Annotated in this window: 78 protein-coding genes, 5 tRNA genes and 9 pseudogenes (1 of these 92 running past the window's edge); 43 read left to right on the top strand and 49 right to left on the bottom strand. The window is 36.7% G+C overall.

The features are described from left to right. From FNZ60_RS10190 to relB, 5 genes and pseudogenes are all read left to right on the top strand, one after another. Window positions 1-118: pseudogene (locus FNZ60_RS10190) on the top strand (single-stranded DNA-binding protein); the annotation flags it as partial. 54 nt (window positions 119-172) lie between these two features. Further along, on the top strand, window positions 173-667 hold the full coding sequence (locus FNZ60_RS06490) for a hypothetical protein (protein ID WP_142416832.1): 495 nt from the start codon (window positions 173-175) through the stop codon (window positions 665-667). 95 nt (window positions 668-762) lie between these two features. Next, entirely contained in the window at window positions 763-1020 is a 258-nt protein-coding gene (locus FNZ60_RS06495) for an AbrB/MazE/SpoVT family DNA-binding domain-containing protein (protein ID WP_142416833.1), read from the top strand. Then, a complete protein-coding gene (locus FNZ60_RS06500) occupies window positions 1020-1352 on the top strand; it encodes a type II toxin-antitoxin system PemK/MazF family toxin (protein WP_142416928.1) in 333 nt (110 codons plus the stop codon). Before FNZ60_RS06495 ends, FNZ60_RS06500 begins: the two co-directional genes overlap by 1 nt. 83 nt (window positions 1353-1435) lie before the next feature. Beyond that, window positions 1436-1663, top strand: a complete 228-nt coding sequence (gene relB, locus FNZ60_RS06505) for a type II toxin-antitoxin system RelB family antitoxin (protein WP_142416834.1) — start codon at window positions 1436-1438, stop codon at window positions 1661-1663. A gap of 64 nt (window positions 1664-1727) precedes the next feature. On the opposite strand, the gene FNZ60_RS06510 is transcribed toward relB, so the two are convergent. Next, window positions 1728-2684: a hypothetical protein gene (locus FNZ60_RS06510; RefSeq protein WP_142416835.1), complete on the bottom strand. Its 957-nt coding sequence runs from the start codon at window positions 2682-2684 to the stop codon at window positions 1728-1730. Between the two features lie 465 nt (window positions 2685-3149). Here FNZ60_RS06510 and FNZ60_RS06515 point away from each other — a divergent pair. After that, window positions 3150-3505 (top strand): annotated as a pseudogene (locus FNZ60_RS06515) (phage terminase large subunit); the annotation flags it as partial. Here the strand turns inward: FNZ60_RS06515 and FNZ60_RS10530 are convergent. The 5 genes from FNZ60_RS10530 to FNZ60_RS10210 all read right to left on the bottom strand — a co-directional run bounded on the left by FNZ60_RS10530 (window position 3501) and on the right by FNZ60_RS10210 (window position 5574). Next, window positions 3501-3647, bottom strand: coding sequence for a hypothetical protein (locus FNZ60_RS10530; RefSeq protein ID WP_342774758.1), 147 nt, complete (start codon window positions 3645-3647; stop codon window positions 3501-3503). The pseudogene FNZ60_RS06515 and the gene FNZ60_RS10530 overlap by 5 nt on opposite strands. Before the next feature lie 592 nt (window positions 3648-4239). Continuing rightward, entirely contained in the window at window positions 4240-4416 is a 177-nt protein-coding gene (locus FNZ60_RS10195; protein ID WP_246054732.1) for a hypothetical protein, read from the bottom strand. Between the two features lie 252 nt (window positions 4417-4668). Beyond that, window positions 4669-5079, bottom strand: a complete 411-nt coding sequence (locus tag FNZ60_RS10200) for a hypothetical protein (RefSeq protein ID WP_246054733.1) — start codon at window positions 5077-5079, stop codon at window positions 4669-4671. Then, complete coding sequence (locus FNZ60_RS10205; protein WP_246054734.1) at window positions 5012-5386, bottom strand: hypothetical protein; 375 nt, start codon at window positions 5384-5386, stop codon at window positions 5012-5014. The genes FNZ60_RS10200 and FNZ60_RS10205 overlap by 68 nt, the downstream gene beginning before the upstream one ends. Further along, window positions 5383-5574 carry a hypothetical protein gene (locus tag FNZ60_RS10210; RefSeq protein WP_246054735.1) on the bottom strand — a complete coding sequence of 64 codons (192 nt, stop codon included), beginning with the start codon at window positions 5572-5574 and terminating at the stop codon, window positions 5383-5385. The genes FNZ60_RS10205 and FNZ60_RS10210 overlap by 4 nt, the downstream gene beginning before the upstream one ends. Before the next feature lie 1086 nt (window positions 5575-6660). On the opposite strand from FNZ60_RS10210, the gene FNZ60_RS06535 reads away from it, so the two are divergent. Beyond that, window positions 6661-7458: an ATP12 family chaperone protein gene (locus FNZ60_RS06535; RefSeq protein WP_142416836.1), complete on the top strand. Its 798-nt coding sequence runs from the start codon at window positions 6661-6663 to the stop codon at window positions 7456-7458. A gap of 34 nt (window positions 7459-7492) precedes the next feature. Here the strand turns inward: FNZ60_RS06535 and FNZ60_RS06540 are convergent, their stop codons facing one another. From FNZ60_RS06540 to uvrA, 4 genes are all read right to left on the bottom strand, one after another. After that, complete coding sequence (locus FNZ60_RS06540) at window positions 7493-8038, bottom strand: hypothetical protein (RefSeq protein ID WP_142416837.1); 546 nt, start codon at window positions 8036-8038, stop codon at window positions 7493-7495. 157 nt (window positions 8039-8195) lie between these two features. After that, on the bottom strand, window positions 8196-9605 hold the full coding sequence (gene glnA / locus FNZ60_RS06545; RefSeq protein WP_142416838.1) for a type I glutamate--ammonia ligase: 1410 nt from the start codon (window positions 9603-9605) through the stop codon (window positions 8196-8198). Between the two features lie 64 nt (window positions 9606-9669). Next, entirely contained in the window at window positions 9670-10008 is a 339-nt protein-coding gene (locus tag FNZ60_RS06550; RefSeq protein WP_142416839.1) for a P-II family nitrogen regulator, read from the bottom strand. A 1228-nt stretch (window positions 10009-11236) separates the two neighbouring features. Further along, a complete protein-coding gene (uvrA, locus tag FNZ60_RS06555; protein ID WP_142416840.1) occupies window positions 11237-14152 on the bottom strand; it encodes an excinuclease ABC subunit UvrA in 2916 nt (971 codons plus the stop codon). 333 nt (window positions 14153-14485) lie between these two features. Here uvrA and ssb point away from each other — a divergent pair, with 333 nt between their 5' ends. The 5 genes from ssb to FNZ60_RS06580 all read left to right on the top strand — a co-directional run bounded on the left by ssb (window position 14486) and on the right by FNZ60_RS06580 (window position 19694). Continuing rightward, window positions 14486-14992, top strand: a complete 507-nt coding sequence (ssb, locus tag FNZ60_RS06560; RefSeq protein WP_142416841.1) for a single-stranded DNA-binding protein — start codon at window positions 14486-14488, stop codon at window positions 14990-14992. Window positions 14993-15246: 254 nt separating this feature from the next. Continuing rightward, a complete protein-coding gene (gene gyrA / locus FNZ60_RS06565) occupies window positions 15247-18027 on the top strand; it encodes a DNA gyrase subunit A (RefSeq protein ID WP_142416842.1) in 2781 nt (926 codons plus the stop codon). Window positions 18028-18051: 24 nt separating this feature from the next. Beyond that, window positions 18052-18558 (top strand): pantetheine-phosphate adenylyltransferase, encoded by a 507-nt coding sequence (gene coaD, locus FNZ60_RS06570; protein WP_142416843.1) that lies wholly within the window; start codon window positions 18052-18054, stop codon window positions 18556-18558. A 2-nt stretch (window positions 18559-18560) separates the two neighbouring features. Further along, window positions 18561-19163 (top strand): peptidylprolyl isomerase, encoded by a 603-nt coding sequence (locus tag FNZ60_RS06575; RefSeq protein WP_142416844.1) that lies wholly within the window; start codon window positions 18561-18563, stop codon window positions 19161-19163. An 18-nt stretch (window positions 19164-19181) separates the two neighbouring features. Beyond that, window positions 19182-19694 (top strand): peptidylprolyl isomerase, encoded by a 513-nt coding sequence (locus FNZ60_RS06580; protein WP_142416845.1) that lies wholly within the window; start codon window positions 19182-19184, stop codon window positions 19692-19694. Window positions 19695-19794: 100 nt separating this feature from the next. Here FNZ60_RS06580 and FNZ60_RS09715 read toward each other — a convergent pair whose 3' ends face one another. Then, window positions 19795-19956: a hypothetical protein gene (locus FNZ60_RS09715; RefSeq protein WP_185913498.1), complete on the bottom strand. Its 162-nt coding sequence runs from the start codon at window positions 19954-19956 to the stop codon at window positions 19795-19797. Between the two features lie 1200 nt (window positions 19957-21156). Here FNZ60_RS09715 and tgt point away from each other — a divergent pair. Then, a complete protein-coding gene (gene tgt / locus FNZ60_RS06585) occupies window positions 21157-22275 on the top strand; it encodes a tRNA guanosine(34) transglycosylase Tgt (RefSeq protein ID WP_142416846.1) in 1119 nt (372 codons plus the stop codon). Between the two features lie 1229 nt (window positions 22276-23504). Then, window positions 23505-24704 carry an MFS transporter gene (locus FNZ60_RS06590; protein ID WP_142416847.1) on the top strand — a complete coding sequence of 400 codons (1200 nt, stop codon included), beginning with the start codon at window positions 23505-23507 and terminating at the stop codon, window positions 24702-24704. Window positions 24705-24738: 34 nt separating this feature from the next. Here FNZ60_RS06590 and FNZ60_RS06595 read toward each other — a convergent pair whose 3' ends face one another. The 3 genes from FNZ60_RS06595 to FNZ60_RS06605 all read right to left on the bottom strand — a co-directional run bounded on the left by FNZ60_RS06595 (window position 24739) and on the right by FNZ60_RS06605 (window position 28390). Next, on the bottom strand, window positions 24739-26172 hold the full coding sequence (locus FNZ60_RS06595) for an MFS transporter (RefSeq protein WP_142416848.1): 1434 nt from the start codon (window positions 26170-26172) through the stop codon (window positions 24739-24741). Between the two features lie 116 nt (window positions 26173-26288). Continuing rightward, on the bottom strand, window positions 26289-27503 hold the full coding sequence (locus tag FNZ60_RS06600) for an NADP-dependent isocitrate dehydrogenase (RefSeq protein ID WP_142416849.1): 1215 nt from the start codon (window positions 27501-27503) through the stop codon (window positions 26289-26291). Window positions 27504-28315: 812 nt separating this feature from the next. After that, window positions 28316-28390: transfer RNA gene (locus FNZ60_RS06605), tRNA-Glu, on the bottom strand. A 1434-nt stretch (window positions 28391-29824) separates the two neighbouring features. Here FNZ60_RS06605 and FNZ60_RS06610 point away from each other — a divergent pair. Beyond that, on the top strand, window positions 29825-31141 hold the full coding sequence (locus tag FNZ60_RS06610; RefSeq protein WP_142416850.1) for a homoserine dehydrogenase: 1317 nt from the start codon (window positions 29825-29827) through the stop codon (window positions 31139-31141). A gap of 137 nt (window positions 31142-31278) precedes the next feature. Then, a complete protein-coding gene (gene glpX, locus FNZ60_RS06615) occupies window positions 31279-32265 on the top strand; it encodes a class II fructose-bisphosphatase (RefSeq protein WP_142416851.1) in 987 nt (328 codons plus the stop codon). Between the two features lie 102 nt (window positions 32266-32367). Here the strand turns inward: glpX and FNZ60_RS06620 are convergent, their stop codons facing one another. Beyond that, entirely contained in the window at window positions 32368-33474 is a 1107-nt protein-coding gene (locus tag FNZ60_RS06620; protein WP_142416852.1) for a branched-chain amino acid aminotransferase, read from the bottom strand. Between the two features lie 307 nt (window positions 33475-33781). On the opposite strand from FNZ60_RS06620, the gene FNZ60_RS06625 reads away from it, so the two are divergent. Next, window positions 33782-34057 carry a hypothetical protein gene (locus FNZ60_RS06625; RefSeq protein ID WP_142416853.1) on the top strand — a complete coding sequence of 92 codons (276 nt, stop codon included), beginning with the start codon at window positions 33782-33784 and terminating at the stop codon, window positions 34055-34057. A 192-nt stretch (window positions 34058-34249) separates the two neighbouring features. On the opposite strand, the gene FNZ60_RS06630 is transcribed toward FNZ60_RS06625, so the two are convergent. The 3 genes and pseudogenes from FNZ60_RS06630 to FNZ60_RS06640 all read right to left on the bottom strand — a co-directional run bounded on the left by FNZ60_RS06630 (window position 34250) and on the right by FNZ60_RS06640 (window position 39895). Then, window positions 34250-36754, bottom strand: a complete 2505-nt coding sequence (locus FNZ60_RS06630) for an SPOR domain-containing protein (RefSeq protein ID WP_142416854.1) — start codon at window positions 36752-36754, stop codon at window positions 34250-34252. 151 nt (window positions 36755-36905) lie between these two features. Beyond that, window positions 36906-38662 (bottom strand): annotated as a pseudogene (gene argS, locus FNZ60_RS06635) (arginine--tRNA ligase). 30 nt (window positions 38663-38692) lie between these two features. Continuing rightward, the gene (locus FNZ60_RS06640; protein WP_142416855.1) at window positions 38693-39895 is read right to left on the bottom strand and encodes a deoxyguanosinetriphosphate triphosphohydrolase; all 1203 of its coding nucleotides are present in this window, start codon (window positions 39893-39895) and stop codon (window positions 38693-38695) included. Between the two features lie 109 nt (window positions 39896-40004). Between FNZ60_RS06640 and FNZ60_RS06645 the strand changes: the two genes are divergently transcribed. The 5 genes from FNZ60_RS06645 to glmS all read left to right on the top strand — a co-directional run bounded on the left by FNZ60_RS06645 (window position 40005) and on the right by glmS (window position 45563). Beyond that, the gene (locus FNZ60_RS06645; protein WP_142416856.1) at window positions 40005-40328 is read left to right on the top strand and encodes a HesB/IscA family protein; all 324 of its coding nucleotides are present in this window, start codon (window positions 40005-40007) and stop codon (window positions 40326-40328) included. A 40-nt stretch (window positions 40329-40368) separates the two neighbouring features. Further along, entirely contained in the window at window positions 40369-41352 is a 984-nt protein-coding gene (locus FNZ60_RS06650; protein ID WP_185913513.1) for a carboxypeptidase regulatory-like domain-containing protein, read from the top strand. Window positions 41353-41391: 39 nt separating this feature from the next. Continuing rightward, window positions 41392-42189: a cytochrome c biogenesis CcdA family protein gene (locus FNZ60_RS06655; RefSeq protein WP_142416857.1), complete on the top strand. Its 798-nt coding sequence runs from the start codon at window positions 41392-41394 to the stop codon at window positions 42187-42189. A 14-nt stretch (window positions 42190-42203) separates the two neighbouring features. Further along, on the top strand, window positions 42204-43568 hold the full coding sequence (gene glmU / locus FNZ60_RS06660) for a bifunctional UDP-N-acetylglucosamine diphosphorylase/glucosamine-1-phosphate N-acetyltransferase GlmU (RefSeq protein ID WP_142416858.1): 1365 nt from the start codon (window positions 42204-42206) through the stop codon (window positions 43566-43568). Window positions 43569-43739: 171 nt separating this feature from the next. After that, the gene (glmS, locus tag FNZ60_RS06665) at window positions 43740-45563 is read left to right on the top strand and encodes a glutamine--fructose-6-phosphate transaminase (isomerizing) (protein WP_142416859.1); all 1824 of its coding nucleotides are present in this window, start codon (window positions 43740-43742) and stop codon (window positions 45561-45563) included. Window positions 45564-46708: 1145 nt separating this feature from the next. Here glmS and recG read toward each other — a convergent pair. Beyond that, a complete protein-coding gene (recG, locus tag FNZ60_RS06670; RefSeq protein ID WP_142416860.1) occupies window positions 46709-48817 on the bottom strand; it encodes an ATP-dependent DNA helicase RecG in 2109 nt (702 codons plus the stop codon). A gap of 380 nt (window positions 48818-49197) precedes the next feature. Between recG and dnaE the strand changes: the two genes are divergently transcribed. After that, window positions 49198-52686: a DNA polymerase III subunit alpha gene (gene dnaE, locus FNZ60_RS06675; RefSeq protein WP_142416861.1), complete on the top strand. Its 3489-nt coding sequence runs from the start codon at window positions 49198-49200 to the stop codon at window positions 52684-52686. A gap of 178 nt (window positions 52687-52864) precedes the next feature. On the opposite strand, the gene FNZ60_RS06680 is transcribed toward dnaE, so the two are convergent. Both FNZ60_RS06680 and FNZ60_RS06685 read right to left on the bottom strand, forming a co-directional pair. Beyond that, complete coding sequence (locus FNZ60_RS06680; RefSeq protein WP_142416862.1) at window positions 52865-54109, bottom strand: FAD-binding protein; 1245 nt, start codon at window positions 54107-54109, stop codon at window positions 52865-52867. A gap of 47 nt (window positions 54110-54156) precedes the next feature. Next, window positions 54157-54405: a zinc-finger domain-containing protein gene (locus tag FNZ60_RS06685; protein WP_142416863.1), complete on the bottom strand. Its 249-nt coding sequence runs from the start codon at window positions 54403-54405 to the stop codon at window positions 54157-54159. 340 nt (window positions 54406-54745) lie between these two features. Here FNZ60_RS06685 and FNZ60_RS06690 point away from each other — a divergent pair, with 340 nt between their 5' ends. Beyond that, window positions 54746-56944: an RNA degradosome polyphosphate kinase gene (locus tag FNZ60_RS06690; RefSeq protein WP_142416864.1), complete on the top strand. Its 2199-nt coding sequence runs from the start codon at window positions 54746-54748 to the stop codon at window positions 56942-56944. Next, the gene (locus FNZ60_RS06695; RefSeq protein WP_142416865.1) at window positions 56934-58451 is read left to right on the top strand and encodes a Ppx/GppA family phosphatase; all 1518 of its coding nucleotides are present in this window, start codon (window positions 56934-56936) and stop codon (window positions 58449-58451) included. The genes FNZ60_RS06690 and FNZ60_RS06695 overlap by 11 nt, the downstream gene beginning before the upstream one ends. 589 nt (window positions 58452-59040) lie before the next feature. Here the strand turns inward: FNZ60_RS06695 and rnd are convergent. Further along, complete coding sequence (gene rnd / locus FNZ60_RS06700) at window positions 59041-60195, bottom strand: ribonuclease D (protein ID WP_142416866.1); 1155 nt, start codon at window positions 60193-60195, stop codon at window positions 59041-59043. A gap of 133 nt (window positions 60196-60328) precedes the next feature. Between rnd and aspS the strand changes: the two are divergent. After that, window positions 60329-62123 (top strand): annotated as a pseudogene (gene aspS / locus FNZ60_RS06705) (aspartate--tRNA ligase). 1169 nt (window positions 62124-63292) lie between these two features. Continuing rightward, entirely contained in the window at window positions 63293-65542 is a 2250-nt protein-coding gene (gene parC / locus FNZ60_RS06710) for a DNA topoisomerase IV subunit A (RefSeq protein ID WP_142416867.1), read from the top strand. Window positions 65543-65956: 414 nt separating this feature from the next. Here the strand turns inward: parC and FNZ60_RS10215 are convergent. The 11 genes and pseudogenes from FNZ60_RS10215 to rpe all read right to left on the bottom strand — a co-directional run. Then, a pseudogene (locus FNZ60_RS10215) lies at window positions 65957-66184 on the bottom strand (integrase); the annotation flags it as partial. 860 nt (window positions 66185-67044) lie between these two features. Further along, window positions 67045-68301 (bottom strand): multidrug effflux MFS transporter, encoded by a 1257-nt coding sequence (locus tag FNZ60_RS06725; RefSeq protein WP_142416868.1) that lies wholly within the window; start codon window positions 68299-68301, stop codon window positions 67045-67047. A gap of 72 nt (window positions 68302-68373) precedes the next feature. Continuing rightward, window positions 68374-68706: a Grx4 family monothiol glutaredoxin gene (gene grxD, locus FNZ60_RS06730; RefSeq protein WP_142416869.1), complete on the bottom strand. Its 333-nt coding sequence runs from the start codon at window positions 68704-68706 to the stop codon at window positions 68374-68376. Window positions 68707-68803: 97 nt separating this feature from the next. Further along, window positions 68804-69037, bottom strand: a complete 234-nt coding sequence (locus tag FNZ60_RS06735; RefSeq protein ID WP_142416870.1) for a BolA/IbaG family iron-sulfur metabolism protein — start codon at window positions 69035-69037, stop codon at window positions 68804-68806. Between the two features lie 57 nt (window positions 69038-69094). After that, window positions 69095-71305: a phosphoribosylformylglycinamidine synthase subunit PurL gene (gene purL, locus FNZ60_RS06740; protein WP_142416871.1), complete on the bottom strand. Its 2211-nt coding sequence runs from the start codon at window positions 71303-71305 to the stop codon at window positions 69095-69097. Window positions 71306-71598: 293 nt separating this feature from the next. After that, window positions 71599-72270, bottom strand: coding sequence for a phosphoribosylformylglycinamidine synthase subunit PurQ (gene purQ, locus FNZ60_RS06745; protein WP_142416872.1), 672 nt, complete (start codon window positions 72268-72270; stop codon window positions 71599-71601). A gap of 11 nt (window positions 72271-72281) precedes the next feature. Then, on the bottom strand, window positions 72282-72521 hold the full coding sequence (gene purS, locus FNZ60_RS06750) for a phosphoribosylformylglycinamidine synthase subunit PurS (RefSeq protein ID WP_142416873.1): 240 nt from the start codon (window positions 72519-72521) through the stop codon (window positions 72282-72284). Between the two features lie 90 nt (window positions 72522-72611). Continuing rightward, complete coding sequence (gene purC / locus FNZ60_RS06755) at window positions 72612-73376, bottom strand: phosphoribosylaminoimidazolesuccinocarboxamide synthase (RefSeq protein ID WP_142416874.1); 765 nt, start codon at window positions 73374-73376, stop codon at window positions 72612-72614. A 174-nt stretch (window positions 73377-73550) separates the two neighbouring features. Beyond that, on the bottom strand, window positions 73551-74099 hold the full coding sequence (locus FNZ60_RS06760) for an RBBP9/YdeN family alpha/beta hydrolase (RefSeq protein ID WP_142416875.1): 549 nt from the start codon (window positions 74097-74099) through the stop codon (window positions 73551-73553). 67 nt (window positions 74100-74166) lie between these two features. Next, window positions 74167-75474 (bottom strand): adenylosuccinate lyase, encoded by a 1308-nt coding sequence (gene purB / locus FNZ60_RS06765; RefSeq protein WP_142416876.1) that lies wholly within the window; start codon window positions 75472-75474, stop codon window positions 74167-74169. Then, window positions 75474-76160 carry a ribulose-phosphate 3-epimerase gene (gene rpe, locus FNZ60_RS06770; RefSeq protein WP_142416877.1) on the bottom strand — a complete coding sequence of 229 codons (687 nt, stop codon included), beginning with the start codon at window positions 76158-76160 and terminating at the stop codon, window positions 75474-75476. The genes purB and rpe overlap by 1 nt, the downstream gene beginning before the upstream one ends. 145 nt (window positions 76161-76305) lie before the next feature. Here rpe and FNZ60_RS06775 point away from each other — a divergent pair. After that, window positions 76306-76840: pseudogene (locus FNZ60_RS06775) on the top strand (flavin reductase family protein). A gap of 305 nt (window positions 76841-77145) precedes the next feature. After that, on the top strand, window positions 77146-77562 hold the full coding sequence (gene dksA, locus FNZ60_RS06780) for an RNA polymerase-binding protein DksA (RefSeq protein ID WP_142416878.1): 417 nt from the start codon (window positions 77146-77148) through the stop codon (window positions 77560-77562). Between the two features lie 51 nt (window positions 77563-77613). On the opposite strand, the gene FNZ60_RS06785 is transcribed toward dksA, so the two are convergent. Continuing rightward, window positions 77614-78090, bottom strand: a complete 477-nt coding sequence (locus FNZ60_RS06785) for a flagellar biosynthetic protein FliO (RefSeq protein ID WP_142416879.1) — start codon at window positions 78088-78090, stop codon at window positions 77614-77616. A gap of 211 nt (window positions 78091-78301) precedes the next feature. Between FNZ60_RS06785 and FNZ60_RS06790 the strand changes: the two genes are divergently transcribed. Then, window positions 78302-80839 (top strand): response regulator, encoded by a 2538-nt coding sequence (locus FNZ60_RS06790; RefSeq protein WP_142416880.1) that lies wholly within the window; start codon window positions 78302-78304, stop codon window positions 80837-80839. A gap of 603 nt (window positions 80840-81442) precedes the next feature. Then, window positions 81443-82156, top strand: a pseudogene (locus FNZ60_RS09720) (tyrosine-type recombinase/integrase); the annotation flags it as partial. On the opposite strand, the gene purN reads toward FNZ60_RS09720, so the two are convergent. Both purN and purM read right to left on the bottom strand, forming a co-directional pair. Next, the gene (gene purN, locus FNZ60_RS06800; protein WP_142416881.1) at window positions 82151-82762 is read right to left on the bottom strand and encodes a phosphoribosylglycinamide formyltransferase; all 612 of its coding nucleotides are present in this window, start codon (window positions 82760-82762) and stop codon (window positions 82151-82153) included. The pseudogene FNZ60_RS09720 and the gene purN sit on opposite strands and share 6 nt — an antisense overlap. Next, the gene (gene purM / locus FNZ60_RS06805; RefSeq protein ID WP_142416882.1) at window positions 82759-83868 is read right to left on the bottom strand and encodes a phosphoribosylformylglycinamidine cyclo-ligase; all 1110 of its coding nucleotides are present in this window, start codon (window positions 83866-83868) and stop codon (window positions 82759-82761) included. The genes purN and purM overlap by 4 nt, the downstream gene beginning before the upstream one ends. Before the next feature lie 183 nt (window positions 83869-84051). Between purM and FNZ60_RS06810 the strand changes: the two genes are divergently transcribed. From FNZ60_RS06810 to FNZ60_RS06830, 5 genes are all read left to right on the top strand, one after another. Continuing rightward, complete coding sequence (locus FNZ60_RS06810) at window positions 84052-85263, top strand: AI-2E family transporter (protein ID WP_142416883.1); 1212 nt, start codon at window positions 84052-84054, stop codon at window positions 85261-85263. Then, entirely contained in the window at window positions 85260-85949 is a 690-nt protein-coding gene (hdaA, locus tag FNZ60_RS06815; RefSeq protein ID WP_142416884.1) for a DnaA regulatory inactivator HdaA, read from the top strand. The genes FNZ60_RS06810 and hdaA overlap by 4 nt, the downstream gene beginning before the upstream one ends. 744 nt (window positions 85950-86693) lie before the next feature. Beyond that, a tRNA-Pro gene (locus FNZ60_RS06820) sits at window positions 86694-86770 on the top strand. A 108-nt stretch (window positions 86771-86878) separates the two neighbouring features. Next, entirely contained in the window at window positions 86879-87184 is a 306-nt protein-coding gene (locus tag FNZ60_RS06825; RefSeq protein WP_142416885.1) for an ETC complex I subunit, read from the top strand. A 46-nt stretch (window positions 87185-87230) separates the two neighbouring features. Next, window positions 87231-87307 (top strand) — tRNA-Arg (locus FNZ60_RS06830). Window positions 87308-89231: 1924 nt separating this feature from the next. On the opposite strand, the gene FNZ60_RS06835 is transcribed toward FNZ60_RS06830, so the two are convergent. The 3 genes from FNZ60_RS06835 to FNZ60_RS06845 all read right to left on the bottom strand — a co-directional run bounded on the left by FNZ60_RS06835 (window position 89232) and on the right by FNZ60_RS06845 (window position 92041). Next, window positions 89232-89306, bottom strand: a tRNA-Val gene (locus FNZ60_RS06835). Between the two features lie 98 nt (window positions 89307-89404). Beyond that, complete coding sequence (gene cpdR, locus FNZ60_RS06840) at window positions 89405-89767, bottom strand: cell cycle two-component system response regulator CpdR (protein WP_005773448.1); 363 nt, start codon at window positions 89765-89767, stop codon at window positions 89405-89407. 1356 nt (window positions 89768-91123) lie between these two features. Beyond that, window positions 91124-92041 carry a serine aminopeptidase domain-containing protein gene (locus FNZ60_RS06845; protein ID WP_142416886.1) on the bottom strand — a complete coding sequence of 306 codons (918 nt, stop codon included), beginning with the start codon at window positions 92039-92041 and terminating at the stop codon, window positions 91124-91126. A gap of 282 nt (window positions 92042-92323) precedes the next feature. Between FNZ60_RS06845 and FNZ60_RS06850 the strand changes: the two genes are divergently transcribed. After that, a complete protein-coding gene (locus tag FNZ60_RS06850; RefSeq protein WP_142416887.1) occupies window positions 92324-92791 on the top strand; it encodes an Hsp20 family protein in 468 nt (155 codons plus the stop codon). A 235-nt stretch (window positions 92792-93026) separates the two neighbouring features. Here the strand turns inward: FNZ60_RS06850 and FNZ60_RS06855 are convergent. Next, window positions 93027-93103 (bottom strand) — tRNA-Pro (locus FNZ60_RS06855). Between the two features lie 600 nt (window positions 93104-93703). Here FNZ60_RS06855 and FNZ60_RS06860 point away from each other — a divergent pair. After that, complete coding sequence (locus tag FNZ60_RS06860) at window positions 93704-94069, top strand: iron-sulfur cluster assembly accessory protein (RefSeq protein ID WP_142416888.1); 366 nt, start codon at window positions 93704-93706, stop codon at window positions 94067-94069. A gap of 88 nt (window positions 94070-94157) precedes the next feature. Here FNZ60_RS06860 and mazG read toward each other — a convergent pair whose 3' ends face one another. The 8 genes and pseudogenes from mazG to FNZ60_RS06900 all read right to left on the bottom strand — a co-directional run bounded on the left by mazG (window position 94158) and on the right by FNZ60_RS06900 (window position 108013). Beyond that, window positions 94158-94967 (bottom strand): nucleoside triphosphate pyrophosphohydrolase, encoded by an 810-nt coding sequence (mazG, locus tag FNZ60_RS06865; RefSeq protein WP_142416889.1) that lies wholly within the window; start codon window positions 94965-94967, stop codon window positions 94158-94160. A 32-nt stretch (window positions 94968-94999) separates the two neighbouring features. Further along, window positions 95000-95931: pseudogene (locus tag FNZ60_RS06870) on the bottom strand (lipid A biosynthesis lauroyl acyltransferase). Window positions 95932-95934: 3 nt separating this feature from the next. Further along, entirely contained in the window at window positions 95935-96963 is a 1029-nt protein-coding gene (locus FNZ60_RS06875) for a zinc-binding dehydrogenase (protein ID WP_142416890.1), read from the bottom strand. A gap of 69 nt (window positions 96964-97032) precedes the next feature. Beyond that, window positions 97033-98307 (bottom strand): beta-ketoacyl-ACP synthase, encoded by a 1275-nt coding sequence (locus FNZ60_RS06880; RefSeq protein WP_142416891.1) that lies wholly within the window; start codon window positions 98305-98307, stop codon window positions 97033-97035. A gap of 14 nt (window positions 98308-98321) precedes the next feature. Next, the gene (locus FNZ60_RS06885; RefSeq protein WP_142416892.1) at window positions 98322-99497 is read right to left on the bottom strand and encodes a beta-ketoacyl-ACP synthase; all 1176 of its coding nucleotides are present in this window, start codon (window positions 99495-99497) and stop codon (window positions 98322-98324) included. A gap of 10 nt (window positions 99498-99507) precedes the next feature. Then, entirely contained in the window at window positions 99508-99792 is a 285-nt protein-coding gene (locus FNZ60_RS06890) for an acyl carrier protein (RefSeq protein ID WP_005773457.1), read from the bottom strand. A gap of 188 nt (window positions 99793-99980) precedes the next feature. Further along, window positions 99981-102299, bottom strand: a complete 2319-nt coding sequence (locus tag FNZ60_RS06895; RefSeq protein WP_142416893.1) for an NADP-dependent malic enzyme — start codon at window positions 102297-102299, stop codon at window positions 99981-99983. Window positions 102300-103452: 1153 nt separating this feature from the next. Next, window positions 103453-108013: pseudogene (locus tag FNZ60_RS06900) on the bottom strand (coiled-coil domain-containing protein). 666 nt (window positions 108014-108679) lie between these two features. Between FNZ60_RS06900 and hfq the strand changes: the two are divergent. The 4 genes from hfq to FNZ60_RS06920 all read left to right on the top strand — a co-directional run bounded on the left by hfq (window position 108680) and on the right by FNZ60_RS06920 (window position 113499). Next, the gene (gene hfq / locus FNZ60_RS06905; RefSeq protein WP_011179303.1) at window positions 108680-108919 is read left to right on the top strand and encodes an RNA chaperone Hfq; all 240 of its coding nucleotides are present in this window, start codon (window positions 108680-108682) and stop codon (window positions 108917-108919) included. A gap of 55 nt (window positions 108920-108974) precedes the next feature. Next, a complete protein-coding gene (hflX, locus tag FNZ60_RS06910) occupies window positions 108975-110318 on the top strand; it encodes a GTPase HflX (RefSeq protein ID WP_142416894.1) in 1344 nt (447 codons plus the stop codon). A 144-nt stretch (window positions 110319-110462) separates the two neighbouring features. After that, window positions 110463-112277, top strand: coding sequence for a hypothetical protein (locus FNZ60_RS06915; protein WP_185913502.1), 1815 nt, complete (start codon window positions 110463-110465; stop codon window positions 112275-112277). Between the two features lie 130 nt (window positions 112278-112407). After that, window positions 112408-113499 (top strand): COX15/CtaA family protein, encoded by a 1092-nt coding sequence (locus FNZ60_RS06920; RefSeq protein WP_142416895.1) that lies wholly within the window; start codon window positions 112408-112410, stop codon window positions 113497-113499. A 20-nt stretch (window positions 113500-113519) separates the two neighbouring features. Here the strand turns inward: FNZ60_RS06920 and argC are convergent, their stop codons facing one another. Beyond that, window positions 113520-114452, bottom strand: coding sequence for an N-acetyl-gamma-glutamyl-phosphate reductase (gene argC / locus FNZ60_RS06925; RefSeq protein ID WP_142416896.1), 933 nt, complete (start codon window positions 114450-114452; stop codon window positions 113520-113522). Window positions 114453-114822: 370 nt separating this feature from the next. Here argC and glyA point away from each other — a divergent pair, with 370 nt between their 5' ends. Further along, window positions 114823-115343 carry the 5' portion of a serine hydroxymethyltransferase gene (gene glyA, locus FNZ60_RS06930; RefSeq protein WP_142416897.1) on the top strand. 793 nt of this gene lie beyond the right edge of the window, so only the first 521 of its 1314 coding nucleotides appear in the window; its start codon is at window positions 114823-114825; the stop codon falls past the right edge of the window.

Here is a 115343-nt window from a genome sequence, read left to right on the forward strand (position 1 = left end):
TTTTCTTGATGCAAAAAAAGAGCAATCTACTCCTCCACCCGTTACTTCTCAAAATTATGCTGTTGCTTCAGGGGCAGCCGATTATAGCGCATCTTATAATGACAGCATGCCATTCTAATTGAACAATATAGCAAAAAGAAAAAAATGTGGATGCTTACAGATTGAGAGATCTATGAGAGAGAAAAAATATTGTGCTTCACGGGTCATACCGTTTCCGGAACCTATTAATCAATTAGCAATTGAAATGCGTGCAAAGCGCTTCTGCTTAACTTTACAAGAGGCAAAAAATCCACTTGCTGGGTCTTATATCGGGCGGCTGTGTTTGCAGGGTTTACTTACTCAAGAGCAGTATGATGCTGCGCAAAAATATCTTGAAGTGAGAAATGACTATTCGTGTGCAAAAGGCTTGCCAAGCGCTGTTTATGATGAAATGCCGTCATCTTCTGATGAGGCAGCAAGAGAAAAATGGGTTGAATTGGCAACAGAACAGTTTTCAAATATGCAAGAGGCGATAAGAGAGGCACAATGCCTCTATAGACAGTATAATCTTCATGCGGCTTTACAATATCTTGTCGTAGAAGATAAAGAGCTACCATATCTTGTAAGTTCGTTGCGTATTGCTCTGAATGCTCTCCAGAAATATTTTGATCAAAAAAATAAGTGGTAAATGTTTTACTGGTATTTTTATAAAAGCATCAAAAGCTCTTGAAATAGTTTTAAAAGTGTTATATTTTTATATAATATTTTAGAGAGGGTGTTTTTATGCATACAACAAAATTACGTAAAGTTGGAGGGTCAGTGATGCTTTCTATACCACCGGCATTGCTTGATGTTCTTCATCTTACAGAAAATACGCAAGTTGGTTTGGCTGTTGATAATGGACAATTGATTGTGAAACCGCAGACGTTTCCTCGTTACACTCTTGATGAATTATTAGCTCAATGTAATCCTTCAGATGATTTTTCGGATGAGGATATGGAGTGGTTTGATGCTAAAGCTGTTGGTAGCGAGCTCTTATGATGAAGCGGGGGGAAATTTGGCTTGTGTCTCTTGACCCGTCTGCGGGTTATGAACAAAAGGGAACGCGTCCTGTATTGATTGTATCACCAGAAGCGTTTAATCGTGTAACGAAAACACCTATTGTCTTGCCTATTACAAGCGGAGGAAGTTTTGCTAGAACAGCAGGTTTTGCTGTCTCATTAATGGGGATGGGATTGCATACAACGGGCGTAATACGTTGTGATCAACCACGCGCTCTTGATATTAGAGCGCGTCAGGGTAAGAAAATGGAAACAGTTCCCCCTATGATTATGAATGAAGTCCTTGCTAAGCTAGCAACATTTCTCACGTAGTTTTTTGCAGCGTGGCGTGAAACGTTTTTCTGTACAATACGTTGTATTTGTATTACAGTGAATACAAATATGAGGATTGCGTTATGACAATATCTATTCGTTTGCCAAGTGATCTTGAAACACGTTTGAATAATTTAGCTGCTAAGACAGGACGTACAAAGTCTTTTTATTTGCGTGAAATTATTGAACGTGGAATAGAGGAAGCAGAGGATTATTATTTGGTTTCACAGGTCAGAGAGCGTGTTCAAAGAGGAGAGGCACCTTTTTATAGCTCTGAAGAGGTAAAGAAAGAGCTTGGCTTGGACAATTAGGTATGAGAGACTAAGAAAAAATTTGCATAAATGTTTTTTAGAAAAATTTACAACTGCCTAGATATCATAACAGATATTGTATCAAGTGTCCGTAAGATCTGTCGAAATTAAAATATTTATTTTTAAAAATCGCCTCTCGCATTTCAATATTAAACTGTCTGCATTCTTCGTTGAAAGCCTCTTTCAATGTTTTCATTTTTTCAGCACTGAAGATTATATTTAGCTTCTCTTGTCCTATAAGTGTATTCCAATAGCTTAACCTATCATAGCATTTTTTACTTGATGATTTAATGTTTTCTATTGCTCCTAGTCTATAAGACCTCTCAAATGTTGGAATATCTTCAGAACTTTGTAGATTATCTTTTTCTTTATACTCATTTAGTCGCCATTTCACCTCGTCAGTATAGCAATCCTCATCTAAAGCAATATATCCTTTTGTAACAGCTTCAAGAAGATTCTTATAATGAATAAACCTTTTTCTTGCTGCTTTATAAATATCGGAAATGTTATTTAATAACAATAAAAGTGCCTTTTTACAAATTAAAAGGGATTCGTATTTAGGAACCATATGGTATGGGAATTCTAGTATCTTTTCTATTTCTTCATATTCTGTATTTTTAGATATGTCACTCCAGTAGATTTCCATAGATGCTAGCTCTTTATATACTCCTTTAGATTTGTCTTCTTGTTGTTGTTCATACAGAGACGCGATCATATCATCAACTACATATAGCCACCAATGCAACAACAACATTGTAGGTTTATAACATGTTTTTTCTGTAAGTGGATCTATGAACTTTTCAGCAACTATCCCACTTTTTTTCATTAGTCGTATTGCTTTTAGATAAGTTTTCTTAAAAATAGGGTGGGTGTGCATCATTAAAGCGTTGATTTTTTCGTTGTACTCAGGAGTAAACTCCGTTTCTAGAGCTTTCTCATAGAGAAACAATATTTCTTTATGTTCTTGAGTACAGATATCTTTTATGATGGGATGGTGGTATTTACAATCCTCATCTATCATTATTGGATGTTTTATTCTTAGTATATCCCTTTCCCACAGTCTAATTTCTGTATTCCATTGCTTAATCCATTTTCGCGATATTTTTTGAGCCTTCTTTAAAAGACTTCTATCCCATTTCGTAATTTGTTCTTTGTATATTTCTATTTCTCGATCTTTCTGTTCCTGAAGTAATTCGAATTATTCTTCATAGTCATTTATTCTTAAATAGCTCCTAAAAGACAGTAAAGTTGCTATTATTAGTAATATGTTCACTGAGAATTCAAAATATAAAAACACATCGATTATTATGATTAATAAAATCGTATTTTCAAATCCTACATTCCAACCTTTCTCTTCTACCTTTGAGATGTGGTAGATCATACGGCTTATTTAGCGTTGCTTGGTAAGATTTTGCCTTTGCAAGTGACGGGTGAGAATGGGGGCGTAAAAGCATAGGGCGCGTAGAAATTGCTCCTTTAACAATGAATGACGACAAGACAGATTAAGATTGTACCAAAACTTATTCCGATTTTTGTAGGAGATGCTTTGGTCAGAGCGGCTTGGGGGGGGGGCGAGGGGCTGGTAAGACAAGATCATTTGCCTTGATGGCTGCTTTAAAAGGCTATCAATTTGGCATGGGAGGAATATCGGGGACTATCCTTTGTGCACGTCAGTTTCAAAATTCGTTGGCAGAAAGTTCATTGGAGGAAATTAAGCGCGCGATTGAAGCCCATGACTTTTTACAGGACTATTACAAAGTTGGAGAGGCTTCAATCAAGTCGAATGATGGTCGTATAGCCTTTCAGTTTTGTGGTCTTGACCGCAATATTGCGAGCATCAAACCTTCAAGATATCTTCTAACTTAAGGTAGAAAAGTAGGGTAGGATCAAAAATGAATAATGGTATAAACGATGCGGCAGAAATTGTCGTGATCCAAGCCAGTGAGGTGAGCAAAGGTAAATTTTTAAGATAACGTTTAGACAATAAGCCATAAGTCGAGTAAGAAAGTGCTGCTGTTAAAGCAAAAGCATGCCTATTAGACTGTAAGATTCACTCTCTATACTGTTTATATTGAATGCTATAGCCGCTACACTGACAATGATCATACCAATAAGTTTAAACCATGAAAACATAAGACTATTCGTCAGGGTTCCCAATATGTAGGTAATCCTTGGAAAGTAGCTAAAACCATGGTTAAATCACTGGCTTTGAGTGATTTTAATGCCCCAAAGCTGGCAGACAAAGTACAGTGAAAATCCTAACACCGGTAGAATTAAAAAAGAAGGTATCATGGAAAACAATGGGAGGGATCTGAAAACAGCTTTTTCATGAAAGATTGTCATCAACCATAAGGCTGCAGCAGTTGCACACAACCTCAGTCCAACCGCATGTATGACGGGTATATTGCTCACCAAACTCTTAGATAATAACCAACTTATGGAAAACAACGCTAAAATGGCAAAAGTGAATAAGAATAACCGTCCTTTTAAGAAATTCAATGATTCAACCCCCCAATAACACGCCATGCATAACGTGCATAATATGATGTTGAAAAATTAAATCGTGATTGTGAGGTTTACGGTCTTCCAAGATTATTTTGGATATAACCTTTAGCCCCTGCCAAATAAGCGTCATCATCTAATGTTTCAAGTGCTTCTATATCTTTTATCATCAATGCTATTGCTTCTTCAAGACGCTTAAAATCAAATTGAAAATAACCTTGATCCGTTTCAATTAATGCTTTGTTATGCATTAATATTTCAAAAAGCAAGATATCGGTGCCAGCATCGAAAGTTATGTGCTCTGATCAGAACCTTTTGGATAACGAAATATGCGTTCTAATAGAACAAACTCCGTTATTTCTTTCCAAAATTTTGGATGATTTTGGAGCATAATAAGCACTGTAATTAAATCGACTTTAGTTTCTTCTAGAAGGCCTGTGAACCAATTTAATTTTATATATAGATTCTTATCCAATGGTCGCGGTCCGGTATGATGTGCATAGTCATGATAATAGCCCCATAAACAACGAACATCGTAAATGTCTTCTTAGATACTTCTTAGATAAGTTACGGCTATGCAATTGACCGAACAGGAATTTACTATCTGGACCGAGTAAACGTTCAGCTTCCATAATTGTTTGCTTATTGTAAATATCAAAGAATTTGCTGAAAAAAAACAAAGCAAACGCTTGCTTATCAATTTTCTGAGCAGTCGCTACCAATTCTGGGAATAGAACAATGCAATTGCCTTTTTTTAAAAAACTTGATGCTATTCCCATTTTTATACATTGAAAAGGTGATACATAATTATTTGTATATTTTGAGGTGTTGGCAAGATAGGTCGTTTCATGATGATATCCTGTAACTAATTCCAGCTGGAATCCTTCTGGAACGGGGCCATTCGTTGCACGCATTGGAGCCTAAGAAAAACAAGGGAGCATCTGGTACTGGTACTTTGAAAGCAGCCAAAATGTTATCAAATTTAGAAGGGATCGTTAAACCGCTGAGCAGCCGCTGATGAAGATCATTAGAAGTGATCGCTAAAAGTTTTGGAGATAACCCGTCAATAATATCTACATGATGGTTTAGCAGAGTGATCAATTCATTGATCATATTGCTATCTGCTGAAATTGGTTTCTTAATGTTGCCATCGAGTTCTTGGCGCATACGGAATTTGTCAACCAAGTTAACAATGGAAAGAAGTGCTTCAGATTGTTTCATGATGAGCTGACTTTAGCAAGTGAAGAAAAAAAAGCCATTGGCACTTCTCCAAAATTTTCGATAATATCCAGCTTATAGTGGTTTGCCGCAACTGATGTTGTGATACAAGAATCTGCTTTTTTAGCTTTATAAAGGACGGCAGCATCAGCATTGCTGTTGGCAAATATTTTATCGTATTGATGAACCACTAAGGACTGAGGGGCAAAGATTAAGGAACAGGATGAGTTGCTACAGTTTTAATTTCATCAGAGTTATTGCGCTTCGCTAAAACCATAGAGTGGGTCAGCATAATAAAGCTGTCAAATAATTGCATATTATCTAAACGCGTAAATATGAGTGTATGAAAAACGGGGTACGCAGCTTAGGAGATAGCCGTCTATTTTGAGAAAGTTCATTAAATACCTTTTCAAATGTTGCGTATAAGATAATACGGGATCCTGAGGCAGTCAGTAAAATATTTTGATTGTAATTGTCGCGCCCCCATTGTGCAGCAGCTGCACAGTTAGTATCTTCAGGGACTGGTGTATATATCAAGTGTATAGATAAAAATATTATTTTTAAACTGCATGATCTCTATGCTTTTAATTTATATTTTAATATAAATTAAAGCGTTAATGCTGACTTGTAGCAAATATTATTAAATAATATTAATAAAAATACGTTGCAAAATTAAAGAATAAGTTTTTCTATTGTACAAAGAATAATTCTAATTCAGTTGATTAAAGGCAATGATGGTTATCATTTTATACTATCAAATACTTCTTTTTAGGGTGATGATATCAGGTTAGAAAAAATTTTATGCATGGAGAATATATAAGACGAAGAATAATTGAGGTGTCTTTGCAGCTGAAAGGTATGCTGATGAATAAAATACGCTTCTCCATATTTTTGAATGATGTATGTTTTTGTGCCTTAAAATTTTGTGAAAAGCATTTTAAAAAATTGGAATGTGGGTGGAGACAACTCTTGTAGATGGATAACTTTCAAGGTAATAAACGCATTTTCGTCAGTAAATTTAACGTATTCAGTTTTTTTAGTAAGATAAAAGTTAAAAAAATGTATTCTAACAGCTGTTGCTCACTATATGGGCAAGACCATTGTCTTGTTTGTTAAATAAAGGATATATTTTAAGGTCAGATTGGGGTTGGTCAGATTTTGTTCTTCTTGTAAGATGGGAAAATTTGTAAGAGAGGAAAAGAAATCAATTTAAATCTTACATCAGATAGAGCTTTGAAAATCAACCGTTTTTTTTGAAATATCAGAGGTAAAACAATATGCGTGAAATTTTGAATCATTTTGATAGGCCTTTGAGTAAAAATAATTTGAATAAAAATAGTTCTGTTCAGAAGACTCAAAATTTTTCAAGCCAACCACACCCAAAACGGTTTTATAGAGAAGTGAAGATTGCTTGTAAGGAGGAGGGCTTTACGATCTTATTGGATGAACGTCCAGTTAAAACACCAGCAAAGCGTCATTTTTTTGTACCAACGGAGATGTTTGCGGAATTCATTGCGCAAGAATTTGCAAACCAACAACAAGTTATTGATCCTTCAAAGATGCCGATGACGCGTTTGGTTAATACTGTTATTGATGGTATCGCTGATGATATGCAGGTTGTTTTTGAAGATTTGTTGCGTTTTGTTGCCTGTGATATGATCTTTTATCGTGTACAAACACCAAAAGAGTTGGTGCAGCGGCAATGTGAGCAATGGGATCCTTTATTGGATTGGGCTGAAGAAAAACTAGGAGCACGGTTTTATTTGACAGAAGGGGTGATGCATGTGGAACAATCACCAGAAGCACTTCAAGCCGTGAGTCATTATTTGCGTAGCGTTGAATCTCCTTATATGCTTGCCGCACTTCATATGATGACAGCCTTAACGGGATCTGCTCTTATTGCGCTTGCTGTTGCTGCTGGAAAAATTGATGCAGATCATGCTTGGTCCATTGCTCATTTAGATGAAGATTGGGCGATGGAACAATGGGGAATGGATAAAGAAACAATAGCACGTCGTGCCCATAAGAAAACTGAATTTAAGGCTGCTGCTACAATTGTTACAACTTGTTTATAAAGTTAAATCTTTTATTGATGTGCATCCTTTTTGATTACAGTATTTTTGTAATTTTTATAGGATTGATTTTAATTTTTTCAAGCCCGGGAAATGCTTCAGTTGTTATGTTTAAGAGTGCTTTTTCATTCCCATGAATAAAATACCATTGGGGATGGTCAAACAGCGCAATAATCTCAGTTTGAATAGAGCATTTTTGTCCAGAATTTGTTGTCGTTACAAGCTCTACAGGTATCACAAAATAAAGAACGCCATTATCAAGTTCGCCTTCACGTCTTTTCTCTTGATTGATGTGTATAGTTTCAATTTTATAATTTTTTGTCAATTGTTCGATTTGGCTTTTCATGATTTGCCGAAATTGTGATTGACTAAGATTTTTTTTTGTTGTGAAGCTGTTGATAATTTGGGGAGGAATAGCATCTAAAATAGCATTTGCATCGGCATTTTGAAGTGCTTCACTGTAAGCCAATACTGATTCTTCAAAGACGACAATTACGGGATTTTTCGTTGGACTTGCTTGAGTGGTTGATGCGATAAAGACAATGCATAAAAGAATGTGAACGAGAAAATAAATTCGCAGCATTAGAAACCTTGTTAATTATTTTGAAGATACTCAGGGAAATTATAAAGGAAAAGCAGGTGAGAAAAAAGCCTCTTGTATTCTTGCATGAGGCAAATATCCACAAAAATGGAGGCTTTACGCCTCCACTTTAAAAATCAAAAGAATGCGTAGCAATTGTTTAAACAGAATAGTACATATCAAATTCAATAGGATGGGGTGTTGTTTCATAGCGTAAAACTTCTTGCATCTTTACTTGGATGAAAGAATTGATCTGGTCATCATCAAAAACATCGCCAGCTTTTAGAAAGCTACGATCTTTGTCGAGTGCTTCAAGTGCTTCACGCAAACTTCCTGAAACGGTAGGGATTTCTTTGAGTTCTTTTAAAGGAAGATCATAAAGATCTTTATCCATAGCATGTCCAGGATGAATTTTGTTTTTGATGCCATCAAGACCAGCCATTAAGAGGGCGGCAAATGCTAAGTAGGGATTTGCTGTTGGGTCTGGAAAACGCACTTCTACCCGCTTTGAGTTTGGTGAAGAACTCATTGGAATACGGCAAGATGCAGAACGATTACGTGCCGAATAGGCAAGAAGGACAGGTGCTTCATAACCAGGAACCAAACGCTTATAGGAGTTTGTGGATGGATTGGTGAAGGCGTTAATTGCTTTTGCGTGCTTAATAACACCACCGATAAAAAATAAACAGATTTCAGAGAGTCCGGCATATTCATTTCCTGCAAAAATGGGTTTACCATCTTTCCAAATGGACATATGAACATGCATGCCAGAGCCGTTATCACCAAAAACTGGTTTGGGCATGAAGGTTGCGGTTTTCCCATAACTATTTGCTATTTGATGGACGACATATTTAAAAATTTGCATCTTATCAGCTTCGCGAACAAGCGTATCAAAACGAATACCCAACTCATGCTGACCTGCTGCGACTTCATGATGATGTTTTTCGACCTGTACGCCCATATCTTTGAGTGCTGAGAGCATTTCAGAACGCATATCTTGGCAAGAATCAATTGGCGGAACAGGAAGGTAACCACCCTTCATTCGTGGGCGGTGCCCCAGATTGCCTGTTTCATATTCTGTATCATCATTGGAGGGAAGTTCACTTGAATCGAGTTTAAATCCTGTATTGTAAGGATCTGTTTTATAGCGCACATCATCAAAGATAAAAAATTCTGCTTCTGGACCTACATTGATTGTATCTCCAATGCCTAAAGATTTCATATAAACCTCAGCTCTTTTGGCGATGGAACGAGGATCTCTACGGTAAAATTCACCAGAGACAGGGTCCAGTACGTCACAAAATATGACCAAAGTAGATTGAGCAAAAAAAGGATCAATATGTGCTGTTTTAGGATCGGGCATTAAAACCATGTCAGATTCATTAATTGTTTTCCAACCTGCAATTGAAGAACCATCAAACATAACACCATCATTAAAGGTATCTTCGCTAATTTCTGCGATATCCATTGTAACGTGATGCAATTTTCCTCGTGGATCCGTAAAACGTAAATCAACAAAACGGATTTCGTTGTCTGCAATCTGTTTGATAATATCTGATGCGGTTGTCATATTCAATTTCCTTAATATGGCGTTGTGGTTGAGGTGGATAAAAAATGTGTTTTTTCGTTATTTATTAAAGGGCATCGATACCGGTTTCGTCAGTGCCTATACGAATAGCGTCATCAATGGAAAAAACAAAGATCTTTCCATCGCCTATATGTTTGGTTTGAGCTGCTTTCCGTATTGCATCGACAGTTTGTGCCAGTTTTTCATCGGATACAACAATTTCAATCTTTACTTTAGGTAAAAAGTCAACAACATATTTTGTACCACGATAAAGTTCTGTATGTTCTCTTTGACGACCAAAACCTTTCGCTTCTGTTACTGTAATACCATGTAGTCCAATTTTTTGAAGCGCTTCTTTCACTTCATCAAGTTTGAAAGGTTTTATAATGGCTTCAATCTTTTTCATGCTGAAATTATCTCCAACGTTATTTTGTCTTTTTAGACTGCATCACATTATATTGACAACTGTAAGATGTCCAACAGATACTTTTTGCACAAAAAGTCGAAAATGATGATACTCTATGCTTTTGAAGAAGCATTTCTTTTGTAGAATAAAGTGAAATACTATTGTTTTTGAAGAAAAAAGCTATAATCCTTGTAAATAATCAAAATAATAAGAGAGTTTCGTTTTTTTTGTTGAAGAATACATGGGCTTATAAAGATAATTAGATGCTTGTTATATTAAATGGGAAAATCTAATAGCGTAAGATTTTTATCATCTTAAGATTTTTTTATTATCAATCAAAAAACAATAGCTTTGTATATCATAAATAATACGGGTGTGTGGATGAAAAACGATTAAGAGAGAAACAAAAATTCCCTATAATGAACGTCCTTTCAAATTCAAAGGCTCTGGTAGTGATGGGGATAAGAAAATATTGGTAAATATAATGATAGTCCTGATTTTTTTCCATCATAAATATAAAGATGTTGGTGTACAATAATAGATGTATCAGACGATCATTTGCAGGTGATGTCATGGAATGGGAGTGGGGGAATTGAGAAATGTTTCTTTAACACGTGTCTGGAATTGACAACGCAAATATATTACGCTTGAGGCATTTTGTATTATGTGAGGAGCATGATCTTTATTAAAGAATGTGATCAATAAAAGCATGAATGTGCAATCTTTATGATAAGATATTACTGTGGATGCTTTTTATCTTGAATCAATCAAAATCACTGCACGTCATAAAGCGGGTAGGCCATGTAGGTAAAAACTATACAAGAAGGCGCTAAAAATGCCTCTTATAAACGGTCTTACGTGCCAAGGTTTGATCCACAACATTCTAGGGCTGGTAAATAATATAATGGTGCTGGCTTGCTTCTCCATAAACGTAAAGATGGGGCAACTCAATGGCTTTTATATTATTCCAGGGGACTTTGTCGTTATACCATTCATGGTCGGCGCCGCGTAATGGTCTTTGGGAGCTTGAAGAGATGTTTCTTTAAAACAAGCACGCGAATGTGCAATACGAAAACTAAAACAGCTTATAAAGCGCTCAATTGCTTTAGTTTTTGTTTCAAAAACGCTGCTATACTGAAATGAGATATTAATTGACAGGCAACAATAAAAGTACAGGCTTTGTTCGTATGCTATATTTACAAGGTAAGTCTTTCAAGAGTAAATCTTTTTAAGCGTTGGAATTGTAGAGAGATTGGCGCCGTAAAGCATCTTTTAGAAATTTTCCCGTATAGGAAGCGGGAACCTTAATAATGTCTTCTGGGCGCCCAATGGCAACGATTTTACCACCGCGATCTCCACCTTCTGGTCCTAAATCAATAATCCAGTCGGCTGTTTTGATAACGTCAAGGTTATGTTCAATAATGATGACGGTATTACCTTGATCGACGAGTTTATGCAACACTTCAAGAAGCTTGGAAATATCGTGAAAATGTAAACCAGTTGTCGGTTCATCCAAAATATAAAGTGTACGTCCCGTTGTTTTTCGTGAAAGTTCTTTTGCAAGTTTTACACGTTGTGCTTCCCCACCAGAAAGCGTGGTGGCTTGCTGTCCTACTTTTAAGTACCCCAGTCCTACTTTAATAAGAGTTTCCATTTTATGGTGAATAGCGGGAACAGCTTGAAAAAATTCCTCTGCCTTTTCGATTGTCATATCCAAAATATCGGCGATAGATTGTCCTTTAAATTTTATTTCTAGTGTTTCTCGATTATAGCGTTTTCCTTTACAGACATCACAAGTTACATAAACGTCTGGCAAAAAATGCATTTCAATTTTGATGACTCCATCACCTTGACAGGCTTCACAGCGTCCTCCTTTAACATTAAATGAAAAACGCCCTGCTTTATAACCACGAGCTTTTGATTCTGGGAGTTCAGCAAACCAGTCACGAATCGGGGTAAAAGCGCCTGTATAGGTTGCGGGGTTAGAGCGTGGGGTGCGTCCAATGGGAGATTGATTGATATCGATGACTTTATCAAGAAATTCTAATCCTTCAATTTTATCATAGCTGGCAGGGCTGTGATGAGAGCCCATGATCTGATGGGATGCTGCTTTGAAAAGCGTTTCAATAAGAAATGTTGATTTTCCTCCTCCAGAAACACCGGTGATGCATGTAAAGGTTCCAAGAGGAATGTTTGCACTGATATTTTTAAGGTTATTGCCCTTAGCGCCAATGACTTTAAGGATTTTCGATTTTGATATTTTGCGTCGTTCTGTTGGCATTCTAACAGCCATTTTTCCTGAAAGATATTGGCCTGTGAGAGAGGCTGGATTCTCTAAAATTTCTTGTGGTGTCCCTTGCGCTATGATTTCACCCCCATGAACGCCTGCAGCAGGGCCCATATCGACAACATGGTCTGCTGTGAGAATAGCATCTTCATCATGTTCAATGACAATGACTGTATTACCAAGATCGCGCAAATAGCGTAGCATTTCCAAAAGCCGTTCATTATCACGTTGATGTAGACCGATAGAGGGTTCGTCTAAAATATAGAGAACGCCTGTAAGACCAGAACCAATCTGGGAAGCTAACCGAATGCGTTGGCTTTCTCCCCCCGAAAGGGTCCCTGAGCTTCGAGATAAGGTAAGATATTCCAATCCCACATGATTTAAAAAAGCTAAGCGTTCACGAATTTCTTTTAAAATACGTATGGCGATATTACGTTGTTTTTCTGTGAGATATTGATGGATATTGGCAAACCAATCATCTGCTTTGAGAATAGAAAGGTCTGATATTTGCCCAATATGCATTCCGTGAATTTTGACAGCAAGTGCCTCTGGTTTTAAACGATAACCGTGACAGGCTGGGCAAGGTGAGGAAGACATATAACGCTCAATTTCTTCACGCGACCAAGCAGAATCGGTTTCTTTCCAGCGCCTCTCCATATTAGGGATGATTCCTTCAAAAGGTTGCGTTATTTTATGCGAACCAGAATTATTTTTGTAGATAAAAGAGATTTCATTTCCTTTTGTACCGTAGAGAATAGCTTGTTGTGCTTCATTAGAGAGTTTACACCATTGATCTGTGAGTTTGAAACCGTAAGCTTTTCCTAATGCTTCTAAAGTTTGGCTATAATAAAGTGAATCTGATTTAGCCCAAGGCGCAATGGCTCCGCCTTTTAAGGTGAGATTTTTATTGGGCACAATTTTTATTGGATCCATTGCCTTTTTGATGCCCAATCCATCACAAAGAGGACAAGCTCCAAAAGGATTATTAAATGAAAAAAGACGTGGTTCAATTTCAGGGATAGAGAAACCTGATACAGGGCAGGAAAATTTTTCTGAAAAAAGAAGCCGTTTGTGTGTGTCATTTTTGGACTTATGAGCAGATTCTTTTGCCGTTTCTTTTTGCGCCAAGGGTTGGTCTGCCATTTCAGCAATGGCAAGTCCATTGGCTAGCTGTAAACAGGTTTCTATACTATCAGCCAAGCGAGAGGTGATATCTTTCTGTACAACAATGCGGTCTACCACAACATCGATGTCATGTTTATATTTTTTATCAAGAGGCGGAATATCAGGGATTTCATAGAATTTTCCATCAACTTTAGTGCGTTGAAACCCCTTTTTTACAAGTTCTGTTAGCTCTTTTTTATATTCTCCTTTTCGATCCCGTACTAAGGGAGCCATAATAAAAATTCGTGTTCCTTCAGGTAAGGCCATAATTTGATCAACCATTTGGCTTACCGTTTGGCTTTCAATAGGAAGTCCTGTCGCAGGAGAATGAGGAATACCAATACGGGCAAAGAGAAGGCGCATATAGTCGTGGATCTCAGTAACGGTACCGACTGTTGAGCGAGGATTGCGGCTAGTTGTCTTTTGTTCAATGGAGATAGCAGGCGAAAGGCCGTCAATACGGTCAACATCTGGTTTTTGCATCACTTCGAGAAATTGACGTGCATAAGCCGAAAGGCTTTCGACATAACGGCGTTGTCCTTCAGCATAAATCGTATCAAAAGCTAAGGATGATTTACCTGACCCCGAAAGTCCAGTGATAACAATGAGTTTATCACGAGGGAGATCGAGATCAATATTTTTGAGGTTATGCTCACGTGCACCGCGAATGGAGATATATTTTTGATGAGTCATATTTATCCTTGGCATATGTGACAAAAATTGAGCCTCTAAACTGGAATAAAACTGTTTTTTTTAAATTACAATGTGTTTAACTGCTTTAACGCAGAAAGAAGGTATAAGTTTTGTAAAAAGAAAAATACAAATGAGCAGCTTTTTATTCTCTACTGAAGGAATAAACTATGCGTTGTTATAATATTTTGTTATAATTATACGGAATACAATATTGGGAAAGGATAGCAATATCCATATTGAAGGTCAATGACAGACGTGCAAATTGAAGGTCAAGATGGTTATAACTGTTATATAACAGACTATTTTACGAATTAAAATTTTGGAGTTTATGCGATGGCTGGTAGCCTTAATAAAGTTATTTTGATTGGTAACCTCGGGGCGGATCCTGAAATCCGCCGTTTGAATTCAGGAGATCAAGTGGCAAATTTGCGTATTGCTACTTCGGAAAGTTGGCGTGATCGCAGTACAAATGAGCGAAAAGAACGCACTGAGTGGCATAATATTGTTATTTTTAATGAAAACCTTGTCAAAGTTGCAGAGCAATATTTAAAAAAAGGCAGCAAAATTTATATTGAGGGGCAGTTACAGACACGAAAGTGGCAAGATCAAAATGGCAATGATCGTTATACAACAGAGATTGTTTTGCAAAAATATCGTGGTGAATTACAAATGCTTGATGGGCGTGGCGGAGCGAGTGGGGAGCAGGGAGCAAATCAAGGGGGGAGTTACAGTGGTGGTTTTGCAGATAGTAGCTCAAATCAGAGAAATACTTTTGGTCAAAATAATAACCAAGTGGGAGAAAGTTTTTCTCATAAATTAGATGATGATGTGCCTTTCTAAGAGCCTTTAAATTACAGTATTACGATTTCTTTATGGTTTGTTTGTTTCAGATTTTTAGAAGTTTAGCAAAGTGAAAACTATTCATTAGAAAACTATTCATTATTGGTAATTTTTAATAGAAATTAATAACATCTTGAAAAATATTGTTAAATTCCTCCTTTGTTGTGGGAGAGAAATTAGCATTTTAATGTGTTTTTCGATATAAACAAAGTCAAATGATTCTTTAATGATTCTTTTTTGAAAGTTTTGAAATTGTGACCGATTTTATTCCACAGCCAGAACGTGATGTGCTGACCGGTATTGAACCAATCAGTATTATTGATGAAATGCAACGCTCTTATCTCGATTATGCGATGAGCGTAATTGTCTCGCGTGCACTCCCTGATGTCCGTGATGGTCTTAAACCTGTTCATCGACGTATCCTTCATGCTATGAATGAAATGGGGCTTGTTTTTAATAAGTCCTATCGTAAATCTGCTGGTGTTGTTGGGGAGGTTATGGGAAAATTCCATCCCCATGGTGATGCTTCAATTTATGATGCCTTGGTGCGTATGGCGCAGGACTTTTCTTTGAGAAATCCATTAATTGATGGTCAGGGGAACTTTGGTTCCGTTGACGGTGATCCGCCTGCGGCAATGCGCTATACGGAGTGTCGTTTAGAAAAAGTTTCAGAAGCGCTTTTGGCTGATATTGATAAAGACACGGTTGATTTTCAGGATAATTATGATGGGCGTGAACGTGAACCGGTTGTCTTACCAGCCCGTTTCCCTAATCTTTTGGTTAACGGATCAGGGGGGATTGCAGTGGGAATGGCAACCAATATTCCACCCCATAATCTTGGTGAAGTTGTGGATGGCTGTATCGCTCTGATTGATAATCCTGCTATCACACTTGATCAAATCATTGAAATTATTCCTGGTCCAGACTTTCCTACAGGGGGGATTATCCTCGGCCATTCTGGTGTCCGTTCAGCTTATGAAATAGGGCGTGGCTCAATTATTATGCGTGCTAAAGTTGATATTGAAGAAATTCGCAATGGCCGCCAGGCAATCATTGTGAGTGAAATTCCTTATCAAGTTAATAAGGCAACGATGATTGAGAAAATGGCCGAATTGGTGCGGGATAAACGCATTGAGGGAATCTCTGATTTGCGTGACGAATCTGATCGTGATGGATATCGTGTCGTTATTGAGTTGAAGAAGGATGTTGTTGCGGAAGTTGTGTTAAACCAATTATATCGTTATACGCCGCTGCAAACTTCTTTTGGTTGTAATATGGTTGCATTGAACGGGGGAAAACCTGAACAAATGACGTTGCTTGATATGCTTCGTGCATTTGTTGCTTTTCGGGAAGAGGTTGTTAGTCGGCGCACAAAATATCTTTTGCGTAAGGCACGTGAACGGGCCCATGTTTTGGTGGGGCTTGCCCTTGCAGTTGCCAATATTGATGAAATCATAGCGCTTATTCGCAACGCTCCTGATCCACAAACAGCACGTACACAATTAATGGAGCGACGCTGGCCAGCGATGGATGTTGCGCCTTTGATTAGACTTATTGATGATCCTCGTCATATTATTCATGAGGATGGTACTTATAATCTCTCTGAAGAACAAGCACGTGCTATTTTAGAATTGCGTTTGCAGCGGTTAACAGCCCTTGGGCGTGATGAAATTGCTGATGAATTGAATAAAATTGGCGTGGATATTGCTGACTATCTTGATATCTTGGCATCGCGTGTACGTATACTGCGTATTGTTAAGGACGAATTGAGTGCTCTTCGTGAGGAATTTGCGACGCCACGACGGACCGTATTTGGTTTTGGTAGCGCTGAGATGGAGAGTGAAGATCTGATCGCGCCAGAGGATATGGTGGTAACGGTGAGCCATAGTGGCTATATTAAGCGCGTCCCTCTTAATACCTATCGTGCACAGCGTCGTGGCGGTAAAGGACGTTCTGGTATGTCCACGAAGGATGAGGATTTTGTAACGCGGCTGTTTGTCGCTAATACGCATACGCCAGTTCTTTTCTTTTCATCACGTGGGATTGTTTATAAAGAAAAAGTTTGGCGACTACCGTTAGGGACACCGCAATCGCGTGGGCGGGCTTTGATCAATATGCTTCCCTTACAGCAAGGTGAACGTATTACAACGATTATGCCTTTACCGGAAGATGAAGCAAGCTGGAGTGCATTGGATGTCATGTTTGCGACAACACGTGGAACTGTGCGTCGTAATAAGTTATCAGATTTCGTTCAGGTTAATCGTAATGGTAAAATTGCCATGAAACTTGATGAAGAAGATGAAATTCTTTCTGTTGAAACCTGTACAGAACATGATGATGTCGTTCTCACAACAGCAAATGGGCAATGTATCCGTTTTCCTGTTGTGGGTGTTCGTGTTTTTGCAGGGCGTAATTCTGTGGGTGTTCGTGGTATCAATTTGGCGAAAGGCGATAAAGTCATTTCAATGACAATCTTAGAGCATGTTGAGGCGACGTCTATTGAGCGTTCTGCATATATTAAACGTGTGATGAATGAACGGCGTGCTGCTGGTGCGGATGCTGATATTGAAGATATTGTCACTTTTGATGAAGAAGATGGGGGTATTGAAACAGAGTTAACAGATGAACGTTATGCAGAACTCCATGCACGCGAACAAATGCTTTTGACAGTGAGTGAGTTTGGTTATGGTAAACGCTCTTCTTCCTATGAATTCCGAATTTCGGGACGTGGGGGAAAAGGAATTCGTGCAACAGATCCATCTAAAACAGCTGAAATTGGTAAATTAGTAGCGGCTTTTCCAGTGAAGGCGCAAGATCAAATTATGTTGGTCTCAGATGGGGGACAACTTATTCGCGTCCCTGTTGAGGAAATTCGCACCGCTGGTCGTTCAACGAAGGGGGTGACGATTTTTAATACAGCTGAAGGTGAAAGAGTTGTATCGGTTGAGCGTATTTCTGAACCTGAAGATGATACGCGTTCATTAGAAGATGAAGGTGAGAATTCTGATACAGTTGATATGAGTGAAGAAAAATAATTTTGAAGAGAATGGAGTGGAATCATGAAAGTTGCTCTTTACGCAGGTTCCTTTGATCCTCTTACAAACGGTCATCTTGATGTTTTAAAAGGGTGTTTTGTGTTAGCTGATAAGGTGATTATCGCTGTAGGTATACAGCCTAACAAAAAAACACTCTTTAGCTTTGAAGAGCGCGTTGGTTTTATTACACAGGTAGCGAACGATTTTTTTGGTGCCGATTCTGATCGGTTGCAGGTGCTTTCATTTAATAATCTTCTCATTGAAAAAGCGCGTGAAGTTGGCGCTTCATTTCTCGTTCGTGGGTTGCGAGATGGTACTGATCTTGATTATGAAATGCAAATGGCAGGGATGAATGGCATTATGGCCCCTGAATTACAAACTGTTTTTTTGCCGGCAAGTGTTTCTGGACGTGCGATAACGTCTACATTGGTCCGTCAAATTGCCTCTATGGGAGGAGATGTGACACCATTTGTGCCGCCCAATATTGCACAAGCTTTACGTTTGAAATTCCAGTCTTTTAGGAGTGAATAATTTTGTCTCGTAGATTCTTTGCTATTTTGATATGTGTTTTTTGCTTTTTTTCATTACACGCTGTTGCTGATGATTCTAACTCAGTAAACCTAGCAAGTAATGCAAGTTTGCTTGTTTTATCTCTCAAAGACGGTGATGTTATTATTCGTCTGCGTCCTGATTTGGCACCAAAGCATGTTGCACAAATTAAAAAACTAACAGAAGAGGGGGCTTATAATAATGTTGTGTTTCATCGCGTTATTCCTGGCTTTATGGCACAAACTGGTGATGTAAAGTTTGGAAAAAAAGGAAATAGAGATTTTGATCTGAAACGCGTTGGTATGGGAGGCTCAAATTATCCCAATATACCGGCTGAGTTTTCAAAACAGCCGTTTAAGCGCGGTACTGTCGGGATGGCGCGGTCACAAGATCCAGATTCCGCAAATTCTCAATTCTTCATTTGTTTTGATGATGCTGCTTTTTTAAATGGTCAGTATACAGTTGTTGGGGAGGTTATAAAGGGAATGGATGTTGTTGATAAAATTAAAAAAGGGGCCACAAGTAATAATGGATCTGTAACAAATCCTGATGTTATTCGTGCTGCTACTTTAGAAGTTGAGAAATAAATCAAAGGAGTTTTCCATATGGCTGAGAATAAAAATCCAGAGAATACTTTAATTCTTGAAACAACGAAGGGCAGAGTTGTTATTGAGCTTTTTGCTGACTTAGCGCCTCATCATGTGACACGTATTAAAGAGCTTGTCCGTGAAGGTGCTTATGATAATGTTATTTTTCATCGTGTTATTGATGGTTTTATGGCGCAGACTGGTGATGTGCAATTTGGAAAGAAGGATGGTAAAAAATTTAATTTATCACGTGCAGGGACGGGCGGTTCAGAAAAACCAAATTTAACAGCAGAGTTTTCAAATCTTTCTCATAAGCGTGGGACAGTTTCTATGGCTCGGAGTCAGAATCCAAATTCTGCTAATTCGCAGTTTTTTATTTGTTTTGCAGATGCTCCGTGGCTTGATCGTCAATATTCCATATGGGGGAAGGTTGTTGAAGGTATGGAAAATGTTGATAAGATTAAACGCGGTGAACCTGTTATCGATCCTGATGTAATTACCAAAGCTGTTATTGCAGCAGATGAACAATAGCATAAATCATATGTATTTCAATTGTAGGTTGCTAAAAGGAAATACTCTTTTCTGATCAATAAGGGCATGCGAGACTTTTTTATAGTATCATGCTTTCCTTTCATATATTCGATCCAAGAATTGTCTCTATATTTCCTTCAATTTGATTTTCAAGAATATGGCGCCAAGGATTTGTAGGAAAAGCTGCTAGGATAAAAAAACGTAAAGATAAATTATGTTTTAGGGATGTTGTTTTGCAAAGTTCTTTATAAAAAGCTGCCACTTTTCTTCGATTTATTGCCAGTCTCTTAAATGGTTTTATAATGTTATTTTTCTAAAAAAGTACATTCTTTTGTTTCTGTTTGTATATCAGCATCCAATCCTTATGCAGCAAGCATGTTTGCAATACATATTGATACTGGTAAGAGCTTAGTTGCTCCAGTGTTTGGTGAAAATACGAGCGTATTATTCCTTATTGGCATAATCTTTAAAACAGGAGAATCGTCTAATTGGGGAAGAATATAAAGGTGTAAGGATGAACACAAAAAGTTAGATTTGTCCTTTGCTTTTTAATTCAGCTTTACTTTTCTCAAAACCATATAAAGCAGTACTTTTTAAATGACAAAGATTATGCTACGGCCTTTACGCTTTCGTTTTTTATGGAGGAATGCTTTAAATGGAATATCCTTGTGTTGCGTATTTGTACGCTTGTTTAAAGAGACATCTCTTCGTATATTCATGCCTATGTCGTAAATAGTCTAATAGTAAGTCCCTTATGAGTAATATAAAACTTATCAAGCAGCACGATCTTTACGCTTAATCGCTTAATAAAAGAGCAAGCTAGCATCATGACACATTTTTTCAGTTTTTAATATTGCCTCGAGACAAGCTCTTGGCACTATAAGAGCATTTATTAAGAGACATTTTTAGTCTTTTCTTGTACAGTTTAACTTCACATGCCCTAGTTGCTTATAATATGTAAGTAAGTAATTTTGAGGGATTCAACATGAAACAGGTTTGAAATGATAAAATTTTACGCTAATCGGGTCTCTCATTCGATATGCAAAAAGTGAATTATCTTTATAAACTAATCTCTTGTCCAATAGAAAAAAATTATCTTTCAAAGTCAAAAACATCGAAAACGAATATTTAAAAAATTTCTTCTATTCGTACAAAATCATTGCTTATGAAATACGTAAAAATAAAATTGCTGAAGATAATAACTTTGCAGTTTGCTTAAGGTTTTTATGCGTTAAGCATCGATATTTTGAGGTATGATATTTTTGTTCTTTTCTGAAGCTAGATTATTTCTTTGTTATGGTGATTTCTTAACAAAAAATGTTTTTTTATCTCGTTTATTTTTTTATGCTGGCTTGAGTGAATCAAAAGTTAATTCATAAAATTTATGGCAATGCTCGTATGGAAGGTATCTTATTTCTTTCTATGAGAGATATGCATTGATGGAATCAAAAAGATAAAAGTGATGATAAAGACATTTCATTATAGAAAAATTGCTCAAGATGGATGTGCGCGTCGAGGCGAAATTATTACTGGACGGGGGTATGTTCGCACGCCTGCTTTTATGCCTGTAGGGACAGCTGGAACCATTAAGGCTATGTATATGGATCAGATACGTAATCTTGGGGCGGATATTATTTTAGGAAATACTTATCATTTAATGTTACGTCCAGGAGCTGAACGTGTTGCACGTTTGGGGGGATTGCATGAATTCTCACGCTGGAATGGACCTATTTTAACCGATTCTGGTGGTTTTCAGGTTATGTCATTGGCGAGCATCCGTAAAATTACCGAACAAAGTGTGATTTTTCGCTCTTATATTAATGGAGCTTATTATGAAATGAGTCCAGAGCGTTCTATCGAAATTCAAGGACTTCTTGGTGCCGATATCCAGATGCAGTTGGATCAATGTATTGCATTACCAGCCACTGAAAAAGAGATGGAAGAAGCTATGGAACTTTCATTGCGGTGGGCACAACGTTGTAAAACAGCTTTTGGGAATCAGCCAGATAAAGCAATGTTTGGGATTGTGCAAGGTGGTGATAATATGAAACTGCGTGAACGTTCCGCTCAAGCATTAAAAGAAATGGATTTAAAGGGGTACGCGATTGGAGGGCTTGCTGTTGGTGAGCCGCAGAGTGTTATGACAGCAGTATTGGATGCTACGTGTCCGATGTTACCAGAGGATAAACCGCGCTATCTTATGGGAGTGGGAACACCTGATGATATTTTACAAAGTGTTGCGCGTGGTATTGATATGTTTGATTGTGTTATGCCGACGCGTGCAGGGCGTCATGGTTTAGCTTTTACGCGCTTTGGTAGAATTAATTTGCGTAATGCACGTTATGCAGAAGATCCTCATCCTCTTGATCCACAGTCACTTTGTCCGGCGGCAAACGATTATAGCTGTGCTTATTTGCATCATTTGATCAAAGCTGGTGAATCTCTAGGCGGTATGTTGTTGACTTGGAATAATCTTTTTTATTACCAACAATTGATGCAAGGAATTCGTGATGCCATTGAAGAAGGCTGTTATGCTGATTTTTGCGCTGAAACGCGTGCTTTATGGGCACAAGGACGCTAAAACATTTATGCAATATAGCACTTTATTTGTTTATTAAATTTATCTTTTTACTGACAAATTTTACGAAGAAGTAAAATTATTGAATACCTTTCAAAAGTATAAAATTGCACTATTTTAAAACGTAAAGGCACTCCTTTATGGGACACATATTCTTTTTATAATTATCATAAAAAAACAGAAACTGTTACTCCGGTACGCGCTACCTGATCCGGAGAAAAACAGTTTGTTTCTGTTTCTGATGACTGTTTAAAGCAACAATGTTAATGAGGCGTTAGCGAACTCTTAAAGAAGTATGAAGATTGTCTTTTTATGAGCGACTTTGTGTTTTTTATTCTAAAAGGTAAAGAATAGGTTACATGGAGTATCATAGATAGTTTCTTAAAAAACTAAAATAAATATTATACTATTTAAAAGTTATAATTCTATATTTTATATTTTAATATAATTATCACTAAAAATATAATTATACTTTTATAAAAGATCGATAAATATCTTTAATGGAAAATATTATATTTATTTTATGCTCTATTGATAAAATTTATAAGAAAAAAAATTCATAATATATTACATGAATATTTTATATTTACAGATAGTAAGTAAGATAAAAACGATCTTATATTATTCCTCTATGAGATAGGGGGAATATCTCTAGAATAGGATTATTTAATCAATGGAGAGATCAAGCACTATTATTCTGTATTATAAAAATTTTTTAAAAGACTCTTACAATAACGCATAAGGATGGCGGACTCGTTGAAATTATAGCTTATCAATTTGAAGACTACGCATTCAGGTAATAAAAACGAACAAACAATAAATTGAGGAGAAGTTTTATACTTGTATCAAGATAATGATGAGATATTATTTTATCTGTTGAAAATGTATTCTTCGATAAATTTTAGAGTTACTTACACTGTGTGGTACATTGTACTAAAATAGAAATTTTAGGGTAAAATTGTGAAACTGCTGAAGAGAGGAAACAAAGTTTATTATATGGGCTTATTATCTAACAGGGCTCATAAAAATAGTTGAATACATCTATAATCGTTAGATTCTTGAAAGATCTTCCATTAAAGAGTTTTATTTAAAGTTTCATAAAATGCTTATATATCAAAAGTTTCTAAAAACTTTATTGGGAAAGATTTAGTATGCAGGGTACAATGTTTTGAATTTTTATTTTTATCTATTACAGATATCTGCAGCAAAAACTTTTATCCAGAAGTGATAATATGAAAGATTCGCAAAAACAAAACATTCTTGCATTGGAAATTGATTCGAGAATACGGCGTTTAGCAATTTTAGCTCTTGCAGTGGGGAGTTTTGCTATTGGGACTGCAGAGTTTGTGGCAATGGGGCTCTTGCCAGAGATGGCACGAAGTTCATATGTTGATATTCCTACAGCAGGTCAATATATTTCTGCTTATGCGTGTGGGGTTGTGATTGGAGCCCCTCTTTTAGCAGTTGCGACAGCTCAGATATCGCGCAAAATTGTTTTGATAGGGTTGATGTTTTTTTATGCCTTAGCAAATATTGCGAGTGCTTTTTTCTCTGATTTTAGCATATTAGTCGCATTACGCTTTCTCAGTGGTCTTCCCCATGGAATCTATTTCGGGCTTGCGGCTCTGGTTGCCTCTTCAATGGTGGAAATAAATGAGCGTTCTAAAGCCGTTGGGGCTGTTATGCTTGGCTTAACCATTGCAACCGTTTTGGGAGCACCAACTGCGACTTGGATTGGGCAACTTATTGGGTGGCAGATTGCTTTTATCATTGTGGGAATAATTGCTTTATTGTGTTGTTTGCTTATTGGGAATTTTTTGCCTTGTGATGCAAGAACCTCAAGAACGAGCCCTTTACGCGAAATGGGGGCATTAAAGCAAAAGCAGGTGTGGCTCCTTTTGGTAATGGTTTCGGTGGGAGCGTCAGGATTATTTTCTATTTTCACTTATATTAAGTCAACATTAATGCATATTTCTGGTGTTTCCCTTGAGTGGGTGCCATTTATTATGCCCTTAGTTGGATTGGGGATGGTAGGTGGAAATCTCTTGGGGCCTAAATTGGCTGTTAAAATAGGCATTTCGCCGATGATATTTTTTTCGATGCTTTGGAGTGTATTTGTTTTTTTTCTTTTTTTCTTTTTATCCGATACTCCGTTAACAGCAGCAATAGGCTGTTTTTTTGTTGGGACCTCTTTTGCGGCTATGCCTTCTATACAAACAAAAATTATGGATGTTGCACGACAGGGACAGGTTTTAGCAGGCGCATTAATGCAGTCTGCTTTTAATATTGCCAATGCTCTTGGCGCAGAAGCTGGAGCACTGGTTTTAAAATTGGGCTATAGTTATGAATATACAGCTGTTTTAGGGAGTGTTCTAACTTTGTGCGGTTTAATGGTTTTTTGCGTTTCATGGTCTATGGAGAAGCGTGCTTAATATTTTTTTTTGCGTGAAGAAGGAATTTTTATATTTATTTTTCGTTATGGAAATGTCCTGTTGGATTTTTTAATATACAGTAAGAAATGCGCAGCGCTAATGGAATAGCAAGACAAAATAAAAGTCCCATGAGCACGATAAGAAGCGTTTTTGCTGCTAAGATCATTCCTATTGTTCCTCCAGGATTAAAGAGACCAGCAAGATTGGTGATGACTCCTGCTAGCGTTGCACTTAAGGCTGCTGAAAATAGTTGTATAGAGGTAAGGGATTCACTGGCACGCAGAGCATCTTTATTATTTGTACATTGTAAAATCCTTGTGAGCAAATGGGGCCACGCTATGCCTGCACTGATCCCAATAGAAAAAAGTGCTAAGCAAATAATAAAAATATATTCAAGTGTGGAAACTTCTGTTGGAATGAGCCATAAAAGAATAGTGATGCCTAATAGTTTTAATAAGGGGGAATATACAATGATATTGCGAATTTTTTTTGTGGAGACACCAACACTTGAGAGTGCTCCACATGTCCATCCTAGGCTTATCAATGCTGCTATATAACCAGCAATAAGTGGCGCTTGCCCATGAAGTCCTTGAAGAAAAAGTGGAAAATAAAGTTCTATACTATATAAGACTGTTGTCATAACGAGGATCAATGCGTAAACAGGAAAAATTTCAGAAGAAAAAGAAAAGGTTTTGTGCGGTAACATAGGATGAAGGGATGATGTTTCGATTTTTGCTAAGACAAAAAGAAGACTAAGTCCGATAACGAGTCCGCAAATTTTTGCCATTGTTGACTCCATAGCCCCTCCAACAGAAATGATAAAAATCAATAAGGTGAGTATGAAAAGCTGGAGAAGAGGGAAGGGGGATGTAGGAATATCGTTTTCATTCTTTTGGGGTAAAAATTTAAAGGCGATGAGTGAAAAGAATATAGCGAATACACCAATGATCCAAAAGGATGCTTGCCAGAGGCCATAATATATGGAAAGTCCTCCGATCGCTGGTCCTAACAAGGTTGATATTCCCCACATTCCAGAAATAACACTTAATGCGCGTGACCATAAAGATGGGCTGAAAACAATACGTACCATGGAATAAGATAAGGATAACAAAGAACCACTTCCAAATCCTTGAATAAAGCGTCCTATTAAAAATAATGGCATAGATGAAGAAATGCTGCATAGGAAAGTGCCTAGAGTAAAGATCAGTCCAGAAATAACATAAGCATTGCGCGGACCTAATTTCCCTAATATTTTTGTTGAAAGTGAAGTGCCCACCAGTGAAGCTGTAATAAAGACAGTTGCCACCCAAGAATAATATATTTCACTGCCAATATGTTTCATGAGAGAAGGCAAAATGGTAATAACAATATAAACGTTGGTGGCATGCAACACAACGCCGCCTGTAAACGTTAAAAAGCAAAGACCATTTTTACCCAATAAAAGCGTAGACCAGCTTTGTTTTTTCACTATTTTGCTATTTAATAAAAATTTATTCTCTTTATCACTTATAAGCTAGTTTTTTTAATTTTCCAAGAAAAATTCAAAGCTCTAAACAGAGCTTTGAATTTTAGTTAATTTACTCCTTAATTACCCATTGCTTTTTGGAGATTTTCATTAATTTTATCGAGAAAACCTGTTGTAGAAAGCCATTTTTGTTTAGGCCCAATCAAAAGTGCAAGATCTTTAGTCATAAAACCTTCTTCAACGGTTTTAATACAAATTTCTTCCAATGTTGTGGCAAAGTTTTTTAATTTCTCATTGTTATCCAGTTTGGCACGGTGTGCTAGCCCACGGGTCCATGCAAAAATAGATGCAATAGAATTTGTTGAAGTTTCTTCATTCTTTTGATGCTGACGATAATGGCGTGTTACGGTGCCGTGAGCGGCTTCTGCTTCAACAATTTTACCGTCTGGTGTCATGAGAACAGAAGTCATAAGGCCAAGAGAACCAAAGCCTTGGGCAACGATATCAGATTGAACATCACCATCATAATTTTTACATGCCCATACGTATCCACCGGACCATTTTAATGAAGAAGCAACCATGTCATCGATGAGACGATGTTCGTAATGTAATTTACGGTTTTCGAATTCATCTTTAAATTCCGTATCGAATATTTCTTGAAATATATCTTTGAAACGACCATCGTAAGTTTTTAGAATGGTATTTTTTGTTGAAAGATAAACTGGAACATTCCGCTGTAGTCCATAATTAAAAGATGCGCGAGCAAAATCACGAATTGACTCATCAAGGTTATACATTGCCATGGCAACCCCTGCGCTTGGGGCATCAAAAACATCATGCTCAATAACTTGATTATCATCACCGACAAATTTAATACTTAACTTTCCTTTTCCTGGAAACTTAAAATCTGTTGCCTTATACTGATCACCAAAAGCGTGACGTCCGATAATAATTGGTTTTGTCCAGTTAGGAACAAGGCGAGGGACATTTTTACAGATAATAGGTTCGCGAAAAATGACTCCTCCTAAAATATTGCGGATGGTACCATTGGGGGATTTCCACATTTTTTTTAGGTTAAATTCTTTAACACGAGCCTCATCAGGTGTGATGGTCGCACATTTTATACCAACCCCATATTTTTTGATAGCATTGGCAGAATCGATTGTTACCTGGTCATTGGTTGCATCACGGTTTTCGACGGAAAGATCATAATATTTGAGATCAATGTCGAGATAGGGATGGATTAATTTATCTTTGATATATTTCCAGATGATACGGGTCATTTCATCCCCATCGAGTTCAACAACGGGTTTTTCTACTTTGATCTTTGCCATTAGAAGTCCTTTTTCTTTTAAGTGATATTACTTTATAGCACTTTCAGGTTTATAATGAAATAAAAACAAGGGGAAAAGGTCATCTAAATATGGGGGGAGAAGATATGTTCAATAGAGTGTAAATTTTTGTTGAGGAATTTAATTTTTGAAAAGAAATGAAATGATGCGTTTGCAAAAATATAATTTATATTTGCAAATTTATAGTCGGTGTATAACTGATTAAAATTCCATTTAATAGAATAAGTTAAGCAGATCACTGGCAAACAGAGGGCATTTTCATTATCAAAGTTTCCATTTAACATTTGATGAGTTCATCGTATTTTTAAATTATGTTCCTTAGTTTGAGTAAGCATCTATTTTTTGTATCGTCCTTTGAATTCTAAAATTATGGTCTGTTTATTTATAGAAAAATTTAATGTGATACACAACTGCATTAAAGTCCCTGTCGTGAGGAATGATTCATCTAAAATGCGCTTTGGGGGTTAATTTCAGTTTTAAACATTGAAGGAAAAGCATAAAGGGGGACTTTTTTTAATTTAAAAACAAACAGCACACATTATGGCTTATAAGATTACCTTATTACGAGAAAAAGCTCCCTAACTTATATTTTAGTGATTTTTATGGCCATTAAGTGCTCACATTAGAGTGCTATTCTTAAAAAGGAACAAAAAATGAATCATACAAATGACTCGTGCATTTCTTTTAAGAAGAGATTCCCTTAAAAATCCTATTCCCTTGACTTTTATTCGGGAATCCCTAACCCATTAAAACATGAATAAAATCAATATATTATATAGATAAAAATTAAGAGATGGTACGCCCAAGGGGAATCGAACCCCTGTTTCCGCCGTGAAAGGGCGATGTCCTAACCGCTAGACGATGGGCGCAAACCAATGATGAGGCTTATAGAGAGGATCTTTTTACTTCGCAAGCCCTCTGTATCATTTTTTTGAAAAAAAGTGTGTTTTATTGAATAATTTTTGAGTGTCTCTATGTTGGGCTCATTTTATTTGCTAGAATTTTTTGTAACAAAAATATAGAATTATCATGAGTGATAGAGAAAACTTTAATGTCAAAATTTATACTTAATAAATGAGATCATCGTTTATTTTCAGTTTGAAGGTGTAGGTAAAAATGATCATAACAGCATTTTAAAGATGTTTATTTTTTGCATATTTCATTCATTTTGTCTCATGCGTGCACATGGGGAATATTCTTTAATTTGCTTGAGAGAGATTTTATAAAGAAAGCTGCTTACTTGAGTCTGTCATAAAGAAAAAATAGTACAACTTATGAAGTGGAAAGCCAATCTTGATGAGAAAGTTAGCAAAATGGTACGAATCAGACAAAAATTTTCAAGCTATCGACTCTTTCCAATTTAAAAAACTAAAAAGTCATAATGATAAAAATGAAAAATATTGAGGGAATTTTTACGAAATATCTTAAAAGTTATTTTTCTCAACTTCACTTTGTTCATGGCTGTAAGAAATTTAAATGCTCTTTAATTTTTTTTCTTAAATAATTGAAAATATTCTTTAATTTGCAAATGAATCAGTACCGATAAAGGGTTGGTATAGACTTTTATTATTTTAATTTATTCGTTTTTCAAAGAGATAGAAATAAGTTGCGGTAAAATACTCGAATTTTGCAAATTTATTCTCAATATTTATAATGTTTTGGAATTATGTTGTGTACATAAGTTTTTGTTTTTACTTTAATTAAGATTCTGTTTTGATGCAGAAAAGCGTTAAGAATTTTGCATTAAAGAATGATAGTTCAAGCTATATAATGGTAGGAAGGAATGTGGTACTATTTACTGATCTACTTTATTGTGTCCATTCTCTTAACGTATCATATGAAAGAATGTTTTTTGTTCAATATTTTTTGATTTGGAAGAGATATTTTTATGTATTTTTCCAAGTTTTCAATATCCTTTAACGTTTATTGCCTTTAACGTGTTATTGATTGTGTTTTAGAACTTTTTTTCTCCTTTGTTGATAGAATTTAAAATTTAATCTTTATAAAAAGTTTTTTTGATTAAAAAACAAGGCAATTTTTTATGGCAACTTATAGCTATCAGTTTTGAAGATTTTTATTCTTTAAATGAGTATCTTACAAAGATTCTGAAATATTTGAAGAAAATAAATATTATATTTTTAGGAATTTTTCTTGAATAAATGGGGATAATTCTATTAGAAAAAAATTAAAATGAAGAGAGCAGGGGATTTTTTTGTCCTGATAGATATTTAAGTATTTTTTATGTTGATAGGCACATCATTTTAGCGATTTTTCAAGTAAAGATAGGGATCAGTGGTTAGATAATGGCAGAAGCTTTAAAAGTTGGCGTTGCGGGACTTGGTACCGTTGGTACTTCAGTTGTTCAAACTCTATGTGAAAAAGCGAATAGTTTGGCTTGTCAATGTGGGCGATCCATCAAAGTCGTTGCTGTAAGTGCACGTGATAAAAGCCGTGATCGTGGAATTGATCTTAGTAATATAAAATGGTTTGCTTCACCTCTGGGGATGGCTGCCTCTGATGAAATTGATGTTTTTGTTGAGTTAATTGGTGGTGAGTTGGATATTGTATATACCGCTGTTAAGAGGGCGCTTGAGGCAGGACATCATGTTGTGACTGCCAATAAAGCTCTTCTTGCGCGACATGGGGTAGAGCTGGCTATACTTGCAGAACAAAAAGGTGTTTTTCTTCATTTTGAAGCCGCTGTCGCAGGAGGAGTTCCTGTTATTAAAGCAATGAGAGAGTCACTTGTCAGTAATCACATATCGCGGATTTATGGTATTCTCAATGGAACCTGTAATTATATATTAACACGCATGTTTACGGAAGGTCTTTCATTTAAAGATTGTTTAGCAGATGCACAGAGGCTTGGTTATGCTGAAGCAGATCCAACTTTTGATATTGAGGGAAATGATACGGCTCATAAATTAGCTTTGTTGACAAGTTTGGCATTTGGAACCACTGTTTCATTGGATGATGTTTATGTTGAAGGAATTCGTAATATTTCACAAATTGATATCCGAGCGGCTGATGAGTTGGGGTATCGAATTAAGCTTTTAGGGGTTGCTTTAAAAACGGATTCTGGAATAGAGCAACGCGTTCATCCAACAATGGTTCCAACATCCTCAATGATTGCACAGATCAATGGTGTAACCAATGCCCTTTCTATTCAAAGCGATTTATTAGGTGAATTATTGTTTTCTGGTCCTGGCGCTGGAGGAATGGCAACAGCATCAGCCGTTATTGGTGATTTGGCTGATATAGCAAAAGCACGTTCTGGTTTTCATTATGCACCTGTTTTAAGACGTCCAGCCTTAGAACTTTCTCCTCATAAAAAAGCACGTATTTCAAATCATGCAGGAGGGTATTTTATTCGTTTAAATGTTCATGATCGTGCTGGTGTTTTTGCGGCGGTTGCAAGGCATATGGCTGATCATCATATTTCATTAGAGTCGATTGTTCAAAAACCTTTTGTGGAAAATCAGATTGAAAAAACGATTATCTTGATCACGCATGAAACAACAGAAGTCAATGTACGACAGGCACTTGCAGAAATTGAAAAAGATGGACATCTTATTGCAAAGTCTCAATTCATTCGTATTGAACGTGTGGCAGAGAATTGATAACTTATCTTGATTGAAGACAAACTTGAATAGTTTTATCTCTTGTAGAAAGTTTTCATTTTTGCCAAAAGCCTTATTTTTAAAGCTCAATAAAGACTCGTGTTTTTTCTGGTATTCATTCGGTAGGATTTTTTCATATGCTCACAACTCAGAAGATTTTAAATGGACTTGATCGTATTTTGACACTCGAATTGGTACGTGTCACAGAACGTGCTGCTGTTGCTGCTGCACGTTGGCGCGGACGTGGCGATGAAAAGGCTGCGGATCAAGCTGCTGTAGATGCAATGCGGCAGGAACTTAATCGATTACCTATTGAGGGTACAGTGGTGATTGGTGAAGGTGAGCGGGATGAAGCGCCTATGCTCTATATTGGAGAAAAAGTAGGTCTTCAAAATGGAATGGCGATTGATATTGCACTTGATCCCCTAGAAGGGACAACTCTTTGTGCTAAAAATCTTGCCAATTCTTTGGCGGTGGTTGCAATTGCTGAAAAGGGTAACCTTCTTTATGCTCCGGATGTTTATATGGACAAAATTGCTATTGGTCCTGGTTATCCAAAGGGAGTGGTCGATATTGATGCTTGTCCTACCGATAATATTCACGCTCTTGCAAAGGCTAAAGGAGTCACTGTTAATCAGATCACTGTTTGTATTATGGAGAGGCCTCGTCATGAAAGACTGATTGATGAAGTGCGAGCGACAGGGGCGTCGATTCGTTTGATTGGTGATGGAGATGTTGCTGCTGTTATTGATACAACGAACTCAGAAGAAACAGGTATTGATATCTATATGGGGATTGGTGGAGCCCCGGAGGGTGTTTTAGCGTCTGCTGCTTTGCGCTGCATTGGAGGACAGATGCAAGGTCGTTTGTTGCTTGATACAGAAGAAAAAATTGCTCGTGCAGCCAAAATGGGAATTAGTGATCCCAATAAGGTCTATACAATGGAAGAAATGGCAAAGGGTGACGTTTTGTTCTCAGCAACAGGGGTGACAGATGGTAATATGCTTTCTGGTGTTAAATTCACGCCTCGCTATATTCAAACGGAAACTCTTGTCATGCGTTCCCATACGGGCACAGTCCGTAATATTAAAGCACAGCATAGAGATCATTCAAAATTTGATTAATTTTTTTCATCCTTAAAAAATAAAGAGATTATTCTTTAATACGTAAGCTTCCATGAAGGTTATATTCATGGAAGCGTTTATAAATATGAGAATATTGTCTTATTATGAGAGCTGGACAGAATGCACCCAGCCATTTGTATCTTCTATACTCCCTTTTTGAAGACCAACCAATTGTGTTTGAAGTTGTTTTGTAACTTCTCCAACTGTTTCATTTCCGATAATAAATTCTCCTCCTTTATATCTAAAACGGCCGATTGAGGTAACAACGGCAGCGGTACCACAAGCAAAGACTTCTTTAAGATGTCCACTCTTTGCATCTTCTTGAAGTGTTGCAAAAGCATAAGGACGCTCTTCTATCGTTAATCCCATTTGTTGAGCCAACTGTAAAATTGAATGACGTGTTATTCCTGGAAGGATAGTTCCATTAAGGGGAGGGGTTAGGAGTGTATTATTATCCATAATAAAGCAGACATTCATGCCACCAAGCTCTTCAATCCATTTATGTTCAACCATATCAAGGAAGAGGACTTGGCTACAATTGTTTTCAGTTGCAGTTTTTTGTGCAAGTAAGCTGGCTGCATAGTTACCTCCACATTTGGCAGCACCTGTTCCTCCTGGACCAGCACGACTATACTCTGTTTCAATCCAGACGCTAACAGATTTTTCTTCTCCTTTGAAATAGGATTCAACTGGAGAGGCAATGATACAAAAAAGATACTCTTGAGAAGGACGAACGCCCAAAAAGTTTTCATTACCAAACATAAATGGACGGATATAGAGGCTAGCATTGGGATAATCCGAAACCCATTTTTGATCAATTTTTACGAGTTGATGAACAGCATCGAGAAAAATATCTTTTGGTAATGCGGGCATGGCTAACCGCTGTGCTGATTCTATAAGTCGTTGTGCATTAGCATCAGGACGAAAGAGTAAGATACGTCCATCTTTTGCACGATATGCTTTTAAACCCTCAAAAACTTCTTGTCCGTAATGCAAAACGGTACTTGCTGGGTTAATTTCTAACGCTTTATATTGAGAAATAACGGCGTTATGCCAGCCTTTGTCTTTAGTCCATTGAATAGTACACATGTGGTCTGTAAAGAATTGACCAAAACCAGGATTTTTTAGAATTTCTTCACGTTTTTCTTCTGACAGAGGTGATGGGTGCTTTTCTATTTTAAAGGGAAGTGACGATAGGGGAGATTTCATAAGAAAAACCTTTTGAGACTGTTTTATTTTTTATTAAACAAAAATAATGAGATATTTTGATTATAACTCTATTATTAGCAAATCCTTTGTGTCAATATTTTATTACAGAGCTCAAAGGGAAGTCTTATAAAGTTTAAAAGCTATGGTAGATATTTTAATTTTATTTTTGACTCTTTTCCCAGCTTTATGAGCAAACTGGAACCTTTATCTCTCTTTATCGTTTTTTCAAAATAAATGCCTGAATAATTTCATATATGCATATTTTCTAGAAATTTAAAGGTAAGGGAATTGAGAAAAGGAATCCACTATGATTGATAAAAATTATCACACATATGAAGAACGTATGGCAGCAGAAAAAAAAGATCATGAACAGCGTGTATCAGTCGCTAAGGGTATTTTTGCTATTCTTCTTGCGCTTGTTATTATCTGGTTTATTTTTGGTTTTTTAGGATCTTTTTTTGCAAAATCTCCTGAACATAGTTCGCGTTATAATATTCCGGAAACAAATCACACCGTCACACCCCCCCAAAAAGATTTAAATTCATCCCATCCTGTACCTTATACCTATAAGGAAACGCAGTGATTTTTTCGTAAACATAATCTTTGTAGATAAGGCGAAAATCGACGTAGATTAAAAAGATAAAACCAACGCGAATAGATCAACAAAAAAGACTGAGATTATTTTAATTTCTACAGTTTTCGATCAATAATTAGTTGAAATACATAGCCTTGAAATCAATCATGCAACGGTTATTAAAACTGTTGCATGATTAGTTTAGCGTGTGATAAAGCAACTTCCACCAGAATTTTTAATGGTTTCACAAAGGTTTATGGCTTCATTACGATTCGGTGTTTGAATACGAATACGGTAATAGGTTCCTTTTCCTGGTATAAAAGCCGGTTGAATATTTAAAGGACGGTTACCGATAAGGAATCCAAATTTAGATCTCATATTTTTTAAAGAATCTCTAGCCAATTCATGCGTTGGTTGAGAGGCAAGTTGCACATAATAACTCTCTGAATTTTGTGATGTGACTTTGTTTGGTGATGTGGGACGAGAGGCGACGTGCGTTTCGACTTCTGCATTTCTTTCGGCATGAGAAGGTATTGGGATAAATTTTTCTTCAATATCCGCATTAGAAGTGTTTTCAGCGATTATTTTATCAATATTATTTTTGAGATCATATTCTATTTGGGGGTCGTTGCTATCGGAATTATGCGACGAAACAACCGATGAATCTTGAAAATCATCAGGAGTTTGATCAATGTTTTCGGCAGATTGAGCAGCAATTTTGCTCTCTGTTTGATGTACAGGAGCAAGTGTTACTGTACCATCTTTATTGACAATAACGGTTCGTACTTCTTGCGTAGGAACAGTATGATTGATGGCTTGTGTGACAGCATCTTCAACATCAGATTCATTTGAAGAAGATGATGAGAAGTTTGGAGCTTGTTCTGAATTTAACGCTTCTAAACTTTCAGGTTGTTCAGAGTTATCAATAAGAAATTTTTGTGTATTTTCTTGTTTCTCATTTTCTCCAGATGTTTGTTTATAGATATCTAAATTATGAGCAACATCATTTTTCGTTTCAGTTGTTTCTGGTTTAAATTTAAAAGGTGTATCATCAGCGTGGATAATGATTGTTTCTTCATTTTTTTGTGAGGACATAAAAAAGTGAGAATAACCAGCAACTCCAACGGCTATTAAAATAAGAAGAAAAAGTCCTTTGATGAAAATTTTACCAAAAATAGAGCTTTTAAAGGGAGGAGGTGCTGAGCGATGTGTGAGATCTTCATTCGAGCCTGTGTAGGATGAATTCTCACTAAAAGAGGGAGAATTATATTCCATATTGGCAGTAGGAAAATAGTCGGCATTTTGTTCTTTAGAGTTTATATAAATACCTTCTTTTGAATTTTGTATAGTTTGATGAAAAGCGTCATCTTTCTGTTGTTTTTGAGAAAAGTTGTCTGTTGAGACATTTCCAACATTGAGGACATCAGCAAACTCTTCTTCTAAACCACCACTCGTTGGTACATCATATTCTGGGGCTTCATAAGGGACTTCTGGAACCATAATAGGGCCAGTTTTTTCCACAATTTCCTCTGAAAATTTATAAGTATCAACATTGGGAGGGGGAGTATTTCTGTGTGTATAATTATGGGCAAAAAAGTTATCTGTTTGTTTTGTGTTAGGAGAGTCTGATGAGGAAAGAAACTCATCTAAATTATTCTCATTATATGAAGTTTCTCTGTTTAGGTGAGAGACATTTTCAACCTTATTGATATATTGGGTTTGAGCCTCATTATATGTTGGAACATTTTCGCTATAAGTTTCTTGTTGTGAGAAGGGATCTTGAAAAAAGTGGGGATAATTGGTTGTATGATCTTCTTGTGAAGATTCCTTTAAATAAGACTGTTTATCAACATGTGTAGAATCTAAAGGTGCGGCGAAGTCACTTGTTGTTTGATTTCTTGCCACATTTTGTCTCTCTGATACAAGGTTGGAAGATGAGAAAAATTCATTTTCTTTTGAAGAAGAGGAGGCATCCGTATAATTGCTTTCGGTCCAATTTTCTTGTGCCGCTGAAATCTTATAGGGATGGTTTATGGAAGTATCATAGAAGTTTTGATTCTCATCATAAGTTTGTTGTATATTCGCGGACTCAGGCTGTTGTGAGGTTGTTTGTGAAAAACGATTAGTTTGTTCGACAGTTTCTGTTGCATTTCTCTTATTTTCGCGCCTTTCAGATTCATCAAAGGAGAAATTTTCTGATTCTGATGGTGAAATAGGATTATTTTTTTCAAAAAAAGGATCAGGATTGGTTGTTGTCGTTTTCTGTTGGGGGGGTTGATTCTTTTGGATTGGTAATGGAGAAAGGGCATCTAAAATTTGTTCTTCATCATGGCTGGGTGATGAAGAATACTTCTCTTCAGACAAATTATTTTGTTTTAAATGGTTGAAAGAACCAGTTTGTGCAATATTTGAGGCTGGTACGTTGCTGGTTGCGTGTAAGTCCCATTGTTTTTTTTGATCATCAAAGGGTAAGTCGTGCGTTAAATTATTTTTAAGTTCTTTTTCTAAAAACGACAAATCAAAATCATCATCCTGCGATGATGCTTTTAAATGAGATGTTGAATGCTCTGTCTGTAAAGAAGAGTGCTCACTTTGGCTTTCGCTTTTTTTAGTGGGACTAAAAATGCGCGTAAGTCTTTCTAAAGGATCATGGTGTTCATGATCGTGCTTTGTTTCGTGCAAATTTTTGCGATCGTTATCGCTCATAGCTTTTCTCACATGATGATTTGCACTGACGTGCAATCAATGGTTAATTTTAATCTGTTATATTAAAATTATAAATTTTCCCCCTCTCATGCAAGGATACATGAAAAAGTTTATCAATAAAATATCTATTGTAGGTATTTATAGAACTTTTTCAACGCATTTCTATTGGGGCTTCGACTCCTATGATGGTAAGTCCTGATGATAAAATATTGATAACAGCTTGTATCAATCCTAATCTTGCAAAGGATAATTCTTTATCATTAGGCTGAATAAAGCGTAAATTAAAGTTTTCACTTCCTTTATTCCAATGGGTGTGAAAGCAGGAGGCAAGATCATAAAGATAAAACGCTAATCGATGGGGTTCTTTATGAACGACGGCTTGTTCAATGATACGTGGATATTCAGAAAGTTTGCGTATTAATAATATTTCACTATCATCTGTTAGTCGATGAAGATGGGGGATCAATGTGTCCTTTGAAAAGCCTTCAATATGAAATGCTTCTTGCGCTTGACGAAAGACTGAGTGGCAACGTGCACTTGCATATTGTACGTAAAAGATGGGGTTATCTTTTGATTGTTCTGTTACTTTTGCAAAATCAAAATCAAGAGGTGCTTCACATTTGCGGTATAACATCATAAAACGCACAGGATCACGACCAACTTCCTCGACAACATCCCGTAGAGTAACAAATGATCCTGCTCTTTTTGACATACGTACGGGTTGACCATTGCGAAAGAGTTTGACCAATTGACATAAGAAAACACTTAATTTGGCTTTATCCCCAGCAATTGCTTTTGCCATGGCCTCTAATCGCTTTACATAGCCAGCATGGTCTGCGCCTAGAATATAAATCATTTCATCAAAATGACGGTTAAATTTATCCCGAAAATACGCAACATCTGCAGCAAAATAAGTATAAGAGCCATCAGATTTGACTAAAACACGGTCTTGATCATCACCAACATTTGTTGAGCGAAACAACGTTTGCTCGCTTGGTTCCCAATCTTCCATGTTTTGCCCTTTGGGAGGGGGGAGTTTTCCTTTGTATATATAACCATTTAAAGTAAGATCATTAATGGTGTTACGAATAGCAAGGGCATTATCTGCATAAAGCATTCGCTCAGAGAAAAAGATATCATGGTAAATATTAAGGGCAGCCAAATCCTCGCGAATCATGGACATCATTGCCTGAATTGCTCGTTCTTTCACGATGGATAAGGCTTCATCTTTATCCATGGTGAGGAGTTGGTCACCAAACTCTTGAGCCAGCGATTTCCCTAAGGGTATCAAGTATTCTCCAGGATAAAGCCCCTCTGGAATTTCATTAATTTTTTGTCCAAGAGCTTCACGATAGCGCAACAGTACAGAGTGAGCAAGGACTTCGATTTGTTGACCAGCATCATTGATATAATATTCTTTCGTAATGTTATAGCCTGTAAATTGCAGCAAATTAGAAAAAACATCTCCAACAACGGCTCCGCGGCAGTGTCCTACATGCATGGGGCCTGTTGGATTTGCTGAGACATATTCAACATTGACGCGTTTTCCTTGTCCCATGGGGAGACGACCATAAGAAAGGCCTAATTCAAGCATAGATTTTATAGCATCTTGCCAAAATAATTTTGTAAGCTTGATGTTGATAAAACCAGGACCGGCAACATCAATATTCTCAATAGAGGAATCATTTTTAAGTAGTTCTATGATTTTATCTGCAAGTGCACGGGGCCCCATCCCAATAGATTTTGCAAGCACCATAGCAGCATTGGTTGATAAATGACCGTGAGAGGAATCACGTGGGGGATCAACGGTGATTTTGGATAAATCTAGATCTTCTCCGTTTTTTCCTTTTATATCGGATAATTCAATTGATCTTTTAATTTTTTTTCGAAGTTTTTAAAGATATTCATATTGAGCTTCCATGATGATGCCAAAAGCCATTAAACGAAATGATCTTTATGGTCAAATAAACGATGATATTCACGTAGAGCATAGTGATCAGTCATACCGGAAAGAAAGTCAGCAATTAGACGTGCTAACTCTTGATTTTTTAAGTGCTCTGCTTTTTTGCACCAACTTTCAGGCATTGTATCTGAATTTTCATAATAACAATTGAATAATTTTTGTACAATGCATTTTGCAGCATTGCGACGACAGAGAACTTCTTCGTGGTAATAAAGATTTTTAAAGAGAAAGTTTTTTAGTTCTTTTTCGTAAACGGTCATTGACGGTGAAAAGGTAACAATGGTTTGTTTTGCTTGGTGAATATCGTTTATGCTGGTTGGTTTGATGCGTGCTAAGTTTTCGTGTGATTGCTTGATAACATCTTCGACCATGGTTGTTATTTGTCTTCGTACAAGTGTGTAACCGCGTCGTGCTTGATCCAGGTGAGGATGCTCCTCTGTTATCTCTTTCAATATTGCTGCTGTGAGTGAAACGTGTTCAAATTGATCGAGTGTTAAAAATTGCGACCGTAAGCCATCATCAATATCATGGGCATTGTATGCGATATCATCTGCAATCGCAGCACATTGCGCTTCTAGTCCTGCAAAACAATCGAGTGCAAGATCTTGCTTTGCATTGTATTCTAAAATATCGTTAGGAACCTCTTTATTTTTTGTGTGAGGACCTAAAAGGGGGCCATTATGCTTTACAAGTCCTTCAAGGGTTTCCCATGTAAGGTTGAGGCCATCAAAATTTGCATAGCGCTGTTCTAGTTTTGTAACAATGCGTAAGGCTTGTGCATTATGATCGAAGCCGCCATAATGCGCCATGGCTTCATTGAGAGCTTCTTCTCCTGCATGGCCAAAGGGCGTGTGCCCAAAGTCGTGGACAAGAGCAATGGCTTCAGCAAGATCTTCATCAAGACAAAGGGTACGGGCGAGTGTTCGTGCAATTTGAGAAACCTCTATGGAATGGGTAAGACGGGTACGATAATGATCGCTTTCATCAGCAATAAACACTTGCGTTTTATGTTTAAGACGTCGAAATGCATTAGAATGGATAATACGATCTCTATCTCGTTGAAAGGGTGAGCGTGTAGAGCTCATCGTCTCATGGAATAATCGACCACGGCTTGTGTGCGGATGAGCACTGTAGAGCGCTCGAGATTGGTAATTGAAGTTGATCGTGCCTATATCCATTGCAAGCTGTCCATTATCATCTTAAAATTAAGAGTGGTTTATGATGAATAAATTCCTCTTTATAATGTGGGATACTCTTTCTTGATGGTTTAATGCAAGGATATATAAAATGAATGTAAAAATTTCAGATGTTGCTGCTAAGCAAATTGTACAGATACTTTTGCGTGAACCCGAAAAAATAGCTTTACGTATTTCTGTTGAAGGGGGTGGGTGTTCTGGTTTTTCTTATAAATATGACTTGGTTTCTGAAATAAGTAAAGATGACCTCGTTCTTAAAAAAGAAGGGGCAACAGTGCTTATTGATTCACTCTCACTTCCTTTTATGGAAGGAGCTGAGATTGATTTTGTTGATGACCTTATGGGGCAGTCTTTTCAAATCCATAATCCCAATGCTGTTTCATCGTGTGGTTGTGGTGTAAGCTTTTCAATTTGAGAGTGGGGGCTTTGTGATATTGTTTCTTGAAAAAAATATCATGGTGGTCAACAATGTAAAAATGGCTAGTCTTATAAAAATAGTGCACCGATGTGTGCGGTTATGCATGTTGCTTAATTTATTGATCTGGAGCTCCTATGCTTTTTGTGAAGAAGGAGTAGATCAGCAGCAGGGACAATCACGGAGTTTTATTGTAAAGTCCCAAGAGCCAGAAAAAGAGAATTTAGCATCTCAGGCACAACTCATTTTAAATGCTCAATTAACAAATAGTCGTCAAGATATTGAGAAAGGGCTTGTCTGGCGGGTTTATGCTCCTATTCTAGGGATTGATAATAAATTACCATTAGTAGCAACCTATAAGGGGGGAAGTGCACGTTTTGATCTTGAGCCTGGAAGTTATCTTGTTCATGTCTCGTTTGGTCATATGAGCGCTGTGCGTCAGGTTCGTTTAGAAAATGGGCAGAGTCTTGTGAAAAACTTTCGCCTTGAGGCTGGGGGGCTTATTTTAAATGCGACATTGCTCAATGGTATCATCAATGAAAAGGAATTACGTTTCACAATCTATGAGGATGAAAAAGAAAATGATGATACGGGGATAGTTTTATCAAATGTTAAACCTCAATCCGTTGTGCGCTTAAAAGCCGGCCGTTACCATGTTGCTTCCCATTATGGTGCCATTAATGCAACGGTGCGTTCGGATATTCAAGTAGAAGCTGGTAAAATGACAGAGGTTACCCTTGAGCATCAGGCGGCTCAAATTGTTTTAAAGCTGGTACGACAAGAAGGAGGAGAAGCGCTTGCAGATACGAGTTGGTCTCTTGCCAATGATTCTGGTGATATCGTTTATGAAACAGTTGGTGCTTATGTTTCGCTCGTCTTAGCGGAGGGAGAATATATTGCCATTGCTAAAAATAAAGATAAAATTTATCAAAAGGTTTTCTCTGTCGTTTCTGGTCATGATGAAGATATAAGTGTGGTGGCGAATGAACAAAATATGCAACGCATTGATGAAGATACAGATTGATCGTTTTTTATGGGGATAAATTATGATGAGAGATGAGAAATGGGAGGCGTTTTGATTGAAATTTCTACGGTTGGTGTGTTTTTTGCTGGGGCACTCTCTTTTTTATCGCCATGTGTTTTGCCATTAGTTCCTCCTTATTTATGCTATATGGCAGGGGTTGGTATTGATGATTTTCGTGCAGAAAAGCGTGATGAGAAAGTCTTTATACGGTGGGCTTTATTGTCTTGTGTTATTGCTTTTGTTTTGGGGTTTACCACTGTTTTTGTTGCCTTAGGTGCGAGTGCAAGTACAATTGGTAAGTTCATCGGTTATTATCGTGATTGGTTTGCCCTTGCTGCTGGAGTGATTATTATTATTTTCGGTTTAAATTTTTTAGGGCTTTTCAAGATTAATTTTTTATTTCGTGAAGCACGTTTTCAAACCCATAAAACGCCGGCAGGTCCTTTAGGCGCCTATGTTATTGGTTTAGCTTTTGCCTTTGGTTGGACACCGTGTATTGGTCCTATTTTAGGGCCTATTATAACGCTTGCTGGAACAAAAGAAACTGTGGGAGAAGGGGCTATTTTATTAGCAGTTTATGCGTTAGGTTTGGCTGTCCCTTTTGTGTTAGCAGCTTTATTTTCGAGTCATTTTATGCGATTTTTAGCTGCTTTTCGTATTCATTTAGGAAAAGTTGAAAAAATTATAGGTGTTTTTCTTATTCTTACAGGGATTTTATTTTTAACAGGCTCTATGCAGGATCTTTCATTTTGGCTTTTAGAACATTATCCTTCATTGAGTTATGTTGAAGATATTCGTTGGCACGATATTATGAACTTTTTTGGATTTTCTCATTAGTCTTGTGTGTTTTTATGGTTAGAAGTTGTCTTTCTATTGTTCTTGCTGCAGGTGAGGGGACGCGTATGAAATCGTCTCTGCCTAAGGTGCTTCATAAAATTGCTGGATTGCCCCTTATATGCCATGTTCTAAAACAAATAGAATTGGCAGGCTCTTCACAATTAGCCGTTGTTGTGGGGTTTGCTGCTCAAGAAGTTGCATATGTTGTTCAGTCATTTGCAAAAGATGCGATGATTTTTGAACAAAAAGAGCGTTTAGGAACGGCGCATGCTGTTTTATCGGCGCGTTTAGCTTTGCAAAAGGAAGCAGATGATATTCTCATTGTTTTTGGGGATACGCCTCTCATTCAGCAAGATTCATTGCACCAAATGCGTGTACAGCTTGCTGATGGAGCCGATGTTGTTTTTGCAGGCTTTCATACTCAAGATCCAACGGGTTATGGGCGTCTTCTTAAGCAAAATGGTCAATTGATCAAAATTATAGAAGAAAAAGACGCGAGCAATGAAGAAAAAAAGATTTCTTTTTGTAATGGGGGAATCCTCGCTATGCGTGGAAAACATGCACTTTCTCTTTTAGAGAAGGTTGATAATAACAATATGAAAAAAGAATATTACTTAACAGATATTGCTTCTCTGGCAACACGTGAAGGTCTAGATGTGCGCGTTGTTGAAGTCCCTTTTGAAAATATTGTAGGAATTAACAACTGTCTTGAGCTTTCTGCGGCTGATTCTTTGTGGCAAAAACGTAAAGCGCGCGATTTGATGTTGTCTGGTGTGACACTCTTAAAACCAGAAACAGTCTATTTTTCTTATGATACAGAAATTGAACCAGGGGTGATCATCGAGCCGAATGTTTATTTTGGATTAGGCGTGCAAGTACAATCTGGTGCTGTTATTCATGCATTTAGTTATCTTGAAGGTGCTGTGGTTGGTCAAGATGCACAGATTGGTCCCTATGCACGTTTGCGTCCTGGAACAGAGTTGGCGAAGTCTGTAAAGGTTGGAAACTTTTGTGAAGTCAAACAAGCGAAAATAGGAGAGGCTTCTAAAATCAATCATTTAAGTTATATTGGTGATGCTGAAATTGGTGCACATACCAATATTGGAGCCGGTACGATTACCTGCAATTATGATGGATTTAACAAATATAAAACCACGATTGGTGATCATGCTTTTGTTGGGTCTAATACGGCACTTGTTTCCCCATTAGTGGTAGGGGATGGTTCTTATATTGCTTCAGGAAGTGTTATTACTGAAAATATTCCTATGAACAGTATGGCTTTTGGGCGTGCACGACAGGTTATCAAAGAAGGCTATGCAACAAAATTTCGGGCGCGCTTGTTAAAGAACAATTTATCAGAAAACAAACAGAAAAAATGATCATTTTTAGTCGATTTCTTTGTTTTGTATTGATCTAACGAGGGATAGGAGGTTTGTTCTTAAAGATGCCGTACTCCATGTTTGAATTATTTTATTATTTATCGTTTTAAATAAAGGTTGTTGGATTATTTTATAAAATTTAAATCTTAAGATGTGGGTTGGAGCTTTTTAATGTGTGGAATTATTGGAATTCTTGGAAAGAGATGCGTTACGTCCTCTTTGGTTGAGGGATTAAAACGTCTTGAATATAGAGGGTATGATTCATCTGGGGTGGCAACAGTCCATAAGGGGCATCTTTCTCGTGTCCGTGCTGAGGGGAAGCTTGTTCATTTAGAAGAAAAATTAAAAAAAACACCTCTGGAGGGCAGTTTAGGGATTGGCCATACCCGTTGGGCGACGCATGGCGTTGCTGTTGAACGCAATGCGCATCCTCATGTAACGGAAAAGCTTGCGGTTGTTCATAATGGGATTATTGAAAATTTTGTAGAATTGCAAAAGGAACTCATTGAAGATGGTTATATTTTTGAAACAGAAACGGATACAGAAATTATTGCGCATTTAATAACGCGTGCATTAAAAAGTGGTCTTTCTCCACAAGAAGCCGTGCGTACCAGTTGGAAAAGGTTGCAGGGCGCTTTTGCTATTGCTCTTATTTTCGAAGACGAAGATAATCTTATGATTGCAGCTTGTTCTGGTCCACCGTTAGCCATTGGCTATGGAAAAGATGAATTTTTTGTGGGTTCAGATGCTATTGCTTTGGCACCATTTGTTGATCATATTAGCTATCTAGAAGATGGGGATTGGGCTGTTCTCACACGGGAAGGTGTCACAATTTATGATGGAGACAATCAACCGGTAAAACGTCCTGTGACAACCTTACTTGAAGGGGCTTTATTGATTTCTAAAGGAAATCATCGTCATTTTATGCACAAGGAAATGTTTGAGCAACCTGAAGTGATTTCTCATAATTTGGCGCATTATCTTGATCTTGGAAATTATACTGTTCGATCTTTTGAGAATTTGATTGATTGGAAAAATATTCATAGGCTTGTTTTTGCGAGTTGTGGGACGGCTTATTATTCAACCTTAGTTGCACGCTATTGGTTTGAGAAATTCGCCGCTTTAAGTGTTGATAATGATGTTGCATCCGAGTTTCGTTATCGTGAACCTCCTATAACATCTGATGTGTTATCGCTGTTTGTTTCTCAATCTGGTGAAACAGCCGATACATTGGCTTCTTTGCGGTATTGTCGTGAGCGGGGGGTAAAAACAGCAACAATTGTCAATGTTGAGCAATCAACAATGGCAAGAGAAGCTGATTTTATTCTCCCAACACTTGCCGGACCAGAAATTGGGGTTGCTTCAACAAAAGCTTTTACCTGTCAATTGGCAACACTTGCTTCACTTGCGCTTAGTGCTGGAAAGCAACGTGGGTGTCTCTCAGCCTCAATGGAAAAGCAATTGGTTCAACAGTTGGCAGAAATTCCCCGTATTTTAAATGAGGTTTTAAAATTAGAAGGAAAAATTGAATCTCTTTGTCGTGATTTGGTGAATGCAAAAAGTGTTCTATATCTAGGACGGGGAACTTCTTATCCGATTGCTTTGGAAGGAGCCCTGAAACTGAAAGAGCTTTCTTATATTCATGCTGAGGGGTATGCGGCAGGTGAGTTAAAGCATGGACCCATTGCACTGGTGGATGAAACAATACCTGTTATTGTTGTCGCACCTTATGATCGATGGTTTGAAAAGACTTTTTCTAATATGCAAGAAGTGGTAGCACGCAATGGTCGTATTATTTTTATAACCGATCAAAAAGGAGCTGAAGCAGCTTGTTTGAAAACTTTATCAACGATTACTTTGCCAACTGTTCCAGAATTTATAGCTCCTATTATTTATGCGCTTCCTATTCAGTTAATTGCTTACCATACGGCTGTTTTATTGGGAACAGATGTTGATCAACCGCGTAATTTAGCCAAATCAGTCACGGTTGAATAAAAATAGATTGCATTTTTCTCAATTTGGGGAGAATAATCAAGTATAACAAATTGATTTATAATGATCGTTTATTTTTTCCGCTGAATAAGAATATCGAAAACAGAATTTTTTATTTCAAATTTTTGATGATAGAATGAGAAATATTCTGTCAAAAAACGGATCAGAGAATATAAGGGTAAAAAGAATACAGTATGCTTCTATTCTAAGAAAATACATACCTTTTTTGTTGCTTGTAACTTAACATCCACATCTCGTGCAGTTTCATGTTTGAGATACATATTACAGTCGGATAAGAGTTCTATTGGTTATTGCAGCTTTTGTATGCCAGAGAGGAATAGTGCGTCTTTGTTATGGGTAATATTTGAAACGGGAAGACATCCTCATTTGAGGAGAATATAAAGCCATAAAGATTCAAATCAATTTTTATCCTTATCATCACCTTTAATTTAGCTTTACAGCCTTCAAGAGGATCTAAAGAAATATCTTTAAAAGAATGGAGATTATGCCTTGCTTTACGCTTTTGTTTCTTTAATGGGGGATGCCCCTCAAGAAAAATAGATCGTTCCAAACGGAATCATATTTGGATTGCATATCCACGCACTTGTTTAAAAGAGACGTCTCTTAAGGGTTCCAAGCCCACTTTGCGACAGCCGTCTATAAGGGGTATATCGTAAGGATCCATCGAACACTACCGTCTTTAGGCTTGTGAAGGAGAAAATCAACAACACCACGCGAACTTATTACAGCGCCCAATTTTGTCATAGCCCTTGGCACTTTAGACTCTTCATAAGAGGCATGTTGAGTACTTTCTTGTACCAATTTTTAACTTACAGACTAGCTTCGCTTGTGGTATGCACCTAAATGGTTTTGATTGATTCAATACGGAACAGATTTGAGATGAGAAAATTCTACGGTATTCAAGCTTCTCATTTAATATCAATAGCGTTATATTATTTTTATAAATCAATATGCTAACCTTTTAATGCAGCGTAATCCAGATAGGGAGAAAAATGCCGCTGTGGGCTTATTCTTCTTTCATGAGGCATGAATGGTGTAGGGATTGCGTTAGGCCATTTATGAGTGATACTAAGAAAGAAAATCATATTTGAAGAGAGGTATTTTTATTTTTTATCAGAGAGTTTTTGTTATCCTGATCGTAAGAGGTGTGCAGCGTCATCATGTCCGAAAAGATAAAGGAGCAACCGTAGAGCTTGGCCTCGCTCAGAGGAAAGATGAGGATCACGTTGTAAGCATAAGCGTGCCTCCTTCCTTGCCATTGATAAAAGATTACTGTGAACGGCAAGGTTTGCTATATGAAACTCAGGGACGCCGGATTGTTTCGTGCCCAAAAGTTCTCCTTCGCCTCGCAAGCGCCAATCTTCTTCAGCGATTTCAAAACCATCTTCTGTGTTGCGGATAATATTAAGGCGTGTTGCTGCTGTTTTAGTCAGTGGATCTTTATAGAGCAAAATACAGGAAGATTTTTTATCGCCTCGTCCTACACGTCCACGCAATTGGTGCAATTGTGAAAGGCCAAAATGTTCTGCGTGTTCGATGATAATAATCGAGGCATCCGGAATATCCACGCCCACTTCAATGACGGTGGTTGCAACTAAAATACGTGTATTTCCGCCCTTAAAAGATTCCATAGCAGCTTCTTTTTCTACTGTAGACATTTTGCCATGAATCATCCCAACGCAAGCTCCAAAGCGCTCATGGAGAAAGGCAAAACGGTTTTCAATTGAAGTGAGATCAAGAGCTATTGATTCCTCCACTAAAGGACAAATCCAATAAAGTTTTTCTCCTTTTTCGAGTGCAATGGCGATTCGTTCTATAAGCTCATGAATACGTTTCAAAGAAAGCATTGCTGTCGTAATAGGCTGTCGTCCCCTTGGTTTTTCTATAATTTTAGATACATCCATGTCACCAAAAGCAGTTAAAACAAGTGTGCGAGGAATGGGGGTTGCCGTCATAACCAGCATATCCGGTTTATCGCCTTTTTCTGTAAGAGCGATACGTTGGTGCACACCAAAACGGTGTTGTTCATCGATAATGGTTAAGGCGAGATTGTTATAAATAACACTGTCTTGTATGAGAGCATGGGTTCCAATGACAATAGATACTTGACCTGATGAAATATCATTCAAGATATTTGTCCGCAATTTTCCTTTTTCTCGTCCTGTTAAAAGCGTTGTTTTTAAGCCGATTTTTTCGGCAAGAGGGGTAATGGTGGCAAAATGTTGTCGAGCAAGCACTTCTGTGGGTGCCATTAAAGCTGATTGTCCTAAATTTTCAGCAATTTGTGCCATTGCCATCAGTGCCACGACGGTTTTTCCTGCCCCTACATCACCTTGAAGCAGTCTTAGCATTGGTTCTGGTGAGGCAAGATCATTGGCGATATCCTCGACCGCATTTATTTGTCCCGTTGTGAGTTGAAAAGGGAGGACATTGAGCAATTTTTTCGTATAAATTCCTGTTGATGGTCGAGAAGTACCAACAAGAGATTTGGTTTTTAAACGCACAAGGCCTAGAGCTAATTGACAGGCGAGCAGTTCATCATAGGCAAGACGTTTGCGTGCTGTACTGTCTAAAGATAGATCATCAGGGTTAATGGGCGCATGGATGCGGTGTAAAGCAACAGAAAAGGAAGAAAAATTTTGCTGCTTTTTAATATTTTCGTCTATCCATTCCGGGATGAGAGGAATAGAATCAAGAGCGTTTTGTATGGCGCGTCTTAGTGTCTTTGCCGCGAGTCCAGCAGTCAAAGGATAAACAGGTTCAATGAGAGGAATCTGATTTGATTGTTCGCTTGGAGCAATATAGTCAGGATGGGCCATTGAAAGTTGTTCATTAAACCATTCAACTTTTCCTGATACAATAATTTTCTTCCCTTCGGGGAGTTGTTTTTTGAGCCAAAGAGGCTGAGCATGAAAAAAGACTAAATTTATTGTCCCTGTTTGATCATGGGCGATAACACGATAGGGGATTTTGTTATGGCCACGGGGTGGTGGTTGATGCTGATCGATGATAATTTCGAGCGTAACAGTCTCTCCTTCTTTTGCATAAGCAATGCTGGGACGCTTTCTGCGGTCTATAACAGAGTGGGGCATTAATTGAAGAAGATCAATAAGGGTTGCTTCACGTTGTGTAGGATTAACATTTAAAAGTTTTGTCAATAAGCCATAGATTCTAGGTGTAATACCAGAGAGCGTTCGAATAGAATTAAAAAGAGGAATAAGAAGACTTGGAGGCATGAGGAAATTTAACCTGCTCTTTTTGTTTTTTCTAGACCTTTCAAAGAGCCTTTTGGGGATAAAGTCATAAAGAGGAGATTTCTTTTACACATTAAATTTTAGGAAGAAAAATTAATATTTAAAGAGGAGTATAATGAAAGAATGCAAAAGTTAAAGTGCTCATATAAAGCATATATATTTTTCTTTTTATTTTAAGCGTTTATTTGCTGTGAATAGAAGTATTTTCTTGATAGAACTCTCTTATAAATATCAATAAAATTGAAATATTTTTCCTATGTGGGATGATGAATTTATTGCTTTAAAGTTATGGTAACTTGAAGTTTTTTCTTTAGAGAGTGCAGTGCTGTTTGGCGTTTATTTTGTAGTGGGAAATTGTGAGAGTGAAAAAAGATAAAAATAAAATGCAAGAATATAAAAATTCTCTTCCTCGTTTTATTCATTTGAGAGTGCATTCAGCTTATTCATTGCTCGAAGGGGCTTTAAAAATTCCCCAAATTATTCAACAGACGATTTCAGATCATGCACCAGCGGTTGCTATTACCGATACCAATAATTTATTTGGTGCTTTGGAATTTTCACAGCATTGTCTTTCTCATGGGGTCCAACCTATTATTGGTTGTCAGCTTAACGTTGATTTTTGTGATGAAAATGACCATTCACGTTTGGTTAAAGGACGTAATCCTTCTGATTTCTGCTCTATGGTTCTGTTGGCGGCTAATGAGACCGGTTATGCTCATTTGGTTCGTCTTGTAAGCCGTGCTTATCTTGATAAATGTGATACTGATCCTCCACATATCAAAGCGGATTGGCTGTCGGCACACAGTGAAGGCATCATCGCTTTAACGGGTGGCAAGGGAGGACCTATTAATCTTTCTTTGACAGAAGAGAAAAAAGGACGTGCTGTTGAGCGCTTAATTTATTTGAAAAAAACTTTTGCTGATCGTCTTTATGTAGAATTACAACGGCATGGTTCTTATGACCGAGGAGTAGAAGCAGACCTTATTGAATTGGCTTATGCGCATGACATCCCCCTTGTTGCAACGAATGAAGCTTTTTTTCTGAAGAGAGAAGGATATGAGGCGCATGATGCGTTAATGGCTGTTGCAGAAGGACAAATTGTCTCTAATCCGGATCGCAAACGGATAACACCAGATCATTATTTGAAGTCACAAGATGAAATGGTGACACTGTTTTCTGATCTTCCAGAAGCTTTAGAAAATAGTGTTGAAATTGCCTTGCGTTGTCATATTGCTTCTCCCATCCGAAAACCAATATTGCCTCGCTTTATAGAGCAATCTGCTGATTCACAAATTACTTTAAAGGTAGAAGATAGTGAGTTGTTAAATCAGGCTCAAGCTGGTTTGAAAATGCGGCTTGAAACAATTGGATTAGCTGAAGGGTATACAGTTGCAGATTATGAGCAGCGGCTTGATTATGAAGTTTCAGTTATTACGCGTATGCAATTTTCTGGATATTTTCTTATCGTTTCAGATTTCATAAAGTGGGCAAAAGCTCATGATATTCCTGTTGGTCCAGGGCGGGGATCTGGGGCTGGTTCACTTGTTGCTTATGCGTTGACGATCACTGATGTTGATCCATTGCGTTTTTCTCTTCTCTTTGAACGTTTTCTCAATCCAGATCGTGTTTCAATGCCAGATTTTGATATCGATTTTTGTCAAGAACGTCGCGAAGAAGTTATTCAATATGTTCAAAAAAAATATGGACGTGATCAAGTTGCTCAAATTATTACCTTTGGTAAGTTACAAGCACGTGCGGTTTTGCGCGATGTAGGGCGTGTTTTAGAAGTTCCTTATCGTCAGGTGGATTATCTGACAAAATTAATTCCTGCTACGCCAGGAAGTCAGGTGGAATTAGCGGATGCGATTAAGGATGAACCTAAATTTGAAGAGGAAAAGAAAAAAGACCCCGTTGTTGGACGCGCATTAGATATAGCACTGCAATTGGAGGGGCTTTATCGTCACGCCTCCACGCATGCCGCTGGAATTGTCATTGGAGACCGCCCGCTTTGGGAGCTAGTCCCGATGTATCGTGACCCTCGTTCTGATATGCCTGTTACACAATTTAACATGAAATATGTTGAACAAGCAGGGTTGGTAAAATTTGATTTTCTGGGATTAAAAACGCTTACTGTTTTAAAAATGGCTGCTGATTTTGTTGCCAAAAAAGGGATCAAAATAGATTTGTCAAATATTCCTCTCAATGATGAAGCAACCTACGCTATGATGGCCCGTGGTGAAACAGTTGGTGTGTTTCAGGTGGAAAGTTCTGGTATGCGCAAAGCACTGATTGGAATGAAGCCAGACCGTATTGAAGATATTATTGCGCTGGTTGCACTTTATCGTCCTGGCCCAATGGAGAATATTCCAACCTATAATGCATGCAAACACGGAGAAGAGGAAATCGCTTCTATTCATCCTAAAATAGATTATCTGATTAAGGAAACACAAGGTGTTATAGTCTATCAAGAACAGGTGATGCAGATTGCTCAGGTGCTGGCTGGTTATTCGCTTGGAGAAGCGGATTTATTACGTCGTGCTATGGGGAAAAAAATTCATGCAGAAATGCAAAAACAGCGTACGCGTTTTGTCAATGGAGCTGTTGCTGGCGGTGTTGATAAAGAGCAAGCCGATATTATCTTTGATCTTTTAGCAAAATTTGCCGATTACGGCTTTAATAAATCGCATGCTGCTGCTTATGCAATTGTTTCTTATCAAACAGCTTATATGAAAGCCAATTATCCCGTTGAGTTTTTAGCTGCTTCAATGACATATGATATGACCAATACGGATAAACTCAATGATTTTCGGCGTGAAGCATTAAGGCTGGGTATTGAAGTTATTGCACCTTCTATACAAACATCTCATCGTGTTTTTGAGGTTGGTGATAACTGTATTTATTATTCTCTTGCAGCCATTAAAGGGGTGGGAGAAACGGTTGTCGATCATATCGTTGCCAGTCGTGGGAATAAGATTTTTAAGGATTTGGAAGATTTTTGTGCGCGTGTTGATCCTCGTATTGTCAATAAGCGTGCGATGGAAAGTTTAGTGTGTGCCGGCGCTTTTGATTGTTTTAACATTGCACGTGAGGTTTTATTAGCCAATCTTGGAACGCTTCATGCACGGGCACTTCGTATTCTCGATGACAATTCGAGCGGGCAGGTTGATATATTTGGAATGGTAGGTGGATTAAAAGAACCATTAATTTTATCGCAAACAACTCCTTGGTTACCGGCTGAAAAACTTTATCGAGAATTTCAAGCAATAGGTTTTTATTTTTCAGCACATCCATTGGATGAGTATCAAGCTATTCTTGCCAAAAAACGTGTTCAGACTTGGAGTAATTTTTCCAATGCCGTTAAAGGAGGAGCAACGGCTGCAAGACTTGCTGGAACTGTTGTGGCAAAAAGTGTACGCAAAACAAAATCAGGTAAAAAAATGGGAATCATTCATTTTTCTGATGCAAGTGGACAATATGAAGCGGTTCTTTTTTCTGAAGCACTCTCGGATTATGAAGAAATGCTAGAACCCGGAAAATCTTTTATTATTACCGTGAGCGCAGAAAATCGCTCTGAAGGGGTTAGTTTGCGAATTGAGACAATTCAGTCGTTGGAAAAGGAAGCATTACAGCAGCATAAAATGATGCGTCTTTTTATAAAAACAGTTGATATGCTTCCACAAATTGAACAAAATTTAAACCTTGGGGGGAATGGAGAGGTCGGGATTATCTTAATTCAGGAAGATGGGTTGCGGGAGGTCGAAATTGCGCTTCCCAAGCGATATAAGGTCAATTCACATGTCGCAAATGCTATGAAATTAATTCAGGGTGTTGTCGATGTTGAATTGAGTTAAAGAACGGTACTGATTTTAAGTGGTATTTTTCTTTTTGGAGAGCTAGAAATTAAGCTTTTAAAACCAAAAGGTGATTTCGAAAGATCTTTCTGTTATTTGAGATAAATGATGATGAATTTTTAGTGTCATAATGCTCAATAGTCTCTTTCCTTGATAATATCAAAATATTGGAAGAATGTTATAAGTTTTTATCATATTTTATGGAATTCATTGCATCATACATATAAAGCCAATTGAGATTTGACATCATACTTTCAGGTGTACGAATTTTCATCATGAGATTACGTGCTAGCGCTATGAGGCCGGTTGCATGATAAACGAGCCTGTTGAAATCTCCGCGTTTTTTTACGGCTTCAATACGGGGAATGCGTGTTATTTCGTAAAGCGAAAGTGCTTTGGTTAATGAAAAATCTTGCAATGAAAGTGCTTCTGCTAATGTGGCAGCATCTTCGATTGCCATGGCGGCACCTTGCGCTGCAAAAGGGAGGGTTGCATGCGCACAATCGCCAACAAATATCTGTCTCTCTAAGCCTGAAAAACGATTTTTTTTCATGTAAAAGAGCGGCCAGTAGCTCCATTCATTAATATGCTCAAAGATTTGTAAGATTTTTGAACTCCAACCTTTAAAAAGAAATTGGAGTTTTTCTTTATCACCTTTATGAGCCCACCCTTCTTTTGAATTTTCTCCATTTGTGATGGCAACGAAATTAAAAACTTTTTCTGATTCTTGAATAGGATAGATGACGAGATGATTATTTGGTCCCATCCAGGCTGTGATTGTTTTCATATTTTGCAACGAGGAACAAAAGTTTTGAGGAAGATTATCACATGCTGTTGTTGCACGCCAAGCAATAAAGCCACTAAAAGTTGCTTTTTCATGAAAAGGAGATTGTTGTCGTAATGTTGACCAAACGCCATCACATCCGATCAGAAGAGGCGTTGAATAAAACTGTTCTATTGCTGTATCTGTTTTGATTGTTGTTATTTTAATGTTGGTTGCAGATTGGGTAGAAGATACAATTGTTTCGCCTGCTTTGTATTTAATCAAAGGATGTTCAATTACTGCATCATATAAAATTTTTTGTAAAGCTGCCCGATGAATTGTCATATAAGGGGCTTTCCAATATTTTTCTGTTAGATTGATAAGATGAGCCCGCAGATGTATTTTTAAGGATATTCCATCTTTTAACTCAAGAAAATGTGGGATTATTGCGGCTTCAGTGAGTTTATTCAGAAGTCCCCAGCGTGCAAGAATAGATGTTGCATTTGGAGTGAGTTGAATACCAGCGCCTATCGTTTCAAGTTGTTTACACTTTTCGATAATGATACTTGTAATTCCTTTATGGGCGAGCGCTAAAGCCGTGCTTAAACCAGCAATTCCTCCTCCAACAATGATGGGTGATTGGTCCACAAATGATTTCATATTAAACAAGAAGAACTAAAAGAGTGCTAGAAAAGCCTAAGAACGCATTATAGTCGCTCGTCTGGATGGTACAAACATCCTGTAGGATTTGTTTGATCGAATGATAGCGAGGAAACATAACGATAAAGAGTTGAGCAATAAGGGCAAATTTTTTCATCTGCAGCTCCCATATCGATAAAGATATGAGGATGATCGAATGGTTGTGTAGCGCCTACACACATAAATTCCTTCACACCAATTTCGATTGTTTTATATCCAAGGTCATTTTGGAAATGGGGAATATTGTTATCAGCCATGGTGTTAAAACTCCAGAATAAATTATCTCATCAGGTATGATAAGGTTCTTCTATTTTATAAGTTATTTTATAAGCGTGAGTTTGTAATAAAGCTTATAATAATGCAAGATGCTTTTTAAAACAAACTCCTCTTCTTTTATGCTATATTGAAATAGTTTATCGTATTTTTAGCGCTTTGCGCATGGAGTGCGTTCCTAAGTATTTTAAAATATTAAATGAAAATATGATAATAAAAATTTAGGCATTGATGTATTATTATGCTGATAACATATTATAGAATGTTATGATGATATATTTCATCAAGGATGTTAAAAAGTATAAAAAAGCTTAATGAGAATATATGAAACAGAGGGTGGCAGATAAAATTGCTATATCAGATATAACAATGAAAAATCCGGCACGATTTATTAATCGAGAGTTTTCATGGTTACAATTTAATAATCGTGTTTTGATGGAAGCGGCTAATCCGAAACATCCTTTATTAGAACGGCTACAATTTCTTTCGATTTCAGCGACAAATCTTGATGAATTTTTTATGGTTCGTGTTGCTGGTCTTGCGGCTCAAATTCGTGCTCATGTTACAGTATGCAGTGCAGATGGGCATACTCCAGAGGAACAACTTGATATTGTATTAGCTGAGATTTCAAAGTTGCAAGCTCGCCAACTACAAGAATTAAATATTTTACGCGATGAATTAAAACAGAACAATATTGAGATTATTGGTGCTGATGATCTTTCAGAAATTGAAAAGTCATGGCTTGAAAAATATTTTCTTGATAAAATTTTTCCTGCTCTAAAACCTTTACCTGTTGATTCCACACAGCCTTTTCCTTTTGTTCCTAATTTAGGATTATCTCTTGCGCTTCAATTGTCTGGAGGCACGGGTCAATATTCACGTACAATGTTATTGCCCATTTCAATGCTTTTGAGGCGTTTTATTCTTCTTCCCCCAAAGGGTAATCATTTTCGTTTTATGGCATCTGAAGATGTTATTTGTCTTTTTATCAAATATCTATTTCCTCACCATGAGGTTAATGGCATTGGTACATTTAGAGTGATTAGGGATAGTGATATTGAGGTAGAAGAAGAAGCTGAAAATCTGGTTCACTTTTTTGAAACGGCTCTTAAAAGGCGAAGGCGTGGGCAGGTTATTCGAATTGAATTTGACACAAAAATGCCAGAAAACTTGTGTCAGTTTATCGCAAATTGTCTTGCTGTTCCTGATAATTGTTTTAATATTCTTGATGGGCCTTTGGCGCTTAATATGGTTGCAGAGATTATTGCTATTCCCCGTGATGATCTCAAATTTATTCCTTATATTTCTCGTGTTCCGGAATCTATTCGTAAACATGAGGGGGATTATTTTGCAGCTATTCGTAAAAATGATATCGTTATCCATCATCCTTATGAAACATTTGATATTGTTGTCCAATTTTTACGCCAAGCTGCTTGTGATCCTGCTGTCATAGAAATCAAACAAACTCTTTATCGCACATCAAATGATAGTCCAATTGTTAGCGCGCTAATTGAAGCTGCTAAACAAGGAAAATCTGTGACTGCTTTGGTGGAAGTTAAAGCGCGTTTTGATGAGGAAGCAAATATTCGTTGGGCACGAGATCTCGAGTGTGCTGGAGTTCAAGTTATTTTTGGTTTTATTGCTTTAAAAACACATGCCAAGATGTCGCTGGTTGTGAGACGTGAAGGAAAACATCTTTGTTCTTATGTTCATCTTGGAACAGGAAATTATCATCCCGTTAACGCTAAAACTTATACGGATCTTTCTTTTTTTTCCACGGATGATGATATCGCTCATGATGTTACATTATTATTTAACTATATTGCGCAATATGAGCGCCCAAATAAGGCAATGAAGATTGCTTTTTCACCCTTAACGTTGCGTCAACGTATTTTAGAGCATATTGAAGGAGAAATCATCAACGCGCGGCAAGGACGTTCTGCCGCTATTTGGATGAAAGTTAACGCACTGGTTGATCCTGAAATTATTGATGCTTTATATTGTGCCAGTCAAGCAGGGGTACAGATTGATTTGGTGGTGCGGGGAATCTGTTGTTTACGCCCTTGTATTCCAAGAATTTCGGATAATATTCGTGTAAAATCGATCGTAGGGCGTTTTCTTGAACATAGTCGCATTTTTTGTTTTGGCAATGGTCAAGATTTGCCTAATGAAAATGCACTTGTTTATTTAGGTTCTGCTGATATGATGCCTCGTAATCTAGACTACCGTATTGAAATATTGGTTCCAGTTTTTAATAAAATGGTGCGGAGGCAGATTCTTTTACAAATCATGATGGCTAATCTCATTGATAATCAACAAAGCTTTGATATACTTAAAGATGGAACGTCGAAACGTATCACACCGCAGAGAGGTGAAAGTCCGTTTAATGCGCAGGAGTATTTTATGGCTAATACAAGTTTTGCGGGGAAAAATGAGTCTTTTGAAGCTTCCATTTCACGCTTGGTTGCGTTGTATCGGCAACGAGCGGAAATACATAAAAGACTGAAGTCCAATGACATATAGAGATGCTCAAGGTCGGTTAAAAGGGCGCAAGCCTGTTGCTGTTATTGACATTGGCTCAAATTCTGTTCGACTGGTTATTTATGAGGGACTTGTTCGCTCACCAACGGTTTTGTTTAATGAAAAGGTTCTTTGTGGTCTCGGTCATGGTGTGGCAAAAACGGGATTTTTAGAAGAAAAAGCGATGAGAATGGCGTTGCAAACATTAAAACGGTTTCGTACGCTTTGTCGACAGATTGGGGCTGATGAGGTCTATACTTTAGCAACGGCAGCAGCACGAGATGCAAAAAATGGATTAGCGTTTATTCAAAATGCTGAAGATATTTTGCAAGATAAAATATATCTTCTTTCAGGAAGTGAAGAAGCGATGTATTCGGCCTATGGGGTTGTTTCTACTTTTTATCAACCCAAGGGGCTTTCTGGGGATCTTGGTGGTGGCAGTCTCGAGTTAATTGATATTGATCATTCTGATGTCGGTGAAGGGATAACGCTTCCCTTAGGTGGTTTGCGGCTACAATATATGTCAAATAATGATAGTGGTGTTGCCGCAAAAATTGTCCATGAGCAATTTTATAAATCTTCTGTTGTTCGTACGCGTAAAGGTATGGCACGTTATTTTTATGCCGTAGGGGGGACATGGCGTAATTTGGCAAAACTCCATATGGCAATGAAACATTATCGGCTCCCTGTTATGCATGGCTATGAAGTTGATGCTGTGGAAATGGAGAGCTTTTTACGTCTTGTAGCAAATGGCGACATTGATAATATGAGAGGGATTGCAGCGGTTTCACAAAATCGTCGGAAACTTTTATCCTATGGGGCAATTGTCCTTATCGGACTTATTCAGTGTATGGAATTTGAAAAAATAATTTTTTCTGGTGCTGGCGTTCGTGAAGGTTTTCTTTATTCACGATTACCACAGGCGATTCGATCTTCAGACCCTCTCATTGCAGCGTGCACAGAAATGGCTATTTTACGGGCACGTTCACCAAAACAGGCAGAAGAACTTATTGACTTTACGACGAATGCCTTTGAAGTTTTTGGCATTGTTGAAACTGAAAATGAATACCGTTATCGTCAAGCGGCTTGTCTTCTTGCGGATATTGGTTGGCGTATACATCCAGATTATCGGGGTAATGAAGCAGCTAATCAGATAGCATTAGGATCTTATCCAGGAATTTCTCATGAGGGGCGCCTTTATGCAGCGCTGGCTGTTTTTTTTCGCAATACGGGTTTACTGGTTGATAAAGAATCTCTTCCTATTTTTCAATTAGCAACGCAAAATATCATTGAGAAAGCGCGTATTCTTGGTGAAACCATGCGTATTGCTCATCTTTTTAGCGCTTCTGTAGCAGGAATCTTACCGCATTTATTGTGGCATAAAAAAGCAGATCATATTGTTTTGCAGATCCCCAAAAATTATGCTGGATTATTGGGAGAACGTCCTCTTGGACGGTTAAAGAAGTTATCAAAAATCATAAAACAACTTCTTGATTTTGAAATTTCTTGATTTTTCCTTTTAATTCATTCGTGTTTTATATCTAAAAAGGGTTAGGTCTTTTCATTTCTATGCTCGCTCATTTTTAATTATTAGAGTGCAATTTCGATAAGTTTTTTTGTATGATCGGTGATGTAAGATATCATCTTTTTATGCTTTTTATAGGTTAAACGGCTATTTTTATCATGAGATGCGCTTTCATTATAAGGATTTTTTCTTTTTAAAACTTTTATGAGAAGCTGTTCGTTTTTTTAGATTCTTTTAAATCAAATTGTTATTTGGTTGATCTTACAAAGAGTTAGCTGTTCTTTTTTAATTAAGAGCTTACTATTTAAGTTTTTTAATTTATCAGAAGTAGGTTTTATTTGTGTTATTCTATGGCACATAGCAATTGATATTGATAAGGCGCGTAATGGATTTTTAAAAATGAGAATCTCTTCAATTTATTCAAAGTTTTTTTTTACATTATTTCAAATAAAATTGATTGAATAAAGTGTGGTTGCAAAACTTCTCTTTTTTGATTTTCTACTTATTTTATCATAAAATAAGCTTCCCTTTAGAGGAAGATTTTATGGAAGTCTCAGAATGTTTAAAATATAAATTAAAGCTGTTTTGTGCTTATTTTTCCATCGTTAAAGTAAAACCCTATCTGGCCCTTTAGCAGCTGTTCGGCTTTTTGACCAAATATTTCATAGCGCCAGCCATTCATAGCAGGGATATTTTTCTTTATTCCTCCATTGGCGATTTTTTCTAAATCATGAGATGTTGCAATCACTTTAGGGGCAATGCTGTTTTCATTTGCAACAAGTTTTAAGAGTACTTTGAGCAGATCAATCACAGCACTTGTCGTGTCATTGAGTGGCTTATGTTTAGGAATGGGGGGTAAAGTAGAAAGATCGACCTCTAAGCCTTCGCAGATAGCCTTGATTAATGATGAGGCAATTGAGCGTTTATCCCAATTTTTACTAAGACCGCGCAACCGTTTTAACGCGGATTCATCTTTTGGTTGTTGGGTTGCTATTTCTATAAGGCATTCATCTTTCATGATATGACGACGCGGTATATTGTGTTTTCGTGCTTCACGTTCACGCCAAGCTGCTATCTTTTGTAATACAGCAAGTTCACGCGGTTTTTTAACTTTTCCTTTCACTTTTTTCCATGCTTCATCTTCTGGCATATCATAGGTTTTAGGATTTAAAAGGATTGTTATTTCATCATCCATCCAATGAACACGTTGATCTTTTTCTAACCTTTTTTTCAAGAGGAGATAAACATCTCTTAGATATGTTACATCGGCAAGGGCATAGATCAGTTGTTTTTCAGATAGCGGGCGACAGCTCCAATCCGTAAAGCGGGAGGATTTATCAAGGTGATGTCCCGTGCAGCGTTGTACAATTTGATCATAGGAAATAGAATCACCAAATCCACAAATTGATCCTGCTATTTGTGTGTCAAAAATAGGGGAAGGAATAACACCTCCAAGATGATAAATTGTTTCAATATCTTGGCGGGCAGAGTGAAAAACTTTGACAATTTTTTTATCGATCATAAGGTCAAAAAACGGTTTTAAATCAATATCTGGCGCTATGGGATCAATTAGGACTGTAAGATCTGGTGATGCGAGCTGAATTAAACACAATTGAGGCCAAAAAGTTGTTTCGCGGATAAACTCAGTATCGACTGTTACAAAATCAGAGGTACTGAGAGCATTAAGTGCAATTTCAAGATCTGTTGTTTGTGTAATAAGATTCATCATTCTACTATATTCGATAAATTGAATTTTGTTCTTTTATTGACTTTATTTTCGAGTTTTTATTCTCATATCTTGACAAATGGTGATTAAAAAGCGTTTGTAGCGCATGTGAATATTATAATCAAAGGCAAAAAATATGCACCGTTATCGTAGTCATCATTGTGCGGCTCTTCGTAGATGTGATGTAGGAACACAAGTTCGTCTTTCGGGATGGGTTCATCGTGTTCGTGATCATGGAGGAATTCTTTTTGTGGATTTGCGTGATCATTTTGGAATCACACAAATTGTTGCGGACCCTGCTTCACCAGCTTTTAAAGTTATTGAAAAAGTGCGTTCTGAATGGGTTATTCGTGTGGACGGGGAGGTGTGTGCACGTTCTGATGAGGTTATTAATGCAACGCTTCCAACAGGTGATATTGAAATTTTTGCACAAGAGGTGGAAATTCTTTCAAAGTCTGAAGAGCTTCCTTTACCAGTTTTTGGTGAACCTGATTATCCAGAAGATATTCGATTAAAATATCGTTTTCTTGATTTGCGTCGGGAAACTATGCACAAAAATATTATGCGTCGGACTGAAATTATTGCGGCTATGAGACGGGCTATGCAAAATAATGGTTTTACGGAATTTACAACACCGCTTTTGACAGCCTCATCACCAGAAGGGGCGCGTGATTTTTTGGTTCCAAGTCGTATCCATCAAGGAAAATTTTATGCGCTACCGCAAGCACCACAGCAATATAAACAGTTGTTGATGATGTCAGGTTTTGATCGTTATTTTCAAATTGCCCCATGTTTTAGAGATGAAGATCCGCGAGCAGACCGTCTTCCTGGTGAGTTTTATCAATTAGATGTTGAAATGAGTTTTGTTGAGCAGGAAGATGTTTTAGCAACGATGGAACCCATTATGCGTTCTATTTTTGAAGAATTTGCAGATGGAAAAAAGGTAACACAAAACTTTCCTCGCATTTCTTATGATGAAGCAATGCGTAAATACGGTTCTGATAAACCTGATCTGCGTAATCCAATCATTATGGAGGATGTTTCTCAGCATTTTTATAATTCTGGGTTTAAAGTTTTTTCTCAGATTTTAGCAAATGATAAGAATGCGCAAGTGTGGGCTATTCCGGCTAAAACGGGTGGAAGTCGTGCTTTTTGTGATCGGATGAATGGATGGGCACAAGGCGAGGGGCAACCAGGGCTCGGGTATATTTTTTGGCGCAAGGAAGAAGGAAAATTTGAAGGAGCAGGGCCTATTGCCAAAAATATCGGTGAGCAGCGAACTGAAGCGCTTCGTATACAACTTGGACTTGAAAGTGGTGATGCTTGTTTTTTTTGTCGCAGGAGACCCGAAAAAATTTGCATCTTTTGCTGGAGCAGCCCGTATACGGATAGGGGAAGAATTAAACCTTGTCGATAGAGAGAGTTTCTCTTTAGCGTGGATTGTTGATTTTCCATTTTTTGAATGGAATGAAGATGAAAAAAAGATTGATTTTTCCCATAATCCTTTTTCTATGCCTCAAGGAGGAGAAAATGCTCTTGAATGTCAAGATCCTCTTACACTTAAAGCTTTCCAATATGATCTTGTTTGTAATGGTTATGAGATTGCATCTGGTGGGATTCGTAATCACTTGCCAGAAATGATGCTTAAAGTTTTTGAACTTGTAGGGCTTTCTAAGGACGTTGTGAAAGATCGTTTTGGTGCTCTTTATCGTGCATTCCATTATGGGGCTCCACCCCATGGTGGTATGGCTGCGGGAATAGATCGCATTATTATGCTGTTGCAAGGTGTTAAAAATTTACGTGAAGTTGCTTTATTCCCTATGAATCAACAGGCGCTTGATCTTTTGATGAGTGCTCCGTCTGATGTTTCTTCTACACAATTACGTGATTTAGGAATCCGCGTGGCTCCTCCTCACAAAAATAATTCATAAAGTTGATTTATAGATTATTGTTGTTCTTTCTTCGTAGTGTGAAGTTTTTATGCTTCTCAAGAGCATATATGTTGTTTATGGATTTAGAGAGGCAGAAAAGGATACTATTGTTTGTTAATTCTTCACGAGGCATTGTTTCTAAAGAAATATCTCTCAATGCAGTTGATCTCATTTTACGATTCTCGCTTGTGAAGGATATAACCCATGATTGTTATAAAAGCCATTGTGTAGCATAATCTTTATTGAATAAAGGAGAAGCTGTCATTCTACTTTCTAGGTTTTAATGTTTCTGACAGTTTTTGTATGCAAATAGGATATCAGTATTTTTATTCTTGTCTTGGAGCATCACTTTTCCCTTTGTGATAAACAGGAAAATGATTGTAATTGATTTCTCATGGATAAATTGCAAATGAGAAAACCCCTATAATATTGAATGTTTCCATTTAAATTATAAAAATAAATTATTTTATATATAACAGTATGTTGTTTATATTTTTTAAAGTTTTTACAACATTATAAAAAAGATAATATCTCTTCGTTTTTATAAGAATAGTGCAGTTTTTTATCCTATAAACTTGACTTTTGATAAGTTTAAACTTTGTATTTTTTAATTTTTTCATAGAAAAGCTGGAGAGAGTTGTTATACAATTTTCCTTTATAATAAAGGGTGATATTTGAAAGGTTCTTTTTGTTATTTCAAAAAGGATGAAATGACTCTTTGCAAGCCATTAAATTATATCGTCGGATTTGGTAAGATTTTTGTATAGGATAGTCTACATTTAAAATATATTTTTAGTGGAAATTATTGTTGTTGGAAAGACTATAAAAGCTTATTTCACATCGTTTTGAAAAGTTATATTATAATTCCATTTTCGTTAGATATATCAACTAAATAATAGCATTTTTTGATATTTTTATTTCTTTTGGTTTATTTTATTTTCCTCCCTTAAAGAGGATATTGAAAGAAGTCTTTGATAATGTATTAAATGTTTTCATATATCGTTTAGAATAAGAGGGAATAACGTGTATAATTTTTTGTTCATGTTCTAATTATAATGTTTATTTTTATGTCTTTGACTTTTAATAAAAAATTAGACTCATAAAAGTTTTTATGAAATAAATCTTACACAATAATTTCTTATTATTGTGGAAGTTGTTATTCTAATACTATGTCTGATAAAATGAATTTACCTTTTGATAAAGAACATATTGAACCAATAGAGTTACGTTCTGCTTTACAAGAACGCTATTTGGCTTATGCACTTTCTACGATTACGCATCGTGCTTTGCCTGATGTCCGTGATGGATTGAAACCAGTTCATCGTCGGATTGTTCATGCGATGCGTCTTCTCAAACTGAATCCTGGACAGTCTTATGCGAAATGTGCGCGGATTGTCGGTGATGTCATGGGAAAATTCCATCCTCATGGGGATGCATCTATTTATGATGCTTTGGTGCGTTTGGCTCAAAGTTTTGCGGTTCGTTATCCGTTGGTTGATGGACAAGGTAATTTTGGTAATATTGATGGTGATAATGCTGCGGCTATGCGTTATACGGAAGCGCGCATGACTGAAGTGGCTGCATTGTTGCTTGAAGGAATTAATGAAAATGCTATCGATTTTCGTTTGACCTATAATGAAGAAGATGAAGAGCCTGTTGTTCTACCTGGTGCTTTCCCTAATCTTTTAGCCAATGGTTCTTCCGGTATTGCTGTTGGTATGGCAACATCTATTCCTCCCCATAATGTTGCGGAGCTCTGTGATGCGGCACTACATTTGATTGCACATCCTGATACGCGTGATGAGCATTTAAATCAATTTGTGTTGGGACCTGATTTTCCAACTGGTGGTATTTTGGTTGAGCCTAAAAAGAGCATTGAGGAATCTTATCGTATCGGGCGGGGTTTTTTTCGATTGCGTTCACGTTGGCATCAGGAAACTGGTAGCCGTGGTTCTTATGTGATTGTTGTGACTGAAATTCCCTACCAAGTTCAAAAGTCACGCCTTATTGAAAAAACAGCAGAATTGTTGCTTGCGCGGCGCCTACCAATGCTTGAAGATATTCAAGATGAATCAGCAGAAGATATTCGCATTGTACTTATTCCTAAAAATCGGTCAGTTGATCCTGAACTTCTTATGGAATCCCTTTTTAAATTGACTGATTTTGAAGTAAGATTTCCTCTTAATCTTAATGTTCTCTCTTTGGGGAAAATACCCAATGTTCTTTCTCTGCGAGAAAGTTTGCAGCAATGGCTTGAACATCGTCAAGAAGTGCTTATTCGACGTTCTCATTATCGGCTTGATCAAATTGATAGCCGATTGGAAATTCTTCATGGCTATCTTATTGCTTATTTAAATCTCGATGAGGTCATTCAGATTATTCGTGAAGAGGATGAACCGAAACGAAAGCTGATTAAGCGTTTTGAATTAACAGAAAATCAAGCTGAAGCTATTCTTAATATGCGTTTACGTTCTTTACGAAAGTTGGAAGAATTTGAAATTCGTAAAGAATTTGAAGCCCTTAAGGGTGAAAAAGAAAAACTACAGAATTTGTTATCCTCTCCTACAAAACAATGGAAAATCATTTCAGAGGAAATCAAAAAAGTTCGAAATACGTTTGGTCCTGAAACACTCTTAGGGAAAAGACGGACAACATTTGAAGAAGCACCAAGACATGATCTTGATGATATTCAACAAGCAATGATCGAAAAAGAACCGGTGACTATTGTTATTTCTAAAAAGGGGTGGATGCGTGCTTTGAAGGGGCATTTGAATGATTATAAAGCGCTTTCTTTTAAAGAAGGAGACAGTTTAAAGTTAGCATTTCCGGCATTTACGACCGACAAGATTGTTCTAATAAGTACTGGGGGAAAGTTTTTCGCACTTGGTGCCAATAGTTTGCCTGGAGGACGGGGACATGGTGAACCCATTCGTCTTTTAGTGGATATGGATGATGAGCATAATGTTCTTACGGCTTTTGTGCATCATGCAGAAGAAAAACTACTCTTGATTTCATCTTGCGGCAATGGCTTTATCGTTTCTGCTGCAGAAGTGATTGCCAATACACGAAAAGGCAAGCAAGTGATGAATGTGAAGTCTCCTGATGAGGTAAAGCTTTGTGTTCCGGTTAATGGTGATCATGTTGCCGTGGTTGGTAAAAACCGCAAAATGCTTATTTTTTCTATTGAACAAATACCAGAAATGAATCGTGGTAAAGGGGTTCGTTTACAACGTTATAAAGAGGGTGGAATTGTTGATGCCAAGACTTTTAATTTGTCAGAAGGTTTAAGTTGGCAAGATAGCGCTGAACGAATCTTTAACCGTCAAGCGGATGATCTCATTGAATGGATGGGAACACGTGCGGGTGTCGGGCGTCTGGTTCCAAAAGGATTTCCAAAATCAGGAAAATTTATCAATTAAATGATAGAATATTTTTATGCCAAGCCTACAAAAGCGTAAAAGCAATGCTTAGGTGTTTGTTATAGGATAACAAATTGAGTTACAAGAATAATTAAATATCATTTCATGTTAAATAATATGCTCTAATATCCATAACTTTTCTTATTTCGACTCTGTTCATGTTGAAACAATCAAAATGATTCGCTTGCACATCACAAGTGGATTGGTGTTGTAGATAGAAATTTATAAAAGAAAGAATTAAAAACGTCCTGTATGAGCTGTCTCCAGTTCTTAGAACTATCGTAACACTAAAAACTTAAATAAACACAAAAGGTTTATACGCTTACATAAAGTGTAAGGGTGATAGAATGCTTTTATACACTTTATATTATTTATGGGTACTGTCGTAAAATGATTTGTTGCTTTTGTATGCTAAATAGGGGCAAGGGTATTGCATATGTCTATTTGTGTAATCTCCGAAACGGGGAGACAATCTAATTTGGGAAGAATATGAAAGCATAATGGTAAAAAACAATGTCCATCTTTACCGCTACCTTTTAATTCAGCTTTACGGTTTTCAAAAACATTGAGAGCAATAACTTTTCAATAATGGAGATTACATATTGTCTCACGCTTTTGTTTATTGTGTTCTTTAATGGGGGCACTGTAGTGTGACAGTAGATTCTTTACGAAGTGGAAAGAAGTGGGATTAGGTAGGAATACGTGATAATTTATTGTTTTTATATATAAAATTTACGTATTAAATGTGTGTTTTGTCAAAATGGATTTTGATACCTGAAATTGCAAAAAATGGTAAAAATAGCAAAAATTGGAATTTGGTGGTAAAAATGGGAAAAGGCTTTGAAAGGTCTTTGAAACCCTTTGGAGAACTCCTTAAAATCATTTTAAAGAAAATAAATTGGTACAAAACTTAAGTCAAAATATAAGAAACCTGCTGGCAAGCTACAGTCACGCCCTTTGCAAAAAACAGAGAACCATAGAGTTACCATTCACGCGCTTGTTTTTAAGAAATATCTCGCAACTCTCCCAATCCCATTTCGCGGTGATACCCGTGAATAGTATAACAATAAATCCATTGAGCCCTCCATTTTTACGCTTGTGAAGGAGCAAGCTAGGCAACATCACACTATTTACCAGTCCTAGAATGTTGCTACAGACTTTGGAACTTAAGATCGTTCATGAAAAGGTATTTTTAACCCGTTCTTATATTGTTTTACCTACATGCTAATCCCGCTTGTAACGTGCAGGCGAATGTTTTTTATTAATTCAATATGGAGAGATTTGAAATGAGAGAATCTTACGATATTCGGGGTTCTCATTCAACATGAATAACGCTAAATTATCATTATAAACCAATACCTTGATGCTTTAAGAAGTGTATTATCTTTTAAAAAATATGTGAATGTTTAACAAAAAAGTGTCCTATTTGGAGGTATTCTGTTGTGTGTGAAGGGCGCTTTTTTGTTCAAGAGAGATGTCATTAATCTTGCTCGTAAGTATGTTTATTCGTTAGGATTATGATGGTATTGCCTAAAGAGATGACCACGTTCAGCCCATAAGACAAGAAGAATGGCAATAAGACTAAGAAAGAAAAATCCTGCTGAGTTTGGGATGGTTGTTTCATCAAATTGTTGAGCAATAAAAAAGCTCAATCCCGCTCCGATAGAAGTTTGAAGAAAGCCAGATACAGAAGAGGCGGTTCCAGCAATTTCGCCTACAGATTCGAGAGCGAGAGTATTGAAATTAGCCATAATGCCACCGCAAGTAAACATTAATATACAGTATAATGCCATATAAAAAGGAAAAGGAAGAACACCATCGGCTAAAATGGATCCGACAAACCAAATGCATGAAGTGGCACAAAAGAGCAAAAGCATTGTATGTGCAATACGTCGCATTCCAAGACGTCCCACAAATTGAGAATTCATGAATGATGAAAAAGCTTGAAATGCAGCACCGATGGCAAATGCTACCGGAAACAAGAAACCTAAATTATAAATCCCTTCATAGGTTTGTTGTGATGTATTAACAGCAATAAAAATACAGCCTAAAATGATGGACGCTGCAAGTGTGTAGCAAAGTGTTGTACGATTTGTCACAACAATCCATAAGTTGTGTTTTATGGAAGAAAAGGAAAGAGGGCGTTGTTCATGAAGTGTTTCAGGTAAGCGGAATAGTATCCAAATCATCAACCCAAAACCAATCATCGCCATGAAAATAAAAATAAATTGCCAATGTCCGAGCAGTAAAATGATTTGCCCTGCTGCGGGGCCAACCATTGGGGCAACAAGAAAAACCATCATAACAATAGACATGACTTCTGCCATTTTTCGACCACTGTAGAGATCTCGTACGACAGAAACCGTAAGAACGCGCATAGCAGCGCCTCCAATACCTTGCAAAATACGCAAAACAAGTAAGAGAGAAAAATCAGTTACAAAGGCACAGCCAATTGCTGTAAATGAATAAAACGCAAGCCCAAGAAGAATAAGTTTGCGTCGTCCATACCGATCGCTTATTGGACCAAAAAATATTTGAGCAATACCATAACTAATAAGATAACTCGAAATGATATAATGTTGATCATTTTCGTTGAGAACTTTTAAGCCTTCCAAAATATTGGGCATAGCCGGCAACATAATATCTACAGCTATAGCGTTAATAGCCATGAGTGAAGCAATAAGAATAACAAATTCTTTATAGCCAATTTTTGCTCTAATCGCATCATTATGCGTTTGTTCATCAACTGAATATGACATATGGCATCCTTGAAATAAAAATTTCGTCTGAAAACAGCTCTCTTTGAAGAATCTGAATAAAATGAAAGATACCTATGATTGTTTAAAGGGAATGTTTTTTTCTTTCAAAAGTTGTTGTAACTCATTATTTTGAAACATTTCTTTAACAATATCACAGCCTCCTACAAATTCACCTTTGATATAAAGCTGTGGAATTGTTGGCCAATTTGAGTAATCTTTGATCCCTTGACGCAATTCATCAGAAGTTAAGATATTAATTCCTTTATAATTCAATCCTAAATAGTTAAGGATTTGAACAACTTGTCCTGAAAAACCGCATTGTGGAGTATCAGGCGTCCCCTTCATGAATAAAATGACGTCATTTGTTTTAATTTCGTTGTCAATAAAATCATAAACAGTGGCCATTTTTATCCCTCGATATCTCAGATTTGTATAAGTGTGTAATGATCTTCTTACTATTTCTAATCGTATTGAATGAATGAATGCAAGAAGAAATTTTAGATTATTTGGGAATATTCGTTTGCAACATTAAGGCATGAAGGTCATTTCCCATATTGCCTTTCAGGGCATCATAGACCATTTTATGTTGCTGAACACGCGTTTTACCACGAAAACTTTCAGAAATAACTTCTGCAGCATAATGTTCCCCATCTCCAGCAAGATCACGAATTATTACAGTAGCATCGGGAATACCTTCACGAATAAGCGTTTCAATTGCATGGGCACTCATTGCCATTATTATTCTCCTATGTTATTCATTTTTTTATAAAAGCTGTTAAAGAAAGAATATTTTTTATACTTCACCCATAAATTGTGGAAACCAGTTCTCATAGGCTTGTGTAAGCTTGTCTATTGAAAGTGTGAATATCCCATCTATATCAAGCGAATCTCCCTCAACTTGGCCTAGCTCTATTAAAGAAACGGCATGGGTTTGTGCATGCTCTTTAAGACTGCTGAGAGCATCAGGTTTGACGGCTAAAAGATAACGTCCTTGGTCTTCTCCAAAAAGTTCTGCATGGTGGGGAGATTTATGGCTTAATTTTACTTTGATTCCTTTACCCGCTTTAATCACCATTTCTGCTAGTGCAATTGCTAATCCCCCATCAGAAATGTCATGAGCAGCATGAACAAAACCACTATGAATGACATCTCGAACAAATTGACCATGTTTTTTTTCAAGTTGCAAATCTACGGGAGGAGGGGCACCGGCATCAATATTTAAAATGTCACGTGCATAGATTGATTGTCCTAAATGAGAGCCACATGCTCCTACTAAAATGAGACTATCTCCATCTTGCATACCACTTATTGTTACCATTTTAGACCAGTCACTCAGAAGGCCTACACCAGCAATTGTGGGGGTAGGAAGAATAGCTTCCCCATTTGTTTCATTATAAAGAGAAACATTGCCTGAAACAATAGGAAAGTCGAGGCTTCTGCAAGCTTCTCCGATGCCTTTAATTGCAAAAACCAGTTGTCCCATAATTTCAGGTTTTTCAGGATTCCCAAAATTGAGATTATCTGTCGCAGCCAGTGGTGTTGCACCTGTCGTGCTAATATTTCGCCAGCATTCTGCGACAGCTTGTTTCCCTCCCTCATAAGGGTCTGCTTCACAATAGCGAGGTGTTACATCAGAAGAAAAAACAAGAGCACGTTTACTCTGATTATTGATGCGGATAACACCTGCATCACTTCCGGGACAAAGAAGGCTGTTTCCTTGGATAAGGGTATCATATTGTTCATAAATCCATCGCCTTGAGCTTTGATCAGCAGAATTCAATAAGGACAAAAGTGCATCACCAAGATTCTCAACTTTTTTAAAGTCTTCTGCTTTCAGGACTGTTTTTTTTGCAGGTTCACTCCAAGGACGATCATAAACAGGCGCTTCATCACCAAGTTCTTTGATAGGAAGATTGACAACCTCTTCTCCTTGATGAAATACACGGAAACGTAAATCATCGGTTGTTTTTCCAATGATAGAAAAATGCAGCCCCCACTTATGAAAAATGGCTGCAGCTTGCTTTTCTAACTCTGGTTTAAGGACCATGAGCATACGTTCTTGACTTTCGGAAAGCATCATTTCATAGGCTGTCATGTTTTCTTCACGAACAGGAACGGTATCGAGATTAAGCTGTATTCCTAGATTTCCTTTTGCACCCATTTCAACAGCAGAAGAGGTAAGTCCTGCAGCCCCCATATCTTGAATAGCAACAACGGCGCCAAGTTCCATGAGCTCCAAACAGGCTTCAAGAAGACATTTTTCTGTAAAAGGATCACCAACTTGAACGGTTGGACGTTTTTCACTAATTGAATCATCAAATTCAGCAGAAGCCATTGTTGCTCCACCAACACCATCGCGTCCTGTTTTTGCACCAAGATAAACAACGGGAAGTCCTACACCTTGTGCTTTAGAATAAAAAAGGGCATCTGTTTTTGCAATACCAGCGACAAAAGCATTAACAAGGATATTACCATTATAGCGCTTATCAAAATTGATCTCTCCACCAACTGTTGGAACACCAAAAGAATTGCTGTAACCACCAATTCCAGAAACAACGCCAGCAACAAGATGGCGTGTTCGGGGGTGATCAGGAGCACCAAAACGCAATGCATTCATCGCTGCAACAGGACGGGCACCCATTGTAAAGACATCACGCAAAATACCACCAACACCTGTTGCTGCCCCTTGATAGGGTTCAATATAAGAAGGGTGGTTATGACTTTCCATTTTGAAAACAACACATTGCCCTTCACCAATATCGACAACACCAGCATTTTCACCAGGTCCTTGAATGACACATTTTCCTTCTGTTGGAAGCGTTTTGAGCCATTTTTTAGAGGATTTATAGGAACAATGTTCATTCCACATTGCAGAAAAAATCCCCAGTTCAGTAAATGTTGGTTCTCTACCGATTAATGTTAGGATACGTTGATATTCATCCTCTTTTAAGCCGTGTTGTGCAATGAGCTCTGGGGTAATTGTGATGTTATTGCAAGGATTCATGAGTATTTATCCATCAAATTAATCGAAATATAGCATTTTATTTTTTTAATCTAGCAGCTTATGTTATGGAAAACTACGTGGTTTAATAATAAAAATGTTCATAAGGACATAAGCTGAAGATTTTTTTCGTTTGGTTAGGTGGATTTCAAAACCAAAAACAATTTTAAATCATGATGTGTTTAGAGAATAATATCCATTGTTGTTTATAAAGAACTTCGCTTATAAATTTACGACGTAAAAAATGATATAGACCTTTGTTTTTTCAATAATAGGGAAGAAGGATTTTGGTGGCGTTAGCTATTGACTAATTCTAAAACACTTTGAAAAAGAAAAAGACCGTCAATTCCTCCATGGGCGGGTTCAATAAGGTTTTCAGGATGGGGCATCATGCCAAGAATATTACCAGCTTTATTAACAATACCAGCAATATCTTTTATGGAGCCATTAGGATTTGTATTTTCTGCATAACGAAAAACAATTTGTTCATTGTCTTCCATCTGTTGTAATGTTTCATTGTCAGCAAAATAATTTCCATCGTGATGCGCAACAGGACAACGAATAATTTGTCCTTTAGAATAATATCGAGAAAATTTTGTTCTGGCGTTAACAACTTCAAGTTTAACCTCACGGCAAACAAATTTTAAGGAAGCATTACGCATTAAAGTTCCAGGTAATAATCCAGCTTCCACTAAAATTTGAAATCCATTACAAATACCTATTATTGTAACACCTTCTTGTGCTTTTTCACGAATGGCTTTTAAAATGGGGGTTCGCGCTCCGATAGCGCCACATCGCAAATAGTCACCATAAGAAAAGCCGCCAGGAATAATAATAACATCTACATCTGGAATTGTTGTTTCTGTTTGCCAAATTCTGAGTGGTTCAACTCCTGTTATATGATACAACGCTGCAACCATATCTCGATCGCGATTTAATCCTGGAAGTTGAATGATGGCAGTTTTCATAAGCGTTCCACTTAAAGAAGTTCGATAGTATAATTTTCAATGACAGTATTTGCGAGTAACTCTTCACACATTTGCTCAAGTTTTTTCTTTGCTGTTTGAGACGGTTGGTCATCAAGAACAATATCAAAGACTTTTCCTTGACGAATAGATTGAATACCTTCAAAAGCCAAACTTTTTAAAGCACCAACAATTGCTTCTCCTTGTGGATCAAGGACGCTTTCCCTTAAAGTAACTGTAATGCGTGCTTTCATTTTTTTCTTCCTGTCGTTAAAAGAACCTCTCCTTTGAAGAGGTGTCTTGATAGAAGGTGATGTTATTTTACTTTGACCTTGACAAATTTTTTATTTTACGAGGACGGGACCACTTGGTCGAGTCGGTTCATTTTCATTCATAATACCGAGGCGTTTGGCAACCTCTTGATAGGCATTAATAAGCCCTCCCATATCACGACGAAAACGATCTTTATCCATTTTTTCTCGTGTTTGCATATCCCATAATCGTGCAGAATCAGGTGAAATTTCATCAGCAAGAACAATGCGCATTGTCTCATCTTCCCATAGGCGACCAAATTCCATTTTGAAATCAATTAATTGGATGTTGACAGCGGCAAAAAGCCCTGAAAGAAAATCATTAATACGAATTGAAAGTTGCATGATATCTTCTAACTCTTGTGGGACAGCCCACCCAAAAGCAGTGATGTGTTCTTCTGTCACCATAGGATCATCAAGAGAATCATTTTTATAATAGAACTCAATGATGGATTGTGGAAGTGGGGTTCCTTCTTCTAGTCCTAAACGCTTAGCAAGAGAACCCGCTGCAACATTTCGAACAACAACTTCTAATGGAATGATTTCCACTGCTTTAATAAGCTGTTCGCGCATATTTATGCGTTTGATAAAATGTGTTGGGATGCCCAAACGCCCAAGATGGCTAAAAATATGTTCCGAAATTCGGTTGTTTAAAACCCCTTTTCCGTCGATAATTTCATGTTTTTTTGCATTAAAGGCCGTAGCATCATCTTTAAAAAATTGAATATACGTTCCTGGTTCAGGTCCTTCATATAAAATTTTGGCCTTGCCTTCATAAATACGGTGGCGACGATTCATTACGCTTCTCTGTTTATCTTGAGAGGTTCTAATAACATTAATTTAAATGATATTATCCTAATTGATAGAAATTCTCAATGATATTGCTATAATACTTTTACAATTTTTGTCATGATACATCTACTCAAAAGTAAAGATCCGGAGGTATTAAGTAAAAAGATACCCTTTTTTGGATCAAATTTTTGCCAGAAAGTGAGAGAGGACCATAAGTCCTTCAGGCCAAGGTCCGTGTCCAGATTCTGCATTAATGTGGCCAGAATAGCCGGCATCAACAAGGAGCGCCCCCCAATCATTGGCAATTTTTTCTGCTACGGAAAATTGACAAAATTCATCGTTACGGCTGGCTATGACAATAGAAGGAAAAGGCAATTTTTGACGATGATAAGGGCCAAATGTCATTAAATGTTTGGGACGTATTTTTTCATTGGAGACATCTGGAGGTGCAACAAAGAAAGCACCACAAATTTTTTCTGTATTTTGTATAGTCGCATGAATAGCGGTAGGAACACCTAATGAATGAGCAATAATCATCACAGGTCTTTGCGCTTGTGCGATGGCAGTTTTAACTTCGCTAACCCACTCTTCACAAATAGGTTTTGACCAATGAGCTTGTTCTATGCGGCGGGCTGTCGACATTTTTTTTTCCCAGCGTGTTTGCCAATGATCAGGACCAGAACCTTTGTAGCCTGGAATAATAAGAATATCGAGTTGATTTGCTTTCATGAATTGTTTTCTTTGTTACAATAGATTTTGATCATAGGTGGAATAAATTTAGGCTTTCTATGTCGTTTTATTGTCCTTCAAAAACACGTTTAAAAATCGTATTGATATGTTTGGTATGATAAGAAAGATCAAATTTTTCTCGAATCTCTGCTTCACTTAAAGCGTTGGTAACCTCTTTATCATGGAGCAGTTCTTCTAAAAAGTCTTTTCCTTGTTCCCAAACCTTCATCGCATTTCGTTGTACAATCCGATACGAATCTTCGCGACTGATTCCTGCTTGTGTAAGTGCTAAAAGTACCCGTTGTGAGTGAACAAGACCTCGGAATTTATTGAGATTTTTTTGCATATTTTCTGGATAGACAATTAAATTTTCAATGACAGATGTGAGGCGAGAAAGAGCAAAATCAAGTGTAATCGTTGCATCAGGACCAATATAACGCTCAACAGATGAGTGAGAAATATCACGTTCATGCCAAAGGGCTACATTTTCCATGGCAGGAAGTACAAATGCACGGACCATACGGGCCAATCCCGTTAAATTTTCTGTTAAAACGGGATTACGTTTATGAGGCATTGCTGATGACCCTTTTTGTCCTGGTGAGAAGTGCTCTTCTGCTTCAAGAACTTCCGTTCGCTGTAAATGGCGTATTTCTATCGCTAACCTTTCAATAGAGGATGCAATAACACCAAGTGTTGCAAAAAACATAGCATGACGATCCCGCGGTATTACTTGGGTAGAAACGGGTTCAGCACGCATTCCAAAGGCTTTTGCGACGTGTTCTTCAACGTGTGGATCGATATTGGCAAACGTTCCTACAGCACCTGAAATTGCGCAAGTAGAAATTTCTTCGCGTGCTGCAAGAAGACGTTTACGACAACGGGAAAATTCAGCATATGCGAGAGCAAATTTGACTCCAAATGTTGTTGGTTCAGCATGAATACCATGACTTCGTCCAATGGTGACGGTCTCTTTATGTTCAAAAGCACGTCTTTTTAAGGCTTCAAGAAGTTGGTCTATATCCTTGAGCAAAATATCACTCGCACGCATCAATTGAATGCTCAACGTTGTATCGAGAACATCAGATGAGGTCATACCTTGATGGATAAAACGTGCTTCTGGTCCAATGAATTCAGCGAGATGGGTTAGAAATGCGATAACATCATGTTTGGTAATGGCTTCAATTTCATCAATGCGATTAACATCAAATTTAGCGGCTGCCCCTTTTTCCCAAATGACCTTGGCGGCTTCTTTCGGAATAATCTCCAGTTGAGCAAGGGCATCACAGGCATGGGCTTCAATTTCAAACCAAATGCGATATTTCGTTTCGGGGGACCAAATTGCGACCATTTCAGGGCGAGAATAACGTGCGATCATTATTTTTTTCCTTGTTGTGAGAGGATTGCGGCTTGGCGCAATGCACTTATGCGTGTTTTATAAAGCTCTTTGTTTCCGTTTTTATAAATTGCAGAGCCTGCGACAAATACATTTGCACCAGCTTTTGCAGTTATTCCAATTGTATCAACGGTGATACCACCATCAACTTCAAGATCAATAGGGCGGTTGGCAATCATGCTTTTAACACGCTTAATTTTATCTTTTATTTCTGGAATAAAATGTTGTCCACCAAAACCGGGATTGACCGTCATGATGAGGATGAGATCTAATTGATCAAGCAAATATTCAAGGACATGTTCAGGAGTGCTTGGATTGAGTGCAATTCCTGCTTTTTTACCCAGTGCTTTAATTGTTTGGAGTGAACGATGAAGATGAGGACTTGCTTCAGCATGAGTCGTTATAATATCGGCACCCGCTTTTGCAAAAGCTTCCAAATAGGGATCAACAGGTTTGATCATTAGGTGGACATCAAATGTTGCTTTGGTTAATGGACGCAGGGCTTTGATGATTTCAGGCCCAAAGGTGATGTTAGGAACAAAGTGCCCATCCATGATATCAAGATGGAGCCAATCTGCACCCGCATCGACAACATCTAATATTTCTTGTCCAAGTTTAGAAAAGTCAGAAGCCAAGAGTGAAGGTGAAATGAGATGAGAAGGGGGCATTAAAATCTCCTTGATTGGCTGCTTTTATCATGTCGCTGTGTATACACAAACATCTTTTGTGTTATGACGAAAAAGAAAAAATATCTACTATAGATCTTTTTATAGAAAGAACGCTTGAAATTTTAAAGTTTGATAAGTGAAAGATATGTCGAATCATAAAACATGTTTGATGCCTAAACTTCAAGATAATATTACCATTTCTTCGCAAGAATATCGAGATGCTATGAGCCATTTTGCAGGTGCTGTGCATATTGTAACAACAGATGGCATTAAGGGAAAGCGCGGGGTGACAATTTCGGCATGTTGTTCTTTATAGGATGATCCTCCAATGCTTCTTGTTTGTCTTATGCGTCATAATCTGAAGAATCAAGTGTTTATGGAGAATGGAAATTTTTGTGTTAATAGCTTGGCAGGAAAACATCGTCCATTAGCGGATATTTTTTCAAAGCGTTGCAATGTTAGGTCAAATGAGCGTTTTAATGTTGCTCAATGGGGAACTTTGCAGACAGGGGCGTCTAGTCTTTCAGACGCTTTAGCATCTTTTGATTGTCGTTTGATTTGTTGGCACGAACATGCAACCCACTATCTATATGATTGGTGAAGTTGTTGCAATAAACTGTAGTCAAGGAAGAGATGCTTTGATGTATTTGAAACGTGGATATCACACTTTGTCTTTATAAAGATTTTTATTTTTTGTTTGGGTGAAATAATGAGTTGCTGCATTTAAATTATAGTATAATGAGGAAGTGAGGATAATATGGCACTCATATTTGAATTTTCTTCTTTTTGAGTTTTTTAATAAACGAGAAAAATCATTTTTCGATGATTTTTTATCAAGTATTCAACGTAGACAAAAAGCAATCAAGACCAAATAGCGTATTTAGATACACTTGTAGATTGTGATGAAAAAACATTTTACCCTTGTGTTAATGGGAATTGCACAATATATAGACCGCACAGAGCATATGTGGAGATTTTTTATTGCATGAGCGAAGAGATTAATGGTCAATATCGCCCTAGTGAAGATGAGCCTTTTATGAATGAACGGCAAAAGGCGTATTTTCGTGCTAAATTGATTTCTTGGAAGAATGATATTTTAAAAGAAGCGCGTGAAACTTTAGAGAATTTGCAGGAAGAGAATGTGGGACAGCCCGACTTGACCGATAGGGCATCTTGTGAAACTGATCGTACAATCGAATTACGTGCTCGTGATCGTCAAAGAAAACTTATTTCAAAAATAGATGCTGCTTTAGAGCGCATTGATGACGGGACATATGGTTTTTGCGAAGAAACCGGGGAGCCCATTAGTCTAAAGCGTCTTGAGGCTCGGCCAATTGCTGTTTTGTCGTTGGAGGCACAAGAGCGTCACGAACGACGTGAGAGAGTTTATCGCGATGATTAAAACCACTGAAATGATAAACAAATGAAGTTCGTCGTGATAAAATTGCATATTTTATTTTGGAGAGGTGGGAATAAATAAAGATGGTTCTTGCCTTCCTTCTATTTCAGCTGTGATTGCTGAATCGTGTACCGCTTGATTCGAAAAAGAAGAAGAGGTTTTATCTGGCACATTGTCCTTTTCTGTAAGGGCGGGATTTGAATGGGGAGGGATTTCTCTCTTTTGTGTTCTAGATATGCTGGTAATATCGGATTCTACAACCACATCTGTTAATCCACCAATAAGGAGCAAATGTTCTTTATTATCACAACGAACTAAAATAAGGCGGCGTGCTCGATCTATAGAAATTGCTTCACATAATGCTAATCGTGATGGAGTTTTTTTTCTATTAATGCTAAATCTTCCTGTATTTAAACGGCGTAAAAACAAGATAATTATGGCAATAGCTACGATTGTTATTATAAAAAATAAAAAACTTATCGTTATGTTTGCAGCAGATACACCTACTTTGTCTGATAACCAGGTAACCATAGACTTTCTCCCATTTTGGTATGGAAATATCATTTTTTATTGAGATAAATTTACACACATACCTTTAAAGGTTCGCTTACAAGACAAGAAATAAACTTTTTAACTTAAGTGAGCTTTCTTAAAGGAATGATATCATAGTATATACTTTATAACAATGAATATAAAGGAATTCCGTAGTATAAGAAACAGCTATAATCTGAGGCAATAAAAGATGGATAAAGGTTTTGAGAATAATGAAAGGTCAGCGTCTTCTTTTCATCGGAGAGTTGCTATTTTGGGTGTTGTTTTTATCTTAGTTTTCTTTTTCATCGTGGGTGTTTTAGATTTTTTTTATCCACAAAGTTATTTACAAAAGGCTACGTTGGCATTTTTGTTGTTTCTAGCAATTATCGGTGTTGCAACACTCATTTTAAGTGGAATGGGAATTTTAAGATACCATGCATTGTGGTTGCATGAAGATTTTGATTTTAGCATCTTTAATAAGAGCGATGATGCAGTTGTCATCTCTGATCTTTCTGGTTTTGTTTATTATTCTAATCAAAACTATCAAAAAATTCTGACCTATAAGCCTGAAGAGTCTTGTTATAGGGTTATTGCTGATCTTCCAGGAGCAGGTGCACTTTCATATCGCTTAAAAGTTGCAGCCTGCAATAACTTTGCTGCGCAAGAAGAATTAAGAGTAGAGCAACCAATTTTTACCAATTCTACACAAAAAAAATCTGTTTGGTATAATATTTCTGTCCAACCAATTACAAAACGGAAAAAAAAGCTTTTATTTTGGCGTATTAGCGATATTTCGCATTTACAACAAACCCAAGAAGTTTTTTTCTCAAACCTTCAAGAGGCGATTAATCACTTAGACCAAGCACCTGTTGGTTTTGTATCCGTTAATGCACGAGGAACACTCCTTTATGCTAATGTGGTTTTTGCTGAATGGTTTTCAATTGATTTAGCAAATTTTACCGTAGGTCAATATCATTTTGATTCGTTATTTGAAAACGTTGGTGCTCAGATCTCATGGAGTGATATTTGTTTACAAATCAATAGATATCAAAGTTCAGGTTATTCTTTACCTTATAGTTTTTTGTTATGTTTAAATTCACAGACGACTGGTGAGAAAATATTTCATTGTTTTATATCTGCTTCTTCTCTCGTAGAGGAGGAAGCTATTTATCGCATTGTGATTATTCCACAACAAATAGAAAAAAAAGAGAACGATCAATTAAAACTACCTAATATATTAGAAGAATATTTTGATGCGAGTCCTTTTGCAATAGCCGTGGTGGATCAGGCAGGGAAATTGGCCTATATGAATAATGTTTTTTCATCACTCACAGGATGTATGGGCAAAACTATCAATTTTTATGATGTTATTTCTCGTCATGATTATGGGCAGTTAGAGCGTGCCTTTCAGAAGATTGCGAGCAATAAAAATTATTTTGTTTCTCTAGAAACTGTTTTAGAAAAGAATGAAGAACGCCATTTACGGCTTCATGTTATGTCTATGCCGTCCTATTATAGTGATTCGATACAAGATTTAGTTATTATCTCTGTCATTGAAACAACAGAACAAAAAACGCTTGAAGATAAAATGGTGCAAAGTCAGAAGCTGCAGGCTGTTGGACAATTGGCTGGTGGCATTGCTCATGATTTTAATAATGTTTTAACCGCAATTTTAATGTCATGTGATCTTCTTTTAAATACGCATCGTAGTTCTGATCCTGCTCATGCTGATCTAATCAATATTAAAAATAATGCTAATCGTGCGGCTGCTCTTGTACAGCAATTACTCGCTTTTTCTAGAAAGCAAACACTTCGACTTGAAGAGGTTGATTTTACAGAATTTTTATCAGACATTCGCAATCTTATTTTGCCACTTTTAGGGAATAATACTCAGTTAAAAATTATCCATGGAAGAGATTTATGGAGCGTAGAAGTCGATCAAGCATCTTTTCAGCGTGTGATTATGAATTTGGTTATTAATGCACGTGATGCCATGTTCGATGGAGGTATTGTTACGATTGCGACAAACAATATTACAAAACAACAAAGTACTGAATTTAATCATCTTGGTTTAGCGATTGGTGAGTATGTGCAATTAACTATTTCAGATACAGGGACTGGGATATCTGCCGCTATACAAGAAAAAATGTTTGAGCCATTTTTTACAACCAAAGAAGTTGGAAAAGGAACAGGCCTTGGTTTATCAATGGTTTATGGAATTGTCAAGCAGAGCGGTGGGTATATTTATTGTGACAGTAAAGAGGGAGAAGGAGCAATATTTCATATTTTTTTGCCTCGTTATATCCCCCGTATAAAAGGAAGCATTTCTCAAAAGGTTGAAAAAGATGAAGAGAAAGATAAAAATATAGACCTAACAGGATCTGCGACTGTTTTATTGGTTGAAGATGAGGATGCGGTCAGAATGGGGGGCGTAAGGGCTCTTCAAATGAGAGGATATACGGTTTTAGAGGCGGCAAGCGGGGTGGAAGCTCTTTCTATTCTTGAGGAAAAAAAGGGGGCTGTTGATATTATTGTTTCCGATGTGGTGATGCCAGAAATGGATGGACCTACTTTATTGAGGGAAGTCCGTAAAAACTATCCTGATATCAAATTTCTTTTCGTTTCTGGATATGCAAAAGATGCTTTTGCTAAGAATCTTCCACAAGATGCTGTTTTTGGTTTTTTATCTAAACCTTTTACACTCAAACAGTTAGCCTTAACAGTTAAAGAAACACTTTCATCATAATACAATAGAAAAACCGCACATTTTAAGATTTTTTAGGGGAAAATATGAGAGTATTTTAATCAATAGAGCTCATGGCGATGTCAGAGAACTGAATAAAAAAGAACAGTTTTGAAATTTAATTAAAATTTAAAAAGTTGCACATTCTATGTAAAAATTTATGAAGAAATAGGCTTTCCCCTGTCAACATTTCATAGAGTTTTTTTATGATAGCTATCAATACGTACAGTGTTGGAAAATACTGTAGGTTGCTGATATACTTTACAAGATATTGATTTATAATGATAATTCACTGTTTTGTATGTTGAATGAGAGCCTCGAATAACGTAAGATACTCTTATTTGAAGAGCTCTGTATATTGAATCAATCAAAATCACCCATTTGCATATAACAAGCGGGATGAGTGTGTGGATAAAATTTGGATAATAAAAATGGCTTTTCATGAACCGTCTTAAGTGCCAAGATCTGTTGCAACACTCAAAGTCTGGCAAATAGTGTGATGATGCCGGTGTGCTCCTTCATAAACGTAAAAATGGGGGTGCTCAATGGATTTTATATTATTTTAGGGGGCTTTACCGTTATACCATTCATAGATGCCATCATGAAATGGATTTGGGGGAGCTTTAAGAAATATCTCTTTAAAACAAACCCATGAATTAGCAACTGGTGAGCACTCTGTTTTACGCGAAGGTCGTGACCCCATTAAAGAACGTGAGAAACAAAAGCGTGAGGCAATAAGCAATCTCCATTATTTAAAAGATATTGCACTAGATGCTTTTGAAAGTCGTAAAGCTGAATTAAAAGGTGATGGTAAAAATGGGAATTGGTTTTCTCTCTTGCGACTTTACATTCTCCCTAAATTAGGTTGTCTGCCCGTTTCAGAGATTACACAAACTAAAGATACGCAATACCCTCGCTCCCATTGACAGTATTGAACTGTCTTAATCATTGTCTCAAACATGCGGCTGCCTTGGGGTTGGATGTTGATTTACAAGCAACAAAAAAGCACGCGCTCTTTTAGGAAAATAACGCTATAAAACTATTAATAGACCAGCAATGGATTGGAAAGATGTGCCGGCTTTTTATAAAACACTTTGCGAAGCATCAACCATAACACAATTGGCTCTGCGTTTGCTTATCCTTACAGGGGGTCGTAGAAATCCCTTATGTCATATTCATAAAGATCAAGTTGATGGGGATATATGGACTATTTTTGGCTCGAGAATATGAAAGGAAAACGGGATGCTAAAACAGAATTTCGCGTGCCCCTTATCATCAGAAGCACTGAAAATTATTGAACAAGTCCGTTGTATCTCAAAAGGATAAGAGCTGTTGTTGCGTATCGACCATTTTACTCTCTCCTTCAATAAATGTTTTTAAGGCTTCAGGGTAGAGTTTATGTTCTACCTTAAGAACTCTTTGTGCTAAGTCTTCAGAGGTATCATCAGGACAGACCGGAACGGCTGCTTGAGCAAGGATTTTTCCAGCATCCATGTCTTCTGTAACAAGATGAACAGTGCAACCAGTGATTCTTACGCCTGCTTGTAAAACTCTTTCATGCGTGTTTAAACCTTTAAATGAAGGCAAAAGAGAAGGATGAATGTTTAAAATTCGTCCTTCATAAAGTTTGACGAAACGTGATGAGATAAGACGCATATACCCTGCAAAGCAGAGAAAATCCGGTTTATATTGATCTAAAATCGTGAAAATATCTTCTTCATGCTCTTCTTTTGTTTTGTAGATTTTGCGATCAACAATATGAATAGGTAAGTTATGATTTTGTGCCTTTTCAATACCTTTTGCACGGGGATTATCGCAAATAACTGCGGCAATTTTAGCAGGATACTCTTTTTGTTGACTTGCTTGAGCAAGGGCGACCATATTGGAGCCATTACCAGAAATGAAAACGACGATTTGTTTTTTCATAAATGCAGTCCCCCTTTATAAAGTATTCCTTTATTTTGATCTTGGCGTTTTGTTAAAATGCCAAGAGGCGTTACAGTCTCTCCATTTTTTTCAAGAGCTTGCGTAATTGTTTCAGCGGCATGCTGTGCTACGATAATGATCATGCCAATACCACAATTGAAAGTTCGTAACATTTCTGTTTCTTCTATTTTACCTTGTTTGGCAATCCATGAAAAGACGGAGGGAACATTGATGCTAGAAAGATTAATTTCAGCGCTGAGAGAAGAGGGAATGATGCGTGGAATATTTTCAGGAAAGCCTCCACCCGTAATGTGCGCAAGAGCTTTAATCCCTTCGTATTTTCGCATGATAGGAAGAAGCGATTTCACATAAATGCGCGTTGGTGTAAGGAGTGCTGCACCAAGACTGCTTTGAGGTGCAAAAGGGGCAGGGTCATTCCATTTAAGATAATTTTGCTGGATGATTCGTCGAACAAGCGAAAAGCCGTTAGAATGAATTCCAGAGGCGCTGAGACCTAAGATAATATCGCCTTCTGTTAAGTCTTTTGAAGGGAGCAGTGCACTGCGTTCGCATGCGCCTACCGCAAAACCTGCTAAATCATAATCTCCCTCTGCGTACATTCCTGGCATTTCTGCAGTTTCTCCCCCAATAAGAGCAGCGCCGGCTTGTTTACAGCCTTCTGCAATACCAGAAACGATTGCGGCACCTTGTTCAGGGTCAAGCTTTCCAGTAGCAAAATAATCGAGAAAAAAGAGAGGTTCTGCCCCTTGTACAAGTAAATCATTGACACACATAGCCACTAGATCGATACCTACAGTGCTATGGTGACCAACTTCAATGGCAATTTTTAATTTTGTTCCCACACCATCATTGGCTGCAACTAAGATAGGATCTGTAAAACCCGCTGCTTTTAAATCAAAAAGGCCACCAAACCCCCCAATTTCTGCATCTGCTCCGGCTCGTTTTGTCGCGCGTATAAAGGGTTTTATTTTTTCTACCATAGCATTACCCATATCGATGTTTACACCAGCTTTTGCGTAGGTAAGACCAACTTTAGACTTGTCCTCCGCCTTGGAGTTATTATTTGTAAGATCTTGATTGCTCATTGGAGCCTTCCTTGTAATGGAAAATCAGGTTTTGACGTTATGCAATGCCATGATAGAGTTTTCTCTGCAAGAGATATTGATAAGAAAATAAGCAACTTTTCTTGTACCTTATTTTGAACTTTTCTTGTACCTTATTTTGAAGATGTTTATAATTTTTGTGAAGAATTTTTTTTAGGATATTTTATGAACAAGATATCAGATAATCACGGACAGTCTTCTTGGAAACTTATAAAAAAGAAAGCAAGTGAGAATACATCCCGTGACCGTTATAAGACTTATATGCCCGCATATACTCAATTACCGTTGCCCAATAATATGAAAAAGCAAATCTTTTTTTGGCTTGGGACGTTGATTTTTTTCATTCTTTTTATGTTTGTTTTTGGATCGATTTTGCTTCCTTTTGTGGCAGGGATTGTGTTGGCTTATTTTCTTAATCCCATTGTTCAACTCCTTGAAAAGTTTGGTATTCGTCGTGTTTTTGGTACTGTTCTCATTACCTTATTTATTGTTATTATCTTTGTTGCTGCTTTAGTTATTTTGATTCCTATCATTAGTTGGCAAATACAGCAATTTGTGAGTGATGGCTTACCTGTTTATATTAATCGTATTCAAACTTTTTTTGTTGAGCATGATTTTGATTGGATAAGGCGCTATTTTGGGAGTGATCCAAATGAATTACGAAGTAATATTAAAGGATTTTTAGGAGAAGGTTCTGACTTTATTACATCTCTTTTGAATTCACTTTTAAAATCAGGAAAGTCTATCGTTAATATTATTAGCCTATTTGTTGTGGCGCCTGTGGTGGCGTTTTATATGTTATTAGATTGGCCGCGTATGGTGACAGCAATTGATTCGTTGATACCGCGTGACCATCTTGAAACTGTTCGTAGTATTTTTCATGAAATGGATAGAGCTATTGCAGGTTTTGTTCGTGGACAAGGAACTGTTTGTCTCATATTGGGAGGCTATTATGCTATTGGTTTAACAATCTCAGGACTTAACTTTGGTCTTTTGATTGGTATGTTTATTGGCCTTATTAGCTTTGTTCCTTATATTGGTACAATGAGTGGTTTAGTTCTTTCTGTTGGTATTGCGTGGGTCCAGTTTTATCCCAATAATTGGGGTGGAATCATCATCGTAATCGTTCTCTTTTTAATTGGTCAATTTATTGAGGGGTATATTCTTCAACCAAAACTTGTGGGATCATCGGTAGGATTACATCCCGTGTGGTTAATGTTTTCGCTTTTTGCTTTTGCTTCACTCTTTGGTTTTACTGGTATGCTTGTTGCTGTTCCTGCAGCTGCGGCTGTTGGCGTTTTAGTTCGTTTTGCTCTTCATACTTATCTTAATTCTCAGATGTATTCGCGAAGTGGAAATTCGGAGTCGCTAAAATGAATGGGCGTGAAACGCAATTATCTCTAAACTTTCCTTATGAGCCGATTTTTCAATTTGATGATTTAGTTGTGACGGATAGCAATCGTATGGCTTTTCAGCTTATTGACCAATGGCCAAATTGGAGCTTACCTATTGCAGTTTTGGTTGGAAAAGAAGGATCAGGAAAAACGCACTTTTCGAATATATGGCTCCAAAAAGCAAATGCATTTAGGATTCAGCACAATAAAATTGATCAAGCTGTTGCTAGGGCTTCTTTAGGCAGATCATTTTTAATAGAGGATATTGATGCTGGTGAAATTAATGAAACAGAACTTTTTCATTTAATTAACAGTGTTAAGCAAGCAAATGTTGATACACGACAAGCTACTTTATTGATGACGGCACGAACACTCCCTTCTACTTGGAATTTGAAGTTAAATGATCTAAAAAGTCGTCTTAACTCGGTAGTGCTTGTTGAAATTAATCAGCCAGATGGTGCATTATTAACAGCTGTTGCCTTTAAGCTTTTTTCCGATAGGCAGCTTATTGTGCATCCAGATACGGTTTATTATCTCATCAGCCGTTGTGAACGTTCTTTATTTTCATTGAAGCATGTTATTGCTTCTGTTGATCAGTTGGCATTACAACGAAAAAGAAAAATAACCCGTGCTGTGATTGCTGAAGTTTTGAATAAAAAAAAGATGTAAACACTCATTATCACGGCTTTATGTCTTCTTTCCTTTTATTGTTGTTTAAATATGAGGAAAGACAAGTCATTTAAAATTTTTTACCTTTTTGATATCTATTAAGAATAAAAAATATTATTTTTTACTTTTTTATGCGTGTCGTTTAAATCACTTTGAGATTTTATTGGATGAATATTCTTTTCATCACGTATACAAGCTATATATTTTTATATTTGGAAATGTTTCTAAAGAGAGCTGTTCACTTTAATTTATAATAAAACTTTTATTGTTTGAAAAAATGTTTTTATGGACTTGGATTTATAAAAGCACGCGCTCTCTTAGGTAAACGGAAAAATTAGAGTTTTTTAATCCTTGGGAGAATAAAAAGAGAGGGAAAGGAAGCTTAATCTAGCTAAATTTTATATGGGTACAGTAGAGGTATCATGTTCCTTTTGAGAAATTTTTATAACATTTAAGTTTTTTCTCCAAATTCTCTCTGTAGAATTTATGCAGTGGAAGTTACTTAAAACAGAATAAAGTTATGGAATCCTTATAGAGAGAGGCGTTTATTATTTTTTATGGGGATTGTATTTTTACGGAGATTAGTTTTTATTATTCGTCAATAAAATATGTTATTGAGTAGGAAAGAATTTAAAAACATGTTTTTTTGTAAAGAAATGCAACAAAATTGAAAAAAAGTGTGTTTTTCTCTTGCACTTCTCTTGTGAAAATTTTAGGAAATGTGCATCAAATAAATGTAAATGGCGGAGCGTAGCGCAGCCTGGTAGCGCACCTGATTTGGGATCAGGGGGTCGTAGGTTCGAATCCTATCGCTCCGACCATAATATTTTATGCGGTATGTGAAAATGACCCAAGTTGGGTGCGTGTGGTGAGAAAAGGTCATTCAAGCAACGATCATTCGAGCATTGTGTAATCTGAAGGGAAAAGGCATGATCGCACGTATTTATAGTCCTGCTAAAACAGCTATGCAGTCCGGTAAGGGGAATACAGGCTTTTGGATTCTACAGTATGAGCCGGTGAAAGCAAAAATGCTAGAACCTCTTATGGGGTATACGGCAACATCTGATATGAATAGTCAAGTAAGAATCCGATTTAATAGGAAGGAAGAGGCTATTGCTTTTGCACGCAAGAATGCTATCCCTTATCGTGTAGAAAAGACACATATGTCGATTCGGCGTGCTGTTTCTTATTCTGATAATTTTCGCAGTGATCGGCAGCAATCTTGGACACATTAAGTTAAAGATGCTATTTTGAATTGAGAAAATGATCAGTTGGGTGTTGGGTCCCGTAGCTCAGCTGGATAGAGCAACGGCCTTCTAAGCCGTGGGTCACAGGTTCGAATCCTGTCGGGATCACCATGTTTAAAAAAATTAATAGCTAAAAAGATTTGGAAGTTTTTCTTTGATTCTGTTAATCTATTTTTTTGTACGCCTTGAGCCTTTTTGATGTTTTTTATTGTTTCTATTGCCGTTTTCTGTTGGCTGTTTGAATATAAAGGCATTTCATGCTGTTTTCTGGCTAGCAAAAAAGTGCTTTAATATAATACGGTAACTCTCTACATTTGCTTGCCACATATTTCTGCTAATTTTTTCATCCATTTCTGATTCTTTTAATATCTGCTGCATTCCGTGCGTTAGAAAACAGATGGCTAAAACTTTCTTTTATGTGCTTCTTTCTATTTTTCTAAAAATGAAAGTGTTATGTCTGAGATAAAATTTAAGCATTACCGCTAATGTCGGTAAAATTGCAAAAAATCTCTACTTTAAATTTTTTATGAATAATATGATGATATTTTTCAGTATGACCTTTGGTATGATTGATTTTCAAGACATCATAAATTCTATTTAAGATCGTTTATCAAACATTGAAGAAACAAAATGCTATCTGTTTATGATGAGCGTTTATAGACAACATCTTCTCAAGGGATGAAGGATTCTTTTCTGTAATAAAAACGATGCCCTATAATGCGTTACGACTTTAGAGTTTTTTTGTATAAAAAGATGCTGTCTATGTATTGCCCAGATATTTTTTCTCAATGAGATACATTTATTGCCAATTTAATTTAATGTGGTTGTTACTTTTTTTCAGGGGAAGGCTATAATTTTAGCAATGTTTATAGTTTTCTTATAGGTTTAAAATGTATGCTGCGTATTTATAGGTTACTTTATACATATTCTGTTTGAATTGAGACTGAAGGTGGATTGTAGCTCAGAGTTAAGTTTTTAAATTTTATATTTATATTTTCAAACGTTTTTTCTTATTTTTTATAGTTTGGGCCTTGTGCTAGAGGTCTTTTAGTATGAAATAACGCTTACACTAAAATGTTATACAGATAAGATCTGAAATTTTAAACGCATACAATTCAAGGTGATTATTGTTTCCAATAGGGAATATCGTGTGAAGAATAGAGCACTATTGTATGCATATTCATTATGCGTTTGTTTTTAAGAGACAGCCCTTAAAGTTTTCAAAAGCCTATTTCACACCGAATCTCGTGAATGCTATAATACTAAATCCATTGAGAATCATCATCTTTACACTTAAGGGATAAGTAGGCAGAGCGTACACTTTCCCTATTTGTCAGCTTCAATGTCGCGATAGGCCTCAATTCTTCAGATAGTTATAGGCATTTTAGTGCTTTCTTGTACAATTTTTATCTACATGCCAATCTTTCTTGTAACGTGCAAGAGGGATGGTTTTAATTGATTAACATGGGAGAGATTTGGAATGAAAAAACTCTACAATATTCGGATTTCTTATTTAACATATTAAATAAGAAAATATGCTTATAAATCAAACTGTTTTTTTGAATAAAAAACTTGCTTTTATCGTGTTTTTTATTCTTTTAAATATTTTATGATAACCTGCTATGAGTAAACTCAATACCGCTCTATAAACAAAGTGTTTTTATGTACTGAAGAGACTGTTGTTATATCTCTAACTATTTTGACAACAGATGTGCGTCAATAGAGAAGCAAGAATCATAAAATAGGGGATCGATCAGAAACTAAACAACGTTTTTTAGAAAAAAAGCTTATGCATGTCAAAAGAGTTTTACAATAAAACCTTCTGATTTATTGCAATATGAAACTGTTGTTGCATTCGTTAGAAACTTAGAGAATTTTTCACAACAAAATTTAAAAAATTGTTCGAGAAATTCGACGAAAAAAAGCGTCCTATAGAGGTATGTTGCAAAATCCTATTCCCCTACTTTTATTTAGGTATCCCTAACCTCTAAAAAAACATGAAAAATAAACAAGTTATTTATGATATAAAGTTGAATGGTGGGCGTGACAGGGATTGAACCTGTGACCCCTACGATGTCAACGTAGTGCTCTCCCGCTGAGCTACACGCCCATTCACTGATGTTGCATACACCATATAGAATGGCAAACGTCAATGCCTAATTTCATTTTCTCTTACAACAGATGCAAATAATTTAGAAAAGCGTCCTTTTAAGCGGCGATAAGGATCTTTTCAACCTCATTGACGAGTTCACGTAAGTGAAATGGCTTAGAGAGTACTTTTGCATCAGGAGGGGCATCACTATTTGAATTGAGTGCAACCGCTGCAAAACCTGTAATGAACATTACTCGTAAATCAGGGTCAATCTCAGTAGCGCGCCGTGCAAGTTCGATTCCGTCCATTTCTGGCATCACAATGTCAGTCAGGAGAAGAGAAAATGGTTCTTCTTGTAAACGTTCATATGCGCTAATACCATTATCAAAATCGGCGACTTCATAGCCTGCACGTTCTAGGGCTTTTACGAGAAAGCGACGCATATCGTTATCATCTTCTGCGAGCAGGATTCGTTTCATGATTATGTTCCAATGGCTCCATTTGTCAGAGTTTTTGCCGCATCAATTATACAATATAGAATATTTATAAAAAAGATGGTAAAATACTCATAATTGAAATGAATGGCAAAATGGTTAATTCTTACATTTTTATTCAGAATACAGCATATTCGTTGTGAGTTGGTTAAATTCGAAATGTATGTGATTTTTAAAAGATAATTCACCGTTGTTTTTTCTTGTAAACTTTTTCATTCTTATCAGAATTCTATTAAAAAAACGTATACAAATCATTACTGTAGGACTATTCAGGTTGGGAAAGTAGGAGAATATAATGTTAATTTATTGTTTTTAAAAATCTCTGCTACAAAATAGAATGTTTATAGTCATTTGTGTTTTATAGAAACGTGTAAATAAAATTGTAAACGAAGTTTATTTTTAGGATATTTTCCTTAAATGGTAATATACTGATTTATAAAGATAATCCATTTTTTATATATTTAATTAAGAATTCCCAATATCGTAAGATTCTCTCATTCAAAATCTCTCTCATATTGAATTAATTTAAATTACTTGCTTACACATCACGAGCGGGATGAATATGTGGATATAATTTGTATAAGAAAGGAGTAAAAATGGTTCTTATGAACCGTCTTAAATGCCAAGATCTGTCACAACATTGGGTGCTGATAAATAGTGTGATGGCGCCGATTTGCTTCTTCGCAAGTGTTTCAAGTAATAAGAGCGATGTGATAGGGATTCCCAAAATATAATGATGGATACCAGTCTACCCTTTCATAAGCGTAAAGATAGTTGTGCTCAATGGGGTATCATTATACTATTTCATAGGTGCTGTCGTAAAATAGGATGGAAGCGTTGAGAGATGTTCTCTTTAAAATAAGCGTATGAAATTGCAATACAATGAATAAAAACTATTATTTATATATACATATAGAATAACCACTTCCTAATAAATCAAAAAATAATCTTTTAATATTTTATTTTAAAATATTGATACGTATTGTATTAATGATAAATTTATTATATTTATTTTTTATTAAGCCAATTATACAAAAAATAATTTATATAGTTTTATATAATTATTTTTAATAGTAGTTTTTATATTTTAAAATATAAATAATATATTTATATTATTAAGTTATATTATAATTAAACAGCATTGTTTAATATAATTTGTATAGTATATATTTTTTAGCGGATTTTATAAAAATTTAGATTATGGCCTGCCTTTAAAGTCTATGAAATGATTCATATGAATGATAAAAAAAGAGAATCCATTATATAAGAAGTATCCATAGATTAATGTTGTTGGTAGAAATCTTCGTTTTGGAATGGGCTGAGCAAAAGTAAAGTCTAGTGTTATTTTATAGAGGCATTATCGGGGATAAATACATCAAATGCCGCCCAAAATTGTTTTTTATAATCTTCATTATACATAATTGTATCAAGTTCAGCGCCTGTAATGGTAATACTTTCTGTCAGACGTGTGTGTTGGCATAATTGCCGTACTTCAATGTTGTTGGCAAGATTGTTTTGATTGGCGAGAATAAAGAGTGTTGGGATTTGTAAATGTCCGTGGCGTATATTTTTCTTCACAGAATCAATCGCATTAAATACCGATGCCATCCATCGGGATGTTGGGAGCTTAGTAGAATGGAATGGCCCTTGATACATGTATTCCAATTGTATATTTTTTTGTTTTGTTTTTTTTAATTTTTTACCATCTCTCACCGGTATGAAACCAAGACCTATATCAGAAAGAAATTGGGTTAGTTTATGTTGAAAACCATTTATTTTATTACCGAATGGAGCAAAAAGGGGAGAAACACAGAGCAATCTATTAAATTGATAATTAATAAAATCTAATCCGCTAAGGGCTATCAAACCACCCATACCATAGGCGAGCATAGAGTAAGGTGGTGGACAATTATGATAAACAACATTTTTAAGAAATTCATATAAGTCATTAATATCATTATTTATATCAAAGTAATGATTTCGGCTTTTTTTTCTTGTTGTGAGGGATGTTTTTTGAGGATCAAACCAGTCAAATATTGCTGTATGAAATCCTCTTTTAGATATTTCATTTATGGTTAAAAAATATGTTTCTAAAACATTTGTGTTGTTTTCGAGAATAACAATTGTTCCCTTAGACTTTTCCGCTTCAGGATATGTTATCGCAAAACGAATTTCGCGATCTATTGCTACTTTAAGGGTACCACAATGGATATTCGAAGAAGTGGAATCCCAGTTTATGGGATAAAGAGGTGTGTTCAATTGAAATCCTTTAAGTTTATTTGCCGCTGAGTGCAAGGTGAGATAATGAGAGGGCTTTGTGATACTTATGTAATGATGAAGAAGGATTAAAAAAGGGGGATGGTCTTTTTTAGATCGTTTTTATTGATTCAGGTAGAAAAGAGTTGAAATAAGGAAAGACGATTACCAGATAATATATAGCGTAGTTGCCATAATGGGACTGCGGGTTCACAAGTAAGTTTGCCATTTGGGAATTTTGTGAATCAGTTGTAAATTTTAGTCGCTCTAGAGGAGGGCAGTATTATGCGTCAAGTAGATTTTTCACCATTTTATCGTTCCACAGTAGGTTTTGATCATCTTTTAAACTGGTTTGATTCAAGAACACAACCAGAAGAAGTTTCTTCTTATCCGCCTTATAATATTGAACGTTTAACTGAAGATTCTTATCGAATTTCCATGGCTGTTGCTGGTTTTTCTCAAGATGAGATTGATATTGAAACACATTGTAATCAACTGATCGTTAAGGGAGACAGAAAGTCTGAAAAGGATGATGAAAAACGAGAGTTTCTTTATCGAGGTATTGCATCGCGTGCTTTTGAACGGCGTTTTCATTTGGCTGATCATGTGAAGGTTATTGGAGCAGAACTTGGAGATGGGCTTCTTCATATTCAGCTTAAAAGAGAAACGCCAGCTGAATTAAAACCAAAGAAGATAACCGTACAGGTGTCACCATCGGTTACAAAAAATGACAGCAGCGACATTGTTGCGTAAAGCAAGAGGGTATGAAAACCGAATAATTATACGTTTTTAAAGAATAAAATAACGCGAGGCAAAAATCTCGCGTTTCTTATATTCTTGTGAAAAAGAAGATGATTCTTATAAAAACGGTTGCTCTCAAATTGATGATAAAAATATTATTGCACTATTCTACTTTGAAGAAAAAAATCATAGATATGCAATTGAAATGAAAGATTCTAAATAAACTTATTTTATAACGCTTTAAAAATGGTCGGAGCGGCGGGATTTGAACCCACGACCCCTTGACCCCCAGTCAAGTGCGCTACCAAGCTGCGCTACGCTCCGAATTCGTGTAACGATTAAATGACTGTTTATTTAAAGGCAAGAGAAAAATAAACAGAACAAAATCTAAAATGCTTTTAGACCTATAGCTTTTGAAAGTAAAAAAAATTGCATATCAATATGTTGATATTTGTTCAAAATAAACAATGAATCTGTAAAGTTTTTGTTATCGCTAAATTTTTAGCTCTATAGTTAATAGGTTTTATACATTTAACTCCTTTTGCAGGTTGTGAAGGGATAAGATTTGTGACTTTTGGGATATGGGGGCGGGAGGAGATCAGTGCGGGAAATATATTTTTTATCGGATCACTCATTAAAAAATAAATATTTTCAAAAAGATAGAAGTAAATGTATGGTATTGAAATATTTTCTTCTGTTTAGAATTTTTATAGGAGAAGCATTTTGGGTTTTCTGTGGACAAAAAAATTGTAAATTCTAGACTGTACACTCAAAAATCCCATTTTAGAGGGAAGCATTTTTATCCCAATCAAAAGGTTAGAATGTTTTAATTTATGTCTTGTTGTTTTTCTTCTAAAATACCAAATAGAATATGATAGAGAAAAGACGTTTGAAGTGTCTATCGAGCCAAGAAAAGAGTAAACGATGAGTCGTTTTTCGGTAATAAGTTTAACACAAGCCGCTGTAAATCGTGTTAAAGCGATTATGAATGCAAAAGATGCACGAGGTATTCTTGTTGGGGTTAAAAAGGGCGGCTGTGCAGGGATGGAATATACAATTACTCTTGTCAAAGAAGAGGGGATAGAGGCGGATGTTGTTGAAGTAAATGGTGCTCGTGTTTTTATAGCGCGTGATGCGGTATTATTTTTATTGGGTACACAGATGGATTATGAAGTAACAACGCTTCGTTCTGGTTTTGTTTTTAAAAATCCTAATCAAGTGTCAGCATGTGGGTGTGGCGAGTCGGTTGAACTTCGTCCTGTTTCCCAAGATCAATATAAAACCAATTGAGCTTCGTGAAATTATCCAAGCTTAGAGAAATTATCATTGCATAATTTGGAGAAACTTGTTTTTTTTGATAGAAAAAAACTAAATCTTTTTATTGTTCATTTTTAGCTTGTTTCCAAAGTATTTCCATTTCTTTCAAGGATGCGTCAGTGAGTGTTTTAGATTGAGAGGATAGCTTTTCTTCAATATAGGCGAAACGATTTCGAAATTTTATATTTGTTTTCTTTAATGCTTTTTGTGAATCAATCGTTAAGTGGCGTGCAAGATTAAGAAGGACAAAGTAAAGGTCCCCAAACTCTTCTTCTATCTCTGAATTTTTTTTATTTTTGATAGCTTCTTTGAGTTCTTCGAGTTCTTCTTCTATTTTTGCAAAAACTTTATCACTTTCTTGCCAATCAAACCCCACTTTAGCTGCTTCTTCTTGTAAAGAAATGGCCTCTTGGTTTGCTGGCTGGATTTGTTTTATTTTTGCAAGAATGCTTGAATTGATATTGTTTTCTTCGCACATTTTTTTGTGTTCAGTCTGTTCTCTCTTTTTTATATATTCCCATTCTTCTTTTATAAACCCCCGTTTTCTTTGCTCGGCATTTCCAAAAACGTGAGGATGGCGGCGAATCATTTTTTCTGTGATTACATAAACAACATCTTCAAAGGTAAAGCTGCCTTTTTCTTGTGCAATGGTCGCATGATAGACAACTTGAAAAAGAAGATCTCCAAGTTCTTCACAGAGATCTTTTTTATTTTTTCGTTCAATGGCATCGATGACTTCGTAAACTTCTTCGCGCAGATAGGGTATGAGGGATTCAAAAGTTTGTTTTTTATGCCAGACACAGCCACTATCAGGATTTCGTAAGGCTGTGATAATTGCGGTGAGATCTTTGATATCTTTTGAGGCTAACATTTGTCCTTCCTCTGTAAGTAATAGAGCTTATGTTAGATATCCCAACGTTTGTGTAACCACGTCCATTGTCCAGGATATTCACGAACCCAAGCTTCAACAATATCATTTAATTTTTGCGTAGAAGCAGCTATATCAATATCATTTTTTTCATCACATGGAAGTTCTACATGTTCATACAGCTCTAAACGATGACGTCCTCCAGGTAGACGAATACAGCGTGCTGGATAAATATCACAGTTATATTGTCGTGCAAGCTTTATAATTAAGGGATTTGTTTTAACGGGTCTGTTAAAAAATGTCCCCATAATGCCGCGGCGAAATTTTTGATCAACGAGCATGCCAACATTTTCACCTTCTGCTAATTTACCTGCTAATGCCCACGCTGCACCAGCCTTGGAAGGAACAAGATGTCCCATAGAAGTTTGTCGTGCTTTAAGAACGCGTTTGGCAACATAAGGATTGTTGGGGGATCTAAATAATACTGTAACATTCAGATCAAAACTTTGTGCGCAAATAGGCAAAAGTTCAAAATTTCCAGTATGCGCTGTGAAAAAAATATGGGGCTTTTTTTCTTCTTTTAATCGCTCAAATATTTCAATGCCTTTGACTTCAATAAAACCTGGCGTCTCCGCATGAGGATCAAAATCGAAAATTTTATCAAGAAAAATATATTCGGCGAGAAAGCGTCCTATATTTTCCCACATTTCTATTGCAATCGCATGGCGTTCTTGCTCTGTTTTTTCTGGATATGCACTCCTAAGATTTGCAAGTGTTATTTGATGACGATGTAGAAGGGGACCTATTTTTTTTGCTAACCAAGAAAAAAAGAAAGTCCCATTTTGGCTGGAAAGCATTTTAGAATAAATAAAGAACCAAAAAGCAGATATGCCCATAATAGGTAGGATATTTTTTTAGCTATAATTTTAATACGGTACAGGAGTTTTTTTAAAGAAAGCTTTATCATGATTTAATCGATTTTAAGAATAATTTTACCAAAAACATCACGGCTCTCCATTCGTTTTAAGGCGATATCAATTTCATCAAATCCAACAATTGTATCAATGACAGGATGTACAACTTTTTGTGACATTTTTTGCATGGCATTTTTCATATTTTCCATACGACAGCCAAATGAACCAAATATCTTAAGTTGTTGCTGGAATAATTGCATGAGATTCAGTGTTGCTGAAACACCAGAGGTAGAACCGCAAGTCACTAAACGGGCTCCTTTTTTCATACTCAACAGAGAACCGTTCCATGTATCGACACCAACATGCTCAAAAACAACGTCAACCCCTTTTTTTTGGGTTAATTTACGCACGACACCTTCAAAACGATCTTTACGATAATTAATCACATGATCTGCTCCAAGAGAATGTGCTTTTGCAATTTTTTCATCTGAACCTACCGTCGTGATAACGGTACATCCCATATGTTTTGCAAGTTGAATGGCTGCAGAGCCAATACCGGAACCACCAGCTTGTATCAGGATTGTTTCTCCTGCTTGTAGTTTTGCGTTGTCGAAAAGCATATGTTCTACGGTACCAAAAGTAATTGGAGCAACAGCAGCTTGCAGTTCATCACATTGGGGAGGGGCTGGAACCAATAAACGTGCTGGTAAATTGACCAACTCACAAGCAAATCCATCAAGATGAAAACCGTAGACCCCCTTTACATTAGTGCAAAGGTTATCTCGTCCTTCACGACAAGCTTGGCATACTCCACAAGTTTGTGCTCCATAAATTGAGACAATCTGTCCAATTTGGAGATTTTTAACGTTATTTCCTACATGTATAACCTCACCAGAGGCTTCAGCACCAATGATAAGGGGCATTTTTCTTTTCGCAAAGGCCATCCCCCGCCATCCCCATACATCGATATGATTAAGAGCAACAGCTTTTATTCTCACTGTTACTTCATCTGGTCCAGGTGAAGGGGGCGGGGAAATATTGGTGGTTTCAAGTTGGCGTTCATTGAGCAATTGTAGCGCACGCATTATTATTTCCCTTAAATTGATAATTAGCTATTGCTTCAGTATGATTAACTTTGATTAGTATGGAAAAGATTATCCTTTATAGGCAGTGATAACAAGACTCGTATTTTGACCACCAAATCCAAATGAGTTTGACAAAACTGCATTGACATTGGCTTTACGGCTATGATGAGGAATAACGTCTAAAGGAATAGCAGGGTCCGGATTATCGTAATTTATTGTAGGGGGCAATATCCCCGATTGAATGGTCAAAAGAGAAAAAACAGCTTCTATGGCACCTGCAGCCGTTAAGGTATGTCCAATCATTGATTTATTAGAAGAAACAGGAATATGTTCTAGAATGTCACCGAAGACTGTTGATAATGCAAGGTATTCCATTTTCTCATTTTCAGGTGTTGAGGTTCCATGGGCATTAATATAGTCAATCTCATGGATGGTTATTTGTGCATCATTTAAGGCTTTGTGAACGGATCCAATGGCTGGTGAGGCATCCGGTTTTGAACGTGTACGGTGAAAATCATCGGCTGTTTCTCCACAGCCTGCTAAAATTCCTAAAATTGTAGCATTACGGTTTAATGCACTTTGAAGAGATTCTAGAACAAGAGCGCCGGAGCCTTCTGCCATAACAAATCCATCTCGATCTCGACTGAAAGGTTTTGCTGCTTTTTCGGCTGGTTCATTTTGAGTGGAAAGAGCAGATAGCAATGAAAAGCGAATGAGAGATTCTGCTGAAACTGATCCATCTGTCGCAATGGTAAGAGCGCGATTTGTTTCTCCTCGTCGAATAGATTCAACGCCTAATTGAATTGCTGTTGCACCAGATGCACAAGCCGTGGAAAGTGTAACAGGAAGTCCTTTTGTGCCAAAGGTTTTTTGCAGTTTTTCTGCAATTGCACCAAATTGTGTGGTTTCAAAAAGTGCCTCATGGCGTTTATGCTTACAAATTTTAAGAAGATGTGCATAAGAAGGCTCATTATTGAATTTTTCCTCTTGATCAAGACTAAAACGAGCTTTCCATTCAAGTTCAACAGGAGGTGCAGCTAAAAAAAGTGGTCCATTAAAGTTTGTTTTATCAAGAGCAGCTTGTTCTAAAGCTTCTTCAGCAGAAAGATATGCAAGCTTTTCAGAAAGAGCCGAAGCACCAAGCGTACTTTCTTTGAGAAAGTCAATAGTTCCAGCAATATATGTATTTAATCCCTCAACGGGAAAACGCGTTATTTTGTGGATTCCGCTTACACCGCTTGTTAATTTTTGCCAATTTTCATGTTTTCCTTGTCCTAGTGCTGTAACAACGCCAGCTCCAGTTATGGCAACAAGTGGACGTCCAAAATGATCATGATATTTCACGATAAAGTTTCCCTTCAAACAGCCGTAAGACGTACAATACCTTCAGCTCTTTTTATACCAATCGTTGTAACAAATATTTCATGGACTTCTTTAGAAAAAGTTTTTTCATGAGGACTTAACACTGGAAAACAGTGTTTTTTTTCAATCGAAAGTGCGGCGAGAGCAAGTGCTAGAGGAAATTGCGCTTCTCGCATATAACCAAATAATGTTGTAATACCACGGTAAGACAGACCAGCATCATCAAGAGCATTTTGTTCTGCTTTTGTTGCTTCATGAGCACCCGAGGCCCCCGAAATGGCTAGGGAACCTTCAGCGCCCACCGTTTTCAACATTGTCGCAATTGATTCCTTGAGCGACGTTTTTGTTCTATCTACTTGGTCTGTCATAATTTGGCTAATTTCAGCATAAGCACGTGCATTCCGTTTTTTTGCATGTTCTTCACTTTCAAGAACCATAAAGATACCCCCAGAACCGGTGATAATACCACCACCAGGGTGAATTTCACGATTCCACACTGGACTCCATCCATTATGGGTTAAAAGTCCCCCAAGCTCATGAGCCAATAACATATCATAACTTTGTGCATTATAGGAACTTCCTACAAGAGCATGAGTACTTTGTCCTGATTTAATACGGGATACAGCAATTTGAAGTGCAGAAAGTCCACTGCCTTCTTCTCCCATAAAGGTGCGCGATGATCCAGTGACTTTATGGACAATTGAAATATTTCCTGCCAAAAGATTTGAAAGTTGTGCCAAAAATAATGTTGGACGAAGTTCGGTTGAAAGTGCAACATTCAACATAGAAGCATGATCGGTGACTGTACGTGCTTTAGCAAGAATCTGCGTATCAACAGCAATATCACGTTCTCCTCCACTTGCAGCTACGATCATGTCCATTGTTGACGTGAATTGTTCGTTGTTTTTCATGCCGGCATCATCAAGAGCAAGACCAGCCGCATAGGTACCAAGACGTTGCCATGTTCCCATTTGCCTTTGATCACTCTTTTTGGGAATTTGTAGACTCCAATCAATGTCAGGCAATTTATGCACTGTGTAGGGCGAAAAAGTTGTACAATCTAGGTTTGGTTTACAGTCGGGATCATTTAAGAGCTTCCAATGTTGATCCGTTCCTTCCCCCAGAGAACTTATAAGGCCTATACCTGTGATAAATACAGATTGATCATGCATAATAAAAAAATTACTCCGCCTGTTTTAAGGCAACGAGATCATCAATTTTTGCACAAAGGTTTTTAAGAACAAAATATTCTTCTGTTGCAACGGTCCCTTCATTGACTTCTTGTGTCCATTGTTCTAGAGGAACTTTTATTCCGAAAGCTTTATCAATAGCAAAAACAATATCAAGAAAGTCAAGACTATCGATTCCTAGATCATCAATTGTATGACTTTCAGGGGTGATTGTATTGCGATCAATTTCACTGATTTCTGCAATAATATCAGCAACTTTATCAAACGTGGAAGGCAATGTATGGATTCCTTATTATAGAGTTAGTCAATTCAAAATACATATAATACTATTCTTCTAGCCTTTTTTTTCTTTAAAAAAAAGCCTTAATCGAGAATATAGCTGTCTTTTCTAGAGAGAAAAAAGCTTCATCGTACGTGAAATATTATACCTCAATATTTAAAAAACTTTGAAATTTTATTGTACATTTATTTTACGAGTTTATTTTTTCTATTTGCTGCAAGAACGGCAAGGGCTGTCATATTAACAACGCCTCGTGAAGTTACTGAAGGCGTTAGAATATGCGCGGGACGTGCAGCTCCGATTAAGATAGGACCAACATGGAGTGCATTTGTAAGACTTTTAACAGTATTGAGTGTAATGTTGGCTGCATCAAGTGTTGGAAAGACAAGCAAATTTGCTTCACTTTTAAGACGAGAATCAGGAAAAACACGATCTCGGAAAACTTTGGAAAGGGCAGCATCACCATGCATTTCACCATCAACTTCTAAATGAGGATGTAACTTGGTGAGAATTTCCGTTGCACGTCGCATTTTACGTGCACTTTCTGTGTTTTTAGAACCAAAGTTTGAGTGTGATAATAAGGCGGCTTTGGGTGTTATTCCAAATGCTTCAACTTCTTGAGCTGCCAATACAGTCATTTCAGCGAGTTCTTCTGCAGAAGGATTCTCGTTGACGTAAGTATCAGTGAGAAAAAGAGTACGCTGTTGAGAGATTAGCAAACTCATAGCAGAAAAACGATGAACATGAGGATCAAGTCCGATAATTTGTTCAATCAATTCGAGTTGACGTTCAAAACGTCCTTCCAAGCCGCAAATCATTGCATCTGCTTCTTCACGCATGACGGCAAGGGCAGCAATAGCCGTTGTTGATGTCCGCACAACTGTTTTTGCCATTTCAGGAGTCACACCACGTCTTCCTGTATAATGAAAAAATAAATTAACATAATCATGAAAACGTGGATCATCTTCAGGGTTTGTCAATTCAAAATCTATATGAGGGCGAATTCTTAAACCAAAACGTTTTAATCTTGCTTCTATGACATGTGGACGGCCAATAAGAAGGGGCGTTGCTGTTTGTTCTTCAATAACAACTTGCGCAGCACGAAGAACACGTTCATCTTCACCATTTGCATAGATGACGCGTTTACGTTTTGCTGTTTTTGCTGCAGCAAAAACAGGTTTCATTGTTAAGCCAGAAAGGAAGACAAAGCGATTGAGGATATCATGGTAGGCTTCCATATCTTCAATGGGACGAAGTGCAACACCCGTTGCCATTGCTGCTTTAGCAACAGCGGGAGCAATACGCAGTATTAAACGCGGATCAAAAGGAGAGGGGATCAGATAATCTGGTCCAAAAATGGGTGGTTCTTTTGAGTATGCACGTGCGACAACATCTGAAGTTTCTTCACGAGCAAGGGCCGCAATCGCGTGAACAGCAGCCATTTTCATTTCTTCATTAATGGCAGTCGCACCCACATCTAATGCTCCACGGAAGATATAGGGAAAACAAAGGACATTATTAACTTGATTAGGATAATCAGAGCGCCCTGTGCAGATCATTGCATCGGGGCGTATAGAATGTGCTTCTTCGGGCATAATTTCTGGTATGGGATTAGCTAGCGCTAAAATGAGCGGATTTGGAGCCATTTTTTTAAGATATTCAGGCTTTAAAACACCACCCGCCGAGAGGCCTAGAAAAATATCCGCACCATCAATAATATCGGATAAAGTTCGTGCGTCAGTTTTTTGTGCATAATTGATTTTCCAACGATCCATAAGGGTTTGGCGGCCTTCATAAACAACCCCCTCTAAATCACTAAGCCAAATATTTCCAACTTTTGCTCCAAGACGAACCAAAAGATTAAGACAAGCAAGGGCAGCAGCACCCGCACCAGAGGTAACTACTTTTGCATTTTCAATCTTTTTCCCTGAAAGATTTAAGGCATTTAATACAGCCGCAGAAACAATAATGGCCGTTCCATGTTGGTCATCATGAAAAACTGGAATATTCATCTTAGCACGCAGCTTTTCTTCGACTTCAAAACATTCAGGAGCCTTAATATCTTCGAGATTAATACCACCAAATGTAGGCTCTAAAGCAGATACCGTTTGTACCATTTGTTCTATATCGAGTGCATCAATTTCGATATCAAAAACATCAATATTAGCAAATTTTTTGAATAAAACAGCTTTACCTTCCATAACTGGCTTTGAAGCAAGTGGGCCAATGTTTCCTAAACCAAGAACAGCTGTTCCATTTGATATAACTGCGACTAAATTAGAACGAGATGTATATTGTGCAGCAAGATTAGAATCTTCATGAATCGCAAGACATGGTGCTGCAACACCTGGGGAATAAGCAAGAGCTAAATCACGTTGATTATCAAGAGGTTTTGTTGCTTGTATTTCCAATTTTCCAGGTTTGGGATGCTGGTGATAAAAAAGGGCGGCACTATCAAGTTCAGCTTTTGGTGAACTGAAATTACTATTTCGTTCTCTAGACATTTTTATGATATCCAAGTTAATATATGTTTATATGAGTGTTCCATTTACGATAAGGTTTTGTCCAATAATAGATCCCCATTTCTCTGAATACCAAAATGCATGAGCATGAGCAAACTCTTCTGGATCGTAAAACCAATTTGATGATTCTTTTCGTTTGTGCGCACATGAAGCATTTCATTGATAGCAGCACATTTATTTTTTTATCCTTAATAAAACGCATCAAAATTGATGAGGCTACAAATAAATAAAATATTTAATAGTTGTTTACATTACCAAGGCATTATTTTTTTTGCAATGCTTACAAAATAAAGAAAGAACAGAAGAGTGTTTCTTATTCATTTTGTCTGCTGTTTATAAAATGTATATTTTATTTAAAGTTTTTATACGCAGGGAGAAGAAATTTTAAAATAAAAATTTGAAAGTTATAAACTGTTTGTTCAGCTCTTTATAAGGGAAATGAAACGTCAAAAATGGAAGTTGTGTTGTTTATTATTTAATTGAATTATTAATCATGTAGAGCTGTATTTGTTATATACCGACAAGTTATGTATTTTAATAAACGAAGATGTCATTGAAAGAGCTGTCATTGCGCATTTTCTACATGAATTCATATATTCCATCTAATGCGTTATTTTATAATTTATCATGAAATCTCTCGTATATTGAATGGGAAATTTGCATACAATAATCATTCATTTCGTTTATATAATAAAAAGTGTTTACTGACATATTTCAAGCAAGAGTAATATGTGAAAAAAACTTTAAGAAAGAAATAGAGATATTTTTTATGAACTGTTTTAATAAAAAGCACAAAAAAATTTGAGAGTTAGCAAATAAAAATAATGTTATCGGTTTTGTGCCTTTATGAAACTAGAAAAAATAAAGACAATGAGAGAAGGATGAGGAAGTTAAGAAAGTATGCTTTATCATTTTTAAAAATGATAGGCTATTTGATAAGTTATTATGCTTTCTTGAGGTTATTGCTTAGGCTATCAAAGAGAAAGGCATACCAATTATCAGTCTTTGAAGTACAAAAATTCAGTTGATAGCTAATCACGCTATGATGAGCCATTAAGAGAACTCGAAAGAGAAAAAGTGGAAAAACATTTTTTCCACTTTTCTTGAAAGTACCTTTTTTTACTTCTTTTATTGTTTATTGGATTCGACCACTAGCATGAGCAAGCATGGTATAAACTTTTCCTGTATCTGATATCAGATATTTGCGAACTGAGTTGGATGAACCAGAATTGCGCGATATATCACGTAAGAGCTTTTCGAAATCCGCGACATATTGATTTACTGAACGTTTAAACTCAAAATCGCTCATATATTTTTTCTTAATCATTTCAAATATTGTTTTTCCATTCAAGGTATAAAGGCGTTCTGTTACAATGTTTTTTTGCCCACGTTGATAATGATCCCATAGCTCAACAATGGCATTATGATTAATAGCTTGCACGATACCCGATGCTAATGAGTTAAGAGAACTGTTTGCAGGACGTGGCTTTGTTTGCACGGATGTTAAAATAGCATCATTTGGAGTTTCATCATAAAATGTTTCTTCACGTGAAGCTCTTTCTAAGAGATTTGATACCCATTTATTGGGTCTTTTTTTGCTTTGGTCTTGTTGCAAAATAGGTTTAGGGGGAATGATCTTTTTAATGGACTCAGAAGAATTCTCACTTCTTTTATTAAGCATTGATGATGTAGGAAATGCCGATATTAACTGTTCTCTTGCATCCATTTTGATCATTTTGTATAACACTAATGAGGTCTTTTAATGCTGTAATTTGTTCATTCAAAGCCGTACGAATTGTTTGTGTTGTTTCTTTTGTTTTTTCTGGAAGTTTTTGAGCATTTTCATGAATATCATTATTAATCTTTGAAAGCTCTAAACGAACCTCATCTGCAGAGCGACGTATATCTTCTGCTGCTCCTGAAAAGCGTGTTGACGCTTCACTAATAAGCCTATTAAGGGACTGTTGGAATGAATCTGTGACGTTACGCGCATTCTTATCAGAGCGTTCAAGGGCTAAGTTAAAGATTTTTTCATAATGCTCAATCATTTGATTAATTTCATGAGACTTTGAAACAAGAGCATCACTTAATAAAGAAAGCGTATTATGTTTGTCTTCAAGTGTTGCATTCAGTGAATTTTCAGACTGTTCAAGAACATGAATAGTTTGGGAAAGTGTTTTGGCGTGTTCACCAAAATTACTTGTTATATGATTAATTTGTTCAAAGGTACTTTTTGAGAGCCCTTGCAGAATTTCAACATTATTATTGAGTGCTTGATTTGAGGCTGATAAACGTTCTGCTACTTGGTTTGTATTGCGGAAAAAATTATTCGTAGTTTCATTAAACTGATCATCAATATTTTGAACGGCTGATAATAAAACATTACCATTTTCATGGAAGTTATAAATTGATTGATTCAACTGCGTTAAGATGGATGAGACATTATGAACAAGCTCTTCCTTCATAGCCGTTACTGTTTGCAGGGTTTCAGAGTTTGCTTTGTTCAAGCTATTTACTAAAGATTCATTATGGGCATAAATTCTTTGTTCAGCATCTTGTGTGGAGAGAGAGAGTTGTTCACCGATGTGCTGCGTTAAAGAATCTATTGAGTCTGTTGTACTTTGTGCTGCTTGATTTAAGTGATTTGTTAGCTCTGTTATTTTTCCAACATGTTCTGAAATTTGTGTTGCTGTCTGATTTCCTGCGTCTTCAAGACGGTTTGTTACATCAGAAAGCTGATCTCCTAAATTATTTTTAAGACTTTGCATAGAGTGATGAAGAACGTCACAACGCTCATTAAGGACTTGCTCTATTGCTGTTGTTGATGTGTGAATTGTTTCATTCAATAATGCTTGTGCATTATGACTGGCTGTTGCAAAAGCTTCGACCGTATGTGCTGTTTGTTCAGACAGAACAGATAGAACTTTTTCACTGGTATCATAAACTGTTTTCTTAACGTTTGAGACAATTCGATTGCCTGACTCTGAGAGAATATTTTCTGCTTGTGTCGTCACATTCGTAACAGATGAAAGAATTTGCTCACTTGTAGAAGAAAGAATATCAGAAGCTTTTATAATTTTATTATGCAGATTATCTGTGACTATATTAACAGAGTCTTCTAAGCTAACACGCATATGATCAACACTTCTTTCCAGCGCTTGTTGAATGATCTGACTTTGCTCATTATTAAGCATGAGAGACGTTTTTAAGGTGTCAGAACGTTCCTCAATAACAGATGTTTGCATGTCAATAGCTTCACAGACTTGGCTAAATTTTTCCGATAATTTTTCCTCTAGTTTTATCGTTCGTTCAAAAATTCTGTGTGCACGATCTTCCAAATTTGTATCGAATGATTCCATACGCGTTTCAAGGGTTTCAAAGAAAACACCACTCGATTGAGAAAGAGTATTCTTTAAAATTTCAGCGTGGCTCTCAAGGTTTTTAATATGACCTTGAACTGTTTCAGTAATGTTTTTATTATTGGCAGCAATGGCACTTTCAACTAAATCTATTTGTTGTTTCAATGCAACATCAACGCGGATATCACTTTTTGCGATAAGGTTATGGATTGTTTCCATCCGTTGTTCAAGTGTGCGTGCTTGATCGGCAAGAACCTCATTGAGAGAAAAACTATTAATTGCTAAAGAATCACGCAGAGCATCGGCACGGATATCAATATTTCTCGCTTGTGCCTCTAAAGCATCTTGCGTTGTATTGCAGCTTTGTACAATGACTTCTTGCAGTTTATCCGTGCACTGAATGATATTTGCAATATGATTCTCAGCTTGTTTATCAACGACTTGAACATTATTAGTCAAAACTTTTTCAATATGAGAAGTATTTTGTGCTAAGACATCAATCTGATTTTTTAATGCATCAGCGATTTTATTCTTCTCATTATCAAGCATATCTGCTATGAGGGCTCGTTGATCAGAAAGTTGCACTTTAAAATCTTGTGAACGCTCTTGTATGATATCAACAATAGCATTGTCAACATGTTGAATTTCTTCTCTTAGATTTTCTTTACTTTTATCAATGGCAGAAAGGATAGCTTCACGTCCATTCGTAAACGCATGGGTAATATCGGCTGTTTTTTCTTGGAGATTTTCATTTATTTTCAAGACATGAGCTTCCAAGAAGTTACCAAGTTTTTCAGCATTATCTTCTAAAGCTTGACTGCGTTCTATGAAGGAATCAATGATAGAGTTACTGTGTTCTTTAAGAGAAAGATCAACAGTTGCTAAACGTTGTTCAAAGGCTCCAATTGCTTGTGAGGTTACGGTATCAAATTTAGAAGAGAGTTTATCTGCTTGATCGTCAAGCTTTAAGATTTTCTCATTAAAACTTTGTAGAGATTGATTATTGCGATCAATAAGAGCTTGATCTAAGGCTTTAAACTTTTCATCGACAGCGTGCAACGTTTGATCGGCTACGGTTTGTATATGTGTTGCAATTTTAGCAGCATGCACTTCCGCTTTTTCTGCTGTTTCATTAAAGGTTTTTTCTATTTGTTTTTCATTATGATCAAATCGTTTTGCAAAACCATCAAAATTTTTTCCTAACTTATGAAAAAATTCTATGTTTTTCTGCTGAATTTGTGTTGTTGTTTCGTTAAACTTTTCCACAAGCTGATTTGTTACACCACCACCAGTATAGGAAAGTTTTTCAACAAGGTCTTCGCCTTGTTTTTGCAATGTTTGCGAAAGAGTCTGCGCAAGCTTTTCAACATTGGTTACAATTTTAGAAGTAACCAAGCCAAATTCATCGCTCAGCTGTTCTTGGGTTCCTTTAATTGTTGATTGTACGCGATCGGCGTGATTCAAAATGGCTATGCGTTCATTACTCAATTCTTTGATGAGCGTATGAATACGTGATTCATTCTCAGCATAGGCTTGTTCTAAGTTATGAACTTCACCTTGTATGATTGCTTCAAGTTCAACAGCACGTCCGAGGGTACGTTCAATGCCTTCGTTCATTGCTGCTACTTCTTCACGAATGGTTTGCCCTATAGCAATAGCTTGTTTTTCAGAAAGATGTTGTGGTTCACTAAGGCGTTGTGCAGCATTTGTCATAAGAAGAGCAATATTATGCAATTCGTTTGAACGTTTTGTTAATTGAGCAACGCCCCAAGATATAAAGATAGGAATTGCTGTTCCGGCTGCTACAGCGAGTCCTGTTGGGGATGTCACAAAAGAGCTCATATTGGATAAAGAGCTGAATGCAGTAGGGGCAAGCTTATGGGCAATAAAAGCTCCCCCTGCTGCCCATAAAGCACTCAGTGCTGTTGTATACCAGTAAATTCGAGAGGAAGAGCGTTGCTTTAAAAGTCCAAAATTTACAGGAGTTGTTATATCATCATTTGCAGGAAGAAGTTTTGTCGACAACAACGTATTGTGAACAGTTCCCCCTGAAATATCAGGTGAAGGTTTTGGAGCAAAAAGCTGTTCAACAACGGATTTATCAATAACAGCGTCATCATGAATATTAGAGACAAAAGTTGAAGAACCATTTTCAGCAAAAAATTCTTCTTCTGCCATTGCAATTTTTTGAATCAAATCATCAACATTAACAATATTTTCAGAATTATTGGATGATATCGTTTCAAGTGCTGTGTCATCGAAATCAAAGTTCATCGCTTTTGTGAGGGCTTCTTCAACTTCAACTTCAAATGTTTGCAATTTGGTTCTGCGTGCCATACTCGCCTCGTACTCTTACAGACGGAAAAAAGGGATACGTCCTCTCCCATATAATTTCTGCATACTAGCTGTTAATTATTTAGAAAGGAATATGCTGAGGGAAAAAAATTAAGAACTTATCAAAATAAAGTTAACGCGGTATCTTCAACCTCTGTTGAAAGGGGTATAAAATATAATAAAAACAATCCATTATTTTATGCTCACAAAAACAAAAATATTGTTTACAACTTGTTCTTATCAAAAACTTTATCAACCTCTTATCTTTAAAGATACGGACAATTTGATGGCAGTTATATTAATCTTAAAAAAATAGTGCGGTGCGAATGCTTCTCTTAAATATCGATGCCCGATAATATACATTATTGTCCGCTTACTTTTATTGATTCTAAATGAAAGGGATTCATTATCCTATATATGCTTTGGGGTGTATCAAAATCTATCTTTTAATTGTAAGTTTAATAAATAAAATAAACGTGGAAAAATTTTAAATTTAATGGTAGATTTTTTAAAGCTGTACTCTATTATTTATTGCTTTGAGGAGCCTTTTTTCTCTAATTTCAGTTGTTTGTTGCTAAAATTTGAAGCTTCTACGTTGACAATTGGATATTTTTCAGTCGATATGCATGCACGAATATTTTATGCAATCGAGATGAAGGTGTAATAATAATGGCAGAGCGATCACAACACCTGCAAGATGTGTTTTTAAATACGGTGCGTAAGCAAAAAATTTCCCTTACAATTTTTCTTGTTAATGGCGTTAAACTCACAGGTATTGTAACTTCATTTGATAATTTTTGTGTTCTTTTGCGTCGCGATGGACATGCGCAATTGGTTTATAAGCATGCTATTTCTACGATTATGCCTGGACAGCCTGTACAGATGTTTGAAGGAGAAAGTTCTGAGTAAGCACGTTATTTTATGATAAACCTCTTAATCCCATTTTAAAGTACTTAAGATTGCTATGAGAAATGAAAATGAGAGATTAGAAGGGGTATTTTCGCAAATTATAAAGCAGGTACGCGCACTTGTCGTGATACCAATTTTCCAAGAGAATAGAAGAGAAAATTCTTTGAGAGGATGTTCTCTATCTTCTCGTGTTCAAGAGGCATTAGGGTTAGCACGTGCGATAAGATTAGAAGTTGCTCATTATGAAACGATTCATATTGTAACGCCTCGTCCTGCGACTCTCTTTGGAAAAGGTAAAGCAAATGCGCTTGCCGATTATATCAAGGAATATTCTATTGAGCTTGCCATTATAGATCACTTTTTAACACCAGTACAGCAACGTAATTTAGAAAAATTATGGAATTGTAAAGTTATCGATAGAACGGCTTTGATTCTTGAAATTTTTGGTGATCGTGCACGAACAAAGGAAGGGGTTTTGCAAGTAGAACTGGCGCATTTGTCCTATCAAAAAGGGCGGCTTGTTCGGAGTTGGACGCACTTGGAAAGGCAACGCGGAGGGCGTGGCTTCTTAGGTGGACCTGGTGAGAAACAAATTGAAGCAGACAGGCGTCTTTTGCAAGAAAAAATTATTCGTATTCGCCGTGAATTAGAAACGGTTATTAAAACGCGTGCACTTCATAGAGCAAAAAGAAAAAAAACATCTTATCCTGTTGTTGCTTTGGTAGGGTATACAAATACAGGGAAATCAACGCTTTTTAACCGTTTAAGCGGTGCTGATGTTGTCGCCAAAAATATGCTATTTGCAACACTTGATCCGACTTTGCGCAAAGTTATTCTTCCCCATGGAAAAACGATTCTTTTATCTGATACTGTGGGGTTTATCTCTAACTTGCCAACAAATTTGATTGCAGCGTTTAGAGCAACCCTTGAAGAAGTGGTTGAAGCAGATCTCATTCTTCATATAAGAGATATGTCAGATCTTGATCATCGCGCCCATGCTGAAGATGTCTTAGAAGTGCTTTCAAGTCTTGATATCGATATTGATGATACAGAGCATATCATAGAAGTTTGGAATAAGATTGATATGTTGGATGAAAAAGCATTGAATGTTTTACAAACCAGTGCAAAGACACGGTTAAATTCTGCTCTCATGGTATCAGCCCTTAAGGGAGAAGGACTCAATCAGCTCTTAAGAGCCATTGAAAAACGAATTTTTGGAGAGGTGCAAAGCATTGAATATCTTTTAAAACCTCATGAAATGTCGCTTATTGATTGGTTTTATGAAAATTCTGCGGAAATAATGCAGGAAGGACATGATGATGGCTCTATTACCATTAGAGCTGTTCTTACTTCTGAAGCAAAAAAACAACTAGAGAACATCAAAAAAAATATGAATTAGTTTTTTAAAAGCTATTTTTGAATATTTTTGCTCAAATTTTATGTTTTTCTTATTTTTAAATAATATTACAGCAAGTTAAGAGGATAGTTACTACTTTTTCTTAATAAAACAATATGAAGAAGTATTTTGCTGGTTAAAATAAAGATGAGTCTTAAATGTAATAAAAGACTGTTTATATACACAGTATGGCGAAACATTGTGATTGTTTTGCTGTTATTAATGCTGTGTATCTCTTTGATTTTTTGGTATTATTTTATTCAACCCCGTGGCTATCAAGCAACTTTAACATTCTCATTATCTGATTCTCTAGGAAAGCCATTACCAATAGAAAAACAAGATGATATCATTGCTTTTTTGTTTTCACAGCCTTTATTCTTAGATGATTCGTATTTTTCTTTAAGGGGGCTTTATAGGAAAAAAAATCAAGAAAATGTCCGTTTATTGCGTCATGGTGATCTTATCGATCTTACTTTTGAAGCTGCAACACTTGAAGAAGCTCAACAGGGGGTGGAAACTTGGTTCTCTGCATTTTTGCAAGCAATTATAAAACAGAAACAGTTTTTGTTAAATAAAAAATTCGAAGACAGACAATATGATAATACTGCAATCGTTAATATCATGCAGGGGTTTCGTGCATCGATCGATTCGTTTATTCAGCATAGTGTAAAACAAACAGAGCTTCACGATCTTTCGATACAATTAACGCAAGCAACGTTAAAGCGTATTCATTTAACAAGTTTGAATTCAACAATTAATATGATGCGTGAAAAGGGGCAGTCTTTACTGTCTTTATCGTTTATTGCAGAAAATTCAGCAATTGTTGCTTTGGAATCTAAACGTGACCTCTTGGAAACACAAAGAGCGCATATGGCTGAGCAATTGGGGTGGACACATCCTCAAATTAAGGCAATGACTGCGGAATTAGAGGCGGTTTCTCACCAATTAAAAAATAAAATTTTACAGATCGTTTATCAAATTCATTCAGATAAGCTTATTACAACGGAATTGGAACAACAGCTCAAAAAAAGAGTGAGTTCTTTTGTAAAAGATCAATCCCAATCTTTAAATGAAATATTTTATGCGTTTGAAAATAAAATAAAAGCAGAAATCGATGCACAAAATCAAGCAATGCGTAAGTCTACTCAAGAGAAAGAGCAAGTTATTAGTTCGAATGATGTTTCTCTTTTCTTGCAAAATGCAAAGATCGATGTGGTGATGCCAACAAAGTTAGCACCCGTTTCTTTTATGTCTCTTTATGGAAAAAATATTCTTGTGAGTGCATTGGCGAGTTTCATTACTCTTTTGCTTGGAATAGGGTTGTTTTATCCGTTTTTTAGAAGCAGAAAAGATCAACACTCAGAAGAGAATTTGAGATCAAAAGAAAATGCTTTAAGGAAGAATGAGGATATTTTAGTCTCTCAAGAACCCAAAAACCTTGAAGCTTGTATTACGATAGATGGATTATCTGATGTCTTGAAATGGTGTGCTTCAACCGTTATTTCAATCATTGGACCAGAGGCAGCACGAACAGCAGCCAAGCTTTCACTTCACCTTACAAAAGAGAACAAAACAATTTTGTTGGTCGATATTTCTGGTCAACAAATAGAGAAAGTCATTGGTCCACATCGGGGACTGACTGATATTTTAACGGGCAATGCCCAGTTTCATGATGTCATTTATCGTGATTATGATACGGGGGTTGATATTCTCCCTCAGGGGTTAACAAGCGCTGTTTCTGCAAAAGATTTTTCAAATGATATTTCTCATATATTGCAAGAATTTAAAAAAGAGTACGATTTTATCATTTTAGAGATGGCAAGCGAACCAAAATATGGACTTGAGCAATTTGCAGAGCTAACAGACTATTATATTTGTAATACTGTTTTAAATAAACAGGATTGGATGATGCGGATGGTCAACGGTTTTCCAAAGACTGTTTATCGCGTTGTTACATCATAAATTTTAAAAAAGAGAAATATACATTGCATATTATTGTGGTGTGCTTATATTTTTCTAAGGTTATAGTACATATTAGTCTATAAAGATTTAATATTTAAACTTTGAAATGCATGTGCATTTGGAGAGAAGCGTGGGGCAATCAGAGATGGAAGTAAAGAGATTCAACGAGAGCACTTTAACACCTGTGCAGAAGAAAAATCGCAAGCAAATTCAGGTGTGGCTTTATTCTATTTTATTGCTTTGCTTGGCAATTGTTTTGGTAGGGGGTGCAACCCGTTTAACAGGATCAGGATTATCGATAACGGAATGGAAACCAATTCATGGCGTCATACCACCAATTGGTGTGGATCAATGGCAAGAGGAATTTTTAAAGTATCAACAAATAGCACAGTATAAACTTCTTAATCGCGATATGACCTTAAGTGCTTTTAAGGTCATTTTTTGGTGGGAATGGGCGCACCGTGTTCTCGGACGTCTTGTTGGTCTTGTCGCTTTATTGGGATTATTTTGGTTTTGGGCGACGAAGCGTATTGAAAAAAATATTTTACTTCCGCTTATTGTGGTGCCGATTCTTATCGCCTTTCAAGGTTTTATTGGTTGGTGGATGGTCGCTTCAGGGATTGGGCAAAGTGATTTAACAAGTGTGAGCCAATATCGTTTGGCATTTCATCTTATAACGGCATGTTTTGTCATTATTTTTGTTACATATTTATCTAGAGGACTTGCAGAATATTCAGAAAAACCAGCCAATCAAAAGGTTCAATATTTTGCAGCTTGGCTTGTTATTCTCGTCTTGATAGAGATTTATTTGGGGGCTTTGGTTGCAGGGCTTCATGCTGGAAAAGTCTATAATACATGGCCCCTTATGGATGGTCAGATAATTCCTGATGGATTATTGCAACATCGCCCTGTTTGGCTTAATTTCTTTGAAAATCCCTTAACGGTTCAATTTATTCATCGGTTTTTTGCTTATTTTTTATTTATTGTCTCGGTTTTTCATGCTTTCTATGTGCAAAAAAATATTCCGCATTCAACCCACTCGCGTCGAGCATTTCTTATTTGCTTGATGATTATTATCCAAGCGCTTTTGGGAATCTTGACGCTGTTACATGAGGTTCCAATGAGTTTGGGACTCATTCATCAAAGTATGGCATTAGCTGTGTTATGTTTTGTGGTTGCACACTGGCGAGCAACAAAAGGGGCATATCGCGTTGTTGAATAAAACGTGTATCCAAATGGCGTTTAGTGGCCTAAAAGCATTAAATCGAGGTTTTGGATAGCAGCAGCGGAGGCTCCTTTTCCTAAATTATCAAAGAGGGCGCTAAGATTAAAAATACCTTCGCGATCATTGCCAAATACGAACAGTTTCATACCATCTTTGTTGGTGAAACATTCTGGATTTAGTCTTTGAAGAGAAGTGGTTTCTTCTTGTGATGCAACGGAAATGATATTTTGTCCATTGTAATGGTTTGTAAGAATTTCGCGCAGATCAGAACTGTTTGCTGATTTTGTGAATAAATGGCGGTGCAGTGGAAGATTGACAATCATTCCCTGAGGAAAACGACCAACACTAGGTATAAAAAGTGGTGTGCGGTTGATTTGTCCATGGAGTTTAATTTCTGGTACATGTTTGTGTTCAAGATTGAGTCCATAGATAAAATAATTTTCCTGAGTATTTTCTTGAGATTGATTTTCCATTTGTGTAATCAATTGCTTTCCACCACCGGTGTAGCCAGAAATTGCATGAATCGAGATGGGATAATCGGCGTCTAGCAATCCTGCTTCGCGAAGGGGGCGAATCAAGCTAATAGCGCCGGTGGGATAACATCCAGGATTAGATACGTAATGGGCTGCTTGAATGCGTTTTTTTTGGCCTGCTGTCATTTCAGGAAAACCGTAGACCCAGTTTGGTGTAATACGGTGAGCTGTTGAGCTATCAATAATCCTAATGTTTTTATTCTTTTTAAGCCAATGAACTGTTTCGCGTGCTGTATCATCTGGAAGACACAAAATGGCAATATCACTTTGATTAAGATAGTTTTGTCGTAAATGAATATTATGCCGATCCTTATGAGCAAGAGAGAGTAACTCTAAATCTGTACGCCCCTCTAAGCGTTTTTGTATTTGTAGCCCGGTTGTACCATGTTCACCATCAATAAAAACTTTGATTGCCATTCTTACTTGCCTTGATAAAATTTCTCTTAGATTAACTTATCTCAATGATATTCAGCTTTTCATATTATAAATTATTTTAAATCATTACCAAATTAAATAATAATCATTAACTTATTGAATTCATTTACATTAAAGATACTTTATAAAAAGTATAAAAAAATTAAGAGTGTAAAAGGAGGAACTTAACCTCATTTTTTTGCCAATTCTTACGATAGATTTTTTGGGTTGTTTCTATCACAAGGAATAATAAGATAGGAGATAAATATTTGCATTGTTATTTTTGAGCGTAAGGGGGTTAAAATGTTTGGTTTACATGGTTTGCTGTGTTATCGTCTAATGACTTTATTTTTTAATGTTAGGAACATGTTTTATGACTCAGCAAGAAAATGACACACAAAAGCGCTTTTTTAATGATAATTTACAAACTGTTGATAGCGCAATTTTTGATGCCATTAGAGATGAATTTGGGCGTCAACAGCATGAGATAGAGCTTATTGCTTCAGAGAATATTGTTTCAAGAGCCGTTCTTGAAGCACAAGGATCAGTTTTAACCAATAAATATGCAGAAGGTTATCCAAGAAAGCGCTACTATGGTGGGTGTCAATTTGTTGATGTCGTTGAAGATTTAGCCATTGAAAGAGCAAAACAGCTTTTTGGAGCTGCTTTTGCAAATGTCCAGCCTAATTCTGGCAGTCAGATGAATCAGGCTGTCTTTTTAGCTTTACTTTATCCTGGTGATACATTTATGGGGCTTGATTTAAATGCTGGTGGTCATTTAACCCACGGTTCATCTGTCAACATGTCAGGAAAATGGTTTGACGTTGTTTCCTATGGTGTGCGTCAAGAAGATCAGATTATTGATATGGAGGAAGTTGAGCGGCTTGCAAAAGA

Origin of the sequence: Bartonella massiliensis (genome assembly GCF_902150025.1) — a bacterium.
In the GTDB taxonomy this organism is placed as follows: Bacteria; Pseudomonadota; Alphaproteobacteria; order Rhizobiales; family Rhizobiaceae; genus Bartonella; species Bartonella massiliensis.

What these genes read in the sequence shown, in the direction of transcription:
- FNZ60_RS06490 (WP_142416832.1), top strand. Translation starts at nt 173, where the DNA reads ATGAGAGAGAAAAAATATTGTGCTTCACGGGTCATACCGTTTCCGGAA.
- FNZ60_RS06495 (WP_142416833.1), top strand. Translation starts at nt 763, where the DNA reads ATGCATACAACAAAATTACGTAAAGTTGGAGGGTCAGTGATGCTTTCT.
- FNZ60_RS06500 (WP_142416928.1), top strand. Translation starts at nt 1,020, where the DNA reads ATGAAGCGGGGGGAAATTTGGCTTGTGTCTCTTGACCCGTCTGCGGGT.
- relB (WP_142416834.1), top strand. Translation starts at nt 1,436, where the DNA reads ATGACAATATCTATTCGTTTGCCAAGTGATCTTGAAACACGTTTGAAT.
- FNZ60_RS06510 (WP_142416835.1), bottom strand. Translation starts at nt 2,684, where the DNA reads ATGATAGATGAGGATTGTAAATACCACCATCCCATCATAAAAGATATC.
- FNZ60_RS10195 (WP_246054732.1), bottom strand. Translation starts at nt 4,416, where the DNA reads ATGCATAACAAAGCATTAATTGAAACGGATCAAGGTTATTTTCAATTT.
- FNZ60_RS10200 (WP_246054733.1), bottom strand. Translation starts at nt 5,079, where the DNA reads ATGCGTGCAACGAATGGCCCCGTTCCAGAAGGATTCCAGCTGGAATTA.
- FNZ60_RS10205 (WP_246054734.1), bottom strand. Translation starts at nt 5,386, where the DNA reads ATGAAACAATCTGAAGCACTTCTTTCCATTGTTAACTTGGTTGACAAA.
- FNZ60_RS06535 (WP_142416836.1), top strand. Translation starts at nt 6,661, where the DNA reads ATGCGTGAAATTTTGAATCATTTTGATAGGCCTTTGAGTAAAAATAAT.
- FNZ60_RS06540 (WP_142416837.1), bottom strand. Translation starts at nt 8,038, where the DNA reads ATGCTGCGAATTTATTTTCTCGTTCACATTCTTTTATGCATTGTCTTT.
- glnA (WP_142416838.1), bottom strand. Translation starts at nt 9,605, where the DNA reads ATGACAACCGCATCAGATATTATCAAACAGATTGCAGACAACGAAATC.
- FNZ60_RS06550 (WP_142416839.1), bottom strand. Translation starts at nt 10,008, where the DNA reads ATGAAAAAGATTGAAGCCATTATAAAACCTTTCAAACTTGATGAAGTG.
- uvrA (WP_142416840.1), bottom strand. Translation starts at nt 14,152, where the DNA reads ATGACTCATCAAAAATATATCTCCATTCGCGGTGCACGTGAGCATAAC.
- ssb (WP_142416841.1), top strand. Translation starts at nt 14,486, where the DNA reads ATGGCTGGTAGCCTTAATAAAGTTATTTTGATTGGTAACCTCGGGGCG.
- coaD (WP_142416843.1), top strand. Translation starts at nt 18,052, where the DNA reads ATGAAAGTTGCTCTTTACGCAGGTTCCTTTGATCCTCTTACAAACGGT.
- FNZ60_RS06580 (WP_142416845.1), top strand. Translation starts at nt 19,182, where the DNA reads ATGGCTGAGAATAAAAATCCAGAGAATACTTTAATTCTTGAAACAACG.
- tgt (WP_142416846.1), top strand. Translation starts at nt 21,157, where the DNA reads ATGATAAAGACATTTCATTATAGAAAAATTGCTCAAGATGGATGTGCG.
- FNZ60_RS06590 (WP_142416847.1), top strand. Translation starts at nt 23,505, where the DNA reads ATGAAAGATTCGCAAAAACAAAACATTCTTGCATTGGAAATTGATTCG.
- FNZ60_RS06600 (WP_142416849.1), bottom strand. Translation starts at nt 27,503, where the DNA reads ATGGCAAAGATCAAAGTAGAAAAACCCGTTGTTGAACTCGATGGGGAT.
- FNZ60_RS06610 (WP_142416850.1), top strand. Translation starts at nt 29,825, where the DNA reads ATGGCAGAAGCTTTAAAAGTTGGCGTTGCGGGACTTGGTACCGTTGGT.
- glpX (WP_142416851.1), top strand. Translation starts at nt 31,279, where the DNA reads ATGCTCACAACTCAGAAGATTTTAAATGGACTTGATCGTATTTTGACA.
- FNZ60_RS06620 (WP_142416852.1), bottom strand. Translation starts at nt 33,474, where the DNA reads ATGAAATCTCCCCTATCGTCACTTCCCTTTAAAATAGAAAAGCACCCA.
- FNZ60_RS06625 (WP_142416853.1), top strand. Translation starts at nt 33,782, where the DNA reads ATGATTGATAAAAATTATCACACATATGAAGAACGTATGGCAGCAGAA.
- FNZ60_RS06630 (WP_142416854.1), bottom strand. Translation starts at nt 36,754, where the DNA reads ATGAGCGATAACGATCGCAAAAATTTGCACGAAACAAAGCACGATCAT.
- FNZ60_RS06640 (WP_142416855.1), bottom strand. Translation starts at nt 39,895, where the DNA reads ATGGATATAGGCACGATCAACTTCAATTACCAATCTCGAGCGCTCTAC.
- FNZ60_RS06645 (WP_142416856.1), top strand. Translation starts at nt 40,005, where the DNA reads ATGAATGTAAAAATTTCAGATGTTGCTGCTAAGCAAATTGTACAGATA.
- FNZ60_RS06650 (WP_185913513.1), top strand. Translation starts at nt 40,369, where the DNA reads ATGGTGGTCAACAATGTAAAAATGGCTAGTCTTATAAAAATAGTGCAC.
- FNZ60_RS06655 (WP_142416857.1), top strand. Translation starts at nt 41,392, where the DNA reads ATGGGAGGCGTTTTGATTGAAATTTCTACGGTTGGTGTGTTTTTTGCT.
- glmU (WP_142416858.1), top strand. Translation starts at nt 42,204, where the DNA reads ATGGTTAGAAGTTGTCTTTCTATTGTTCTTGCTGCAGGTGAGGGGACG.
- glmS (WP_142416859.1), top strand. Translation starts at nt 43,740, where the DNA reads ATGTGTGGAATTATTGGAATTCTTGGAAAGAGATGCGTTACGTCCTCT.
- recG (WP_142416860.1), bottom strand. Translation starts at nt 48,817, where the DNA reads ATGCCTCCAAGTCTTCTTATTCCTCTTTTTAATTCTATTCGAACGCTC.
- FNZ60_RS06680 (WP_142416862.1), bottom strand. Translation starts at nt 54,109, where the DNA reads ATGAAATCATTTGTGGACCAATCACCCATCATTGTTGGAGGAGGAATT.
- FNZ60_RS06685 (WP_142416863.1), bottom strand. Translation starts at nt 54,405, where the DNA reads ATGGCTGATAACAATATTCCCCATTTCCAAAATGACCTTGGATATAAA.
- FNZ60_RS06690 (WP_142416864.1), top strand. Translation starts at nt 54,746, where the DNA reads ATGAAACAGAGGGTGGCAGATAAAATTGCTATATCAGATATAACAATG.
- FNZ60_RS06695 (WP_142416865.1), top strand. Translation starts at nt 56,934, where the DNA reads ATGACATATAGAGATGCTCAAGGTCGGTTAAAAGGGCGCAAGCCTGTT.
- rnd (WP_142416866.1), bottom strand. Translation starts at nt 60,195, where the DNA reads ATGATGAATCTTATTACACAAACAACAGATCTTGAAATTGCACTTAAT.
- parC (WP_142416867.1), top strand. Translation starts at nt 63,293, where the DNA reads ATGTCTGATAAAATGAATTTACCTTTTGATAAAGAACATATTGAACCA.
- FNZ60_RS06725 (WP_142416868.1), bottom strand. Translation starts at nt 68,301, where the DNA reads ATGTCATATTCAGTTGATGAACAAACGCATAATGATGCGATTAGAGCA.
- grxD (WP_142416869.1), bottom strand. Translation starts at nt 68,706, where the DNA reads ATGGCCACTGTTTATGATTTTATTGACAACGAAATTAAAACAAATGAC.
- FNZ60_RS06735 (WP_142416870.1), bottom strand. Translation starts at nt 69,037, where the DNA reads ATGGCAATGAGTGCCCATGCAATTGAAACGCTTATTCGTGAAGGTATT.
- purL (WP_142416871.1), bottom strand. Translation starts at nt 71,305, where the DNA reads ATGAATCCTTGCAATAACATCACAATTACCCCAGAGCTCATTGCACAA.
- purQ (WP_142416872.1), bottom strand. Translation starts at nt 72,270, where the DNA reads ATGAAAACTGCCATCATTCAACTTCCAGGATTAAATCGCGATCGAGAT.
- purS (WP_142416873.1), bottom strand. Translation starts at nt 72,521, where the DNA reads ATGAAAGCACGCATTACAGTTACTTTAAGGGAAAGCGTCCTTGATCCA.
- purC (WP_142416874.1), bottom strand. Translation starts at nt 73,376, where the DNA reads ATGAATCGTCGCCACCGTATTTATGAAGGCAAGGCCAAAATTTTATAT.
- FNZ60_RS06760 (WP_142416875.1), bottom strand. Translation starts at nt 74,099, where the DNA reads ATGAAAGCAAATCAACTCGATATTCTTATTATTCCAGGCTACAAAGGT.
- purB (WP_142416876.1), bottom strand. Translation starts at nt 75,474, where the DNA reads ATGATCGCACGTTATTCTCGCCCTGAAATGGTCGCAATTTGGTCCCCC.
- rpe (WP_142416877.1), bottom strand. Translation starts at nt 76,160, where the DNA reads ATGCCCCCTTCTCATCTCATTTCACCTTCACTCTTGGCTTCTGACTTT.
- dksA (WP_142416878.1), top strand. Translation starts at nt 77,146, where the DNA reads ATGAGCGAAGAGATTAATGGTCAATATCGCCCTAGTGAAGATGAGCCT.
- FNZ60_RS06785 (WP_142416879.1), bottom strand. Translation starts at nt 78,090, where the DNA reads ATGGTTACCTGGTTATCAGACAAAGTAGGTGTATCTGCTGCAAACATA.
- FNZ60_RS06790 (WP_142416880.1), top strand. Translation starts at nt 78,302, where the DNA reads ATGGATAAAGGTTTTGAGAATAATGAAAGGTCAGCGTCTTCTTTTCAT.
- purN (WP_142416881.1), bottom strand. Translation starts at nt 82,762, where the DNA reads ATGAAAAAACAAATCGTCGTTTTCATTTCTGGTAATGGCTCCAATATG.
- purM (WP_142416882.1), bottom strand. Translation starts at nt 83,868, where the DNA reads ATGAGCAATCAAGATCTTACAAATAATAACTCCAAGGCGGAGGACAAG.
- FNZ60_RS06810 (WP_142416883.1), top strand. Translation starts at nt 84,052, where the DNA reads ATGAACAAGATATCAGATAATCACGGACAGTCTTCTTGGAAACTTATA.
- hdaA (WP_142416884.1), top strand. Translation starts at nt 85,260, where the DNA reads ATGAATGGGCGTGAAACGCAATTATCTCTAAACTTTCCTTATGAGCCG.
- FNZ60_RS06825 (WP_142416885.1), top strand. Translation starts at nt 86,879, where the DNA reads ATGATCGCACGTATTTATAGTCCTGCTAAAACAGCTATGCAGTCCGGT.
- cpdR (WP_005773448.1), bottom strand. Translation starts at nt 89,767, where the DNA reads ATGAAACGAATCCTGCTCGCAGAAGATGATAACGATATGCGTCGCTTT.
- FNZ60_RS06850 (WP_142416887.1), top strand. Translation starts at nt 92,324, where the DNA reads ATGCGTCAAGTAGATTTTTCACCATTTTATCGTTCCACAGTAGGTTTT.
- FNZ60_RS06860 (WP_142416888.1), top strand. Translation starts at nt 93,704, where the DNA reads ATGAGTCGTTTTTCGGTAATAAGTTTAACACAAGCCGCTGTAAATCGT.
- mazG (WP_142416889.1), bottom strand. Translation starts at nt 94,967, where the DNA reads ATGTTAGCCTCAAAAGATATCAAAGATCTCACCGCAATTATCACAGCC.
- FNZ60_RS06875 (WP_142416890.1), bottom strand. Translation starts at nt 96,963, where the DNA reads ATGCGTGCGCTACAATTGCTCAATGAACGCCAACTTGAAACCACCAAT.
- FNZ60_RS06885 (WP_142416892.1), bottom strand. Translation starts at nt 99,497, where the DNA reads ATGCATGATCAATCTGTATTTATCACAGGTATAGGCCTTATAAGTTCT.
- FNZ60_RS06895 (WP_142416893.1), bottom strand. Translation starts at nt 102,299, where the DNA reads ATGTCTAGAGAACGAAATAGTAATTTCAGTTCACCAAAAGCTGAACTT.
- hfq (WP_011179303.1), top strand. Translation starts at nt 108,680, where the DNA reads ATGGCAGAGCGATCACAACACCTGCAAGATGTGTTTTTAAATACGGTG.
- hflX (WP_142416894.1), top strand. Translation starts at nt 108,975, where the DNA reads ATGAGAAATGAAAATGAGAGATTAGAAGGGGTATTTTCGCAAATTATA.
- FNZ60_RS06915 (WP_185913502.1), top strand. Translation starts at nt 110,463, where the DNA reads ATGAGTCTTAAATGTAATAAAAGACTGTTTATATACACAGTATGGCGA.
- argC (WP_142416896.1), bottom strand. Translation starts at nt 114,452, where the DNA reads ATGGCAATCAAAGTTTTTATTGATGGTGAACATGGTACAACCGGGCTA.